The 112,279-nt window shown below is 60.9% G+C and carries 116 protein-coding genes, 2 tRNA genes and 1 pseudogene (2 of these 119 cut by a window edge); 47 read left to right on the top strand and 72 right to left on the bottom strand.

Annotated elements, in window-relative coordinates:
- From NBH21_RS12845 to NBH21_RS12735, 23 genes are all read right to left on the bottom strand, one after another.
- Window positions 1-250 carry the beginning of a phage tail repeat domain-containing protein gene (locus tag NBH21_RS12845; RefSeq protein WP_250913327.1) on the bottom strand. 728 nt of this gene lie to the left of the window's left edge, so 250 of the gene's 978 nt are visible here — the first part of the coding sequence; it begins with the start codon at window positions 248-250; its stop codon lies beyond the left edge, outside the window.
- Between the two features lie 12 nt (window positions 251-262).
- Window positions 263-3,463, bottom strand: a complete 3,201-nt coding sequence (locus NBH21_RS12840) for a DUF4815 domain-containing protein (protein ID WP_250913328.1) — start codon at window positions 3,461-3,463, stop codon at window positions 263-265.
- The gene (locus NBH21_RS12835) at window positions 3,463-4,659 is read right to left on the bottom strand and encodes a phage tail protein (RefSeq protein ID WP_250913329.1); all 1,197 of its coding nucleotides are present in this window, start codon (window positions 4,657-4,659) and stop codon (window positions 3,463-3,465) included. Before NBH21_RS12835 ends, NBH21_RS12840 begins: the two co-directional genes overlap by 1 nt.
- The gene (locus tag NBH21_RS12830; RefSeq protein ID WP_250913330.1) at window positions 4,659-5,540 is read right to left on the bottom strand and encodes a baseplate J/gp47 family protein; all 882 of its coding nucleotides are present in this window, start codon (window positions 5,538-5,540) and stop codon (window positions 4,659-4,661) included. The genes NBH21_RS12835 and NBH21_RS12830 overlap by 1 nt, the downstream gene beginning before the upstream one ends.
- On the bottom strand, window positions 5,537-5,932 hold the full coding sequence (locus NBH21_RS12825) for a GPW/gp25 family protein (RefSeq protein WP_250913331.1): 396 nt from the start codon (window positions 5,930-5,932) through the stop codon (window positions 5,537-5,539). The genes NBH21_RS12830 and NBH21_RS12825 overlap by 4 nt, the downstream gene beginning before the upstream one ends.
- Window positions 5,919-6,107 carry a hypothetical protein gene (locus NBH21_RS12820; RefSeq protein ID WP_250913332.1) on the bottom strand — a complete coding sequence of 63 codons (189 nt, stop codon included), beginning with the start codon at window positions 6,105-6,107 and terminating at the stop codon, window positions 5,919-5,921. Before NBH21_RS12820 ends, NBH21_RS12825 begins: the two co-directional genes overlap by 14 nt.
- Window positions 6,104-6,625, bottom strand: coding sequence for a baseplate assembly protein (locus tag NBH21_RS12815; RefSeq protein ID WP_250913333.1), 522 nt, complete (start codon window positions 6,623-6,625; stop codon window positions 6,104-6,106). The genes NBH21_RS12820 and NBH21_RS12815 overlap by 4 nt, the downstream gene beginning before the upstream one ends.
- A gap of 1 nt (window position 6,626) precedes the next feature.
- Window positions 6,627-7,433 (bottom strand): hypothetical protein, encoded by an 807-nt coding sequence (locus tag NBH21_RS12810; protein WP_250913334.1) that lies wholly within the window; start codon window positions 7,431-7,433, stop codon window positions 6,627-6,629.
- Window positions 7,430-7,813: a hypothetical protein gene (locus NBH21_RS12805; RefSeq protein ID WP_250913335.1), complete on the bottom strand. Its 384-nt coding sequence runs from the start codon at window positions 7,811-7,813 to the stop codon at window positions 7,430-7,432. The genes NBH21_RS12810 and NBH21_RS12805 overlap by 4 nt, the downstream gene beginning before the upstream one ends.
- A 1-nt stretch (window position 7,814) precedes the next feature.
- Window positions 7,815-8,033, bottom strand: coding sequence for a hypothetical protein (locus tag NBH21_RS12800; protein WP_250913336.1), 219 nt, complete (start codon window positions 8,031-8,033; stop codon window positions 7,815-7,817).
- A 25-nt stretch (window positions 8,034-8,058) separates the two neighbouring features.
- The gene (locus NBH21_RS12795) at window positions 8,059-9,087 is read right to left on the bottom strand and encodes a major capsid protein (protein ID WP_250913337.1); all 1,029 of its coding nucleotides are present in this window, start codon (window positions 9,085-9,087) and stop codon (window positions 8,059-8,061) included.
- A gap of 14 nt (window positions 9,088-9,101) precedes the next feature.
- Window positions 9,102-9,473 carry a head decoration protein gene (locus tag NBH21_RS12790; protein WP_250913338.1) on the bottom strand — a complete coding sequence of 124 codons (372 nt, stop codon included), beginning with the start codon at window positions 9,471-9,473 and terminating at the stop codon, window positions 9,102-9,104.
- A gap of 16 nt (window positions 9,474-9,489) precedes the next feature.
- The gene (locus NBH21_RS12785) at window positions 9,490-10,620 is read right to left on the bottom strand and encodes a head maturation protease, ClpP-related (protein ID WP_250913339.1); all 1,131 of its coding nucleotides are present in this window, start codon (window positions 10,618-10,620) and stop codon (window positions 9,490-9,492) included.
- Window positions 10,548-10,802 (bottom strand): hypothetical protein, encoded by a 255-nt coding sequence (locus NBH21_RS12780; protein ID WP_250913340.1) that lies wholly within the window; start codon window positions 10,800-10,802, stop codon window positions 10,548-10,550. The genes NBH21_RS12785 and NBH21_RS12780 overlap by 73 nt, the downstream gene beginning before the upstream one ends.
- Window positions 10,802-12,469, bottom strand: coding sequence for a phage portal protein (locus NBH21_RS12775; protein ID WP_250913341.1), 1,668 nt, complete (start codon window positions 12,467-12,469; stop codon window positions 10,802-10,804). The genes NBH21_RS12780 and NBH21_RS12775 overlap by 1 nt, the downstream gene beginning before the upstream one ends.
- Window positions 12,466-14,595 carry a terminase gpA endonuclease subunit gene (locus NBH21_RS12770; protein ID WP_250913342.1) on the bottom strand — a complete coding sequence of 710 codons (2,130 nt, stop codon included), beginning with the start codon at window positions 14,593-14,595 and terminating at the stop codon, window positions 12,466-12,468. The genes NBH21_RS12775 and NBH21_RS12770 overlap by 4 nt, the downstream gene beginning before the upstream one ends.
- Window positions 14,592-15,212, bottom strand: a complete 621-nt coding sequence (locus tag NBH21_RS12765) for a hypothetical protein (protein WP_250913343.1) — start codon at window positions 15,210-15,212, stop codon at window positions 14,592-14,594. Before NBH21_RS12765 ends, NBH21_RS12770 begins: the two co-directional genes overlap by 4 nt.
- A gap of 176 nt (window positions 15,213-15,388) precedes the next feature.
- Complete coding sequence (locus NBH21_RS12760) at window positions 15,389-15,955, bottom strand: hypothetical protein (protein ID WP_250913344.1); 567 nt, start codon at window positions 15,953-15,955, stop codon at window positions 15,389-15,391.
- A 234-nt stretch (window positions 15,956-16,189) separates the two neighbouring features.
- Window positions 16,190-16,879, bottom strand: coding sequence for a transcription termination/antitermination protein NusG (nusG, locus tag NBH21_RS12755; RefSeq protein WP_250913345.1), 690 nt, complete (start codon window positions 16,877-16,879; stop codon window positions 16,190-16,192).
- Window positions 16,866-18,071: a helix-turn-helix domain-containing protein gene (locus NBH21_RS12750; protein ID WP_250913346.1), complete on the bottom strand. Its 1,206-nt coding sequence runs from the start codon at window positions 18,069-18,071 to the stop codon at window positions 16,866-16,868. Before NBH21_RS12750 ends, nusG begins: the two co-directional genes overlap by 14 nt.
- A gap of 65 nt (window positions 18,072-18,136) precedes the next feature.
- The gene (locus NBH21_RS12745; protein ID WP_250913347.1) at window positions 18,137-18,430 is read right to left on the bottom strand and encodes a hypothetical protein; all 294 of its coding nucleotides are present in this window, start codon (window positions 18,428-18,430) and stop codon (window positions 18,137-18,139) included.
- A complete protein-coding gene (locus NBH21_RS12740; protein WP_250913348.1) occupies window positions 18,427-19,068 on the bottom strand; it encodes a hypothetical protein in 642 nt (213 codons plus the stop codon). The genes NBH21_RS12745 and NBH21_RS12740 overlap by 4 nt, the downstream gene beginning before the upstream one ends.
- Entirely contained in the window at window positions 19,065-19,631 is a 567-nt protein-coding gene (locus tag NBH21_RS12735) for a hypothetical protein (protein WP_250913349.1), read from the bottom strand. The genes NBH21_RS12740 and NBH21_RS12735 overlap by 4 nt, the downstream gene beginning before the upstream one ends.
- A 98-nt stretch (window positions 19,632-19,729) precedes the next feature.
- Here NBH21_RS12735 and NBH21_RS12730 point away from each other — a divergent pair, with 98 nt between their 5' ends.
- The gene (locus NBH21_RS12730) at window positions 19,730-20,872 is read left to right on the top strand and encodes a pentapeptide repeat-containing protein (RefSeq protein ID WP_250913350.1); all 1,143 of its coding nucleotides are present in this window, start codon (window positions 19,730-19,732) and stop codon (window positions 20,870-20,872) included.
- 11 nt (window positions 20,873-20,883) lie between these two features.
- Here NBH21_RS12730 and NBH21_RS12725 read toward each other — a convergent pair whose 3' ends face one another.
- Genes NBH21_RS12725 through NBH21_RS12715 form a run of 3 tightly spaced genes read right to left on the bottom strand, consistent with a single transcriptional unit; the run spans window position 20,884 to window position 23,302 of the window.
- Complete coding sequence (locus tag NBH21_RS12725; protein ID WP_250913351.1) at window positions 20,884-22,635, bottom strand: SAM-dependent methyltransferase; 1,752 nt, start codon at window positions 22,633-22,635, stop codon at window positions 20,884-20,886.
- Entirely contained in the window at window positions 22,635-22,856 is a 222-nt protein-coding gene (locus NBH21_RS12720; RefSeq protein ID WP_250913352.1) for a hypothetical protein, read from the bottom strand. Before NBH21_RS12720 ends, NBH21_RS12725 begins: the two co-directional genes overlap by 1 nt.
- Window positions 22,853-23,302 carry a hypothetical protein gene (locus NBH21_RS12715; RefSeq protein WP_250913353.1) on the bottom strand — a complete coding sequence of 150 codons (450 nt, stop codon included), beginning with the start codon at window positions 23,300-23,302 and terminating at the stop codon, window positions 22,853-22,855. The genes NBH21_RS12720 and NBH21_RS12715 overlap by 4 nt, the downstream gene beginning before the upstream one ends.
- A gap of 442 nt (window positions 23,303-23,744) precedes the next feature.
- Between NBH21_RS12715 and NBH21_RS12710 the strand changes: the two genes are divergently transcribed.
- Window positions 23,745-24,410: an XRE family transcriptional regulator gene (locus NBH21_RS12710; protein ID WP_250913354.1), complete on the top strand. Its 666-nt coding sequence runs from the start codon at window positions 23,745-23,747 to the stop codon at window positions 24,408-24,410.
- A gap of 497 nt (window positions 24,411-24,907) precedes the next feature.
- Here the strand turns inward: NBH21_RS12710 and NBH21_RS12705 are convergent, their stop codons facing one another.
- Entirely contained in the window at window positions 24,908-25,771 is an 864-nt protein-coding gene (locus NBH21_RS12705) for an LAPAL motif-containing putative phage structural protein (protein WP_250913355.1), read from the bottom strand.
- A 298-nt stretch (window positions 25,772-26,069) separates the two neighbouring features.
- Here NBH21_RS12705 and NBH21_RS12700 point away from each other — a divergent pair, with 298 nt between their 5' ends.
- The 5 genes from NBH21_RS12700 (at window position 26,070) to NBH21_RS12680 (ending at window position 28,183) form a co-directional block, all read left to right on the top strand.
- Window positions 26,070-26,252, top strand: a complete 183-nt coding sequence (locus tag NBH21_RS12700) for a hypothetical protein (protein ID WP_250913356.1) — start codon at window positions 26,070-26,072, stop codon at window positions 26,250-26,252.
- Window positions 26,253-26,324: 72 nt separating this feature from the next.
- Window positions 26,325-26,462, top strand: a complete 138-nt coding sequence (locus NBH21_RS12695; protein ID WP_250913357.1) for a hypothetical protein — start codon at window positions 26,325-26,327, stop codon at window positions 26,460-26,462.
- A gap of 4 nt (window positions 26,463-26,466) precedes the next feature.
- Entirely contained in the window at window positions 26,467-26,844 is a 378-nt protein-coding gene (locus tag NBH21_RS12690) for an HNH endonuclease signature motif containing protein (protein WP_250913358.1), read from the top strand.
- A complete protein-coding gene (locus NBH21_RS12685) occupies window positions 26,841-27,092 on the top strand; it encodes a hypothetical protein (protein WP_250913359.1) in 252 nt (83 codons plus the stop codon). The genes NBH21_RS12690 and NBH21_RS12685 overlap by 4 nt, the downstream gene beginning before the upstream one ends.
- The gene (locus NBH21_RS12680) at window positions 27,092-28,183 is read left to right on the top strand and encodes a tyrosine-type recombinase/integrase (RefSeq protein ID WP_250913360.1); all 1,092 of its coding nucleotides are present in this window, start codon (window positions 27,092-27,094) and stop codon (window positions 28,181-28,183) included. Before NBH21_RS12685 ends, NBH21_RS12680 begins: the two co-directional genes overlap by 1 nt.
- Window positions 28,184-28,279: 96 nt before the next feature.
- Here the strand turns inward: NBH21_RS12680 and NBH21_RS12675 are convergent.
- Window positions 28,280-28,364, bottom strand: a tRNA-Leu gene (locus NBH21_RS12675).
- A 223-nt stretch (window positions 28,365-28,587) separates the two neighbouring features.
- Between NBH21_RS12675 and NBH21_RS12670 the strand changes: the two genes are divergently transcribed.
- A complete protein-coding gene (locus NBH21_RS12670) occupies window positions 28,588-29,178 on the top strand; it encodes a YqaA family protein (protein WP_250913361.1) in 591 nt (196 codons plus the stop codon).
- A 147-nt stretch (window positions 29,179-29,325) separates the two neighbouring features.
- Complete coding sequence (locus NBH21_RS12665; RefSeq protein WP_250913362.1) at window positions 29,326-29,838, top strand: disulfide bond formation protein B; 513 nt, start codon at window positions 29,326-29,328, stop codon at window positions 29,836-29,838.
- A 15-nt stretch (window positions 29,839-29,853) separates the two neighbouring features.
- On the opposite strand, the gene NBH21_RS12660 is transcribed toward NBH21_RS12665, so the two are convergent.
- Window positions 29,854-30,411 carry an HNH endonuclease gene (locus NBH21_RS12660; RefSeq protein ID WP_250913363.1) on the bottom strand — a complete coding sequence of 186 codons (558 nt, stop codon included), beginning with the start codon at window positions 30,409-30,411 and terminating at the stop codon, window positions 29,854-29,856.
- Between the two features lie 80 nt (window positions 30,412-30,491).
- Window positions 30,492-31,151, bottom strand: a complete 660-nt coding sequence (locus NBH21_RS12655; protein WP_250913364.1) for a DNA-3-methyladenine glycosylase family protein — start codon at window positions 31,149-31,151, stop codon at window positions 30,492-30,494.
- Window positions 31,152-31,228: 77 nt separating this feature from the next.
- Here NBH21_RS12655 and gluQRS point away from each other — a divergent pair, with 77 nt between their 5' ends.
- Window positions 31,229-32,110, top strand: a complete 882-nt coding sequence (gene gluQRS / locus NBH21_RS12650) for a tRNA glutamyl-Q(34) synthetase GluQRS (protein WP_250913365.1) — start codon at window positions 31,229-31,231, stop codon at window positions 32,108-32,110.
- On the opposite strand, the gene NBH21_RS12645 is transcribed toward gluQRS, so the two are convergent.
- The gene (locus NBH21_RS12645; protein ID WP_250913366.1) at window positions 32,078-32,962 is read right to left on the bottom strand and encodes a YihY/virulence factor BrkB family protein; all 885 of its coding nucleotides are present in this window, start codon (window positions 32,960-32,962) and stop codon (window positions 32,078-32,080) included. The two genes, gluQRS and NBH21_RS12645, sit on opposite strands and share 33 nt — an antisense overlap.
- Window positions 32,963-33,045: 83 nt before the next feature.
- On the opposite strand from NBH21_RS12645, the gene NBH21_RS12640 reads away from it, so the two are divergent.
- The 8 genes from NBH21_RS12640 to NBH21_RS12605 all read left to right on the top strand — a co-directional run bounded on the left by NBH21_RS12640 (window position 33,046) and on the right by NBH21_RS12605 (window position 39,768).
- On the top strand, window positions 33,046-33,879 hold the full coding sequence (locus tag NBH21_RS12640; RefSeq protein WP_250913367.1) for an SDR family oxidoreductase: 834 nt from the start codon (window positions 33,046-33,048) through the stop codon (window positions 33,877-33,879).
- A gap of 31 nt (window positions 33,880-33,910) precedes the next feature.
- Entirely contained in the window at window positions 33,911-34,108 is a 198-nt protein-coding gene (locus NBH21_RS12635) for a twin transmembrane helix small protein (RefSeq protein WP_099059458.1), read from the top strand.
- A gap of 12 nt (window positions 34,109-34,120) precedes the next feature.
- Entirely contained in the window at window positions 34,121-34,699 is a 579-nt protein-coding gene (locus tag NBH21_RS12630) for a cob(I)yrinic acid a,c-diamide adenosyltransferase (protein WP_250913368.1), read from the top strand.
- 20 nt (window positions 34,700-34,719) lie between these two features.
- Window positions 34,720-35,505, top strand: coding sequence for a rhomboid family intramembrane serine protease (locus NBH21_RS12625; protein WP_250913369.1), 786 nt, complete (start codon window positions 34,720-34,722; stop codon window positions 35,503-35,505).
- 177 nt (window positions 35,506-35,682) lie between these two features.
- Window positions 35,683-36,432: an electron transfer flavoprotein subunit beta/FixA family protein gene (locus NBH21_RS12620; protein WP_250913370.1), complete on the top strand. Its 750-nt coding sequence runs from the start codon at window positions 35,683-35,685 to the stop codon at window positions 36,430-36,432.
- A gap of 27 nt (window positions 36,433-36,459) precedes the next feature.
- A complete protein-coding gene (locus NBH21_RS12615; RefSeq protein ID WP_250913371.1) occupies window positions 36,460-37,389 on the top strand; it encodes an electron transfer flavoprotein subunit alpha/FixB family protein in 930 nt (309 codons plus the stop codon).
- A 130-nt stretch (window positions 37,390-37,519) separates the two neighbouring features.
- Window positions 37,520-38,401, top strand: coding sequence for a 3-hydroxybutyryl-CoA dehydrogenase (locus NBH21_RS12610; RefSeq protein WP_250913372.1), 882 nt, complete (start codon window positions 37,520-37,522; stop codon window positions 38,399-38,401).
- An 83-nt stretch (window positions 38,402-38,484) separates the two neighbouring features.
- Window positions 38,485-39,768: a sensor domain-containing phosphodiesterase gene (locus tag NBH21_RS12605; RefSeq protein WP_250913373.1), complete on the top strand. Its 1,284-nt coding sequence runs from the start codon at window positions 38,485-38,487 to the stop codon at window positions 39,766-39,768.
- An 83-nt stretch (window positions 39,769-39,851) separates the two neighbouring features.
- Here NBH21_RS12605 and NBH21_RS12600 read toward each other — a convergent pair whose 3' ends face one another.
- From NBH21_RS12600 to argH, 4 genes are all read right to left on the bottom strand, one after another.
- Window positions 39,852-42,497, bottom strand: coding sequence for a TIGR02302 family protein (locus tag NBH21_RS12600; RefSeq protein ID WP_250913374.1), 2,646 nt, complete (start codon window positions 42,495-42,497; stop codon window positions 39,852-39,854).
- A gap of 154 nt (window positions 42,498-42,651) precedes the next feature.
- Window positions 42,652-43,920, bottom strand: a complete 1,269-nt coding sequence (gene lysA, locus NBH21_RS12595; RefSeq protein ID WP_250913375.1) for a diaminopimelate decarboxylase — start codon at window positions 43,918-43,920, stop codon at window positions 42,652-42,654.
- A 12-nt stretch (window positions 43,921-43,932) separates the two neighbouring features.
- Window positions 43,933-44,136: an LPS translocon maturation chaperone LptM gene (gene lptM, locus NBH21_RS12590; RefSeq protein WP_250913376.1), complete on the bottom strand. Its 204-nt coding sequence runs from the start codon at window positions 44,134-44,136 to the stop codon at window positions 43,933-43,935.
- Window positions 44,137-44,231: 95 nt separating this feature from the next.
- Window positions 44,232-45,635 carry an argininosuccinate lyase gene (argH, locus tag NBH21_RS12585; RefSeq protein WP_250913377.1) on the bottom strand — a complete coding sequence of 468 codons (1,404 nt, stop codon included), beginning with the start codon at window positions 45,633-45,635 and terminating at the stop codon, window positions 44,232-44,234.
- A gap of 24 nt (window positions 45,636-45,659) precedes the next feature.
- Between argH and tlpA the strand changes: the two genes are divergently transcribed.
- A complete protein-coding gene (gene tlpA, locus NBH21_RS12580; protein ID WP_250913378.1) occupies window positions 45,660-46,322 on the top strand; it encodes a thiol:disulfide interchange protein TlpA in 663 nt (220 codons plus the stop codon).
- Between the two features lie 44 nt (window positions 46,323-46,366).
- On the opposite strand, the gene NBH21_RS12575 is transcribed toward tlpA, so the two are convergent.
- The 4 genes from NBH21_RS12575 to ftsE form a co-directional block, all read right to left on the bottom strand.
- The gene (locus tag NBH21_RS12575; protein WP_250913379.1) at window positions 46,367-47,158 is read right to left on the bottom strand and encodes a lysophospholipid acyltransferase family protein; all 792 of its coding nucleotides are present in this window, start codon (window positions 47,156-47,158) and stop codon (window positions 46,367-46,369) included.
- An 84-nt stretch (window positions 47,159-47,242) separates the two neighbouring features.
- Window positions 47,243-47,950, bottom strand: coding sequence for a YdcF family protein (locus tag NBH21_RS12570; RefSeq protein ID WP_250913380.1), 708 nt, complete (start codon window positions 47,948-47,950; stop codon window positions 47,243-47,245).
- 91 nt (window positions 47,951-48,041) lie between these two features.
- On the bottom strand, window positions 48,042-49,055 hold the full coding sequence (locus tag NBH21_RS12565; RefSeq protein WP_425340410.1) for a cell division protein FtsX: 1,014 nt from the start codon (window positions 49,053-49,055) through the stop codon (window positions 48,042-48,044).
- Window positions 49,048-49,707 (bottom strand): cell division ATP-binding protein FtsE, encoded by a 660-nt coding sequence (gene ftsE / locus NBH21_RS12560; protein WP_163901868.1) that lies wholly within the window; start codon window positions 49,705-49,707, stop codon window positions 49,048-49,050. The genes NBH21_RS12565 and ftsE overlap by 8 nt, the downstream gene beginning before the upstream one ends.
- A 232-nt stretch (window positions 49,708-49,939) precedes the next feature.
- Here ftsE and NBH21_RS12555 point away from each other — a divergent pair, with 232 nt between their 5' ends.
- The 3 genes from NBH21_RS12555 (at window position 49,940) to NBH21_RS12545 (ending at window position 51,764) form a co-directional block, all read left to right on the top strand.
- Window positions 49,940-50,629, top strand: coding sequence for a hypothetical protein (locus NBH21_RS12555; protein WP_250913381.1), 690 nt, complete (start codon window positions 49,940-49,942; stop codon window positions 50,627-50,629).
- A 69-nt stretch (window positions 50,630-50,698) separates the two neighbouring features.
- Entirely contained in the window at window positions 50,699-51,241 is a 543-nt protein-coding gene (gene hpt / locus NBH21_RS12550; protein WP_163901872.1) for a hypoxanthine phosphoribosyltransferase, read from the top strand.
- Window positions 51,242-51,404: 163 nt separating this feature from the next.
- Window positions 51,405-51,764: a response regulator gene (locus NBH21_RS12545; RefSeq protein WP_250913382.1), complete on the top strand. Its 360-nt coding sequence runs from the start codon at window positions 51,405-51,407 to the stop codon at window positions 51,762-51,764.
- Between the two features lie 7 nt (window positions 51,765-51,771).
- On the opposite strand, the gene NBH21_RS12540 is transcribed toward NBH21_RS12545, so the two are convergent.
- A complete protein-coding gene (locus tag NBH21_RS12540; RefSeq protein WP_250913383.1) occupies window positions 51,772-52,320 on the bottom strand; it encodes a gamma-glutamylcyclotransferase in 549 nt (182 codons plus the stop codon).
- 52 nt (window positions 52,321-52,372) lie between these two features.
- Here NBH21_RS12540 and NBH21_RS12535 point away from each other — a divergent pair, with 52 nt between their 5' ends.
- The gene (locus NBH21_RS12535) at window positions 52,373-53,386 is read left to right on the top strand and encodes a DUF2125 domain-containing protein (RefSeq protein WP_250913384.1); all 1,014 of its coding nucleotides are present in this window, start codon (window positions 52,373-52,375) and stop codon (window positions 53,384-53,386) included.
- A gap of 110 nt (window positions 53,387-53,496) precedes the next feature.
- Here the strand turns inward: NBH21_RS12535 and NBH21_RS12530 are convergent, their stop codons facing one another.
- The 3 genes from NBH21_RS12530 to NBH21_RS12520 all read right to left on the bottom strand — a co-directional run bounded on the left by NBH21_RS12530 (window position 53,497) and on the right by NBH21_RS12520 (window position 56,392).
- The gene (locus tag NBH21_RS12530) at window positions 53,497-54,426 is read right to left on the bottom strand and encodes a prephenate/arogenate dehydrogenase family protein (protein WP_250913385.1); all 930 of its coding nucleotides are present in this window, start codon (window positions 54,424-54,426) and stop codon (window positions 53,497-53,499) included.
- A complete protein-coding gene (hisC, locus tag NBH21_RS12525) occupies window positions 54,426-55,529 on the bottom strand; it encodes a histidinol-phosphate transaminase (RefSeq protein WP_250913386.1) in 1,104 nt (367 codons plus the stop codon). The genes NBH21_RS12530 and hisC overlap by 1 nt, the downstream gene beginning before the upstream one ends.
- Before the next feature lie 113 nt (window positions 55,530-55,642).
- Window positions 55,643-56,392 (bottom strand): class I SAM-dependent methyltransferase, encoded by a 750-nt coding sequence (locus NBH21_RS12520; RefSeq protein ID WP_250913387.1) that lies wholly within the window; start codon window positions 56,390-56,392, stop codon window positions 55,643-55,645.
- 84 nt (window positions 56,393-56,476) lie between these two features.
- Between NBH21_RS12520 and gloB the strand changes: the two genes are divergently transcribed.
- The gene (gloB, locus tag NBH21_RS12515; RefSeq protein ID WP_250913388.1) at window positions 56,477-57,247 is read left to right on the top strand and encodes a hydroxyacylglutathione hydrolase; all 771 of its coding nucleotides are present in this window, start codon (window positions 56,477-56,479) and stop codon (window positions 57,245-57,247) included.
- Window positions 57,247-57,672 (top strand): cupin domain-containing protein, encoded by a 426-nt coding sequence (locus tag NBH21_RS12510; protein ID WP_250913389.1) that lies wholly within the window; start codon window positions 57,247-57,249, stop codon window positions 57,670-57,672. Before gloB ends, NBH21_RS12510 begins: the two co-directional genes overlap by 1 nt.
- Window positions 57,673-57,680: 8 nt before the next feature.
- Here NBH21_RS12510 and NBH21_RS12505 read toward each other — a convergent pair whose 3' ends face one another.
- Genes NBH21_RS12505 through NBH21_RS12495 form a run of 3 tightly spaced genes read right to left on the bottom strand, consistent with a single transcriptional unit; the run spans window position 57,681 to window position 60,029 of the window.
- On the bottom strand, window positions 57,681-58,307 hold the full coding sequence (locus tag NBH21_RS12505) for a lysoplasmalogenase family protein (protein ID WP_250913390.1): 627 nt from the start codon (window positions 58,305-58,307) through the stop codon (window positions 57,681-57,683).
- Between the two features lie 30 nt (window positions 58,308-58,337).
- Entirely contained in the window at window positions 58,338-59,225 is an 888-nt protein-coding gene (gene yddG / locus NBH21_RS12500; protein WP_250913391.1) for an aromatic amino acid exporter YddG, read from the bottom strand.
- A 39-nt stretch (window positions 59,226-59,264) separates the two neighbouring features.
- Entirely contained in the window at window positions 59,265-60,029 is a 765-nt protein-coding gene (locus tag NBH21_RS12495) for a DUF3108 domain-containing protein (RefSeq protein WP_250913392.1), read from the bottom strand.
- Window positions 60,030-60,271: 242 nt separating this feature from the next.
- Between NBH21_RS12495 and rpmB the strand changes: the two genes are divergently transcribed.
- Both rpmB and NBH21_RS12485 read left to right on the top strand, forming a co-directional pair.
- Window positions 60,272-60,562, top strand: coding sequence for a 50S ribosomal protein L28 (gene rpmB, locus NBH21_RS12490; RefSeq protein WP_099059485.1), 291 nt, complete (start codon window positions 60,272-60,274; stop codon window positions 60,560-60,562).
- A 102-nt stretch (window positions 60,563-60,664) separates the two neighbouring features.
- Window positions 60,665-61,300 carry a queuosine precursor transporter gene (locus NBH21_RS12485; RefSeq protein WP_250913393.1) on the top strand — a complete coding sequence of 212 codons (636 nt, stop codon included), beginning with the start codon at window positions 60,665-60,667 and terminating at the stop codon, window positions 61,298-61,300.
- A 31-nt stretch (window positions 61,301-61,331) separates the two neighbouring features.
- Here NBH21_RS12485 and NBH21_RS12480 read toward each other — a convergent pair whose 3' ends face one another.
- The 4 genes from NBH21_RS12480 to NBH21_RS12465 all read right to left on the bottom strand — a co-directional run bounded on the left by NBH21_RS12480 (window position 61,332) and on the right by NBH21_RS12465 (window position 65,977).
- Window positions 61,332-62,369: an esterase-like activity of phytase family protein gene (locus NBH21_RS12480; protein WP_425340409.1), complete on the bottom strand. Its 1,038-nt coding sequence runs from the start codon at window positions 62,367-62,369 to the stop codon at window positions 61,332-61,334.
- A 4-nt stretch (window positions 62,370-62,373) separates the two neighbouring features.
- The gene (gene cobT / locus NBH21_RS12475) at window positions 62,374-64,278 is read right to left on the bottom strand and encodes a cobaltochelatase subunit CobT (RefSeq protein ID WP_250913395.1); all 1,905 of its coding nucleotides are present in this window, start codon (window positions 64,276-64,278) and stop codon (window positions 62,374-62,376) included.
- A gap of 13 nt (window positions 64,279-64,291) precedes the next feature.
- On the bottom strand, window positions 64,292-65,284 hold the full coding sequence (gene cobS, locus NBH21_RS12470) for a cobaltochelatase subunit CobS (RefSeq protein WP_250913396.1): 993 nt from the start codon (window positions 65,282-65,284) through the stop codon (window positions 64,292-64,294).
- A 66-nt stretch (window positions 65,285-65,350) separates the two neighbouring features.
- Window positions 65,351-65,977, bottom strand: coding sequence for a J domain-containing protein (locus NBH21_RS12465; RefSeq protein WP_250913696.1), 627 nt, complete (start codon window positions 65,975-65,977; stop codon window positions 65,351-65,353).
- Between the two features lie 107 nt (window positions 65,978-66,084).
- On the opposite strand from NBH21_RS12465, the gene NBH21_RS12460 reads away from it, so the two are divergent.
- Window positions 66,085-66,366, top strand: coding sequence for a BolA family protein (locus tag NBH21_RS12460; protein ID WP_250913397.1), 282 nt, complete (start codon window positions 66,085-66,087; stop codon window positions 66,364-66,366).
- A gap of 67 nt (window positions 66,367-66,433) precedes the next feature.
- Here NBH21_RS12460 and NBH21_RS12455 read toward each other — a convergent pair.
- From NBH21_RS12455 to NBH21_RS12445, 3 genes and pseudogenes are all read right to left on the bottom strand, one after another.
- Window positions 66,434-67,303: pseudogene (locus NBH21_RS12455) on the bottom strand (HlyC/CorC family transporter); the annotation flags it as partial.
- 11 nt (window positions 67,304-67,314) lie between these two features.
- Window positions 67,315-68,442, bottom strand: a complete 1,128-nt coding sequence (gene aroB / locus NBH21_RS12450; RefSeq protein WP_250913398.1) for a 3-dehydroquinate synthase — start codon at window positions 68,440-68,442, stop codon at window positions 67,315-67,317.
- Complete coding sequence (locus tag NBH21_RS12445; RefSeq protein WP_250913399.1) at window positions 68,435-69,031, bottom strand: shikimate kinase; 597 nt, start codon at window positions 69,029-69,031, stop codon at window positions 68,435-68,437. The genes aroB and NBH21_RS12445 overlap by 8 nt, the downstream gene beginning before the upstream one ends.
- Window positions 69,032-69,068: 37 nt before the next feature.
- Here NBH21_RS12445 and NBH21_RS12440 point away from each other — a divergent pair, with 37 nt between their 5' ends.
- The 5 genes from NBH21_RS12440 (at window position 69,069) to NBH21_RS12420 (ending at window position 73,037) form a co-directional block, all read left to right on the top strand.
- Window positions 69,069-69,332, top strand: coding sequence for a hypothetical protein (locus NBH21_RS12440; RefSeq protein ID WP_250913715.1), 264 nt, complete (start codon window positions 69,069-69,071; stop codon window positions 69,330-69,332).
- A gap of 15 nt (window positions 69,333-69,347) precedes the next feature.
- Window positions 69,348-70,289: a site-specific tyrosine recombinase XerD gene (gene xerD, locus NBH21_RS12435; RefSeq protein ID WP_250913400.1), complete on the top strand. Its 942-nt coding sequence runs from the start codon at window positions 69,348-69,350 to the stop codon at window positions 70,287-70,289.
- A gap of 76 nt (window positions 70,290-70,365) precedes the next feature.
- The gene (locus NBH21_RS12430) at window positions 70,366-71,319 is read left to right on the top strand and encodes an acetyl-CoA carboxylase carboxyltransferase subunit alpha (RefSeq protein WP_250913401.1); all 954 of its coding nucleotides are present in this window, start codon (window positions 70,366-70,368) and stop codon (window positions 71,317-71,319) included.
- A gap of 174 nt (window positions 71,320-71,493) precedes the next feature.
- Window positions 71,494-72,804 carry a L,D-transpeptidase family protein gene (locus tag NBH21_RS12425; RefSeq protein WP_250913402.1) on the top strand — a complete coding sequence of 437 codons (1,311 nt, stop codon included), beginning with the start codon at window positions 71,494-71,496 and terminating at the stop codon, window positions 72,802-72,804.
- On the top strand, window positions 72,801-73,037 hold the full coding sequence (locus tag NBH21_RS12420) for a sulfurtransferase TusA family protein (protein ID WP_250913403.1): 237 nt from the start codon (window positions 72,801-72,803) through the stop codon (window positions 73,035-73,037). The genes NBH21_RS12425 and NBH21_RS12420 overlap by 4 nt, the downstream gene beginning before the upstream one ends.
- Window positions 73,038-73,050: 13 nt before the next feature.
- Here the strand turns inward: NBH21_RS12420 and NBH21_RS12415 are convergent, their stop codons facing one another.
- On the bottom strand, window positions 73,051-74,232 hold the full coding sequence (locus tag NBH21_RS12415; protein WP_250913404.1) for a CobW family GTP-binding protein: 1,182 nt from the start codon (window positions 74,230-74,232) through the stop codon (window positions 73,051-73,053).
- Between the two features lie 14 nt (window positions 74,233-74,246).
- On the bottom strand, window positions 74,247-75,365 hold the full coding sequence (locus NBH21_RS12410; protein WP_425340408.1) for a D-alanyl-D-alanine carboxypeptidase family protein: 1,119 nt from the start codon (window positions 75,363-75,365) through the stop codon (window positions 74,247-74,249).
- A 157-nt stretch (window positions 75,366-75,522) separates the two neighbouring features.
- Between NBH21_RS12410 and NBH21_RS12405 the strand changes: the two genes are divergently transcribed.
- The 3 genes from NBH21_RS12405 to NBH21_RS12395 all read left to right on the top strand — a co-directional run bounded on the left by NBH21_RS12405 (window position 75,523) and on the right by NBH21_RS12395 (window position 77,280).
- Window positions 75,523-76,686 carry a M20 aminoacylase family protein gene (locus NBH21_RS12405; protein WP_250913405.1) on the top strand — a complete coding sequence of 388 codons (1,164 nt, stop codon included), beginning with the start codon at window positions 75,523-75,525 and terminating at the stop codon, window positions 76,684-76,686.
- A gap of 65 nt (window positions 76,687-76,751) precedes the next feature.
- Window positions 76,752-76,828: transfer RNA gene (locus tag NBH21_RS12400), tRNA-Arg, on the top strand.
- Between the two features lie 161 nt (window positions 76,829-76,989).
- Window positions 76,990-77,280: a hypothetical protein gene (locus NBH21_RS12395; protein ID WP_250913406.1), complete on the top strand. Its 291-nt coding sequence runs from the start codon at window positions 76,990-76,992 to the stop codon at window positions 77,278-77,280.
- A gap of 78 nt (window positions 77,281-77,358) precedes the next feature.
- On the opposite strand, the gene NBH21_RS12390 is transcribed toward NBH21_RS12395, so the two are convergent.
- The gene (locus NBH21_RS12390; RefSeq protein WP_186363419.1) at window positions 77,359-77,523 is read right to left on the bottom strand and encodes a hypothetical protein; all 165 of its coding nucleotides are present in this window, start codon (window positions 77,521-77,523) and stop codon (window positions 77,359-77,361) included.
- A 319-nt stretch (window positions 77,524-77,842) separates the two neighbouring features.
- On the opposite strand from NBH21_RS12390, the gene NBH21_RS12385 reads away from it, so the two are divergent.
- The gene (locus tag NBH21_RS12385; protein WP_425340407.1) at window positions 77,843-78,376 is read left to right on the top strand and encodes a sigma-70 family RNA polymerase sigma factor; all 534 of its coding nucleotides are present in this window, start codon (window positions 77,843-77,845) and stop codon (window positions 78,374-78,376) included.
- Window positions 78,377-78,502: 126 nt separating this feature from the next.
- On the opposite strand, the gene NBH21_RS12380 is transcribed toward NBH21_RS12385, so the two are convergent.
- On the bottom strand, window positions 78,503-79,003 hold the full coding sequence (locus tag NBH21_RS12380) for a YciE/YciF ferroxidase family protein (RefSeq protein ID WP_250913408.1): 501 nt from the start codon (window positions 79,001-79,003) through the stop codon (window positions 78,503-78,505).
- Between the two features lie 89 nt (window positions 79,004-79,092).
- Entirely contained in the window at window positions 79,093-80,937 is a 1,845-nt protein-coding gene (locus NBH21_RS12375; RefSeq protein WP_250913409.1) for a heavy metal translocating P-type ATPase, read from the bottom strand.
- A gap of 124 nt (window positions 80,938-81,061) precedes the next feature.
- On the opposite strand from NBH21_RS12375, the gene dxr reads away from it, so the two are divergent.
- Window positions 81,062-82,255, top strand: coding sequence for a 1-deoxy-D-xylulose-5-phosphate reductoisomerase (dxr, locus tag NBH21_RS12370; RefSeq protein WP_250913410.1), 1,194 nt, complete (start codon window positions 81,062-81,064; stop codon window positions 82,253-82,255).
- A gap of 22 nt (window positions 82,256-82,277) precedes the next feature.
- On the opposite strand, the gene NBH21_RS12365 is transcribed toward dxr, so the two are convergent.
- The 5 genes from NBH21_RS12365 to NBH21_RS12345 all read right to left on the bottom strand — a co-directional run bounded on the left by NBH21_RS12365 (window position 82,278) and on the right by NBH21_RS12345 (window position 88,651).
- Window positions 82,278-83,399, bottom strand: coding sequence for a serine hydrolase domain-containing protein (locus NBH21_RS12365; protein WP_250913411.1), 1,122 nt, complete (start codon window positions 83,397-83,399; stop codon window positions 82,278-82,280).
- 78 nt (window positions 83,400-83,477) lie between these two features.
- Entirely contained in the window at window positions 83,478-84,692 is a 1,215-nt protein-coding gene (gene hemA, locus NBH21_RS12360) for a 5-aminolevulinate synthase (protein ID WP_250913412.1), read from the bottom strand.
- Between the two features lie 221 nt (window positions 84,693-84,913).
- Complete coding sequence (locus NBH21_RS12355; RefSeq protein ID WP_250913413.1) at window positions 84,914-85,714, bottom strand: FAD binding domain-containing protein; 801 nt, start codon at window positions 85,712-85,714, stop codon at window positions 84,914-84,916.
- Between the two features lie 15 nt (window positions 85,715-85,729).
- Complete coding sequence (locus NBH21_RS12350; protein ID WP_250913414.1) at window positions 85,730-88,078, bottom strand: xanthine dehydrogenase family protein molybdopterin-binding subunit; 2,349 nt, start codon at window positions 88,076-88,078, stop codon at window positions 85,730-85,732.
- A gap of 84 nt (window positions 88,079-88,162) precedes the next feature.
- Window positions 88,163-88,651, bottom strand: coding sequence for a (2Fe-2S)-binding protein (locus NBH21_RS12345; RefSeq protein WP_250913415.1), 489 nt, complete (start codon window positions 88,649-88,651; stop codon window positions 88,163-88,165).
- 303 nt (window positions 88,652-88,954) lie between these two features.
- On the opposite strand from NBH21_RS12345, the gene NBH21_RS12340 reads away from it, so the two are divergent.
- The 3 genes from NBH21_RS12340 (at window position 88,955) to NBH21_RS12330 (ending at window position 95,490) form a co-directional block, all read left to right on the top strand.
- A complete protein-coding gene (locus NBH21_RS12340; protein ID WP_250913416.1) occupies window positions 88,955-89,221 on the top strand; it encodes a glycine zipper domain-containing protein in 267 nt (88 codons plus the stop codon).
- Window positions 89,222-89,375: 154 nt separating this feature from the next.
- Complete coding sequence (locus NBH21_RS12335) at window positions 89,376-91,301, top strand: autotransporter assembly complex protein TamA (RefSeq protein WP_425340406.1); 1,926 nt, start codon at window positions 89,376-89,378, stop codon at window positions 91,299-91,301.
- Window positions 91,302-91,332: 31 nt separating this feature from the next.
- Entirely contained in the window at window positions 91,333-95,490 is a 4,158-nt protein-coding gene (locus tag NBH21_RS12330; protein ID WP_250913418.1) for a translocation/assembly module TamB domain-containing protein, read from the top strand.
- Between the two features lie 48 nt (window positions 95,491-95,538).
- Here the strand turns inward: NBH21_RS12330 and NBH21_RS12325 are convergent, their stop codons facing one another.
- Entirely contained in the window at window positions 95,539-95,964 is a 426-nt protein-coding gene (locus tag NBH21_RS12325; protein WP_099060213.1) for an Lrp/AsnC family transcriptional regulator, read from the bottom strand.
- A gap of 131 nt (window positions 95,965-96,095) precedes the next feature.
- On the opposite strand from NBH21_RS12325, the gene rocF reads away from it, so the two are divergent.
- From rocF to NBH21_RS12305, 4 genes are all read left to right on the top strand, one after another.
- Window positions 96,096-97,028, top strand: a complete 933-nt coding sequence (gene rocF, locus NBH21_RS12320) for an arginase (protein ID WP_250913419.1) — start codon at window positions 96,096-96,098, stop codon at window positions 97,026-97,028.
- A gap of 444 nt (window positions 97,029-97,472) precedes the next feature.
- Window positions 97,473-99,260 (top strand): methyl-accepting chemotaxis protein, encoded by a 1,788-nt coding sequence (locus tag NBH21_RS12315; RefSeq protein ID WP_250913420.1) that lies wholly within the window; start codon window positions 97,473-97,475, stop codon window positions 99,258-99,260.
- Entirely contained in the window at window positions 99,260-99,739 is a 480-nt protein-coding gene (locus tag NBH21_RS12310; protein ID WP_099059533.1) for a chemotaxis protein CheW, read from the top strand. Before NBH21_RS12315 ends, NBH21_RS12310 begins: the two co-directional genes overlap by 1 nt.
- A 217-nt stretch (window positions 99,740-99,956) precedes the next feature.
- Window positions 99,957-101,633 carry a methyl-accepting chemotaxis protein gene (locus NBH21_RS12305; protein WP_250913421.1) on the top strand — a complete coding sequence of 559 codons (1,677 nt, stop codon included), beginning with the start codon at window positions 99,957-99,959 and terminating at the stop codon, window positions 101,631-101,633.
- Window positions 101,634-101,742: 109 nt separating this feature from the next.
- Here the strand turns inward: NBH21_RS12305 and NBH21_RS12300 are convergent, their stop codons facing one another.
- The 8 genes from NBH21_RS12300 to NBH21_RS12265 all read right to left on the bottom strand — a co-directional run bounded on the left by NBH21_RS12300 (window position 101,743) and on the right by NBH21_RS12265 (window position 110,289).
- Window positions 101,743-101,973: a formate dehydrogenase subunit delta gene (locus tag NBH21_RS12300; protein ID WP_250913422.1), complete on the bottom strand. Its 231-nt coding sequence runs from the start codon at window positions 101,971-101,973 to the stop codon at window positions 101,743-101,745.
- Window positions 101,963-102,781, bottom strand: a complete 819-nt coding sequence (gene fdhD / locus NBH21_RS12295) for a formate dehydrogenase accessory sulfurtransferase FdhD (protein WP_250913423.1) — start codon at window positions 102,779-102,781, stop codon at window positions 101,963-101,965. Before fdhD ends, NBH21_RS12300 begins: the two co-directional genes overlap by 11 nt.
- Before the next feature lie 12 nt (window positions 102,782-102,793).
- The gene (gene fdhF / locus NBH21_RS12290; protein WP_250913424.1) at window positions 102,794-105,676 is read right to left on the bottom strand and encodes a formate dehydrogenase subunit alpha; all 2,883 of its coding nucleotides are present in this window, start codon (window positions 105,674-105,676) and stop codon (window positions 102,794-102,796) included.
- A 4-nt stretch (window positions 105,677-105,680) separates the two neighbouring features.
- The gene (locus tag NBH21_RS12285; RefSeq protein ID WP_250913425.1) at window positions 105,681-107,237 is read right to left on the bottom strand and encodes a formate dehydrogenase beta subunit; all 1,557 of its coding nucleotides are present in this window, start codon (window positions 107,235-107,237) and stop codon (window positions 105,681-105,683) included.
- Window positions 107,234-107,713: a formate dehydrogenase subunit gamma gene (locus NBH21_RS12280; protein WP_250913426.1), complete on the bottom strand. Its 480-nt coding sequence runs from the start codon at window positions 107,711-107,713 to the stop codon at window positions 107,234-107,236. Before NBH21_RS12280 ends, NBH21_RS12285 begins: the two co-directional genes overlap by 4 nt.
- A 193-nt stretch (window positions 107,714-107,906) precedes the next feature.
- The gene (locus NBH21_RS12275; RefSeq protein WP_250913427.1) at window positions 107,907-108,800 is read right to left on the bottom strand and encodes a LysR family transcriptional regulator; all 894 of its coding nucleotides are present in this window, start codon (window positions 108,798-108,800) and stop codon (window positions 107,907-107,909) included.
- Between the two features lie 55 nt (window positions 108,801-108,855).
- Window positions 108,856-109,230 (bottom strand): ArsR/SmtB family transcription factor, encoded by a 375-nt coding sequence (locus NBH21_RS12270; protein ID WP_250913428.1) that lies wholly within the window; start codon window positions 109,228-109,230, stop codon window positions 108,856-108,858.
- A 126-nt stretch (window positions 109,231-109,356) separates the two neighbouring features.
- On the bottom strand, window positions 109,357-110,289 hold the full coding sequence (locus tag NBH21_RS12265; RefSeq protein ID WP_250913429.1) for an L-lactate dehydrogenase: 933 nt from the start codon (window positions 110,287-110,289) through the stop codon (window positions 109,357-109,359).
- Between the two features lie 284 nt (window positions 110,290-110,573).
- Between NBH21_RS12265 and NBH21_RS12260 the strand changes: the two genes are divergently transcribed.
- Together NBH21_RS12260 and aldA are read left to right on the top strand one after the other, a co-directional pair.
- Window positions 110,574-111,494, top strand: coding sequence for a LysR substrate-binding domain-containing protein (locus NBH21_RS12260; protein ID WP_250913430.1), 921 nt, complete (start codon window positions 110,574-110,576; stop codon window positions 111,492-111,494).
- 121 nt (window positions 111,495-111,615) lie between these two features.
- A protein-coding gene (gene aldA / locus NBH21_RS12255) for an aldehyde dehydrogenase (protein ID WP_250913431.1) crosses the window boundary here: on the top strand, window positions 111,616-112,279 show its start. It continues 761 nt past the right edge of the window; only the first 664 of its 1,425 coding nucleotides appear in the window; its start codon is at window positions 111,616-111,618; its stop codon lies off the right edge, out of view.

Raw genomic sequence — 112,279 nt, 5'->3', positions numbered from 1 at the left:
CGACATCGTTGAGATCATCGAGCGAGAATGTCGTGCCTGCCGGCATTTTGCCGTCGAGCGCTGCCGATAGTCCCAGCACCTGGGCGATCGTGTGGGCATGGTCGACGGCGGCCTTGCCGTCGACCGCCTGCTTCAGCGCCCAAATGAGCGCATCGATCTGGTCGAGGGTAAGCCGCAAGGTAGGGAACTCATCGGCAACGCTCCGCCCCTCGTCCGGTTTCTGCAGGCCGTAGTGTTCGGTGACTGCCATCGTTCATGCTCCTCAGAATATCGCCGCGCCGAGATCGCCGATGATCAGGCGAGACGCCGGGCCACCCGTACCGGTGATTTTCAGCCGCGCCGTCAGGCCGGTCTGGTTGGTCAACTCGTAGGTCCGTTCGCTCCAGAGCGCATACGCCAACGCTTCGGTCTCTTTCAGCGGCACGTTGACCCAGGCGCCGCCCGCGATCGACAGAGCGACTGCAACTGTCGAGCCGCCCGGCAGAAACGCCTTCAGATACGTCGTGAACCGCACCGCCGTGCCGAGATCCATGGCGCGGGTCACGTAGGTCAGTTCCTGCTCGATCCGCCCGGCGATCAGCTCGACCGGAGCATAGAGGATCGGCGAGAGCTTCTCGGTTCCCTTCAGCACGGCGCGCAGCTGCACCGTCTCGGTGATGTACTCAGTGAGCTGCAACACCTGGAACGGGGCGAGCCGGTAGATCGTGCCGTTGGTCCGCTCGATCTCGAACTCTACCGAGCAGCCGGCAGATGGCAGCTCAACCGCTGCCCGGACCTGAAGGTCAGAACACTGGACGAGGTCGAACGAGCCGAGGTTGACCGTCTTCGTCGTTACTTCATACACGGCAGCAACAACGCGGCAGGTCAGTGCCTCGTCCTGATGCGCAGTCCACGTCTCGGCATTGACCGAACTGAACCTCGGACCGGTGACATACGGGTGAGAGGTAATCCAGCGCTGGGCCGTGGCGTCGTAGCCGCCGAGCTTGGCGATGGATATCGCGTGCTCATTGCTGTCCGTCTTGATGACGGCGGCATGCTTGCGCTCCGGCGACGTGGTCAATGGCAGTTTGTAGCGGGCTGAGCGCCAGCCGGTCGCGGGAGCGGCCATCGACACCACGGCTTCGGCCGCGACATCGGTGGTCGGATAGCCGTTGTCCGTCGAGACCTGATCGACCACGATATGCTGCGCCGGATTGCCCGCTGCGCAGACATGGAAGTCGATGCCGACCACCTGCCGCAGTTCCGTTACCGCGAACAACTGAGCCTGCGGATCATGCGCACCGCCTGACCCCTCGCGTGTTTGGCGGGGTGTCGCCGATCCGCGTATCCGCGCAGCGCTCCAGTTCGCGATCGTCGTGACCCGCCGCATCACGTCGACCTCGACCGTGCCCTGACCAGTGAACATTGCCGCCGCCTCGGTGCCACCGGCGCCAGTGGCCTCAACCACCTTCGATCCGGCAGTGACATTGGCGGGAATAACGAACGATCCGGAGATCTGGCCCTGCGCATTGGCGACCGGAGGACCGGCCGGCCGCACGTCGATACCGTCGAATGTCAACGTGGCGAGTTGTTCGCCGGCGCCAAACCCCTTGATCGTGAACGCAACAGGGATCTGGCGCAGAAACGCGATCTGCTCGACGCGACGATCCTCCAGACGGGTTTCCGATGTCGTCGTCTGCAGCGGCGTGGCCTGTGTCGTCACACCGCGATTGAACTCCTGCGTTTGCTCGGACAGCCAGTCGGTGCGGCTCTCGGTCCAGAAATCCACAGCGGGGGCAAGGGCGAGCGTACCCGGCAGCGGCGTGAAATTCGCATACGGGTTGATCTTCTCACAGCCGGTCTTGAGTTCCTGCCGGACGATGACTTCCTCGGTCCAGTCGAGCATGACCGGACCCGTCAGGGTCGCGGTGTAGAATGTCGGCTGGATCGCCAGCATCAGCATGCCGTCCGCGATCGCGCCGGTCTGTGCCGTGCCGGCGTCACGATAGGTATCGTCGCGGAACGGGTCCACGAACATCCCCTTCTTGGCAACCGGCTCGCGGCTGTCGATGTCACGGGTCAGCCGGTCGAGCTGCACCAGACGGTCGAGATCCACGATGCGATCGAGGTAGCTCCACATCTGGTCCCAGCTCAGCGACTGCGTACCGTCGTTGGTGACGGTCGGCGTCGACACCCAGTCATTCGAGATTTGCGCCAGCTTCAGCAGGTTCGACGGTACGGCGGGCGGCAGCGGGTTGGCGGCGGCCGACACGCCCCGCAGATAGACGGGCGAGCCATCCTCGGCGAGGCAGAGACGGTCGACGCGCGGCAGTCGGCGTGTGTACGCGATGATGACATCGCCGCCGGAGGCACCGCCCGAGACCGTAATGGTGTATGCCGTGACCGCATCAGGTTCGACCGAGGCGCGATAGCGGTATTTGACCGTGTAGGTCGAACCGGTCGCAGGCTCCGCCCCGGCCGGCGCCCAATCGACCGTGTTGTTGATGCGGTTGAAATCCGCCCCGGCGACATAGGTGGTCGCGCCCTGCTTGACCTCTACGATCTGGATGACGCTGGTATCCGGCAGGCCGTCCGCGCCATTGACCACGGCACCACGCGTCACGTTGACGGTCTTTTCCTTGGTCAGCAGAATAGAATTGACCACACCGATCGGGCCGGCAGCCACCGTGAATGTCTGGCTGGCGCCGCCCGTATAGGTGTGGGTTTCGCCAGGGATCGCCAGTTCGTCCCATTCCTCGGCCTCGGCATGGCGAAGCGCAGCGAGCCGCGTCCGCTTCATCCCGTTGATGTTCGCTTCGCCCTCGGAGATCGTGAAGATCTGCTTGCCCGCATCAGTTCCCATCGCCGTGACCCGGCAACCGGAGACGATGTAGTTGCCGTTGGGACGGTCATACTCCTGGATCGCCTGCATGGCCGGCGCCAGAACGCTCGGGCCGACCGTGTCGAGGATAACGCCGTCCTGCAGGACATGGACCGAATAGAAATCGCCGGTCTCGGAATCGCCCTGACGTGCCCACACGGCGGAACGGATCTCGCGCGCGGCGCCCGGTTCACCCTCGGCGACGGAGCCGGGGACCAGTCCGACCAAAGACGGATCGTCTTCATGGGTGATGTAGCTGGTAGTCAGGCGAATACCCAGCTCAACCCGGCCGGCCATGGGTACATCTGCCAGCACAGCCTCCGGAACGTCCCACACATCGCCATCCGCATAGACGCGGCCGGCCGATAGCGTCACCGAACCGGCCTCCGCGTCGATAATCGCATCGCCGCGCTCGATGCGGTCGCCGTCGCTGACGATCAGGCGCGACACGCGCCGGCTCCGCTCGCGAGTGATGGTCTGCATCTCGGTCAGTTCCGCCGCCTGGATGAACGGCCGGTCTCCATAGAATACGACCGACTGCACTTCGGGGCGCCCAGCAGCCCGGTCATACGAATGCGGGAGTCCGCTGGGATGTTCGAACATCAGAACCTCACTAGAAATTTGACGCACTCCCGAACGGTCGTCCGGAGCGGGATGGAAACAGGTGAAACCGCGATGGCAGCACCCCCCGAAAGATCATCGGAGGCAAGCCAGAGGCGGCCGGGGGGAATTCCATCGGCGAGATCTCCGCCGACATTGAGTTCCACGCTTGAGGCGACAACATCGGCGGCATCACCGAAATCGGTCATCGCCTCCACGTAGAGAGCGGTTCCGGTTGAAGTCGGCTGATAGGACGATCCGGCGAAACTGTAGAGGCCGCTATACCGCTCGATGACGGGCCGAACAGCCCGGCAACGCCGGTGGCCGATCACCTGACCGCCCGCATCCCGAAACGTCAGAAACATCGAGCGGCCGACAAACCATGCGGCCATTGTCGCCGAGCGCGCCGACGTACCGATCGAGGACCATAGGATATCGGCATCGTTCCAGAGATAATGCGCTTCGACCCATGGCAATCCGGGGTCCATGGACAGGTCGGGCACGGTCCCTACACCAAAGCCGGCATCCGGTAGCGATATAGGCATCCACGCGCTGCTGCCGGTATCGACGGGCTCCAGCCAGTTCCCGATTGCCAGACCCTCGGCTTCCGTCAGCATGTGCCGGATTTCCGTGGTTCGACCGAATGACCAGAGCGTTCCGGCCGGCGTGACCGCAATGCCGCTTTCTCGCTCCAGCATCGAGTCATCAAGGCGACAGTAGTCCGCGATCAGCGGGCCGACATCGTATTGATGAACGCCCCGGCGGAGATCCGAACGCAACGGCCCCGACAGGATGGATATGCCCTCGATACGCTCAAGATCCGGACTATCCTGGGCAGGTAGGTCGGGAAAGCGCAGCTGATAGCTGTTCCACCAGTTGCGCCCATGCCAGGCCTCCTCGATGTCGGCGGAATAGCCGATCCAGCCGAGGCCCATGCGATAGGCCTTGGCGGTCCCGCGAACTCGCTGCCACCGTACACCCTCGTCGATCAATTGATAGACATTGGGTACGTATGGCGTGAGCGGGCCGAGGCCATACTCATAGACCAGCCACGGCAGATAGGAAGGCGGACGGTCGATATGCTTTGCCTTGCGGATTGCCTCGACTGCGGCCTCCAGGGATTGCCATCGGGGGTTCAGCGCCTCTTCCAGCGCCTTTTCGAATAGCCCTGACGTGATGGGAAGCAGCGAGGTATCCATCAGAAAGCCCTGCCTCGCAGATTGAGAGTGACGCTCCCGATTGAGGCCGCTTCTCCGGACGGAACCTCGATGTCGCCAAGCGGCGTAATGGGGGCGATCTTATGGACACCCGCTATCATCAGCTTCGAAACCCACCAGGTGCTGATGAGATCGCGCCCAAGGGTTTGCTCCATCATCCACGCAGCCCGCAACTCGCTTTCCGCCAGGGTGAGCGTGTCGGCCGCCGCATCGGGCAACAGCCATACATCGGCGACGATGTTGACGACGGTGCGCACGGCGGTGGACACCGCAAATGTGTCATTGAGAACTTTGGCATCATCCGCCTGCAGTGCGGCTGTGACTGTCGCGAGCAGCGAGGCGGATGCCACGCCGTCAGGCGCATCGGAAAACACGGCGACATGGATGACCGGGCTTTTGCCGGATCGGTAAACCACGACGTCGGAGACATGCAGGCTCGACGTCATCGCTATATATTTGTAACGCTCGGTCGTTCCGCCGGTGGACCGCCCCTGTATGGCGAGGATCACGCGCAACTTCAGTCTGGGATCCAGCTCACCCGGCAGGCGCTTGACGTCATAGAAGGCGGCCAGATGTTCCAGATCCGCGCCAGTGGCGAAACCCAGCAACTGGCCGCGCGCGACCTCATTTGCGCGCTGGCGAAGCCGGACTTCGCGACTGCTTTCGGCCTGGTTGATCAGGATCGCCGGATCCGTTTGTAGCATCTGCACGTCATAATCAGGCAGGTCGACGTCAGGATTTGCCGTTCTGGTGTCGGCCCAGACCTGCGCGAACCGGCTGTTTTGCCGGGAAACGGTCGTCTCGTAGGAGATTTCCTCGATAATGCGCGGCTTGGGCAACAAGGTCAGATCTATGCTCGTCATTGAATTACCCGCACCCTTCCCGATCCGAAATTGACTCCAAGACTGAGACTGCGCTCGACAGTCTCGTCTCCGAGATGCCCGCGAGGCCGATAGTCCACCTCGATCCGCAGGCCGGCAGTACCGGCACGCAATTCATCGACGCTGCCCATGACGTGGATTTGCCGCACGCGAAACCGGGGTTCCCACAGATCGATTGCCGTCCCGATCAGCTGTTGCCACGCTGCAAACAACGCAGGCGTGACCGCTCTACCCAGCAGTTCCAACACGCCGCCGCCGAACTCGCGCAGCATGACGCGGCTTGAAATCCGAGTTGTGAGAGTGACCTCGACCCCCTGAAACGCGCTGTCGAGATTGCTGATGACGCGACCGGTGACCCGATCAATCCCCGCCATCGTCGTCACCCGTGGTTTTCGAGGCCTTCGGCTTCGTCTTCTCGACGATCCGCCCGAGTGATAGGTCGAACAGGGCCTGCGAGACCGTCAAACGCACGATGCGGTTGCGAGGTACCGGCCCGCCATTGACCTCGGTGACGCCGTCGGAAACTCTGTAGAGCTTTGTTGTCATCATGCCCCCCTCGGTGGATTGGTGTATTCACCGCCACGGTCAACACCGCCGTGATCATGGGTTTTGTCGATCTTCACGTCATCGTGGGTGATGCTGCCGCCTGTCTGGGCGAGGCCGCCGGCGCTGAAGCGCCATGCCGTTCCGCCAATCGTGATCACGAGAGCGCCATCCACGATCTCGACGCGCACGCCGGCGTCTTCGAACACGTTTGCTGCGGGATTTCCGTTCGGCGAGGGGTGTTCGTTACTGTAGCCGCCGCGAATTAGAATTCCCTGCCGGGGATCGCCGGCAGGGTTGATCACACCCACGATCTGGCCTTTTTTCAGGGGGATCGACGTCTTTCCTGTTTCAGGATGCGGATACCAGGGTGAGAGGAACGGACGTCCGTTCTTTTCCCCGAGCTTCAGGCGATAACCCCGCTCAGCATCCACCTCCTCGACCGGCCCGACCTTTAAGGACCGGCCGAACGCATTCTTCAACGCCTGCAGATCGGCGTTCATGGCTGCGAATTCTTTGAACATGTCAGACCTCGAAAACGCCAAGGCCATCGATTTCGATGCGGGCAGCCGTGAAATCGGTCTCATCGCCGTCTGGCGTCAGCGCCAAGGGTGCATGTCCCAGCGTCTCGGCCTCGGCCGCCGTCATCCCGTGGCGGCGGCGAATGTATTTCCAGTCTGGATCGACGCCGGATAGCATCCCTCGAATTTGCGCCGCCTGCTTGAGGTAGCTGGCATTTTCGCTCGCATCGAGAGCGGTGAGGAATTCGGCGAACGGTGTGCCCTGTTCCAGTTCGTCGCCTCGCAGGGGATCGTTGATCAGGGAGACGGTGAGCTTCATCTGATGGCCGGCAAGGCGCTGGCTGTCCTCGCTGGTCCGCGCGCCGGCAAATTCGATCTTCAGGATACCGTGGTGCAGACTGCGATAGATTTCCGCCCAGCTATTATCCGGATCGGTCAGCGCGTCGCAGATCTGGCGCTGCACAATATCGAGGAAGAATTCCCGGTTGCCGTCAGACGCGGGGATATTGATCCCGACCATATGGGATGCGCCCGTTTCGTCGTCGCGATGCAGCATCGCGGAAGACACGCCGATCTCAAAGACGATGTCACAGTCGCCGTTTTCGATCAGAGATCGGCCCGTAATACCGTCAGCGCGACCGAGATCGGTAAAAACGGAGACGAAGGGTTTCTCCTCCTCCGTTCTCAGACGGCCATCGGCCTGAATATCCAGCGCGCCATTGGGCGTATCCAGTACATGATCCCCAACCAATGTCCGCCCCTTCAGGGCCTCGACGGCGGCGATCCGCAGGGCAATTCGGGCAAGGCTCATTTTTCACCAAGCTCCAGAACAAGCCGGGTGTCGCCCCTGTCGTCTACGCGCAGGACCTCGAACCACGGCTGACCATGACGAGAAAGGGCACGTACCGCATCGCCCTTCCGAATATCGGGACCGCTGTAAGTGGCGCGGTCTATATGCAGCTCCGCTTTCCCGGCGGCGATTTTTGTCCGCCATGCGCGGGAGGAGCGCCCGCCGGCGGTGAGTTCCTTTCCACCGCCGACGCGCAGGACAGCCGTGATTTCCGTCGCCGGCCGGTCTGGATCTGCCGCGTTGTCATTCAAGAAGGACAGCTTGACCGGTTCGGCAAATCGGAAATCGACATCGCCGACAACCTGGTCGTGAAGCTCGTGCAGGTTGGCGGCGATAGGCATATCAGTCCGCCGATCCCTCAACTGCCTTCGCCTCGATGGCCGCGATGATCTCGGCCTTGGTTTTCGAGGCATCGACCTCAACCCCGCGCTCGGCAGCGAGCGCGAGAAGCTGGCCTTTGTTGAGGCGGTCAATCTTTACCTCGCCAGCTTCATAGCTGGCGCCGGGCCTCAGAAACCGGCCGTTGTAAAAGCCGGCCTCAGTTACAGTTTTGAGAACCATGCCAGAGACCTTTCGTGAATAGCAGCTACTTCGCCTTGGCGCGGAGAAGCATTTCCGGGCGAGTGCAGATGAACAGCGGGTAGCTGTACAGTTCCACCCGATCCCATTCGTCACGACCGGAAGGGTCCGTCAAAATGAGGCCGTAGAATTCCTGACCACGCTTGTTGCGGTAGGGCTTGAATTCGCTGGCAGGAGCCCAGCCGACCTGAAACGCGCCCTTGGCACCAATCGGGAAGAAGCGCGCCTCTTCTGAGCCGATTGCGATAGTGGTTCCGTCGTCAGTTCCCTGGTAATTGATGAAGGTGATGCCCTCGAACTCGACGGAGGAATACCCCTCGATATTCTCCAGCAAGGGCGCGCGATCGGTATTGACCTTTGTTTCCTTGTACTGGGGATGATTGACCACCATGTCATAGAAGGTATCGCCGACCAGAGCACCGACGCGCGTGGCGGGCGTCCATGCGCCCTTGGCGTTCCTTTTCATCTGACGCTTGATATCGCGGCAGATCTTGCGGAGGTCGGTCGTCTCAATATCGAGTTTGAAGTTGATCTCGTCAGGTTCGTCGATGCCCCAGAAGTCGTACCAATCGACAAGAATGGTGGCCCCATCAGCATCGAGAACCTTGCCCATGATCGCCCCGAAGCGCATATGCTCCCAAGTCAGTTCAAGATCGTCCTTGATGTCGCCGGTGCGGCTGGTAACTTCATCTGCCGTTTCGATGGTCTGCTCGTCAAAAGGCAGGGCAGCAATGCCGGCAAGCTCGATTTCGTAGATGGTCGAGCCCTTGGCGAGGCGAACGGCATCCATTTTGCGGAGCTTCGCACCCTTCGGGATCAGTTCTTCAGGGGGCTCTCCATTGGCCGAGGTGGGGATCAGCGACCGGGAGCCGTTACGGTCAACGATACCGATCGTGCGAGACCGGGAATAGATCGGCGCGAACAGACCGAGCGAACCGAGGAGCTGCGGTTTGAAGTCGACCCGCTCGATAATCTCCTCCTGGACTTCAATAAGCCCCCAGGCGTTCTGATTGAAAATATCAGCTACGATAGCCATGAATTTCCGCCTCCTTAGCGGCCAACGATGCCAAGCGCGGCCAGCTGGGCGAGCGCGGCGGTTTTCTGGTTGTCGGTCATACCGGCTGGCCAGACGAGGACGGCAGCATGAACTTCGGTGTCACGCGCGGTGAAGGTACGGCGCACATCCTTCGTGGTGGCATCGCAGCCCTCATAGAGAATGGCCGCCGCATTCTGCGATCCATCGTTGGCAGCCGGATCGACGGGCACCAGCTTCTTGCTGGCAGTGATGCGGCCGAGAACCACCCCGGAGTCGAGCTTGCCGCTGCCCGAGGCAATGATTCCCGCGTCGCGGGAGCGGTAGCCGTTGGCTTCCGAGACGAGATAGTGACCGGTGGGCCGGAGACCCTGCACAAGTACAGTCATGTTCTTGAGACCTCCATTAGCGACGCTTGTTCAGGCGATCGACCGACGCGGCCAGGACCGATGTACGATCCTTGCCGCGACCTTCGCCGCCCTGATTGTTAAGGCCTTGGCCATTCATGCGCGCGCGGGGCCGGTACTCCTCGTTCTCATCATTCGATGGCGTGGCAGCAGGCGAGACAGAAAGGGTGGCTTTTGCCTGTTCGACGGTGTTGCCGGAGACGAACAGATGTTCAGCAAGCGCCTCGCGGCCCTTGGCTTCCGGCAAGGCCATGATGCTGGTGCGACGGCCTCGGTCAGCAGCGACGGCGGCTTCAATATCGCCATTGGCCTTATCGAGGTCAGCCTTCAGCTTGGCATTTTCGGCGGCAAGCTGATCCGCACGTTCCTTGTCCGTCATGGAGATCTCCTCAGGTGGACGGGTTTGCGCGGCAGGCGCCGCCATTTTGGCCTGGTGCGACCAATTCTTCTTCTTCGCGAGCGTGGTAAGGGCCTTCGGCGCGTGCGCGAAAATGCGGTAGTCGAAGGCCGCGACAGGCGCTGCCTTCGCTTCGGTCGTGTCGTCGGCGAAGCCCTCGGCGACCGCTTCTTCAGGTGTGAACCAGCGCTCGGACTTCATGATCTCGCGGCACTGTTCGGCGGTTTTGCCCGACTTCGCCGCATAGACGCGGGCATAAGCTGTCGCCAACGCTTCCAAGGCCTCGATGGTCTTGCTGTGATCGGCCGATGTGCCGAAGGTTCCGCTGGCAGGGTCATGGATCATCATGACGGAACCGGCCGACATGGTGACGGTGTCGCCTGCCATGGCGATCAGGGAGGCCGCCGACGCTGCAATTCCCTCGACGATGATGTGTGTGATGCCAGAACGAGCCGAAAGAAGCGCATGAATTGCAGCGCCTTCGGCGGCGATGCCACCACCGGAATTGAGATGGACGGGAAGTTCGGCGTCATCATCCACACCGGCAAGAGCGAGAACAACGTCTTGCGACGTAAAACCATCCTCGAAATAATAGTCACCGACATAGCCGGTCAGCCGGAGCTGCCCGTCTTCAAAAATTGCAGCCATTTCGTTGGACCTCAGTAGGGACGCATGCGTCCGGACATAGCGTAACGGGTACGCTTGGGAGTTTCCCCGCGTGAAATCTGGCACTTGCGGATCGCCTCATCGAGGGCCGCTTTGACATCGCCCAGGCTCGCATTGGCATAGCGTGCCATGTCTTCACCGAAGCGGGCTTCGGTGACCATTTCACCTGACAGCAAGGCCTCTTCGACCTTGCGCAGTTTCACCGCCCTGGCGCACCAGTCCACGGCGATGGGATCGATTTCAGGCATTAGGCGGCCTCCTTTGGCGGATCTCGATTGCCATCGGCGGCAGCACCTTGCGGGCCACCGCCACCCCCTTGCTTTCGGCCGAAGGGATGCGGCACACCGGCGTCTTCGAACATCTTGATCTCGCGGCCGAGCTGCTCGATCTGTTCCTGACCGTTCTTGCCGTGCTTCGCGCAGACATCGAAGAATGACGAAACGCCGGTCTCCATTTCGAGGTTTTCGGCCATGATCGCCTTATAGTTGTCAGCGGATGGAGCGCCGGGACCATGCCATTCGGCCTGAAAAATGCTTTCGCGATGACGCCGGAAGGCGGTGCGGCCGCCCTTAATGGCGATCTTTCCGGTCTCGATCATCTCCTCGAGCCAGCGCTCGTAGATAGCTTGGAGGAAAGGCATGACGATCCGTGTGCGCCGACGCATGACGATCGGCCAGATGCAGGCGACGGACATCAGGACGGACGAATAGGTCGCGCCTGTATGGTCCATCGACAACGCCTCGTAGGTGACGCCAAGACAACGAGCGATTTCTCGCAGCAGGTTCTGGAAGAACTCGACATAGTCACTGCCTGGCGTCGAGGTCGTGTGAAGATGAAATTCCTCGCCGGGGCCGAGATGGTTGATCCGGGCGGGATCGGACATCGAAATTCCCTTGTCCTTCAAGGCCCCAATTCGCATGTCCCAGACTTCGAGGAGGTCACTTTGCAAACCTCCTATGAATTCTTCCCATGTACCTTCGCTTTCGTCGAATCCTTCCGGTTTCTCCAAACCCTCCAATGTGGTCAACGCCTGAAACGCCTGATCGCTTGGTTCCGGGCTTTTGATCGTCGCCGCAAAGATCGTCTGCAACAGCGTCTTGGCCAACGTGGCGTCCGCCAGCTGGTCGGCTTGGGCGAGTACCTTCAATGCAGGCGCGATGACCGAAATCCCGCGCGGACTGTTCAGGTTTTCACCTCGATCCATCACATGGATGACGTCGGCCGCGTCGATATCCTCATCTCGCTCGATGCCACGTTCGCGAACGCGGAACCGGTAGGCGAGCGGGCGATTGTTCGCGTCGTGAAAAATCCCCTGCTCAAGTCCTTCGGCTTCGCGGGTGACGCGCGGGCATCGATGGGATGCGATCAGCGAAACCTTGGTGCCCGTGCTTATGCCGTAGCGGAGACGATCAGCAGGTTCCATGAAGTCGAGAACGCCGAAGGCTTCGCCGGTAGCAAGAAACTGACGCAAGGCAGCATCAGCCATTTCGGCAATCGTCGATTTACCCGCGAGGTCACACTCCTTGGGGTTCCAAGCCCAGTGGCGCCATTCCTCTTCGACAATTGCCCACCAGGCGCGGGCCTGCTTGTCGCTGTATCCCAGCTTTTTCAGTTTTGCGCGGCAACTCAATTTCAGTTCGTCGCCGATCGTATCGACAAGGATCTGGGCAACGGCGCCGGCGATCCAGCCGGAATTGTGCATGAAGTCGATGGCCAGCGCGGCCGCGCGTTCCGCGGCCTCACGAACATCCTGCCGTGCGTCACGTGTGACCGCCTTTCGCATCCCCAAGACGCCCGATCGGTCGCCGCGCAAGTATCTGGCATAGGTGCGGCGTGGCGCCGGGGCCTTCGGGGCGTCCGGCGCCACGTAATGGCCTTGCGCTTTCACGCGATATCTCGGCTTCGCATCGCTCACGAATAGGAACTCCATTTCTTGCGTGGACGGCGCGGCTTGCTGGCCGAGGCATCTTTCTCGGATGCTGGTTTGCGCTTTTTCTTGGCGAACGGGTCGTTGTCTGCGACTTCGAAGAGATCGCGCGGTTCATGTTCAACGGCGTGCAGGTTCCGCACCAGATCCGCCCATCGATCGAGCGTCAGGCGGCGCTTGTTCTGCAGATGCCAGGCCAGGGCGAAGGCATAGACAGTGGCATCAAACCAGTCGTTCGCGCGGCCGATGATCTTTTTCCAGATCCGCCCGGCCTTGGGACGGATCATCTTGCGGGCACGGCGATTGACGCTTTCGCGTGCTTCTTCATCCGCATCGATCAAAACTTCCGCCGTCAGTTCCTTCGCCATGGTCTCGTCGCAGAAGTCCGCCGCAAAATGCAGCGTATTACGCGGCCAGTGCTGGGCTTCGCCTTTACCCTGGACAAGGTTTGCCAAAGCGGCGGTGACAGCGGTTTTCACGTCGTAGAGCCCGACTGGATAAAGCAGGCATTTCGCGATGACAGCCCCGCGATGGTCCTTCACGTCCTTTGGCTTGGGGGTTCCGAGCCAAGGAAGGCCGATCGGCTCGCGGCCGTCGAGCGCGTAGACGTTGGGGCGGGACGCGCAAAACCGGTAAACACGATTTGTCGCGAAGCCGGAGTCTACGCCGGAAAGGTCTATCCCCTTTTCCTTGTCTCCGCCCTCGGTTGGATAGGTTCGCCCAAGTGCATCGGCAAGTTCAATCCATGGCTCATCGACCTGATCGGGTGCGCCCTCGAAAATCTCGCGATCTATCAGGCAGTATTGATCACGCGGGCCGATTGCATAGCAGGCCCACTTGATGCCGTATCCCTGTACGTCCGCGGCCGAAACGATCAGCGCCGCCCAGGATGGTATGATGCGGGTCGGTATCAGCTCGGCCTTGGCCGCCTCGACGATCTTTTCCCACTCCACCGTCGCGCCGGTCGGGTCGTAAGGCTCGGCAAGGTCCTGCTGATAGAAGGTCCGAAGCTTCGTCGTGTCGCCTTCGGCATCAAGCCAGCGCTTCCAGATCTCGGCCCACTTCTCCTTGGGAGCATAGGCTGCCCACAGATGATAGCTGGGCTGCCAATCCTTGCACCGCCCTTCGCAGGGCGGGCAGATCCAGAGGGCGACCTCATTCGAGGAGATCATCAGCGGCACGGCGGGTTCGCCATCATGCACGCGGCGGGCAATCCATTGCGCCCGGGCCATCATGTCGGGCTTGTGACCATCGAGAATGACGCCGTCGCACTTCATGCACCGGAAATGAACCGGCAATGACTGTTCCGGATCGGCCCCGCGCATATGGTCGAAGCCAAAGGCCTGGAACGTGTCGCAATGCGGGCATGGCACATACAGATACCGCTGGTCACCCGCATTGAAATCTTCGGTGATCGCGCACTCGCCGGCGATCCCAGGCGTTGAACCCTGCCATTCCTTGGCAAGGTCGCCGTACATTTTCTGACGTGCGCGCGCCTGGTCGCGAGGACTGCCGCGACCGTCAACGTCTTTCGGGTAGCCGGTCACCTCGTCCATCGCGAGGTATTTGATCGACACCATCTGCAGGCCCTTTGAGGATCCTGCATTGACGATCTGGCAGAAACCGCCGGCATACCGCTTGAATGCTGTTGTGCTGCCCTGTTCGTCTCTGCTGCTGACGGGCAGCACCTTATGGCGTATTTGCTTCGAGGCTTCGATCGTCGGATGAAGCTTTACGCGATTGAACTTTGTCGCTTCCTCAAGTGTCGGAAGGACGATCATCATCGAGCCGGGTGCCTGGTTGACGATGTAGCAAAACCAGTTCTCGATTGCGGTCGATTTCCCCAGTTGGGCCGCCCATCGGCATGTCACTCGACGCGCGGGGTGATCTGGGTGCAAGCAATCCTGCGGCTCGCGCAGATACGGCACGCGGTCGGTACGGAATTTACCCGGCCATGGCGAGCCCGATTCAGCGGATACATACCGATACCGATCGGAGTGCTCGCTAATGGTCAGGTCCTCGGTCGGACGCGACGCGGCGGCCATGGCGGCAAACAGAAGTTCACCGCCGTGCCGCAGCTCCGGGAACCGAAGCCGGACCTCAACTTCGCTCATTCTTCGGAATAATCCTCGCCGTCAGGCGGCTCGATCGAGCGAACGCCCACGTCATCGCGGCGCATCGCGTCGAGTTTTTCGAGCACCAGTCGATTGAATACCGAGACGCCGGCACGGGCAAAGCCCTTGAGGGCAATGCGTACGACGCGCTCTTCCCAGCCATATTGCAGGGACAGCTTTTGCGCCTCGCCCTCAACGGCCCGTTCGAACGCGCTTTGCATCAGGGCGACCGCGTCGCGACCAGCCTGATCGACCTCATCAGTCGGCGTCAGTTCCTTGCGACGCTCGGCAAGATCCATTTCGCGGATCTCGGCATCGGCGTTCGCCTTGCGTTTGCTGCCGTCAAGCTTCGTGCCCGGAAAGTTGGTGTCCGAGGACGTCGGCTGTTGTCCGAGGTTGCCAACGACGGTTGGCGCCGCCTGGCGGACCCGCATGTTCTCGCCACGGTGTAAGACCAGCGCCTTGAAGTCCACCAGGTTGGATTTGCCCGCAGGCTTGAGCGGCAGCGCGTCGGCATGCTGCTTCAGGTACCGCGAGAGCGACGTTCGATCAACACGGTCACCAGCGGCAGTCAACGCCGATGCGGCATCCGTGATGGACATCCATTGTTCGGCCATCGTGCATCGTCCCGTGCAACACGTGTGCTTGCACGTGTATCCGTGTATCGGTTGCGAAGTCGCACACTAGGAAAATCCCGCAGTCGCGCAGCCCCGTGTTTCGCTTTTCCCGGTGATACGGTCCCTGAATGGGGGGGTGGGGTTGGGGGGTGTTTCGCCCCTGCCCCGTCGGCAGGTCACGGCACCAACTTGGTAAGCGCCGCTTCGATGCGTTGTTCCAGCAGCGGGCCGGCGATCCGGAGGAAGGCAGCGGCGGTTGCTTTCGTGGTCATCTCCGTGGGGATGATCACACCCGACCGAGCGAAGGCGATATGTCGGCCTTTGCCGTTGCGAAAGAAGGCGTGGCCGTCCCATTTCTCAACGTCCTTTCGGTCAGGGAACTGACCGCCACGCATGAATGTACCGGGATACAGCGTCGCCTTGCCGAAAGGCCTTGCGATCACGCCCGCCGCAGTTTCCTTGGGCCGGAGATATTTGAGGCGAATGTTACCGCCCCTCGTCACCATGTCGTAGTTCAGCTTTCCCGGTCTCGCCACCGATGGATTGCCAATCGCCTTGACGATAGTGGCGCGCGGCAATCCGGTCTGCTTCGTCAGTTCCCGCACAACCACGGTCTTTGCACGGTTGCCCACCTGATTGACGATGCGCGGCAGAACCAAGGGAAACTGCCGCTTCAACTCTTCCAGCCGAGAACCGTAAGCCGCAAGGTTTCGGTCGGCCCATTGCACGGACAGAACGGTCATCGTCAAATTTTCCGGGAGTTGCCGTTACCTTACGAGAAGAAGGCGACCGCTTAGGGTCGCCTTCGCTCAAATCCGCCGCTCAAACATAGCTGTCGCACTGGCCTTGAATCGATCCCCTTCAATCGAGATCTTCAAGGCGGGGCCGGGGGAGAACATCAATCCCTATGGGAGCATCAAGCGCCCCGGTAATCCCGATGATGAAGGCGAAGGAATCGCCCTCATCTGTCGTGATGGTTATGCAGAGGCCGAAATAGAGTCAATATCCAGTTCGACAGGCGTCATGCGCCCGAACAGGTTCACTTCCGCTTCCAGCGCCCATCTGGAGCCGATGACACGCCGAACCGTTGCCTGGAAATCGGCGAACGGACCGGACCTGATTACGACGGTTGCGCCGGGCGGATACTTGCCCTCAACATCTTCATCCGTCTTGCCTTTCTTCGATCCGAGCTTGAGCGCCGACATGATCCGTTCCGGCATCAAATACGGCTCGCCACCGCGCCCCATAAGGCCCGTCAGACGCGAGGCGCAAAGCACTCCCGCAAACGCCTCAGAACTGGGGATAACCCGCACGAACAGGTATCCCCGGAAGAACGGACGGAAGACATCGACCGCCGGAAGGGCACGCCGAGGCGGCTTGCGAAACTTCTCCATCGGGCACCATGCCTCGATACCCGCCACGGTCATTTCGTCTGCAATCGATTCCTCGCTGCCTACCCGGCAGGTTCCGACGATCCAGCGAGAAAGCTGATCAAACCCCGGCATATCTCGACCGGCCATCTGGATCAGGTTGTCTTGCGCACAACGTGCACGCTCCATCCTGGCCTGTGCGTCGTCGATCCGCCTGCGATCCGCGCGGCTCAACTCGGCCTCAGTGACAGGACGGTAAGCGAGGCGTTCACCAGTGGTGTTTCTATGCTGCATCATTGCTGCGTCCTTCGTGGATGGAGGAAATGAAAGAGGCGAATGCGGCCTCAACAGCCGCGTCGAGATCAACCGCCGTGTCATCGATCGGCGGGAAGTAGACCCATTCGGGCGCTTGTTCGATCCATGGCCAACCCCGACGTTCGTGCTGCCGCTTCCAGGCTGAAAACAGATCGCTATCGCGATGGACCTGACGGAAGCCCGACACAAACGGCAGCAATGCCAGCGATGCGGTGAAGGGATCGCGCCTGCGGGCAAGATCACGCATCGAGCAAACCAGCGGCCAACCGTTGTCCCGGCGCTTTTCGTGCAAAACCTGCTCACGCGACACCATGCCCCGCGCAATGCGATGCTCGTCATACGCAGTCAGGTGGATCGTACCCGTTGGCGCTTTCGACAGAGCTTCAAGGCGCGTGCCCATCCAGAGCTTCCCGCAGGGCTTGGCAACGCCATGCGTCTGTTCCGGCGCTGCCAGTACATGTTCGGGAATGTCGAGCCAATGGCGGTTCTTCAGGTAGACCGCCGCCGCCATCAGGTCGGACGGCTTGGCCCAACGAAGATAGGCAGGTGTGCGCTCGATACATTCCGACCGTTCCGCCGGGGAAAGAGCAAACCATGCGTTCCGGGCGAACACGACATCGCCCTTCTTCCAAGTCGCAAACCAGATCGTGAAGGTGTGTTCAATCTTCTTCCGATCAGATTTCTTCAAACCCTCCTCCACCGCGCCAGCGGCTGGAGAGTTGGATGGAATGTTAGCTGGAAGATTCTTATCTTGGTGGAGCTGCTCCACCACCTTCGGGGCGTCATTTCCACCACCTTCGGGAACCATTTCCACCACCTTTGCGGCGGAAGGCGGTGGAACTGCTCCACCACCTTGCGCGGTCGCACCATCCGTCGAACGTGGTGGAACTCCTCCACCGCCTTCGGTTTCAGAAGCCGAGGCAACAGCCCCCGTCAGGTCGCGGCCGGGCCAGCGCGCGACATACTCGTTGCGCTTCCACTTCTGTCCGCGAAATCCGTGCTGCGTGACCCCGATCCAGCCCCGTTCCTCTGCGATTTCGAGGTGTTTCAGCACGGTCTTCTTGTCGAGGCCGGTCAGGTCGACAAGCTCGGAAATCGGCGGATAGCAGGAACCGCCGGTAGCATCCATTTTCAGGCCAAGCGTATGCAGCACAAGCCGCGTGATCGGCGGCAAGCCGGACTTGCCGACCGCGTGCCGCCATGACCATGCGCGCGACATTGCGCCGTGATCCGGTTCCATCACCGCGCACCGCCTTTCCGCGCCACGTCACGCAGGAAAGAGCGTGAAGCGTCCAGCCCGAGAACGACGGTTCGCGGCAAGCGCCCATCCGGCAGGCGCGTGGCGTTGATGGCGGCGAATTCTCCCTCCAGCGCCTCCACCCCGAGCGAGAAGCGCGCTTCCTGCAAGATGCGGCGAATGGTGCAAACGTCGCGGTAAATCACGCCCTGCGGCACGCGCAGAAGCCAATCCGCGCGTTCGGCGTCGGATTGGCAGTCCGCCAGCAGTTCGACAATCGGAAGCAGCGCCGTCATCGCCCGATTTCCCGTTCAACCTTGCTGGCGAGCGCACGATAGGTATCCATCCGCTTACTCAGTTCGGCATAGCTGCGCTTCTGATCGGCCATAGCCTTTTCCGCGACGGCGCTGCTGTCAGCATAGGCGGAAAACGCCTCGTTCATCCGGCCTGTCTCTTTCAGGAATTCGTCAAAGAGCGGATTGGAGCCGGCAGGGCCGAAGAACTGGTCACGAACCTGCACGACCCAATCGCGCGGTACGCCGAGATCCTTGGCGACCGCAGCATCCGTCCAGGGCGACTTGTAGGCGTCCCTGCCATAGACCTCATCGAGCTTGTCGTTGATGATCCGGCGGTCATCGCGGCTCATTTCGCGGGGCTTGTCTGCAATCGTCGCTTTCGTGTCCGCCATGTTCTTTCGTCCTTTTCGCTTGGCCGGACTGGCGTGGAGCGGGCAGAAATCCTTGCGCGGACCGCTGCCGACCAACCAACCCTTGTTCTGGAAATGCTGCGCAGCCGCGACCGGCGGCTTGCGATTGAACCCCGTCTGATGCGGGAAATAGGCGACCCCGTCGCAATGAGCGCATGTGATCCGCATCGCTTTGACGCTCAATTCGCCATACGGGATCGTGACCTCTGGAAAGGTGCGATCGGTCATCGCGGACCCCCTGTTTTCCAAGCGTAGTAGTCCGCCCGCATCCGCAGGAACGCGGCCTGCGCACGGCTATCGCTGTTGATGAATGTCTTGCTGGAAATGGCGAGAAGGCTTTTCAGGCGCGTATCGGCCTGCGCCTTGTCACGCACCGGACCGCCTGCGCTGATGGTTTCAAGAAACCGCTGGAACGAGCGTTCCGCAAGCAGCATGGCGGCATTCGCCGCATAGTCCTTTTCGCGTTCTTTGGGGGCCGGCTGCCCCGCGCCGCCCTGCCCCGCCCCGCCCCGCAGGTCTCGCACGGTCGCCGCCGCCCGGTCGAACAGCCGAAGGAACAGCGAAAGATTGTCAAGCGCCCCGCAGATCAGGTCACGTTCATCGTCCAGCGCGTCGGCATGGATCGTGCAGACATGCGCATCCTCCCCCGTGGAGCGACGAACGATAAGCTTCATTTCCCCGACCGCGGCGTCCAGCAGCCATGCGTCATCGTGGCAGCGCTCAAATGTGCCGCGCAACCGCCGAATGGCAGCCGTTTCACGATCCCGGTTCGGGCTTGAGGTATCCGTCATGCCGCGACGCTCCCACAAATCAAGCCGCATCCGGGGCTGACAGCTGTCAGCCTGTCCGCTACCTTGAACCGGGTTACGGGCTGGGAGACTGAGCAGGAATGAGTGTCAGATGGATCGCATCCTTCCTGGGAGGCGCGGCCTCTTTTGCGCGCTTGCCGTTCCGCGAACTGAGACGGCTTGACCGCTGCCTTCGCCCCGCTCGCGACATGCTGGAGCGCAGCGCCCTTGCTCATCTCGTTGTCATCGCCGCTGGCGCATTCACCGTCTACCAGCTTTGGGTAGACCTCGACGACAGACGCGCCGAACGCGTCTCGCGACGAGAGGAACGTGTCGAGCGCGCATGGAACCGCCTCATTACGCCGGCTGGAGGGAACACCGGCAAAGGCGCTGCGCTCAACCTTCTGCTGGAAGAGAGACAGGACCTTGTTGCAGTGGATTTTTCCTGCCGAACAATCGGCGTATGGAACGAGACCGAAAAGAAGTGCCTGAATCCTCCAATATTCACGGACATAAAAGTCCCCGCGGACTTCCTGCTCGGCCAAGATTTCGAGCCCTCGACAGAACCGCCACAGATCCCGTTCGGTATGTTCTACCGGCTGTTTCAGTATCCACACGCCGTAGGCACGCCGACCCAGGCGCCGGACAGCTTTGACGGTGTCGTGTTCAAACGTTCCGATTTCTCTCGGACAAGGCTCGGGCTGGACCGCTTCGCAAATGTAAGCTTTGAGGAAACGGACCTGTCCGGTGCACAGATATCGCAGGACGTGCAGAGCGTCCGGATCAACAATTCCGACCTTAGCTACGCAACCGTGATGTCGGAGGCCGGTGAGCTGTCGATAACGCGCACCAACATAACCGGACTCATCATGCGAGACCGGATGTTTGAGTGGACCCTGTTCAATCAGCAAAACCCGTTTGACTACAACTGGGCATGGGCCGACATGCCGCCCATGAGATATCGGGAGACCGCAACGGAGGTCTTCATCGAGCCGCTGCCGTGGCAGCAGTTGGACAACGTTCAACTGTGCGATCCGGCCTATAGAGCCGCGCCCGACGAAGGTGCGACCACCGTGACAACGACCACGATGGGTTACCCCAACCTTTCCACTGCCAAGGGCAAGGTAGCGCAACGCACCCCTGAAGAGTTTCAGATACCGGACATCGGCGCGGCTTCCTGCGCAGCTATCACGTTGGCCGAGGCACGAGATCGTTTCCCCGAGCGTTACCCTGCTGGTCCCTGACCTTCGCTTCATCACGCAGCACCCCCGCCAACCGTCACGTCAGGAAGGTAGCCAGCCGCATCGCCCGACATCATGCCCGCAGTGGCGGGCGGGAGATCGGCCAGAGCCAGCAATTCCCCATCACCCGGCGATACGATCCCCCGTTCCAGCATTCCGGAAATCAGCGCATCGACGGTCGAAGTCCGTAAACCCAACGCCTGCCGCATCTCGAAACGGGCAAACCCGTCCGGCCGCTGGCGCACCCATTCTTCCGCCCGCTCCCATTCGTCGCCCACACGCTCATCGAGCGACCGGCGCGGTGTCTCCCGCGTGAAATCTTCCTCAGGGTCCACGTCCGCAAAGATCATCGGCGCGGCATGGTTGCCATCGCCGGGAACCAATGCCGGGACCGTCTGGTATTTCTCCCAATCGACGCGGATCGTCTTCCACGAGCCATCGCCCGAGCCATAGGAGCCGTCGTCGTTCCGCTCCCACACCACCCACATCGTATTCATCTGGCTGCTGGCCTGCGGGCCGGTCCAGCCGTCCCGGTGCATCATCGGCAAGCGCCGCGTAAACACATAAACGCGGGATGGCGGGTTCTCGTCCATCAGGAATCGGCGATCAGGATCGTCAAACCCGCACTGGAAATTGAGGTTGAGAAGCGCGGCCATCTTGCGCGGCCGGTGAACCTGAAGCGCGTGCGCAAGAAAGGCGTTCGCCACATCGCCATAGGGCGGGTTTGTGACGATATCCATCCCGACTGTATCGCCGGGCTCGGACGTCAGGAAATCACCGACCTGTTGAGCTTCGCCGTATTGCGTTGCTGTCCCACGGTCGCGAAGATCGGCGATCACAGCGTCGTAACCGGCATCCTCCATCACTCTCAGGATTGCGCCGCGTCCAACCGCAGGTTCCTTGAACGTGGAAGAAAAAGCCTCCAGCGCGAGCAGGGTGCGTGTCGCCTCTGCGGGCGTCTCGTAAAGCTGATCGCCCTTCTCTTCCTTGGTTGCGGACTTGGTTCCGATGGCGGCACCCGTCGCCTTCCTGAGGCTCGCGCGTGTCGGCTCCAGCCCTTCCGTCAATCGCGCCTGAATGAAGCGCTCGACAAGACCGGGCGACGTTTTTTCAGCAAGTGCCAGCTTGCGGGCGTCATGGATTTCCTTGCGCGAAAGCCCCGCCTGCTCCGCAGTAAAAGCGTTCTCGTTTGGAACGCTTTTCGGTCGGCCTTTGAAAGTCTGCCCTGCCGCTTCCGCCTCGTCCCACTTGTCGGCAATCAGTATCTTCGCCCAGGATTCGATCCGCAGGGCTTCCGCCTGCATTTCCCGAGCCTTGGTAACCAGCCGTTCGGTCGCGCCGATCTGCTCGGCAAAATACGCTGCCGTCTTCGCCTGCGCATAAGCGACGCCTGCAACGATCCGCGCATTCATGATGTCGCCTTCGTCGAACAGCGCACGCGCACGCTGCACGGTTTCCACCAGACCGGAAGTGTCCGCGACCGATGCCGCCACCACGTCGGTGCGCGCCTGCGGCGATGCGGGACCTTCATCGGCTGCGGCAAGCGCGTCCAGCATCGCCAGCATTTCCCGCGCCCGGTCGGTCGGGAACCAGAGCTTTCCGTCTTTCGGATCGCGCTCCAAATAGCCGTTGCCATTCGCCTTGCAGGCAGCAGTCACTTGCTTGGGGTCTTCGGTCCTCACCTGCCCGTCGCGCACCGCCGCGCGCACGAGCTCCAGTGCGTTTGGGCCGGGCTTGGGCAGCTTTACAGATGCATAGCCCGCCATCACTCAACCCTCGCAATGCGATCAAGATAGGCCTGCCCGAGACCGGTCAGCCGTGCCGATCCATCGTCGGAGACATGGCAGAACCCGAGGGCATGGCATTTCGCCGCAATCGCCCGGTTCTGCGGATTGAGAAGCAGGCGACCGCCGGCCACCCGCAACGATGCGATAAACCCGCGACCGCCGGGCGGCATGATGGGCATGGAGAGAGGAGAACCGGTCACTTGCCGACCCCCTGCAATCCGCGCCGCAAGTCCTGCATCTGTGCAATCGCATCATCGAGAACCGGCAGGAGTTCACGCACTTCATGGGCATCAAACCGGCTGTCGAGCAGCGCCTTGATGAACGCCGAGACCAGCGCGCCCTTGGTCGTCGCGAGGCGGGCGACATCCTCCATGTCGGGTGTGCGAGCGCTGCCCGAAACCGGAACCAGCGCGAAGCCGGAGAGCCCCGCCAAATGTTCGGAAACCAGCGGATAGCCAACGACCCGTTCCAGATCGGCCACCACGTCGATGGGCATGTAATCAACGTCAGCCAGCCCGCCATATCTGGAAAGATGGCCCTCGCTCACGCGGGTATCGTTGACGAAGTTCGAAGCGCCGACCTGCCGGAGAGCCCGGTTGCAGATGGCCTTCAGGTCGCGACGTTCATGCTCGTTCGTTGGACGCACAAAACCCTCCCCGGAAATCAAGGAAATTGTTTCGGAAAATCTTTCGGTGAAGGACGCGGCCCGGAGGCGTAACGTCAGAGAGTCAAGCAGACCACGGAGGCCCGCATGCAGAAACGACGAGATAGCCTGTCATTCGGCGGCTTCCCGACTGCTGAGGCATGCTGCAAGGAATTGCAGTGCAGAGACCTTGCCACCGGTACCTCGCGAGACATCCCGAGCGAGTTCAATGCTTGGATCGCGCTGTCCCGCGAGAGCGCGGGTCAACGTACTGGGAGATCGGCCAATGCTGCTCGCAAAGGTCGATAAGTTGAGTTCGTTTTCGGCGAGATATTTGCTCAGCGCGTCCATAGCGCCGGAACTTGCCAAATAGGCAAAATTTGGTCAAGCGTATTTTTGCCTATATGGCCGTGGTGCTTGTCCGCAAATCGAGAGAATTTGCCATATGGACAAAAACTATCCCAATCGTATTCACGAACTGCGATCCGCAAAAGGCATGACAATTGAGGATCTTGCTGCGGCAGTCGATTTGTCGGTGTCCTACACGCAACGGCTGGAAACGGGCGGTCGCAACCTGAGTGTGAAAAATCTTAATCTCTTTGCTTCAGCACTTGGAGTATCTCCGCAGGAAATCCTTGCAGTCGAGAACACCACGAAGCGGAATATCGTCCCGGTCATGGGGCGCATCGGTGCTGGAGCAGAGATTTTGCCGGAAGATGAACAGGTTCCGCCTGAAGGGCTCTACGAGATCGAGACGCCATTCCCCATTCCAGAAGATGCCGTCGCCTTCGAGGTTCACGGCGAATCACAATGGCCGCGCTATGACGACGGCGACATCATTATTTGCTGGCGCCAGGGCGTTTCGATTGATGACGTTCTAGGATGGGAAGCCGCGGTGAAAACAGCCACCGGCCACCGATACTTGAAGCGCGTCTTGAAAGGAGCGGAGGCCGGCACGTTCGATCTTGAAAGCCACAATGCGCCGCCGATCCGAGGCGTCAAGTTGACTTGGGTTGCAGCAATTCAGTCTGTCATCCGCAGCGGGCAGTGGCGAAAACACAGCGCTTCAACCAGACACCGCATGCTGCAGAAAATGACCAACGGCCACTAGCGTTTTCTGGATAGCTCACCAGGCGCGTAAGCAAAGCCCTCCGGTCTATGAAGGCCGAAGGGCTGATGACGCTCACGGAGCGCGATTACGGCGCAGCAGCGGCCTGACTAGTTTCCCTTATAGTTGATACATTACAGAAAATACTGATGGAGAAATGATAACATCCAATGCGTTAAAGACAGAAATTAAGAGAATATAAATTAAATATCCCCACGTTCAAACAGACTAAAAAGTCTTAATACAGATGGTAAGGAAGTAAATATTCGAAATAAGCTTTATATATTGAAATATACCACAGAATTTCGCTTGAGAAGCTTGACAACAATAAGCGTTTCTTCTATGTTTATCTGATGCAGAATGCCAAAGTGCTTTTTCGGCTGGCGATTTACGCAGCAATATCAATTGCTGTGATAGCCTCGCTTGAGCTTGCGAAAGCTCATTTCGGCGCGCTGCCGACATATGCCGCTGGGGCCGCCGCCATTGGTATTCTGTGGCTTTCAGTCTTTAGGAAATAGGTCGGTTTGGGTCCCGCCGGTATCTATCGATACAACATGGGTGATTGTCCGGCCCTGAACGACCCAAACGCCATCAACAAATTTCTCTTTATTGTCGACTTCGGCCAAGATCATTATTCCGCCTTTCATGGGGACCATGATTTCGCCTCTTACAAGAGAGGCGACAAAGGCTTCGTCTGCGACATCGGCGCTTATCATGCCATGGCGTGAAAGGAACCGCCACTTGTTGTGGTTCTCTTGCAAGACAGGACTGATGATCGTCAGCGTCATGCGCTCTCGCGTAGTGCGCTCTTTTGCGACTTCCTCTATTTGCTTCTCTTTGTAAAAGTCAGAGAACTTATCTCGCGGCACCACCACGTGCGGCCTGGCACCCTTGACGACGCCGACGCCAACACCTTTGACAGCCTTGTCCTTCTCAAGCTGCTTGACCACTTCGGCGGCTTTCCGCTCGCCAACCTTGGCGTCTAGGAGTTCCTGTACCTTCTTTGCAACCTTTTCAGCATCTTGGTCCGATAGCTGCGGTTCAGACTTGATCGCATCCTCAACGATCATTGCCCAAACGGTTGAGGCGGTTTCCTTCGCAAACCAACCAAGAATAAGGTAGATGATTACCTTTGCTGTGACCTTATCGACTACGGTGTCTTTTATGGTCTTTATTACGGAGTTGATACTAAGGCTTCCCTCCGTTCCGCTCTCTATTTCGAGGCGGATCGAAAGAGAGGGGTCCACGATGTAAGCGATTTCCTTAACAGCTTCGGCAAAAGCAATGCTTGCCCTCGCAACAACCTCCAAGTCGGCAAGTTTGCCTTCTTCAAGGTCAATATACAGGTTGATTGTTTCCCTCATACGGTCCCCTTTAACGCCCATAAATCAACGTTAAGCGGAGTGGTTGTCACATTGCAACTAGGATGTTTATGGGGTTGGTGCGCTTGCTACATGAGAGCGCATATTTGCCAACTTTCGCCAAAGCATCATGGTCAAATATTGCCAAATAGGCAAATTTCCTCTTGACCGATTTTGCCTATTTGGCAATATCTATACATCCCGTCCCATCCTCCCAGGCGGGATGGCCGAGAGCCCGCCGCCGGAGCCCCCCCCTACCAGCGGCGAGAACGGTCGGGAAAGCAACCAGGGACACCCCGGAATGAACGAACGTTCGAAAGCAGAAAAGCAGATCATCAGCGACATGGCCGACGAGATGTTGCGCCTGGGCGAAGGCTGCACGGAAGACCAGATCGCCAACCGCTTCACCCGCGCACAGATCAAGGAATACGGCGAGGAAGCCCGCACCCGCGCCAACCTGCTTTCGCAGCGCGAAGCGGCCTGACACCCCAATCCGCTCCGGTTTCCGCCTCCATGTGCCGGGAGGCGGTTTCCCGAACGGATTGGAGAATCAGCCTTGCCACCCATCACCCTTATGACCGTCACCAGAGGCCAGATGCACGATCTGGCGCGCGAAGTCCGCGCCCTGCAAACCACCATCGGCGCAATCGTCGTCATCATGGCCGTCGCGGTCGCGCTTCTGATTTCGTTCTAACCCAATGAGTACAATCCCTCGCCGTGACCGTATTCGCGCGAAGATCATGGCGCGCGTCCGGATCGACCTCGAAACCGGCTGCTGGATCTGGACCGGCCCGACATCCGGCGATACCGGGCGCGGTGCAGGCTACCCCCGAATGTCACTCGACGGTCAGACGGTCGCCGTGCACATCGCCATGTGGACCATCGAGCATGGTTATATCCCGGGCAAGAAAGAACTGGACCACGTTTGCCGCAACCGCCTTTGCGTCAACCCGAACCCAGATCATCTGGAAATGGTCACCCGCAAGCGCAACGCCATCCGCCGCGAGCAAGCCAAGCGCGGAATGATCGGCCACAACGGCGGTCCACCAATGGCATGTGAGGAGGTAGGGCGATGAAAGCGCAACGAGTGGAAGTCCTTCCTGTCTCCCTGCCGCCTCGCGGCTTGAACCGCGAACAGGCCGCCGCCTACATCGGCGTGTCAACGAGCTTGTTTGACGAAATGACGGACGATGGCAGAATGCCGAGACCGAAGAAGGCGAACGCTCGCAATATTTGGGATCGCTTCGCGCTCGACAAGGCGTTCACGCGCCTGCCAGGGGGCGGAGGCGAGGAAGATACAGACGATTGGGAAACGCAGGTCTGATGCCGAGAAAAGGCCCTTACAAATACGTCGTTGAAGACAGGACGGATGGAGTGCTGCGGTTCTATTTCCGCAGAAAGGGCCAGAAGAAAATCCGGCTTCCGGGACATCCGGGCACCGACGAATTCAAGGCGGCCTACTATGCCGCACTCAGCGGCGAAACAAAGAACAAGCACGGCGGTCCCAAGATGTCTTCCAAGGGCACACTTCGCTGGCTTTGCGAACAGTATTTTCAGAGCGCGGAATACAAGAAGCTCGACAAACGAACGCAACGCGTCCGCAAGGGCATTATCGAACACATGTGGGCCGAACCGATCAAACCCGGATCGGAAAAGCTGTTCGAGGACATGCCGATTTCTGCCCTGTCTCCAAAGGCAGTGCGAACACTGCGCGACCGCAAGGCCGAGTTGCCAGAAGCCGCCAATGGTCGCGTCAAAGCCCTGCGGTCCGTATTCTCGTTCGCAACGAAGCCGGATGTAGAGCTTGCGCTGACGAACCCCGCGCGCGATGTCGGCTACTTCAAGAGCGAAACCGAGGGATTTCATTCTTGGAGGGACGATGAAGTGGCGAAGTTCGAGGCCGCGCATCCGATTGGCACCAAGGCGCGCCTCGCGCTTGCCCTCATGCTTTACACCGGGCAACGCCGCAGCGACATCGTTCTCTTCGGCCGGCAGCATGTATCCGATGGATGGCTGAAATTCACGCAGCAGAAGAACAAGCACCGCAAGCCGGTCCGACTGGAGCTTCCCATACACCCTGATCTTCGAACGATCATCGACGCCAGCCCATGCGGAGACCTCGCGTTCCTCGTCACAGAGTTCAACAAACCGTTCTCGGCGAATGGTTTCGGTTCGTGGTTCCGTAAGCGCTGCGATGAAGCCGGCCTCCCCCACTGCACCGCCCACGGCCTGAGAAAAGCGTCCGCCACGCGCCTTGCGAACAGGGGTGCGACCGAACACGAAATCATGTCAGTGACGGGCCACGCGACCTCGAAAGAAGTCACCAGATACACAAAAGCCGCCAATCAAAAGCGACTGGCGGCCAAAGCAATCATGTTTCTTGGTGCAGACGAAGAGGCCGACCCGGAGGCCTAAACCGAGAACAAAAGTGTCCAGAAAAACGCAGCCATACGAATTTCTTGGACACTTTTCGCCAGAAATCTAAGCGAAAACAATACGTTAAAAAGGTGTTGGTGCCCCATGCCGGAATCGAACCAGCACTCCTTTCGGAACTCGATTTTGAGTCGAGCGCGTCTACCAGTTCCGCCAATGGGGCAAGCAGGGTAGTGAAACGGCCTCTACCATGGGCCTGAGCACCCGCGCAAGGGCGAACTTGGCGGGCAGGCCGCTGCCGTTCCATCTCACCGGAAAAAGGTTTCATCCGGTTACTCGACTTCACGCAAATGTTTGCTTCCCGCGTGCTGCACCGCAAAACGCCCCATTTACAGGTCAGGCAGGCTTGCATAAAACCGAGCAACCGAAAGACCGGGAAATACTTGATGCTACGTCGCCTCTACGATTGGACCATGTCACTCGCCGCACGCAAGTCGGCTGAACGTTGGCTCGCCGTCATCGCCTTCATTGAGAGCTCGATTTTCCTAGTTCCGGCGGATGTGCTCTATCTGCCGATGTCGCTTGCGAAGCCGCAGAAAGCCTGGCGTTATGCGATAATCGCCACTGTCGCATCCGTACTTGGCGGTATTGCCGGCTGGTTCCTCGGCTACTACGCCTTCGAAACGGTCGCTCGGCCGATTCTCGAATTCTACGGCAAGTACGAGGCCTTCGAGCGGCTGCGCACCTCAGTTAACTACGAGATGGTCCTGCTGCTGCTGGTGACTTCCGGCCTCGCCCATCTGCCGCCGATCAAGGTGGTGACGATCCTTTCGGGCGTGGCGCACATCAACATCTGGCTCTTCATCGTCTCCGCCATCGTCGCCCGCGGCGGACGTTTCCTGCTGCTAGCATGGCTTCTGCAGCGCTATGGGGAACCGATCCGGGAATTCATTGAAAAACGTCTGGGGCAGATTGCCATGGTCGGCGCAGCCGCACTGATCGTGCTATACGTCGCCTATCGCTATTTCCTGCATTAAGGCGGTCAGACAGCTACGGGGTCTAAGTCTGTGGCCGATGAACAGATAAGGCAGTCGAGCCAAAATCTGGCGCGGCTTGGTGACAATGGCATGCAAACAACAAACGATTCGAAGCACAAACTCTAGACCTGAGAACTGGAAGACGACATGAGCGCATCCGCCTCATACCTCAAGAACGACGCGGCAATCGCCGCAGTCCTGACCCTTGGCATGGCCGTGGTCGTCGGCTCGGCACTCGGCTTCGAACATATCGGCGGTTATGTTCCCTGCGCGCTCTGCCTGATGCAGCGCAACCCGTATTACGTCGGCGTCGGCGTCGGTGCGCTGGCGACGCTTTCGTCAGTCTTCCGCCTTCCCGCCGCCGTTACGCGCAGCCTCATCGCGATCATCGCACTCCTGATGATCGTCAGCATCGGGCTCGGCACCTATCACGCCGGCGTCGAATGGAAGTTCTGGGAAGGGCCGACGACCTGCGCCGTGGGCGCGACGGGCGGCGAAGCTCCGGTCAATGTGCTGGAAGCCCTGAACGAAACCAAGGGGCCATCCTGCACGGAAGCGGCGCTGCGCGTGCTCGGCCTCTCGTTTGCAGGCTGGAATGTCATCACAAGCGCGGTTCTTGCGACAATTGCCGCGTGGGCCGTGCTCCGCAAGCGCGGCTAAACGGATAGAAGCCGGTTACGGCTGCAGCTCGGAATCCCAGTAGAGATAGTCGACCCAGCTGTCGTGCAGATAGTTCGGCGGGAAAAGCCGGCCATTGTTGTGCAGGTCCTGCACTGACGGCCGGTATGGCTTTTGCGCGGGGAACATCGAAGCCTGTTTCGGCAGCTTGCTGCCCTTCCTGAGATTGCAGGGAGAGCAGGCCGCGACCACATTTTCCCAGGTGGTCTCGCCGCCATGGGCGCGCGGGATCACGTGGTCGAAGGTCAGGTCGTCTTCAGACCCGCAATACTGGCATTCGAACTTATCACGCAGGAACACATTGAAGCGGGTGAAAGCCGGGTTGCGGGTGGGTTGAACGTAGGTCTTGAGGCTGACGACGCTCGGCAGTCGCATCGAAAAACTCGGGGAACAAACCGACTGATCGTATTCCGCGATAATGTTCACACGGTCAAGAAAGACCGCCTTGATCGCGTCCTGCCAGGACCATAGCGACAAGGGGTAATAACTTAGAGGCCTGTAGTCGGCATTCAGGACGAGCGCCGGCAAGGACTGGGGTGAGACTGCAATCGTCAAGGCATTCTCCTGAGCGATTCGGCACCTGTCCATCTATATTAGGTCCGTTGTTACAGCATTGTGAAGCCCCTTCTTGCAGATCACGAAAGGGCCTGGACATCGACAGGAATCGCCTGTCGGCCCGTCCGCAATGCGTAATGCGCCCAGAACAGTCGGGCAGCCACCGAACGCCACGGTTGCCAGACTTCCGCCACCCGCTTCACCTCCTTGAAATCCGGCCTTTCCGCATAACCGAACACGTCCCCGACGGCGACGCGGAGCGCCACGTCCCCGACTGGAAAGACATCCGGATGACCGCCGCAGAACATCAGGTAGACCTCGGCCGTCCAGAGGCCGATCCCCCTGTAGGAAGTGAGTTTCGCGATTGCGTTTGAGGCCTCGAGCGCCGCTATTTCGCCAAGATCGAGTTCGCCGGAGGCCACAGCGCCCGCCATGGTGTGCAGTGTCTCCGCCTTGGCTCGCGAAAGGCCGAGTGTGGCGACGACAGCCGGATCGAGCGCCAGATAAGCTTCCGGCGTCATCGCTTCTCCGGTGGCGGCAACGATCCGCCGCCAGATCGCATCGGCGCTCGCGCGCGACACCATCTGCGACACAATGATGTGAGCAAGGCCGGCAAAGCCCGGCTCCGACAGCCTCAGCGGCAATGCGCCGCAGGCTCCGGCGATGGCAACAAGACGCGGATCGATAGCCAGAAGCTCATTCAGACCGGTATCGAGATCAGCCCGCGTCACAATCGTCATGTCCAGCCTGCCTCTTGCCGTCCGCTCTTTGTCGAAGTCCCGTTCCCTGGGGACGCATTCCATGCAAGATAGAGAGCATGATCCCGCCTGCCCGTCAAAAACCCGTCTTTCGCTTCGCCCCGAGCCCAAACGGACGCCTGCATCTCGGCCACGCGCTTTCGGCGCTCATCAATGCCGACATGGCGAAGGCAGCGGGAGGCCGACTCCTGTTGAGGATGGAAGACATCGACATCGGTCGCTGCACACCCGAATTCGAAACAGCGATCTACGACGATCTCACCTGGCTGGGTTTGGCGTGGGAGGAGCCCGTACGCCGGCAATCGGAACATCTTGATGAGTATCGGGCAGCTCTTGATCAGCTCATCGCCCGAGGTCTCGCCTATCCGGCCTTCATGACCCGCGGCGAGGTCAAGGCACGCGCTGCGCAATCCGAAGAGCAAGACCGGCCATGGCCACGCGATCCCGACGGCGCTCCGCATTATCCGGAGGACGACCGTTTCCTTACCGATTCGGTTCGCCGGAAGCGCATCGCCTCTGGGGAACGTCATGGGTGGCGGCTGGACATGGAGAGCGCAATTGCCTCGATCGGTACAGCGCTCACATGGACAGAGACAGGCGACGGGGAAACCGGCGAGATCGCCGCTGATCCCGCGGCATGGGGAGATGTGGTGTTGTGGCGTTCGGATGCGCCGTCCAGCTATCATCTATCCGTGACCGTCGATGATGCGGCCCAGGGCGTGACCCATGTGGTGCGTGGCCTCGATCTCTTTCACGCAACCTCGGTCCACCGCTTGCTGCAGACCTTGCTTGGCCTGCCCGCGCCCCGCTACCATCATCACCGGCTGATCCTCGGCAAGGATGGGCGCAAGCTTTCCAAGAGCCAGGGGGATACGGCGCTGGCCGAACTCAGGAAAGCGGGCCGGACGTCAGAAGAGATCCGCCGGCTCCTCGGACTTTGAGACGGCCGCGCGCGACGGCAGCACGTTGAACTTCATCAGCGCAGCATTGAACTCGGCGCCGATGATGAAGATGACTGCAACCATGTAGAGAAAGACGATCACCACCATGATCGAGGCGAGACCGGCATACATGGCCGCATAATTGGCAAAACTCGCAAGGTAATAGGCAAAGACCAGTGCGCCGATCAGCCAGAGCACCAGCGTCAGCACGACACCGGGGATAACGTCGAGAAGGCGCCGGTTGCCGGCAGGCAGGCTCATGTGAAAGATCAGGAGCGCCAGGGCGAGCAGCCCGATCGTGCCATAGACGCGCCAGTTCGAAATCGTCGCGAGCCATTCCTTCAACCAGGGAAACCACTTCTCGGCAAAGGCGAGCGCCACAGGAACGACGACGAGCAGTGCGCTGATCACGGTCAGGACAACGACCGCGCCGAGCACAAAGCCAAGGCTGACGAGGCGGGTTATGTACCAGGGCCGCGTCTCCGCCACCCGGTAGGCGCGGTTGAGAGAAACCCGAAGCGCCTCCACCCCGTTCGAGGCGAAGTAGGCGGCAGCCAGCACCGAGATCGTCAGGAGCCCGCCACGGGGGATCGTCAGCACCCGTACGATCTGGTCGGACACCGGCTTGGAGATCGACTCGGGCCACGTATCGAAAATGATGTGGATTGCGGTCTCGGCGAAACGATCCGCGCCGAGGAAGGTCGCAAGCGCCGTCCCGAAGATCAGGAAAGGGAACACCGCCAGAAGTGCGGATAGCGCCACATGGCTCGCCATGGCCCAGCCATCATCCTCGGTGAAGTGATAGAAGGCGTCGAACCCGACCCGGTAGATAGTGTGCAGGAAAGCCCGCATCCATGCTCCTCGATCGCGGTATGCCGATTGTAAGCCCACGGCGAATATGGGAAACCGGGTCGGATTTGTACAGGGAACATTCCATGACGAATGCTCGAACCATCATCGTGACGGGTTGCTCATCCGGCATCGGCGCCTATTGTGCAAGGGCTCTGAGGGCAGATGGCTGGCGCGTTTTTGCGACGGTTCGCCGCAATGAGGATCTTGCCTCGCTCGAAGAAGCGGGGATCGAGGCCCTGCTGATGGACTATACCGACCATGCGAGCATCGCCGCGCTGGTCGATGAAGTGACGGACCGGACCGGCGGGCGGATCGATGCGCTGTTCAACAACGGCGCCTATGGCCAGCCCGGCGCGGTCGAGGACCTTTCGACCGATGTGCTTCGCCAGCAGTTCGAAACCAATGTCTTCGGATGGCACGAACTGACCCGCCGAGTGATCCCGCTGATGCGGGCGAACCGGTCGGGCCGCATCGTCCAGTGCTCGTCGATCCTCGGCCTGCTGCCCTATCGCTATCGGGGTGCCTATACCGCCTCGAAATATGCGCTGGAGGGGCTGACTGTCACGCTGCGCATGGAGCTTGAGGGAAGCGGCATTCAGGTGAGCCTGATCGAGCCCGGCCCGATCGAAAGCCGATTCACCGCCAACGCGCTGAAACAGATCGAAGCGAACATCGACCTTGCGGGCTCCCCGCATGCAAAGGAATACGTGCGACAGCTCGCGAGGCTGAACGGCACCGGTCCCATCAACAAGCAAAAGCTCGGCCCGGACGCTGTCTACAAAGTCCTCAAGCACGCCTTGACCGCCGAACGGGCGCGGCCACATTATCTCGTCACCACGCCGGCCCGGCAGGGCGCATTCCTGAAGCGCCTGCTCCCGGCTGATCTCTTCTATCGATTGATGCGATCGCTGGACTGAGGCAACAACAAAAGGGTCAGGAAGAAACACCATGTCCGGTTTCACCACGGTTCTCGCCCTGATCGTCATGGGCCTCGTCGTGCTTGTTCTCGTGCGCGGGCTTTTCAACATGCTGAAGGGCGGCAGCGGCAACACCTCGAACAAGCTCATGCAGATGCGCCTCGTTCTGCAGGCCATAGCCATTGCGCTCATCATGCTGACGCTCTGGCTGACCGGCGGCGGGCGATAGGAGAATACGACGATGGTTCGTCTCAACAAGATCTACACCCGCACCGGCGATGACGGCACCACGGCGCTGGTGAGCGGCCCCCGCCGGCTCAAGCACGACCTGCGCGTGGATGCCTACGGCACCATCGACGAGGTAAATTCCGCAATCGGCGTTGCCCGGCTGCACACCCAGGGCCTGTCCGAACTCCACGCCATGCTCCTGAGGATCCAGAACGACCTCTTCGATCTCGGAGCGGACCTGGCCGCGCCCGACACCGGCGAGACCCTGAGCTACGAACCTCTTCGTGTGATCGAGGCGCAGGTCACCCGGATCGAAAGCGAAATCGACCAGTTGAATGCCGGCCTCGATCCGCTGAAATCCTTCATCCTGCCAGGCGGAACCCAGGCTGCAGCTCACCTGCATCTCGCCCGGACGATCGCCCGGCGGGCGGAGCGGATCATGGTCGAGCTGTCGCGCTTCGAGGGGGAAACCATCGATCCGCCGGCCCTCAAATACATCAACCGCCTGTCGGACTTCCTGTTTGTTGCGGCTCGTTTCGCCAATGACGGCGGTAAAGCAGACATTCTCTGGGTTCCCGGCAAGAACCGCTGAACAGGCTCAGGGAGCGCGCGATGTTCATTCCCCTGCATGACCGCAACTCCCTGAGGCACATCCGGATGCAATACGTCACGATCGGTCTGATCCTGACGAATGCGCTGGTCTTCGCCTTCACCAACATGCTGGTGCCGGAATCCGTTATTCAGGCGAGCGTCTACGGACTGGGCTTCATTCCCGCGGTCGTGTTCGATTATGCGGCGCTCGATCCCTCGCTCGCCATCGTGCCGCCGGATGCCACGCTCATCACCTATGCCTTCCTGCACAGCAACCTGATGCATCTCGGCTCCAATATGCTGTTCCTCTGGGTATTTGGCGATAATGTCGAGGACGCATTGGGCCATGTGCGCTTCCTGCTGTTCTATCTGGCCTGCGCGGCCGCCGGTGCGCTATTTCACGGCCTCGTCGGCCCGACATCCCAGAGCCCGCTGATCGGAGCCTCCGGCGCCGTCTCAGGCGTCGTCGCGGCCTATCTGATGCTGCATCCGAAGGTGCGCGTCTGGGTGCTCGTGCTCTTCCGCTTTCCTCTGCCGCTCCCCGCTTTCCTGCCGCTCCTTTTCTGGATCGGACAACAATTCGCGATGCTCGCCATCGATGGCGAGGGAGAGGTGTCCTGGGGTGCGCATGTCGGTGGCATCATCGCAGGCGCCCTGCTGGTCGTGTTCATGCGCAGGCGCGGCGTTCCCCTGTTCGACCGGACGATCGTGACACCCAAGGCCGTGGAACACCGGCAGGTCGCGCCGCTGACCACGCCTGTGGCCCCACCTTCCCCGCCCCGGCAAACAGTCCACTGGGGCCGTTAATATCACAAATTTCCGTATATTGACGTAAACGTAAACGTCAATTAATCGTTTTTAAGCGGAATCGATGCTGTAGCAAGCGTTGTAATTGCGAAAAAAATGCGTATCCATGTCGCCCATTGACCATCGGAGGACCGTCTGAAGAGGCATTTTCAGGCAGGGCAATGAAGGAAGAAAGTCATGAAAGTACTGGTGACCGTCAAGCGCGTTGTGGACTACAACGTCAAGATCCGGGTTAAGACGGATGGCACAGGTGTCGAGCTTGCAAACGTCAAGATGTCGATGAACCCCTTCGATGAAATCTCGGTCGAGGAGGCACTCCGCCTGAAGGAAGCCGGCAAGGCCTCGGAAGTCGTCGTCGTATCGGTTGGCCCGGCCAAGGCTGAGGAAACGCTGCGCACCGCACTCGCCATGGGCGCCGACCGCGCGATCCTGGTCGAGACCGAGGAAACCGTCGAGCCGCTCGCAGTCGCCAAGGTCCTGAAGGGTGTGGTCGAGGCGGAAGCTCCGGGCCTTGTCATCACCGGCAAGCAGGCCATCGACGACGATTCGAACCAGGTCGGCCAGATGCTTTCGGCTCTTCTCGGCTGGGCGCAGGCAACGTTTGCCTCCAAGCTCGAAATCAAGGACGGCTCCGCCGACGTCACCCGCGAGGTCGACGGCGGTCTGCAGACGATCAACGTCAAGCTTCCGGCCATCGTCACCACCGACCTTCGCCTCAACGAACCGCGCTATGCTTCGCTGCCGAACATCATGAAGGCCAAGAAGAAGCCGCTCGACAAGAAGTCGCCTGCCGATTTCGGCATCGACATCGCAGCGCGCCTCAAGGTGCTGAAGACCGAAGAACCGGGCGGCCGCAAGGCAGGCATCAAGGTCAAGAGCGTCGCCGAACTGGTCGAAAAGCTCAAGACCGAAGCCGGCGTATTGTAATCGGGACGGGATAAGGAGAACAAAGATATGGCCATTCTTCTTCTGGCAGAACACGACAACGCAACCGTCTCCGACCAGACCGCCAAGACGCTGACGGCAGCCACCAGGATCGGCGGCGACGTTCATGTGCTGGTCGCAGGCTCGGGCGCCAAGGCCGCCGCCGACGCCGCTGCAAAGCTCTCCGGCGTTTCCAAGGTGCTCGTCGCCGATGACGCAAGCCTCGCCAACAACCTGGCTGAACCGCTTGCGGCACTGATCGTCTCGCTCGCGCCGTCCTATGACGTCATCATCGCGCCCGCTACTTCGGTCGGCAAGAACGTCATGCCGCGCGTTGCAGCCCTTCTCGACGTGATGCAGGTCTCGGAAATCATCGAAGTGGTTTCCGCCGATACCTTCAAGCGCCCGATCTATGCCGGCAACGCCATCCAGACCGTCCAGTCCTCCGACGCCAAGAAGGTGATCACGGTCCGTACCGCATCGTTTGCCGCTGCTGCCGAAGGCGGCTCGGCTTCCGTCGAGACCGTGGCTGCTGCTGCCAACCCCGGCGTTTCCACCTTCGTCTCGGATGCGCTGTCTTCGTCCGAGCGTCCGGAACTGACCTCGGCGAAGATCATCATCTCCGGCGGCCGCGCGCTCGGCTCCTCGGAGAAGTTCAAGGAAGTGATCCTTCCGGTCGCCGACAAGCTCGGCGCTGCCGTCGGCGCGTCGCGCGCGGCAGTCGATGCGGGCTATGCCCCGAACGACTGGCAGGTCGGCCAGACCGGCAAGGTCGTCGCTCCGCAGCTCTACATCGCCTGCGGCATCTCCGGCGCCATCCAGCATCTCGCCGGCATGAAGGACTCGAAGGTCATCGTCGCCATCAACAAGGACGAGGAAGCCCCGATCTTCCAGGTTGCGGACTACGGCCTCGTCGCAGACCTCTTCGAAGCTCTTCCCGAGCTCGAAAAGGCGCTCTGAGACCCCGTTATTTCGCAACCGCGAAAAGACTGGAAAATCGCCCGCACAGGGCTATTAAATTTGCCGGACCAACCGTAACGTTGGCCCGGCATTTTCGTCAGGCGATGCGAGTTCAGGTGAGGAGAACGGCATGACCAGGGTTTTTGATAATGTGGGCATCGTAGGCGCGGGCCAGATGGGATGCGGCATCGCCCATGTCGCAGCACTGGCAGGCTACAAGGTCACCATCTACGATCTGGCCAAGGAGCGGATCGAGGCAGGGCTTGCCACGATCAACGGCAATCTGGCGCGCCAGGTATCGAACGGCAAGCTTTCGGAAGAGGACCGGAAGGCAGCGCTCGCCCTGATCAGCGGCACCACCGACATCAACGACATGGCGCCGATGGACCTCGTGATCGAGGCTGCAACGGAAGACGAGACCGTCAAGCGCAAGATCTTCGCGCAACTCTGCCCGGTCCTGAAGCCTGAAGCGCTGCTTGCCACCAACACCTCCTCGTTGTCCATCACGCGCCTTGCGTCCGCCACCGACCGGCCGGAGCGCTTCATGGGCATCCACTTCATGAATCCCGTTCCGGTGATGAAGCTCGTCGAACTCGTTCGCGGCATCGCCACCGAAGAGAGCACCTTCGAAACCGCCAAGACCTTCGTCCGCTCGCTCGAAAAGACGATCACCGTTGCGGAAGACTTCCCGGCCTTCATCGTCAACCGCATCCTCCTGCCGATGATCAACGAGGCGATCTACACCCTTTATGAAGGTGTAGGCTCGGTCGAGGCCATCGACACCGCCATGAAGCTTGGCGCCAACCATCCCATGGGCCCGCTGCAGCTGGCAGACTTCATCGGCCTCGACACCTGCCTGTCGATCATGCAAGTCCTGCATGACGGGCTGGCTGACAGCAAGTATCGCCCGTGCCCGCTGCTGGTGAAATACGTGGAGGCGGGCTGGCTGGGTCGCAAATCGGGGCGCGGATTTTATGATTATCGGGGCGAACACCCGGTTCCGACCAGATAATACCGCTACTGCTAAAATTAGCACTTGAATCTGCGCGACGCAGCTTATTCACTTTAGAAGTGAAGACTCGCACGGATGCCCTCATGACGTTCTTTGACAGCGCCAGGCAATATGGGTTGCATGACCTCCTCTTCAGTCTCGAGCAACAGACCGAGGCTGATGAACGTATCAACAATATTCTGGCGACTGCCCGCAACTGCCTTGGAATGGATATCGGCTTCATCGCCGAATTCGCGGGTACCAGGCGATTTTTCCGCTACGTCGATACGGACATGCAGGATGCAGCTTTGCGCGTCGGCGACTGGCTGCCAATGGATGAAGGTTATTGCCAGCGAATCATCGACGGCGAATTGCCCGAACTGATCCCGGACACGGCACTGCTGCCCGAAGCGCAGGAGGTGGCTGCGACACACGCTTTTCCGATCGGCTCTCATTTGAGCGTTCCGATCAGGTTCGGCGATGGCCGCCTTTATGGCACCTTCTGCTGCTTCTCTACGTGCGCGGATCCGACGCTGAACAAACGCGACCTGCAGATCCTGCGCTCCTTTGCCCAGTTCGCCGCGTTCGAATTGGACCGCACCATCGAGAAGCGCATCAATTACTGGGACGCGGAGACACGCATTCTCGATGCCCTGGAGCGCGACGGCCTGGCCATGGTCTACCAGCCAATCGTCAGCCTTGCTGATGGCAAGGTGCTGGGCTTCGAAGCCCTGGCTCGTTTTCCGTTCGTGCCCTCTCGCTCGCCGGACATATGGTTTGCCGAAGCCTTTGAGGTCGGTCGCGGTATCGAGCTTGAACTGAAGGCCATGCGTATGGGGCTGGAAGGTATCCGACGACTACCCGATGGCGGCTACCTGGCGCTGAACGCATCGCCTGCGACCCTGCTGGACTACCGATTTGCAGAAACGTTCAGGGAGCAGCCGCTCGACCGGGTCGTCATTGAGGTCACCGAGCATGCGGACATTTACGATTACGATCTGCTGGCCACCGCTCTGGCGCCGCTGCGAGCGCATGGCATGCGGCTTGCCGTCGATGACGCAGGTGCCGGCTACGCCAGCCTGAGGCATATCCTCAATCTCAAGCCCGATATCATCAAGCTGGATGCGGAACTCTGCCGCGATATAGAGGACGACCCGGTGCGTCGCGCGCTGGCCGCCTCGCTGGTGAGTTTCACTCGCGACGTCGGATGCGTGCTGATTGCGGAGGGCGTCGAGACTGCGGAAACGCTTGAGGCTCTCAAGACGCTGGGGATCGGTGCGGCGCAAGGGTTCCATTTAGGCCGTCCGATGCCCGTCGTCGATATTGGCGAATGGCAACCAATGGCCGCGAAAAGAACCCCGACTTTTGTAACTGCCCCGGCCGGTTGAAGGCTCGTAAGGCCTCACCCCGTTTCCACCTGCGGACAATCGCCCGCGAGTTGACGCTAACCGCCGGGGTAGGCGGTCAAATGCTACTGGATATCGAGCAGCCGTTCGAGATAGCGACGCTCGAGTTCCGGGCGGGCGACATCATCCACCGACATGGTATCGAGCTTCTTGCGAATAGCGTTGAGAATTTCGCGCGCCCGCTGCACATCGATTTCGTCAGGGATCTCTACCCCGCCATCCTCCATGTTCTCGCTCGCCCTTGCGGGATCACGACCCAGAGGGTCTCGGCCGCGTTGACCGCCCTGCCCGTTCTCTCCGGGTCCCTGGCCGCCGGCCCTCATGGCCTGCTGGATCTGCCCCATCATGTCCTGCGCGCCCTGCCGCAGGGCTTGCATGGCCTTGCCTTGACCATCGACGGCGCGTTCGCCCTCGCTCTTGCCAAGCGCGTCCCCGGCGCTCTTCATCTCGCGCTGCGCGCGATCGAAGCCCTCCCCGGACTGGAAACCGAGATCCTTCATGCCCTGTTGCAGTTCGCCAAGCTTCTTGCCGAGCGCATCCTGCTGGGCTCGCAGGTTCTTGAGAGCTTCCCGCAATTGCTCCGCAGTCATGCGATCGGTGGGTGAATCGCCCTGCTGATCCTGCTGCTGCCCTTGCTGGCCGTCTTCCGTCACCGGCGGCTCGTCCTGCAGGAACTCACCATCCTCGCCGTCACCCGGATCGCCGCGCTGCATGCGGTCCTTCAGCGCCTGGTCGAGACGGAAGGTCTCGTCCATAAGCTTCTGCTGCTCCTGCATAATCTCGCCGAGCTTGTCGATCTGCTTGCGGAGCTCGCTGGTCTGCTGCTGTTGCTGTCCGCGCATCGGCCGGCCGGCCTGCAGGTTGTTCATCATCCGCTGCATTTCGGAAAGCATCTGGCGTGCGGCGTCGCGATTGCCGGACCGAGCAAGGTTTTCGATCTGGTTCAGCATGTTGTCCAGATCGCGCTGTCGCAGCATGTTCTGCGCCGACTGCTGCTGTTGCTGGCCATCGGCGTTCTGCTGGCGCTCGGCCACCGCCTTCATGAATTCCTGCATGGCAGCGCGAAGCTCGTCCATCAGCTTCTTGATTTCCTGATCCGACGCATTTCGTTCCAGCGCATCGGCAAGCGCCTGCTGCGCATCGCGGAGATTGCGCTCGGCCAGCGAAAGATCGCCATCGTCGATGCCGAGTGCGATTTCCCAGAGATAGTCGGCCGTATCCTTGAGATCGTCGGTGGAGCGGGCGATCTTCATGCGCGCCTGCGCGGACTGGATGAGCAGGAAATGTGTGGGATTGGGAATGGTTTCATCGGCACGCAACGAAATCGCTTCGTTGAGTGCAACCGCCTGACCGATATCCCGGGTATCCAGTGAGAAGACCTGACGCTCCTCGGCCACCGCCGCAGCCAACGGCTCGACGAAATGGCGGGATGGCAGCACCATTTCATGCGGCGGACTGCGTCCCGTCTGCCCGGCCCCATCGGTCGCAACCAGCGTAATACGAACCTTGCGGCCGGCCAGCGGATGCTCGCTGATGTTGCGGCTCGAAACGCCCTTTGCATCGCGCGCATTGTGGCGCGGAAGATCAAGCCTGTAATCGGGCAACGGATAAAGCGGCGTTGCGCCCGGTTTTTCATCGATTGGCACGATTTCCGCCCGCGCCGATTGGAGACCGTAATCGTCTTTCGCCGTAAAACCGATCTCCAAAGCGCCGTTGACAGTCGGCTTCGGCAACCCCTCGAAAGCAATTTCCGGCGGATTGTCGGCAACCACTTCGATTGCCCAGCGCTTGTCTCCGACCACAAGCTCACCGTTCCGCTCAAGCTTGAATTCGTGCGTGCGGCTCACAGGCGCCTGCGCCGGATCGCTTCCTTCCGGCTGCACGGAAGATGCCTCGCTGCTTTCCGCAACGTCCAGAACCTCACCACCATCGGCCAGACGATAAAGAACCTTCTCGTCCTCGCGCCCGCCGCTGATGCGCACGGTCGCCTGCGAATTCTGCGGCACGCGCACACCACCTTCTTCGGGCTGCGAATTTGCGCCGGAGAGAAACACCGGCGCGCGGCCGGTAAAGGCGGGCGGCGTGATCCAGGCGTCGACGCGTATCTCCTGACCGGTCCCTTCGACGGCAGTCCAGCGGAACGCATCGGAAATCACCCCGGCCCCGTTGGAGCCGGAATAGGCGAAAGCGGTCACAAACAGGAGTGCCGGAACGGCGCGCAACGCATAACGGTCGAACCGGGCGATATCCGGCCTCGGCAGGCCGGCATCCAGCGCGGCGATGGTTTCCGCCATGCGCCGCTGGTGCTCCTGCCAGAGAGCGCGGGCAAACGGCGTCTCGAAGGCCGGTTCGTCATCCTGTACGGCGACGGGCTGATGCGGCAGACCGTTACGCTCCTCGAGCAGCCGGTCTGCTTCCTGCGCATCCGGCCAGCGCAGCCTCGCGAACGGCAGGAGGGCGGAAACGAAGGCAAAGGTGAGAGCAAAGACGAGAAGCAGCCGCAGGAAATCCGGCAATTGCCGGAAAACTCCGAACCAGGCGAGCGAAATGAATATCGCGGCAATACCCAGAACAGGCAGGAAGAGCGGCAACAGACGTTCCGCGAAAAGAACGAAACGCGCCAGCAGACGTTTGACCGCAACGCGACGCGCCAGCACCGGATCGGTGCGGAACGCGCCTTTTCGCGTACTGCCCGGCTGAGGAAGGCTCATCCGTCGGGTCTCCGTTTCGTCCACTGGTGGAAGCGCGCCGCTCGCTGGCGAGCGCCATCATTTGCTAAAGGATAGCATCCTTTGTGGCGAAGACGAGGGCACCAGCACAATCACGACCGCTTTTTTGGGCCGGTCTCCGAAAAGTGAACGGTGATCAGGCCAGCCAGTCCGGCACGGAATCGAGTGCAATCAGCTCTTCGTAGCTCGTGCGCGGACGAATCACGTGGAACTGGTCGCCATTCACCAGCACCTCGGGAACGAGCAGACGGCTGTTGTAGGTCCCCGCCTGTACCGCGCCATAAGCGCCTGCCGAACCGACCGCGAGAAGATCGCCAGGCTTCGGCATTGCCATCTCGCGATCAAGTGCCAGATAATCGCCCGTTTCGCAGACGGGACCGACCACATCGGCCTTGATGCGTGGCGCGCTGGCAGCCGAAATCACCACGGGGCGGATTTCGTGATAGGCTTCATAGAGCGTAGGCCGGATCAGATCGTTCATCGCCGCATCGACGATCACGAAGGTCTTGTCGCCGCCATCCTTCACGAACACGACCTCGGTCACCAGAATGCCGGCATTGCCGACGATCAGACGGCCCGGCTCCGTTACGATCCGGCAGTTGAGGCCGGCGAGCTGTTCCTTGACGATATGGGCATAGGCGTCGGGTTCCGGCGGCGGATTGTTGTCGTCGCGGTAAGGAATGCCGAGACCGCCGCCGATATCGACGTGATCGATCGAATGTCCGTCACCGCGCAGGGTTTCGACCAATTCCCGCAGGAGCCGGAAGGCATCCTCGAAAGGCTGCAGTTCGGTGATCTGGCTGCCGATATGCATGTCGATACCGGTCACCTTGATCGACGGCAGGCTGGCCGCCCGCTGATAGACCGCACGGGCGCGCTCGTACGAAATGCCGAACTTGTTTTCCTTCTTGCCCGTCGAGATCTTCGCATGGGTGCGCGCATCGACATCCGGGTTGATACGGAACGAGACATGCGCCTGTTTGCCGGCCTTGGCGGCGCGGACGGCAAGAACCTCGAGTTCCGGTTCCGATTCGATGTTGAAGCAGTAGATGCCGGCCTCGAGCGCCAGATCCATTTCGGAGACGGTCTTGCCGACACCGGAGAACATGATGCGGCTTGCCGGAACACCCGCAGCGAGCGCACGACGCAGTTCACCTTCGGACACGACATCGACACCGGCGCCAAGCCGGGCCAGCGTCTTGAGCACGGCCTGGTTGGAATTGGCCTTCATCGCATAGCAAATCATCGCGTCCACGCCGTCAAAGGCGTGGGAAAACACCTTGTAATGCCGCTCCAGCGTTGCCGTGGAATAGCAATAGAAGGGCGTGCCGACGGCCCGGGCGATTTCAGGCACGGGAACGCCCTCGGCATAGAGGACACCATCGCGATAATCGAAGTGGTTCACGGATACGGCCTGTCAGAGAAGAGGATCGAGGATGAACGGATCGTCCGGCTTTGCCGGGGCAGGTTGAGGCTTGCCGCCGGTCGTGCGTACGTTCTGCTGGTCAGCCGGCATGCTCGGCGGATCGAGATCGGACTTGCGGCCACAGCCGGAAAGCACGAGAGCAGCCGTAACAACCAGGCCAGCGGCGACTATTGAGCGTCGAAACGTTTTCACCATCATCCTATCCACCGGAACATCTTCCTATAGCCTGTAGCGAAAATCACAGCGCTTGTGCACCCTTAATCTCGAAACCGGCCAGCAAACCAACGTGATCAGTTGCGGGCGCGCCACCAGGCGATCTGCTTCTTCACTTCGGAAGGCGCGGTGCCGCCATAGCTCTTGCGGCTGGCAACGGAAGCCTCGACCGTCAGGACGTCGAAAATGCCGGCGGTGATGGCCGGATTGATCGACTGCAGATCCTCAAGCGAGAGTTCCGCAAGATCGCAGCCCTTCTCTTCAGCGAGCGCCACTGCTCGACCGGTGACATGATGAGCCTCGCGGAAAGGAAGACCCGCTTCCCGCACCAGCCAGTCGGCGAGATCCGTCGCGGTCGAATAACCGGAGCCGGCAGCGGCCTTCATCCGGTCGGTGCGCACCGTCAGGTCGCGGATCATGCCGGTCATCGCTGCAATTGCCAGTTCGAGGCTTTCGGCAGCATCGAAGACCTGTTCCTTGTCTTCCTGCATGTCCTTGGAATAGGCGAGCGGCAGCCCCTTCATCACGGTCAGAAGCGCGATCAGCGATCCGTTGATACGGCCGGTCTTGGCGCGCACCAGTTCGGCCGCATCCGGGTTCTTCTTCTGCGGCATGATCGAGGAACCGGTGGAGAAGGCATCGGACAGGCGAACGAAACCGAATTGCGGCGTCGACCAGATGACAATCTCCTCGGCAAGCCGCGACAGATGGGTGGCGCAGATCGAGGCGATCGACAGGAATTCCAGCGCGAAATCGCGGTCCGAAACGGTATCGATCGAGTTGCGGGTCGGCTCGCGAAAACCGAGCGCCTTTGCCGTCATATGACGGTCGATGGCGAAGCCGGTGCCGGCAAGGGCCGCAGCCCCGATCGGGCTTTCGTCCAGATGTTCGATGGCGTGGCGCACACGCTGCCGGTCACGACCGAACATCTCGACATAGGCCATGCAATGATGGCCGAAGGTCACCGGCTGGGCGGTCTGGAGATGGGTGAAGCCGGGCATGACGGTATCCGCATGCTCTTCGGCACGGTCGAGGAAAGCGGCGATAAGGGAGGTCAGCGACACTTCGACCTTCTGCAACTCTTCCTTCACCCAGAGACGGAAGTCGAGCGCCACCTGGTCGTTGCGCGAACGCGCCGTATGCAGCCGGCCGGCGGCCGCGCCGACGAGTTCGGCAAGGCGCGCCTCGACATTCATGTGAATGTCCTCAAGCTTGCGCGAGAACACGAACTGACCGGATTTGATCTCTGACAGGATCGTGTTCAGGCCGTGAACGATCTTGTCTTTGTCGTCGGCCGAGATGATGCCTTGATGGGCGAGCATGGTCGCATGCGCGATAGAGCCGCGGATATCCTGGGCATAAAGCTTCTTGTCGAAACCGATGGAGGCATTTATCTCCTCCATGATGGCCGCAGGTCCGGAAGCGAAGCGTCCGCCCCACATCTGGTTGGAGGATTTCGTGTTCTTGGTGTCCTCGGCCATGCGATGCCCATCCTGGAGACTGCAATGACAGAAAAAAGACCGCTCGGACTTCCTTCCGCCAAGCTGGTTGCGATTGCGGCGGTCGCCGGCATACTCGCCGGCGCGGCAGCGGTATACGTGAAGCAGACCACGTCTGGCAATGGCGAGGTGGCCGCTGAAACCGCGCAATGTCAGGGCGCAGTCCAGAAAGCCGAGACCCTGAAACCCTTCACGACCGGACAGGTCGCCGCGATGGTGGCCGCCACCAGCCCCCGGACGATTACGGGCCTCAGCTTCAAGGATGTGTCGGACAAGGACATGACGCTCGCCGATTTTTCCGGCAAGACCGTCCTCCTCAATCTCTGGGCCACCTGGTGCGTGCCCTGCCGCGAGGAAATGCCGGCGCTCGACGCGCTGCAGAAGGCCCAGGGCAGCGACAAGTTCCAGGTGCTTGCGATCAACATCGACACCGGCAATGCCGACAAGCCGAAGGCCTTCCTCGAGGAGATCGGCGTGAATGCGCTCGGCCTATACCGCGATGCTAGCATGGGCGTCTTCAACGTGATGAAGAAGGAAGGACTGGCATTCGGCCTTCCCGTGACCCTGCTGATCGATGAGAAGGGTTGCCTGCTCGGCTCGATGAACGGCCCCGCCGCGTGGGGCAGCGAGGATGCAGCCAAGCTTGTCCGCGCCGCAACCGGCGCCTGACCGTCGTGAATTGACCTACGGGGATCGAACGCCTCACAATCCCGTCAGGACGACGAGGCTCCCTTGAGTTCGGCAATCCGCTTGCGTGCCGTCTGCGGCAGCGGCACATGCGGATTGTCCCGCACCGTTTCGACCAGGAGCGCGTCGCTCGCGCTTTCGAGCTGACCGGTCAGCGTTTCGAAAAAGGTATCGGGATCGAGGCCTGGCTGGATCGCCGGCAGGATTCTTACCTTGAAGTGGCCGGGATAGCGCTTTGTCGTGGTACGCGGCCAGAACAGGCCCGGATGCATGACCACCGGCACCACGGGAACCTGCAGGTCACGATAGATGCGGGCAATACCATACTTGTAATGCGGCACGGCGCCCGGCGGGCGACGGGTGCCCTCCGGATAGATGATGAGTTGGCGACCGCTCAGCATCTCCTGCTTGGTCCGCTCCATCACCGCGGCCATTACCCTGCCCCGCGCTCCGCGGTTGACCGGAATCATCCTCTGCTTCATCGCATACCAGCCGAACAGCGGGATCCACATGAGTTCGCGCTTCAGAATATAGACCGGATCGTCCAGCCGAGGCAGCAGGGCATAGGTATCCCAGAAGGACTGGTGTTTCGGCGCAAGGATGTAACTACCCTTGGGAATATTCTCGAGCCCTTCGATTTCGAAGGTCGTACCGACGATCTTCTCCATCAGCCAATGGCACGAACGCGCCCAGTTCTTCGGAATGAAATAAGCCTTCTTGCGCGGCAACAGGAAGTAGATCGGCGACAGCACGATCATCCACAGGATGAGATTGGCATAGAAAAGCGTATTGAAGAGTATGGAGCGCAAGGTGATCATGGAAGCTTATCCGTGGGCGGGCCGAGAAGTCCCTATCGCAAAACGCCGGAAAGCAAAAGCCGATGGCTCAGCTTTCCCGAATGATCATTCCACCTTGGCAAGATGGCTCTTGGAACGCAGTCCCTCGCCGACACCCCAGCCGATGACGCCACGCGCATAGGCGACGAGCGTCTTGCCATATTCCGAAAGCAGCGTCCTCAAGAGATTGGGTTCCGCATACCAGGCCGTCGTCTTCAGGTCGGAAATCACCACCGGATAAGGAATGAAGGTGGTCGACGGATCGATGCGGCGTAGCTCCATCAGGCTGCGCGGCATGTGGTAATTGCTGGTGACAACAAGAACCGACGAATAGCCGCGGTCGTGGATCCAGCGCGAGGTCTCGTTGGCATTGCCGATGGTATCCATCGCCTCGTAGCCGACATCGACGCAGCATTCGAAGAGATCGGGCGAGCTTTGCGTCACCTTGCGGATCTGTGCCGGCGTGGTCGTCGGATGCACCCCGGAAATCAGCAGCCGTCGCCCCATGCCCTTGCGCAGCAGTTCGATCGCCTGGTCGACCCGCTGATAGCCACCCGTCAGCACGACGATGGCATCCGCCTTGGCATCGACCGGCGGCGTGAACGTGGTCACGGCATCAGCGAAGCGCAGGAAACCCGCAAGCACCAGCGCTGAGGCAAAGATCAGCACCAGCCCGGCATAATGGAGAAAACGGCGCAAACGCCCATGGCGCGAGAGAACGCCGCCCGCCGGGCGCAGCGACAACTCCTCCCTGGACGCTTTCTTCCGTATCATTCGGTCCATCGACATGGTTCGTGAATAGCGCGCTTTTCACATACGGAACAGGCGGCTTTGTGGCAATTCAACAGGCTTTAAACGCGAGCGCTCAATCCTTGAGCAGGCCGTCAGTGCGTGCCGGATCCGATCTCACAAGATCGATTTCATAGATTGTACGCATGACCGTTATGCGGGCCGTGACCGTCGTCAGGAGCGCAATCACGATCATCGTGGCGAAAATCCCGAGGTAACCGAGATAGCCGATCGAGAAGGTTCCGAAAAGCGCCGTCGCCTGATCGCTCTCCGGCGTGGCGAGCGAGCGGCTCTGCCAGAAACCGGCCGCCGCAAAAAGTCCGGCAGCCAGAATGCCCCCGGCCGCGGCCCCCTTGAGGCTGATCTTGAGGAAATGCTTCTGGAACTCCTGGGCGACGAAAGAGCCTTCCGCGCCGACGAAATGCAGGACCTCGATGATGTGCCTGTTTCCGGAAAGCGCACCACGGGTGGCGAAAACGACCGTCAGAACCATGGCCGTGAAAACCAGAACGAGAATGGCGGAACCGATCAGCACTGTCGTGCGCGCCATCTGCACCAGCCTGTCGACCCAGGTACGGTGATCGTCGAGAAACGCCTGCGGCACTTCGGCCTTCAGGAGATCACGCATGGCGGCGAAATCCGGCGGATGCGTTTCGTCGATCGTGATGATGATGAGGCGCGGAACCGGCAGCTCGTTGATGTCGAGACCGGTGCCGAGCCAGGGCTCGAGAAGCCGCGCGGTCGCCGCATCGTCCATGATGCGGCCATCCTTGGTGCCGACGAAGGTGAGCGCCAGATCGCGCGCCTTGGTCAGCGCCTTCTCCATATCCAGATTGTCGTCCGGTTTGATCTGGATGGTAATTTCCCGGGAGATCTGGCTTTGCCAGCCGGCAGCCGTCGCCCGCACCATGCTGACCGCACCGAGTGTCAGGCAGGCGAGAAAGGCCATGATGGCGATCACCACCATCAGCGCATTGCCCTGAATGTTCGAGGGCGGCAGGATGGGACCGGTGGGCCTCACACTCATCTCGATGCGGCGCGGATTCTTGTCGGAATTCTTCCGGCGGGCGGGCTGATCAATGTTACTCATAGATGTCAAGCCGCCCGTCCGTGAGGATCATTCGCCGCGCATCCACCTGATCCATCAGCGCCAGGTCATGGGTCGCGATCACCACCGCCGTTCCAAGACGGTTGAGTTCGAGGAAGAGGCTGAGCAGCCGGCGCGCCATGGGCGGATCGACGTTGCCCGTCGGTTCGTCGGCAAGCAGAATTTCCGGCCGGTCGATCAGCGCCCTCGCAATCGCCACGCGCTGTTTTTCACCCCCGGACAGAACCGGCGGCAGGACGTTGATGCGCTCCCCAAGACCGACCCATTTCAACAGTTCCAGCACGTCCTTGCGATAGCTGTTCTCGTCCTTGCCCCGCACGCGAAGCGGCAGCGCCACGTTCTCGTAGGTCGTCAGGTGGTCGAGAAGCTGGAAGTCCTGGAATACGATACCCACCCGTCGGCGCAGCATCGGCAATTCGTTACGAGGGATGCGGGTAATATCCCGGCCAAAGCTGCGGATCAGTCCGCGCGTCGGCTGAAGGGACATGAAAAGCAGGCGCAGCAGGGTCGTCTTACCCGCCCCGGAAGGACCGGTGAGGAACTGGAACGAGCGCTTCGGAATGTCGAAGGTCAGGTCTCGGAGGATCTCCGGTCCCATTCCATAACGCAAACCGACATTTTCGAAATGGATCAAGCGACAGGCCCAGTCTCACGGATTTAAAGACCGGCCACATGTTAACGCCACACGTTAACCGCCGGTAAACAAGGGTCAAAGAACGGCTCTTTCAGCCGGATCTTTTCGAAGCATTAACCATTTGAATTTACGACTGGGGACAAATTGTTTCAATGCCCCAGTTTTGTCCGCCCCCAGACGCTTTGAAGAAAGGCGCTTCTTAGAAAGGCGGTTCAAGGAAAGGCTTCGGCCCATGAGCGCTGCAAGGTCCAGACGAGAGCCCGCCGAGCCGGTGATCGATCTCCTGCCGCCCGACCGCCGCCGTCCCCCGCACGCCTGGCCCATCCATGTCAACGAAGACATCGTAGACGCGCATTTCGTCACCGTGCGCGAAGCCAGGCGATCGCCGCAGGACGCGGGCGGTCGTACCGACGCCCGTAAGCCTCGCAACCGCTTCGCCTCCCGTCCTTCCGCCAATCGCTGGACCGACACACTGGCTGCGCCGCTACGCTCCGGCGAGCAGGCACTGCAACGGCTTTCCGAAAAAACCTTCGCCGTTCTGGTCTCGGCATCCTTCGCGATGATCTTTGCGGCAGCAAGCGTCTATGCGGGTGTCGCGGCACAGGAAGCCGCGCCACTACCGGCCTCCGGCCCCCTCGACATCACCCATGTCAGCCTGACACCGCAGGATGCCAACGGCATGCGCGTGCTGCTCGTCAACGCCATCGTCGAAAATCGCAGCCAGGGTCGCACGTCGCTGCCGAAGTTGCGCGCGGATCTGGTGTCCGGCGGCCAAGTGATCGCCAGCACCTATATCGACAGCCCGGTAGAAGAGCTTGACGCGGGTCATAGCCGCGGAATCTCGGCACGGTTGCAGCATCCCGGTGGAAAATTGCCGGAATTGCGGCTTTCCTTCGAAGAAGCGGATGCCTCACGCTCCTGACTGTGGTATCCGCCTTCCTTCCCGCGGCCGCCCGTCAGCATAAGGCCGCTGCGCTGAAGGAGCTTATTCATGCCTGTCGTCCGCGGAAAGAACATCGAGCCGCTTTACACCGCCGAGCAGATCGCCGAGCGCAACCATGTGTTGGCTGCCGAGATCGCCAGCGGTCCCTGTGACGACCTGCTGGTCATTTCCGTCCTCAAGGGCTCCTTCATTTTCGCAGCCGACCTGATCCGCGCCCTGCATGATGTGGGCCTTGCCCCCGAGGTCGAATTCATCACGTTGTCGAGCTACGGCACCGGCACGGTGTCGCAGGGCGTGAAGATCATCAAGGACATCGACAGCGATGTCAGCGGTCGCAACGTCCTCCTGATCGACGACATCCTCGAATCCGGCCGCACGCTGCTTTTTGCCAAGAACCTGATGTATGAACGCGGTGCGAAAAGCGTCACGATCGTCGTGCTGCTCGACAAGAAGGTGAAGCGCAAGGAAGTATTCGAAGCCGATTACGTGGGCTTCGAATGCCCCGACTATTTCGTCGTCGGCTACGGCATGGATGTCGCCTACGCCTTCCGTGAACTGCCCTTCGTAGGCGTCGTCACCGGCGACGCCTAGAGCCTTTCGAGGCACCGGCAGGAGGCGAACTCTTGCCGGCTAAGGAAGAGCACTTGTTAACCATGGGCGAGAGCGCCGCCCCTGGTGTTTACCGATCGAAAAGGAAAGCATGGTGATTTGCCTCCCGGGGGCACACAGACAAGACGGGAGCGCACGTTCGTTCATGGCTAGAATTCTGATTACCGAAGATGAAGATTCGCTGCGGTCCTTCGTGGCCCGTGCGCTGCGTCTCGACGGCCACGAAACCTATGAAGCTGCCGATGGCGCCGAAGGCCTGGAGCGGCTCTCGGAAGGCTCTTTCGACCTGCTGCTTTCCGATATCCGCATGCCCGTCATGGACGGCATCGAACTGGCGCACCGCGCCGCCTCTTCCTTCCCCGACATGAAGATCCTGCTGATGACCGGCTATGCCGAGCAGCGCGAACGCGCCGACGACCTTGCAGCGAAGATCGTCGACGTCGTTTCCAAGCCCTTCGCCCTGCCGGATATTCGCGAGGCCGTCGCCCGCGCCCTGGCAAGCTGACACAAGTTCAGAGCGCCTCTTCGACCCCGACACCTTCAAGCTTTGCGATTTCCGCCACGACCGACTCGAGCCAGTGGTCGTGGATACCCATTTCCCGGAGATGGGCCACCGTATTGGCGACATAGACGGGGTTGGGGCCTGACTGCCCGACAGCTGCATTGACGATCCGCGCCGCCTCACTGACCGTGACCGCGCCGCCATACTGGGCATGCGCGCGGTCGACGACATAGGTCACCGCTTTCACGATCCGTCCATCGTCCAGCTTCAACGGCAGGAGACGCTCCAGATAGACGTGAGTCACAAGCTCGCGCTCCCTGAGATAATCGAGCGTCTCGTCCTGATCGGAAAGCGGGACCTTGAAGGCAACCCCCCTGCACGAACCGCCCCGATCAAGACCGAGCACCAGCCCGGGACGCTCTTCCGTACCCCGATGCACCCATGACCTGACACAAAGCGAGCGGCGATACCCCATCAGCCGCGCCTGAATCCGTTCTTCAAAGGGAAAGCCCGGATTCCACATCAACGATCCGTAGCCAAACACCCAAAATTCGTCCATATCGCAAGTCATTCCCGTTTGCCGAACAACCATTCTACGATCGGAGCGCCGGATGGCAACGAACAAGCCCGAGACAAGTGCCGTCAGTCGCAAGATTATGCGCCTGGGTATTCTCATCATAGTCGGCATCGCCGTCTATACAGGTGCGTGGTTCTATGCCGCCAATTCGCTCCAGAAGAGTCTTCTTGCCTTCTTTGGCGGCGAAAATCCGGCAGAGGTCGATATCAGTTGCGACGATACTGCAGTCCGCGGCTTCCCCTTTCGCATTGGCCTGTTCTGCTCCAAGGTCGGGCTCGACGATCGTTTCCACGGCGTTTCCGCGTCATTCGGCGCCCTGCGCTCGGCAGCCCAGATCTATGCGCCCGGCCATGTGGTCTGGGAACTCGACAGCCCCGGCGAAGTGCGCTCGTCGCTCGGCTTTTCCGCAGCGCTGCAGTGGCAGGCGCTCAGATCGAGCGTCAACTCCGGCCTTTCCGGCGTAGACCGAACCTCGCTGGAGGCGACGGGATCCAAGGCGACCGTGACCATGATGACAACGGGCCAGACTTTTGATGCCGCCTCGGACCATCTGGAGGCCCATGCTCGCCGCAATGGCGATGATCTCGATGTCGCCCTGATGATCCGCAACGGCACATTCCAGCTGCCGGGCGGAACGCCTGTCATCCCGCCGTCCTCGACGACCGTGGACATGACCCTTGCGGGCAAGGCGAAATATCTCGACATGCAGGGAGACCGCGGCGAAGGCCTTTACGGCAGCAGCGGTGAAATACGCCGCATCGCCATCGACCTCGGCGAAGGGCGGATCCTCTCCGCCAACGGACCGTTCTCCATCGGCACGGATGGTCTGATTTCCGGCGAGCTACGCCTTGACCTCGAGGGCATCGACGCGTGGCGGAAAACCCTCGCTGAAGCCTTTCCCGATGACGCCGACAACATCAAGAGCGGCGCGAAGATCCTCAAGGCACTCTTCTCCGGCCAGCAGAACGGCGGCGTCGATCTGAAAATCCAAAACGGCGTCGTCATCCTCGGTGGCTTCATCCCGATCGGCGTCCTGCCGCCGATCTGAATCAATTCCAGCAAAAGTGGGAACCGGTTTTGCGTCCGGAATTGCGGGGAGACAAAGAGATAGAGCGTGTCGCGATCTTTCAGATTCGCCCGCCGGCAAGGTTCTGAGGATCAGACCTTCTTGTCGAGGGCGTGGCGACCGAAATCCGGTACGTCGACGTCCTGACCGGCCTCGATGATCGAGCGGCGAACCGCGCGCGTGCGGGTGAAGAGTTCGAACAGCTTGTCGCCCTCGCCCCAGCGTATCGCCCGCTGCAGATAGGCCAGATCCTCCGAAAACCGCGAAAGCATTTCAAGGATCGCATCCTTGTTATGCAGGCAGACGTCACGCCACATGGTCGGATCGGAGGCAGCCAGACGGGTGAAGTCACGGAAACCAGAAGCCGAATATTTGATGACTTCCGATTCGGTAACCGTCTCAAGATCGTCGGCGGTGCCGACGATGTTGTAGGCGATGATATGCGGCAGGTGGGAAACGATCGCCAGCACCTTGTCGTGGTGCTGCGGATCCATCTCGTCCACCCGGGAGCCGAGCGCTTCCCAGAAAGCCTTGAGCCGCGACAGAGCCTCGGCATCCGTTCCCGGCAGGGGCGTGAAGATGCACCAGCGCCCCTTGAAGAGGCCGATGAAACCGGCATCGGGACCGGATTTTTCCGTTCCGGCCAGCGGATGGCCCGGAATGAAATGCACGTTCTCCGGCATATGCGGCGCCATCTGCGCGATGACGGAAGCCTTGGTGGAGCCGACATCGGTGACGATGGCGCCCGGCTTCAGGTACGGAGCGATCTGTTTCGCCACCGCCTCGGAAGCCCCGACAGGTACGGAGACGATCACGAGGTCGGCGCCCTCGACGGCGTCGGCAGCCGACAGCGAATAAGACGTGCCGAGTTCCAGTTCCTCGGCCCGCTTCAGCGTATCGGCGCTGCGCGTCGATACCACCACCTCGCGGGCCAATCCGAGTTCCTTAACGTCACGGGCAATCGACGAGCCGATAAGGCCGATGCCGATGAGCGCGATACGGTCGAACATCGCTTCCGGCATCAGGCTCGACCCATGAATTCGGTGAGCGCTTCGATAACACCGATATTGGCCTCTGCACTGCCGATCGTCATGCGCAGCGAATTGGCAAAGCCGTAACCGCGCACCGCTCGCAGGATGTAACCGCGGCTGGTCAGGAACGCATCGGCTTCCTCGGCGCGCTTGCCATCGACATCCGGGAAATGCACGAGAACAAAGTTGGCGACCGAAGGCGTTACCTTGAGACCGAGCCCGGTCAGCGCCTCGGTGACCTTCTCGATCCAGACGAGGTTGTGCTCGACAGCCTTGCCGACGAATTCCTGGTCGCGGATCGCGGCAGCACCCGCAGCGATGGCCGGAGCGTTGAGGTTGAACGGACCGCGCACACGATTGAGCGCATCGAGGATTTCAGCCGGTCCATAAGCCCAGCCGACACGCAGCGCGGCAAGCCCGTAAACCTTGGAGAAAGTACGCGTCATGACGACGTTGCGGTTGCCCGACACCAGCTCGACTCCGGCCTGGTAGTCATTGCGGCGGACATATTCGGCATAGGCGGAATCGAGCACAAGAATGACATTGCCCGACAGCCCGGCATGCAGCCGGCGGATTTCGCTTGCCGGCACGTAGGTGCCCGTCGGGTTGCCCGGATTGGCGAGGAAGACGATCTTCGTCTTCTCGGTAACGGCAGCGAGGATCGCGTCGACGTCGACGGTGCAATCCTTTTCCTTCACCACGACGGGGGTGGCGCCCGCAGCCTTGATCTGGATCTTGTAGACCAGAAAGCCATGCTCGGTGATGATGCCTTCGTCGCCCGCGCCGAGATAGACGTGGCAGAGCAGGCCCAGAAGTTCATCGGAGCCGTTGCCGCACAGGATATTGTGGACGTTAAGGCCATGGACGTCGGCAATCGCCTCGCGAAGCGCCATCGCCTGCCCGTCGGGATACATTTCGAGATGTCCGGCGCTCTGCTGGAAAGCACCGATCGCCTTGGGGCTGGGCCCAAGCGGCGACTCGTTGGAGGACAGCTTGAAGACCCGGGCAACACCCGGCGCATGCTCCTTGCCCGGCACATAGGCGGCAATGTCGAGAATACCCGGACGCGGAGTAGGCTTCACTTCGATGTTCATCAAACTGGCTTTCTGTCTCGAAAAATCCGGACAAGCGCCCGGCCCTGTTGGCGAATGCCAATAAAGCGGAACGCCGGATTTGTCGAGACTTCAGGCGGAAAACCCGGCAGGTGTCAGCGCTTCGCAGACTGCCGGGTGGTGGGGATGCCTTGCGGTGCGATGACCGGCACGAAAACGCGGCGGGAGGCGCGCGCTGCAACCGGCAGCCCCTGATAAAGCCGCTTCTGCGCCTCGACGACGATAACGCCGGAGAAGGCAGGCCACAGTATGCGCCCGATACGCTCGAAACCGCTCCTAAGCCTCAGCACCGCCCGGATCTTCGACGGAGGAAAGAACAGGGCCTCGGCGCTCGCGCCCGGCGTGAAATTGGTTTCCCTGAGCAGGGTGGTCAACTGCCCGCGCGAATAAGGGCGCCCAGACCCGAACGGCGTGTGCTCCATCCGTGCCCAGACGCCGCGACGGTTCGGCACCACGATCACAAGCCGGCCACCCGGCGCGAGAATGCGCCAGATTTCCTTCAGCGTCTCGCGCGGGTTTTCCGTAAACTCCAGCGAATGCACCATCAGCACCCGGTCGATCGAGGCATCCGGCAGCGGCAACTCCTCCTCGAACACCAGCGCCGTGGCAGAGGGTTCTCCCACCGGCCAGTTCACCGCCCCCTGCCCCGCCGGCATGAAGGCAAAGGTCCGCTCGGTGTCGGTCCGGAAGCGATCGAGAAAGGGAACGGCATAGCCAAGCCCCACCAATCGCTCCTCCGGCATACGCGCCCAGAGCGACGAAAGAGCCATGGCAATCGAATGCTCCGCCACGCGCCCCAGCATGGAATGATAGAACTGACGGAGATCGACGATATCGACGTGCATCGCTCATTGATAGCAGGCGGCGATTGGACTTCAAGGCCGAACACGCTACATTCCGGCGAACAATCTGGAAGGGACTGCGGCCTGATGAAACCCCTCGAAATCGAAGTCTTTCTCTGCCGAAGCGATAATTTCGGCGTTCTCATCCATTGCGAGGAATCCGGCGTCACCGCCTCGATCGACGCGCCAGAACTGGCGCCGATCCTTGCCGCAGCAAGGCGGCGCGGCTGGTCGATCACCCATATCCTCACCACGCATCATCATGGTGACCACGTCGAGGCGAACCTGGCTCTGAAGGAGCATTTCGGCTGCGAGATCATCGGCCCCCGCAACGAAGCGGTCGCCATTCCGGGGCTCGACCGGGCCGTCGGCGACGGCGATAGCTTCAATTTCGGACTTAGGTCGGTGCAGGTCATCGAAACGCCCGGCCACACCGCCGGACACGTCTGTTACCACCTTCCGGACAGCAAGATCCTGTTTGCCGCCGATACGCTGTTTGCGCTGGGATGCGGACGCCTGTTCGAACGGCCGGCATTCGACATGTGGCATTCGCTGCAGAAACTCGCCGCCCTGCCGGACGAGACGGCTGTCTATTTCGGCCATGAATATACGCTCTCCAACGCCCGTTTCGCACTGACCATCGACCCAAACAATGCGCGACTGGTGACCCGCGCCGCGGAAATCGAGGAGAAGCGCCAGAAAGGCGAATTCACCATTCCGACGACCATCGGACTGGAGAAGGAAACCAACCCCTTCCTCAGGGCAGCCGACCCCGCGATCCGCCGCAACCTGCTGATGGAAGGACGCACCAACGAGGAAGTCTTTGCGGAGATCCGCAAGCGCAAGGATCATTTCTGATGCGGGCTGCAAATATCATCCAAACGCTCGGCATGCAGCGGCATCCGGAAGGCGGTTGGTTCGTGGAGACCTACCGCGATCCGGCGGGCGCGCCGCGCGGCCATTCGACCGCCATCTACTATCTGCTTGAGGCAGGTGAACGATCCCACTGGCATCGGGTCAGGGATGCAGTCGAGGTCTGGCACTATTACGCCGGGGCACCGCTGGCGCTCCACTCCTCCCCGGATGGAGATGAGGTCGAAACCATCGTGCTCGGCCCGGATCTCGCCAAGGGTGAAAGGCCACAGGCCATCATTCCTGCCGGCGGCTGGCAGGCCGCCGAAAGCCTCGGCGACTTCACCCTCGTCGGCTGCACCGTCGCACCCGGCTTCGAATACTCGTCCTTCGAGATGGCCCCGTCGGACTGGAAACCCGCCGGCGCGTGATCGACCGACTACAGGCTTACGAGCGAAAGCGTCAGGATGCACTGGGCGAAGAAATAGAAAGCCCACACTGCATAGCTTGCAATCTTCTTCTGCCCCTCATCCTTCAGCAGGAAGCTTTCGAGCGCAATGAGTGCGTCCGAAGTCAGGAAGGCGACCGCGCCGACGAAGACGAGGGGCGACGGCATCGTCAGCGACATCAGCCCCATCACCAGCATGGCGGCGATATAGGAGGCAATGGCAGGCGCCAGCGGCCCGGTCGGTTTCCAGAGGATACGCAGCAGGAAAGCGCCGAAAACGACAAGTACGACTGCCACCAGCCAGCGCCACGGCGCGGCCGTCAGAATGTCGAGATCGCCGGTCAGATAGAAGATCGCGGCATAGATCAGCAGCACGGTCAGAAAGACCTGGAGGCCGAGCTTGAAGGCAAGCTCGCCGCTGCGGGAGATCAGCGCGTCACCGATGGCGCTCAGGCCCAGCGCCACGATAACCGGCCACCATGCGCCGGAGAGAGCGGCGAAAACGCACAGAAGAATGATCGGCAATGTCTTCGCCAGCGTCCGGAAATGACTTTCCGGGCGCGGCAATATCGCGAAATAGGCAAGGCCTAACAGCACGGCGAGATAAAATATCGTCATGCCGCTACTTTGGCATGCGCCGCGAAACCGTCAAGCCTCCACTCTTTCCGTAGATTGACGTCGGCGGATCATGTCCCGGGCAGCGAGCATCGCGCCACCCGTGATCAGCAGGCAGGCAAGCCCGATCCTGAGGCTCGGCTCGGCGAAACCGAAGAGCGTGAGGATCAAGGTGGAGAGCAGCGGCGCCGCGTAGGACGAGGCTCCAAGGATCTGGATATCGCCGTTTTTCACGCCGTAATCCCAGGCATAGAAGGCAAGGCCTACAGGGAAGATGCCGAGCCCGACCACGGCGATCCATTGCGAAGCCGATTCCGGCCACACGGTCGTCTCCAGCCCCAGATGGCAAACGATCGATAGGATCGAGGTTGCAAGGCAGAAGCCCGTCACGACATCCGTCGATGCGGCCTCGAAACGCCGCGTGATCAGCGAATAGGCCGACCATGTGAAAGCGCAGAGGAAGGCGGCAAAATAGCCGAAGCCATAAGCGGGATCGAAGGAAATACCGTTCTTGGCAACGATCAGCACCGTGCCGGAAAGCCCTGCCAGTGCGCCAAAGACATGATACCAGCGCAGCTTCTCTCCCGGGAGCAGCGCCGAACCGACGACGATCAGCAACGGCCAGAGATAGGCGATCAGCCCGGCCTCGACGGCTGGCGCGTTCCTGAGGGCGGTGAAATAGAGGAAGTGGTAGCCGAACAGCCCGATGACGCCGGTGAGCCAGACCTTGGCGGGTTGCCGAAGCTCACGGATACGTTCAGGCCGAAGAATGAAAGTGATGATGCCCGGCAGACTGCCGATTGCAAAGGTGATCGCCGAAAGCTGAAAAGGCGGCATCTTGCCGGAGGCTGCCGTCAGCAGTGCCAGAAATGACCACATAAGAATGGCCGTGAACCCGATGAGCGTCGCCCTGATCTTCACCCTCTACCCCCCATGCGGGACAAAGGATTTCCCGCGTCCTCAGCCGTCGAATTTCACGGCAGTCACATACAGCGTTCCCATGCGCGTCGGCACGCGCGCGTAGACCGGAGCATATACCTTCAGCTGCGCCGTCTTGGCAAACCAGATTTCCATGCCGGTCACGCTGCGAAGATATTCGATATCCTTGCGTCCCTTGCGAAAGCCGGACTTCGGAACGTAGCGGATGCCGCAGACGACAGCCTCCCCTTCCACGTCACCGGCGGTGAAGCTGCGCGTTCCCTTCGGCGTCATGACGATATCCATCCGGCTCTCGCCGTCATAGATCGGCAGCGTCCGGGGGCAAACGGCTTCGCCATCGGGAACGATCAGCCCGGAGATAGGGTCGAACACGGATTTCAGATCGGCATCGGTCACGGGGATCCAGTTCGCCGACCGCGGCTTCGGCGGCGGATCGACGGTGGTCTTCGTCACATTGCCGTTATCGTAGCTGACGTCGTAGATGCTGGTCTTCTTGCCGGCTTGATAGACCAGACGATAATGCTGCGCCCGCATGCGCTGGCCGCTCAACTGGCCGGATACGGTGCTTTCGCCCGAGATTCTGGAAATGATGTCGACGAGGCCATAGGAGCGGAAATTAGCGGAAATCTTGTAGTTCTGATCGTTGATCTCGGTAAAGAACGAAGCCTTGGCGATCGGCAGCGCACCCAGGGAAACACTGTAATCGGTGCGATAACTGATATCCTCCCCTGCAGCGGATGTGGCAAAGGACGCCGCAAGAGCAAATGCGAGGCTGGCGAAACGCAAGATTGGGACCCTCAAATTCGAAAATGCCTGTTGCGGAAACTGTTTGGAGCTTCATCCTTCAACCGGACTGTGGCAAGAACATAGCGGAAATGGCCTGCCGATGAAGGAAAATCCAAGCTTTGGCTTGACGCGGCCCGCCAGTCTGACTATAGAACCGCAACTTTCCAATCAAGCGCCGTTGGATTGCTTGTCCGGCTGTTGTCCGGAAGCGATGCAATGGCAAAGAACAAAATAGGTGTACCATGTCCCGCAGTTGCGAATTGACCGGCAAGGGCGTCCAGTCGGGCAACAATGTGAGCCACGCGAACAACAAGACCAAGCGCAAGTTCCTGCCGAACCTGTGCGACGTTACGCTGATCTCGGATGCACTTGGCCAGCGTTTCCGCCTGCGCGTTTCCGCTGCTGCTCTGCGCTCCGTTGAACATCGCGGTGGCCTTGATGCCTTCCTCCTGAAGGCCAGCGAAAACGAACTTTCGATGCGCGCTCGCCTTCTGCGTCGCCAGATCGCAAAGAAGACCGCAGAAGCTGCATAAGCTTCCGCGCGACATCGATATAAAGGTATGAAGGCTTGATCGGGTCCCCGGCAGGCCTTTTCCTTTGTCCCTCCAACTGGTGGCATCACCCAGGATAAAAAAATGCAGATGACACGTGCTATTTTCGTTTATTCCCTGCTGATGACGGCCGTCGTAGTCGCATCGAACATTCTCGTTCAGTACCCGCTCTCGGGCGAGCTCGCAGGCATCAATCTCGGCGATCTACTGACCTATGGTGCCTTCACCTATCCGGTCGCCTTCCTGATCACCGACCTGACCAACCGCCAGTTCGGCCCCTCGACTGCCCGCAAAGTGGTGTTCATGGGCTTCGTGGTGGGCGTCGTGCTTTCCTTCGTCACTTCCCAGCCTCGCATCGCGATCGCATCCGGCTCCGCCTATCTGGCCGGCCAGCTGCTCGACATCTCCGTCTTCAATCGCCTGCGCCGGCTCGACTGGTGGAAGGCGCCGCTGATGGGTTCGCTCATCGGCTCCGCCCTTGATACCGCGATCTTCTTCTCGCTGTCCTTTGCCCCCGTCTTCTCCATGATCGGTCCCAATGACGATTTCGCCGTCGCATGGGCTCCGGTCCTCGGCATCTTCTCCGCCGAGGCTCCGCGCTGGATTTCGTGGGCTCTGGGCGATCTGAGTGTCAAGATACTGGTTGGCCTCATCATGCTCCTTCCCTACGGAGCACTGATGAGCATGCTGAAACCGACGATTCCTGCTCGCTCGGCCTGACTTTTCACGCCGGAAGACAACGGCCGGCTCGTCACTCGACGAGCCGGAATTCCAGCATCACCGTCCGCTGCAGGATAGAATGATTGTCATCCGAAACAAGGATGACATGCGTCGAGCCGTCCGCTGCGACGAAGGTATCCAGACCTTCCATGTTGTCGATCTGCGATGAGCCATTGGCCTCGAGGATAACCTCTCCATCGACGACGGCGCCGGGCTTGAGGCCCGATCCATCGATCCGGCGCAGCCGCATCGCAACGCCCGTGGCAATCGTGAAGCGACGCTCCAGCAACAGCAGATCGCCATCCGGAAGAAAATCTCCGTCGGTCACGTCGAAGCCGTCATAGGGCACGATCCGGAAACCACCCTTCAGGGGGCCGTCAAGAATACCGGCAAAGAGATTGCCGTCGCTGTCCAGGCTCTTTTCGGCGATGGCCACCAGCCCGCCCTTCAAGGGACCGTCCTGCGGTGCTGCGGCAAGGGTCTCAATACCGCCATTGCTCCGCAGCCTGCCGACAGGGAACGGCAGGGGCAAGGCGAAACGGAAAGGCCGCGAGGTCTCTATGGTCGAAAGCGGGGAGTAACCCGTGACACGATGTATCTGCTCGAAGCCGACAAAGGCTTCGTCACCGCGCAAGGCGAGGCTTTCCGCATCGACCGTGCGCTTCGGCGCCGAACTGCGGCCGGCGGCATCCAGCATCGGCGCAATGGTCACGTCATCGAGACCGGCAAGGCGGCCATCGGCGCCCCTGCTGATTGAACCCGTCAGCCAGTGGCCGGTATCGAGAACGCCGATGAATTTCGTGCCCCCATCGGTCAGCCTGATCGACGACCACGCTCCGAAAAGCCGTTCGGAAGACGAAAGCTCGAGCCCCCCGAGAAACTCCAGCGAGCCGAAACGCGTATCGGTCGAGCCGGGGCGGAATGTGGCGATCGATGTCGCATTGATAGGCGCGGCCACGATCTCGCTCGCAGCGCCGACATCACCCCAACCGACAGAAATGCCGATCAGTGCAGCCGCGAGCAGGCGGCCACACCGCGAACTATCAGACCGAACTCTTCCGGCCCGCACGCCTTCAGCCGGCACGACGCATGCGACTGCCGCGTTTGCCGCCGCCTTCGCTCTGATCCTCGAAAAGCGCCGCAAGCTGCTCGGTCATCGCACCCGCCAGTTCGTCGGCATCGACAATGGTGACAGCCTTGCGATAGTAACGCGTCACATCATGACCGATACCGATGGCAAGAAGCTCGATCGGCGAACGCGTCTCTATCTGCTCGATCACAGCTCGCAGGTGCCGCTCCAGATAGTTGCCCGGATTGACTGACAACGTCGAATCATCGACCGGCGCACCGTCCGAAATCATCATGAGGATCTTGCGCTGCTCCTGCCGTGCCGCCAGCCGGCTGTGAGCCCACATCAGGGCTTCGCCATCAATGTTCTCCTTGAGGAGACCTTCGCGCATCATCAGGCCGAGATTGCGGCGCGCGCGGCGCCACGGCGCATCGGCCGACTTGTACACGATGTGGCGCAGGTCGTTGAGACGGCCGGGTGTCGGCGGCTTGGCGCTCGCCAGCCACTTCTCCCTCGACTGACCGCCCTTCCAGGCCTTGGTCGTAAAGCCGAGGATTTCGACCTTGACGCCGCAGCGCTCGAGCGTGCGGGCAAGAATGTCGGCACAGGTCGCGGCAACCGTGATCGGCCGGCCGCGCATAGAGCCGGAATTGTCGATGACCAGCGTCACCACGGTGTCGCGGAACTTGGTATCGCGCTCCCGCTTGAAGGACAGCGGCTGCATCGGGTCGATCACCAGGCGGGTGAGCCGGGCGCTGTCGAGGTAGCCTTCTTCCAGATCGAAATCCCAGGAACGGTTCTGCTGTGCCATAAGGCGGCGCTGCAGCCGGTTCGCCAGCCGCCCGACGGCGCCCTGCAGATGCGCAAGCTGCTTGTCGAGGAAGGCCCTGAGGCGGTCGAGCTCGGCCTCGTCGCAAAGCTCTTCCGCGGTGATGACCTCGTCGAACTCCTGCGTGTAGATCCGGTAGTCGACCTTCTCGTTGAAATCGTCGAAGGGGCTTGCAGGACGGCGCATTTCGCCGGGTGTCTCGGAATCGTCGTCGCCTTCATCCGACATGTCGTCGTCGGAGATTTCGGCGCCGTCCATCTCGCCGTCTTCCATCTGTTCCTGCGAGGCTTCGCTTTCCTCGGCGGGAGCGGATTCGGAACCGGCCTCCTCTTCGGCGTTTTCCTGCTCTTCCTCGTTGCTGCGCGGCTGATCCTCGTCCGTGGACTGGTCGTCCTCGCCCTCCTCCTGATCCTCGCCCACATCCTCCGCCATTTCCATGGCCGAGAGCATGTGACGGACGACCTTGGCGAAGGCCTGCTGGTCGTTGATCGTCCCGTTGAGCTGATCGAGGCTGGAGCCCGCCTTCTCCATGATGAAGGGGCGCCAGAGATCGAGAACCTTGCCGGCGCTGGCGGGCGGCTTTTCGCCCGTCAGTTTCTCGCGCACCAGCATGGCAACGGCCTCCTGAATCGGAGCGTCCTCCTGCCGGCTGATACCGGAGAAATTCGCCTTGGCGTATTTCTCCGCATGCATGGCGCTCATGTTAGCAGCCATGCCACTCATCCTGAGCGCACCGATGGATTCCACGCGCGCCTGTTCAACGGCGTCGAAGACGGCACGGGCATCCGTACCCTGCGGCGCCATGACGGCATGGACCTTCTGGTCGTGGCAGGCGATGCGAAGCGCCATGGAATCGCCGAGACCTCGGGTCACGGCGAGCTCATGGGCCGTCGGCCGCTTGGAGAGTTCCGGCAGGCGCACGCGCTCGCCGGCGAGGCCTGGTCGCTCGTTGGCGAACACCACCTCGACTTCCGCACTGCCGGCAACCGACCGCACGCAGCCGGTTATCGCCCGCCGCATCGGCTCGGTATCAACGCCCATGCCGGGCTTCGCATTCACATTGTCGCCGCGACCTGCCATTCCGATCGCCTTCTTACGCGCCTACAACGATGTTGGCGGCGCTCTCCTTGAGTTCGACACCGAAGGCGCGCTGGTACTGTTCGGCCACCAGCGTACGCTCGAGTTCGTCACACTTGTTGAGGAAGGTCACGCGGAAGGCGAAGGCGACATCACCGAAGATCACGGCGTTTTCCGCCCAGGTGATGACGGTACGCGGGCTCATGACAGTCGAAAGATCGCCGTTCATGAAAGCAGCACGCGTGAGATCAGCAAGCCGAACCATGCGCGAAACCGTGTCGCGGCCGGCGTCGTTGCCCGCAAAGCTCTTCACCTTGGCGAGAACGATATCGACTTCCTTGTCGTGCGGCAGGTAGTTCAGCGTGGTGACGATGGACCAGCGGTCCATCTGCGCCTGATTGATCTGCTGCGTGCCGTGGTAGAGACCGGTGGTATCGCCGAGACCGACCGTGTTGGCGGTCGCAAACAGGCGGAAAGCGGGGTGAGGACGGATGACGCGGCTCTGGTCAAGGAGCGTCAGGCGGCCGGAGGATTCCAGCACGCGCTGGATGACGAACATGACGTCCGGACGGCCGGCATCGTATTCGTCGAACACGAGCGCGACATTGTGCTGGTAGGCCCAGGGCAGAATACCGTCCTTGAATTCGGTGATCTGCTTGCCTTCCTTGAGGACGATGGCGTCCTTGCCGACGAGGTCGATACGGCTGACATGGCTGTCGAGGTTGACGCGCACGCAAGGCCAGTTCAGCCGGGCTGCGACCTGCTCGATGTGGGTCGACTTGCCGGTACCGTGGAAACCGGAAACCATGACGCGGCGGTTATGGGCAAAGCCTGCAAGAATCGCGAGCGTCGTCTCGCGGTCGAAGAGATAGTCGGGGTCGAGATCCGGCACATAGGCATCTCCCTTGCTGTAGGCCGGCACGCGCAGGTCGGTATCGATGCCGAAGACTTCGCGGACCGACACAGTCGTGTCGGGGAGATTGGTAATATCAAGTTCAATTTTGCTCATCGTGTCTCCATGCCGGACGCCCCGGACCCGGCCGCATAAAAATGAAACTTCTTGCCAAGCTTCGGATTAACAGAAACCAGCCTGCTTTAACAATTGGTACGCCTGAATGACAGCGCGAAAGCGCTCTTCCGAGCCCCGGTCTCCGCCATTTGCGTCAGGATGGTGTTTTTTTACAAGCTCCTTGTAGCGGCTCTTGATCTCCGCCGGCGAGGAATTGCCGGGAAGCCCCATCGTATCGAAGGCTTTGGCCTCCAGACTCTTCAGTTTACGCAACTGCGGCTGCAAGCGCGGCCCATTGCCGCGGCTCTGCTGCACGAAGCCGAAAGGGTCCTTCATACGCGCTTGCGAAGCAGCCGAACCCGACCGCGCGGTCGAATGCAGCGGGCTTGCGCGCGCAGCCTTGTTGACGCCGACCGTCCAGGTCGGACGGTGCCCGGTGATCGCTTCCTTCTGGTAGCGAGCGATTTCCCCGTCCGAGAGGCCGGAGAAATAATTGTAGCCCTTGTTGTATTCCTTCACGTGCTCGAAGCAGAACAGAAAGAACTGGCCCTCGGCATTGCGACCGACAGGCGCGCGATGCGCGCCCGGCTTGTCGCAGCCGTCCCACTGACAAGTCGCAGGTGCGGGCTCGGCTTCCGGCGCTTTTTTCCGCTGCGTCCGGATCCGATCGAAATATTTTGAATCGAGTTTCATCCGGTGATTATGCTGCCTCCGGCAAATGACGACAAGAATTGACAAACGCGAATGTTCGGAGCTTTGTGGGGGCTTTTTCGAGGGCTGCCGAAGCAGATTGGGAAAGCATGGCCATACGCACCACAATTGAGGCGAAACTGCGCGCGGCCTTTTCGCCGGAACGGCTCCTGGTGATCGACGAGAGCGCCCAGCATGCCGGCCATCAGCCTGACATCACGGGCACGGGCGAAACCCACATGCGGGTGAGGATCGTGGCCGCCGAATTTAAAGGCATGACGAGGCTTGCCCGGCACCGGGCGATTACAGCGCTACTCAAGCCGGAACTCGATGCAGGCCTGCATGCGCTGGCAATAGAACCAGCCGCGCCGGGTGAGGAAACCCGCTGGTAACCGCCAAACGATCCGTTATCCGTGGGAACCAGTCTCAGATGGTTCCGCAACGGGTCGATTTCAAGCGTTATTCCGGTCTCTCGATGCCCTCAACCGGGCGAATCCTGAGCTTGGTCAGGCGGTTCTTCTCGCGTTTCATGACGATGAAGCGCTTGCCGTGAAACGTAAACGCCTGACGCTCTTCCGGGATGGATTTTGATTCGTGGATGACGAGGCCGGCGATTGTCGTCGCCTCCTCGTCCGGCAGGCTCCAGTCGAGCACGCGGTTGAGGTCCCGGATCGGTACGGAGCCATCCACCACGATCGAACCGTCCGCCTCCTGCTGAACTCCCTGGATCTCCAGATCGTGTTCATCGGCAATGTCGCCGACGATCTCCTCGAGAATATCCTCGAGCGTCACCACACCCTGCACTTCGCCATATTCGTCGACGACCACGGCGAAATGCATCTTGCGCCGCAGGAAGGCTCCGAGCTGATCCCGGAGACTGGTGGTGTCGGGCACGAACCAGGGTTTCTGCGCAACCTTGGTAATGTCCAGCTTGTCCGGTTCGACGCCGGGTTCGGCCAGTGCGCGCAACAGGTCCTTGGCATGCACCACGCCGACGATGTTTTCCGTCGAACCCCTCCAGAGCGGCATGCGCGTATAAGGACTTTCCAGCACCGCCCGAACAGCGACCTCCGGCGGATCGTCTACATTGACGCCCCGCATGGCCGTGCGATGCCGCATAACGTCGGAAACCTCAAGTTCCTCAAGCTCGAAAAGACCGCTCAGCCGGTCGCGCTCCGGCCTGTCGGAAGAGGCTTCTCGATGAACGAGCTGAATCGCCGCATGAAGCTCGTCGGAAGTGGCGAGCGTCAGTGTCTCTTCAGAAAGGCGCGCACCGGTGGCACGCAGGAGGCTGCGGATCAGCGCATTGACAGCGCGCGACAGCAGGCCATTTCCCGAGGTCATTTCTTGCGCTTTTCCTCCAGGAAACTGACCACCTCGGAGGCAGGCACATCGTCGGCGACGAAGGACTGGCCGATGCCGCGGGTCAGGATGAAGGTGAGCTTGCCGCCCTTGACCTTCTTGTCCTGCGCGATGGCGTCCATCAGGAATTCGGTCGATGGCAGCTCGCCCGGAATCTCGTCGATCCGGGTCGGCAGGCCAACCGCCTTGAGATGGGCCTCGACACGCCCGGCATCATCCGGGCTCGCCAGATTGAGCCGCGCGGAGAACTGGTGCGCCAGCACCATGCCGATCGAGACGCCCTCGCCATGCACGAGGCGGCGGCTGTCGTATTCGGTTGCAGCTTCCAGCGCATGGCCGAAGGTATGGCCGAGGTTCAGAAGCGCCCGGCGACCATTCTCCCGCTCGTCCGCCACGACGACGTCGGCTTTGGCCTGACAACTCGTGGCGATCGCCTCGATGCGGGCAGCACCGCCGGAAAAGACTTCCTTCCAGTTGTTTTCGAGCCATTCGAAGAAGTCCGGCTTATCGATCAGGCCGTATTTGGCGACTTCGGCATAGCCGGCGCGGAATTCTCGCTCGCTCAGCGTATTCAGCGCATCGGTATCGGCCAGCACGAGGTCGGGCTGATTGAAGATGCCGACGAGGTTCTTGCCATGGCGGGTGTTGATCCCGGTCTTGCCGCCGACGGAGCTGTCGACCTGCGACAGGAGCGATGTCGGGATCTGCACGAAGCGCACACCGCGCCGGACGATCCCCGCAGCGAAACCGGTGAGGTCCCCGATCACGCCGCCGCCGAGCGCGATAACGGTATCGTTACGCTCGATCCGCGCCTCCAGCAGCACGTCGCAAACCTTGGTGAGGCTATCGAAGCTCTTGGTCTTCTCTCCCGGCGGCAGACTGATGGACACGGCTTCGATACCATCGGTCTGCAGACTGTCCATCAGCGGATCGAGATAGAGTGCGCCGACGTGTTCGTCAGTGACGATCGCCGCCTTCCGCCCCTTGATTCGCGTCGATATCTCGCCGCCGGCCCGGCCGATCAGGCCGGGTCCGATCAGTATGTCATAAGCGCGCTCGCCTAGCGGAACATGCACCAACCGTTCGATATTGTCTGAACTAGTCATTCTTGCTTTCTGCCTTTGCGGTATGGTCGATGATCGACGCCAGAACCTCGTTGGCGATGATCTCCTTGCGCACGTCGCGCGACACGACGGAGATGTCGGCCAGCGCATAGACCGGGTAGCGCTTCTGCATCAGGTCCTCCAGCGTCTTCTTCGGATTTTCCGTCTTGAGAAGAGGCCGGTGATCGCGCTTGTTGACCCTTTCCCATAACACGTCGAGATCGGCATTGAGCCAGAGCGAAATACCACCCTTCTCGATCTGTCTGCGGGTCTTTTCATTGATGAAGGCGCCGCCGCCGGTGGAAACCACGCGCGGGCCGGATTTCAGCAGGCGCTTGATCACGCGCGTCTCAAGCGCACGGAACTCGTCTTCGCCATAAGCGGCGAAAAGCTCGCTGATCGTCATGCGCGACACACGCTCGATTTCCACGTCGGTATCGACGAAGGGCAGGCCAAGCTGCCCCGCGACCATGCGGCCGATCGCGGATTTTCCAGCGCCCATCAATCCGACGAAAACGAGATTGCGGCGCCCCAGCGCGGCCCGGGCACGCTCGCCCAAAGTCGGGACATCGGGAAAAATCGTATCGGTCATCGGCCTGTTCGCAAGTGTTTTAACACGGTATTTACAAATGCAGGGCAAGCGTCAAGCCATACGCATGAAGGAAAGCGATGGCCGCGCGCCTTGCAATGCGCAGGATGCGTCGTCATATCAGCTTTCGGCCTGCCCCAAGGACGATGCCATGCCTACCTTGTTCCGTTTCGCTTTCTTCTGCGCCACTGCCGTCGCGATCGTCTACGGCATAATGTGGTCTCTGGTGGTATTCGTCGAACCCCGGGAACGGGATGTCACCGTTCGCATCCCTTCCGAGCGGGTCAATCCGCCCGTACAATAACCAGCGGAGGCCATCTTGTCCGATTTGAGCCAGGCCCGCATGGAGGCCTTCCTGGAGATGATGAGCGCGGAGCGCGGAGCCGCCGCCAACACGCTATCATCCTACGAGCGCGATCTCGACGACCTCCACGACTTTCTCTCCTCCCGGAAGATCGGTATCGACGCGGCCGACCAGCAGACGCTTTCCGCCTATCTCTCGGATCTCGCCAAAAGGGGATACGAGCCGACCTCACAGGCCCGCCGTCTCTCCACCATGCGGCAGTTCTACAAGTTCCTGTACGCCGAGGGCTTGAGGGGCGACGATCCGACGGCCATTCTGGACTCTCCGAAGAAATCGCGGCCTCTTCCCAAGACACTTTCCGAAGACGAGGTGAATCGGCTGCTTTCGCTTGCCGAGCGAGAAGCGGCCCTTGTCGGTCCCGGACACCTGTCACGGCTGCGCATGCTGGCCCTGCTGGAACTGCTTTACGCCACAGGCATGCGCGTCAGCGAACTGGTGGCCCTGCCGGTCAAGGTTCTGGCGCAGGAAGGCCGTTTCCTGATGATCCGCGGTAAGGGAAACAAGGAAAGGCTGGTGCCGCTTTCCAAGGCCGCGATCGCGGCGGTCGCCCGCTATGGCGAGATGCTGGCCGCCGAAACGGATGGAGAAACCGGCCCCTTCCTTTTCCCCGCGGCGAGCAAGGAGGGCTATCTCCCCCGGCAGGTTTTCGCCCGCGACCTCAAGGATCTTGCGATCAGGGCCGGCTTGAGGGCGTCAGCCATTTCTCCCCATGTGCTGCGCCATGCCTTTGCCAGCCACCTCCTGCAGAACGGCGCAGACCTGCGTGTCGTGCAGGAATTGCTGGGTCACAGCGACATTTCCACCACACAAATCTACACGCATGTGCTGGATGAAAGGCTGCAGAAGCTGGTCCAGACACATCACCCCCTTGCAAAACAGGCCAAAAACCACGATTAGAGCCTCGGCTCTCCAGACTGGCAATGCCAGCGCCAGGCGTAAGAATGGCCAGGGCAGAAAGATCGGAACGGATTTCATGCACAACTATCTCGACTTCGAAAAGCCAATCTCCGACCTCGAGGCAAAGATCCACGAGTTGAAGAAACTTGCCGAGGAAGACCAGAGCATCGACACCTCCGAGGAGATCGGTCGACTGGAGGCTCGCGTCGGCGAGGCCATGGTGGAGATCTATTCCAAGCTCAACGCCTGGCAGAAGACGCAGGTCGCGCGCCATCCGCAGCGTCCGCACTTCGTCGATTACGCCGCTCGGCTGTTCACCGAATTCACGCCGCTTGCCGGCGACCGCAAGTTTGCCGAGGACGCCGCGATCCAGGCAGGCCTCGCCCGCTTCCGTGGCCAACCCGTCGCGGTGATCGGCCAGGAAAAGGGCAACGACACCAAGTCGCGCCTCAAGCACAATTTCGGCAGCCCCCGTCCGGAAGGCTACCGCAAGGCCATCCGCATCATGGAAATGGCCGACCGCTTCGGCCTGCCGGTCGTCAGCCTGATCGATACCGCCGGTGCATACCCGGGCGTCGGCGCCGAAGAGCGCGGCCAGGCGGAAGCCATCGCCCGCTCGACGGAAATGTGCCTTTCGCTGCACGTCCCGATCATCTCGGTCGTCATCGGCGAAGGCGGCTCGGGCGGCGCAATCGCCATTGCCACCGGCAACCGGGTCTACATGCTGGAACACGCGATCTACTCGGTCATTTCGCCGGAGGGTGCCGCCTCCATCCTCTGGCGCGATTCCACGCGCGCCAAGGAAGCGGCGACCAACATGAAGATCACTGCCGAGGACCTCAAGGCGCTCGGCGTCATCGACGGCATCATTCCAGAACCGGTCGGCGGCGGCCATCGCGATCCCCAGCGGGTCATCGACACCGCCGGCGATGTCATCGCGGGCGCTCTTGCCGAGCTTTCGGGCCAGCCGGGAGAAAAGCTGCGCAACGACCGGCGTCAGAAATTCCTCAATATCGGGCGCAATCTCTGAGGCCTGTAGTGCAGATCGGCCACAATGCTGCTGCTTTGCAGCGGTATCGGCGGCCTTATACTGGTCGGACAGGCGCCTTTGGTTTATGATTTGTAAAGATTGAAACCATAAATTGGCAGCATGGCGCTTTCCGACGAAAGCACTTGTATCTTTTTTCGAGATGAGCCGTCCGGAATGCGTTGGAAATCGTCTGTCCTCGTTTTGACCATGGCCGCACTGCTGGCAGGTTGCACAGTCAACGAAACGCTTGAAACCGTCGATCTGTCCCAGGTCAAGGACAAGGTCGATCATCCCCTGTCGCCCAAGATCCTTGCGGACATGCAGGCGAAGGGCATGGAACGCAATTCGCCGATCGCGATCCGGATCTTCAAGGAAGAGGGCGTTCTCGAGATCTGGAAAGCGAAGACGGACAACCGTTTCGAAAAGATCAAGGAATATGCGATCTGCGCATGGTCGGGCAGGCTCGGGCCGAAGATCAAGGAAGGCGACCGGCAGGCGCCGGAAGGCTTCTATCCACTCTCGCCCCAGCATCTCAATCCGAATTCCAAGTATTACCTCGCCATCAACACCGGCTTTCCCAACCGTTACGATTCCGCCAATGGCCGTAACGGCACCAACCTGATGATCCATGGCGCCTGCTCGTCCGCCGGCTGCTATTCGATGACGGACGAACAGATCCTCGAGATCTATGCCTTCGCCCGCGACGCCTTCAAGGGCGGCCAGCAGACCATCCAGCTGCAGGCCTTCCCCTTCCGCATGACTGCGGAAAACATGGCGCGCCATCGCGCCAGCCCGCATTTCGAATTCTGGCAGATGCTGAAAGCCGGCTACGATAATTTCGAGGTGACCAAGCGTCCCCCCGAGGTCGCCGTCTGCGGCAAGAAATACGTCTTCAACCAGCAGGTAGAAGGCGGTAAGGGCATGAACGCCGGTGCAGCCTGCCCCCCCATGTCGACGCCGCCAGCGCTTGAGATGGCGCTCAATTCCTACAACAAGACCTATCAGATGGCCTATGACAAGGCGCTGAAGAAGCTAGGCGACAAGGTCTGGTACGATCCGACCGAAGCCGAGCGCAAGGCGATCGTCGCCGACCAGCGCAAGGGTCACGACCTCGCCTATGCGCCGACCGGCTCCGCACTGAAGGCCGGCAAACTCGTATCTCTCGAGGATGCCGAGAAAATACAGACAGCGCAGTCCGCAGCGCCGACATCGGCGCCGGCTGCGATTGCCCGCATGGCGGCGGCAAAGCCGAACCAGAGCACGCCCGCCCCAGCGGCGCAGCCCCCGCAGCAGACCGCTGCGGCAGTTGGCGCTGCTGCTTCTGGCACTACAACCGCACCACAGGGCACCCCGGCCGCCGTTCCCGTGCCGCAGCCCAATCCGCTGACCGCGACAGCGGACACGGCAACGGACGCCACCGCGCCGGCACAGGAAACCGCTCAGGCTGAAAAGAAGCCGTTCTGGAAGTTCTGGCAAACGCAATGAGCGAACCCGTGGTCTATGACCTCAAGGGGCTGAAATGCCCCCTGCCGGTCCTCAAGACCCGTCGCCGGATGGCCGATTTGGCCGCCGGCACTGAACTCGCCATCGAGACCACCGACCCTCTGGCCGTGATCGACATTCCCCACTTCTGCCACGAAGACGGACACGACCTGCTGGAAAGCATCAAGATCGACACTGGCCACCGCTTCCTGATCCGCAAGGGCGGGGAACGCTGAAGCCCGCCAGCGCTCAGATCTTCAGGCCCGGAATGGCCAGCGGATTGTCCTCCAGCGCGGCCCTGTCCGGCCGGTCGATCGCGGGGCGTCCGGTAAACGCATCGAACAGTTCCCGCACGTAGGTTTCCGGAAGATCCTTGGTGATCAGCACCAGACGCGTGCGCTGGTCGGACGGGTCGGGCCATGCCGGCAGGCGGACCGGCTGGTGGAAAATCGACTGCACCCCGTGCAGCACGACCGGACGGTCCGGTCGGTCGGTCAGCGCCACCACCGCCTTCATGCGTAAGAGCTTCTCTCCATGGGTCGAACGGAGAATGTCGAGAAACATCTCCAGCGCCATCGGATCGATCGGCTTGTCATGGATGATAGAATAGGACCGGATGTCATTTCCGTGCCTGTTCACATCGTGGTGGTGATGGTGATGCGTCGCATGATCATGGTGATGCCCATGGTCATGATGGTGTTCGTGACCGTGGTGCTCATCGTCGTGATGGTCGTGGCCGTGGTTATGCTCCGCCGCGATTTCGTCCCTCAGCCAGCGATCGACATCGGCGATCTTCGTCGCCGGATCGTAGAGTCCGTTGACGAGAACGGCAGCCTCTCCGGCTCCCTCGCTATCGCCATCGGTAATAACGGCGCGAGGATTGAGTTCTCGTAGCCGAACGGCGAGCGCGTCGATTGTCGCCTCATCTGCAAGCGTCTTTTTCGTCAGGATCAGCCGGTCGGCGACGGCCGCCTGCCGCAGGGCTTCGGAGAAACCTTCCAGCGTTTTCAGGCCATTGACCGCATCGACGACGGTTATCACGCCATCGAGATCGAAATGCTGGCTGATCGCCGGATGTCCCATGACCGATTGCATGACCGGTGCCGGATCGGCAAGACCGGTCGTCTCGATCACGACCCTTGAAATCGGCTTCAGTTTTCCGGTCTGCATGCCGTCGATCAGCATGGCAAGCGTCTCGACCAGTTCGCCGCGCACCGTGCAGCAAAGGCATCCATCCGCAAGCTCGATGACCGAATCGTTCGACGCCTCGACCAGCATATGGTCGATCCCGACCTCGCCGAACTCGTTGATGATGACGGCAGCATCCTTCATTGCGGGATCCTTGAGGATCCGGTTGAGGAGCGTCGACTTTCCGGCACCGAGGAAGCCGGTAATGATCGAGACCGGGATACGGCCCTTTACAGATGACATGGTATCTCTCGAAATCAGAAGGTCGGCCGCGGCTTGGGGATCGGCACGTTGGCAATCTCGGCGACGGCAGAACCCGCGGGCGTCTTGGACGGAGCTTCGGTGCCGGGAATGAGACCCGCGTAGACTGTGCGCGGAGGGCGGCCCATTTCATGGATATAAGGCGAACGCAGTTTCATGCGTCCCTCTTCGTCGCGGCCTTCGCTGCGCACCTCGCGCGCTTTCGGATTGCAGACTTCGGCGCTGATGTCGGTCACTTCGCCCGCCGCATCGCCATACGGCTGCAACGTATCGAGGCGAGGACCGGAACCGCCCGACGAGGTCAGCGCCTTCTGCAACAGTTCGGCCGAAACATCGGCGCGTCCGCCGAGGCTGTCGGCACCGAGCACGACGGAAACGACCGTCCGGCCGTTGCGGGTAGCCGAGGACACCTGGTTGAAACCGGAAGCGCAGATATAGCCCGTCTTCATGCCATCCGCGCCATCGAAGCGACCGATCAGCAGATTGTAGTTCGGGTATTCCTTCTTGCCGGTGTTGATGCCCTCAAGCGAGAAATAACCGGCATATTCCGGAAACTGCCGCCGCAACGCGACGGCGAGGATAGCAAGGTCACGCGCCGTCGTGTATTGGCCCTTTCCCGGCAGCCCATTGGGATTGATGAAATGCGAGGAGGTCATGCCGAGGCTTCTCGCATCCGCGTTCATGCGGGCGACAAAGCCGTCGAGCGTCCCGCCGACGCGCTCCCCGATGGCAACTGCGATGTCGTTGGCCGACTTAACCAGCATGATCTTCAGCGCGCTGTCGAGCGTCAATTGGGCTCCCGGCTTGTAATACATCTTGCTCGCCGGCTGATCGGCGGCAACCTTGCTCATGGTCACGATGCTTTCCAGCGAAACCTCGCCGGCGCGGATCGCCTTGAAGGTCGAATAAGCAGTCATCATCTTGGTGAGCGAAGCGGGATACCATTTGCGGAACGCATCCTCATGCTCGATCACCCGCCCGGTGGCGACATCGACCACCATCGTCGGATTGGCATGGGAGAGCGTCGGAAACGCCACGGTCAGGGCACAGAAAAAGGCCGCCAGCCTGCGGCCGCTGAACTGCGTTTTCTGCACGGTGGAATACTTCGTCGACACGATCAGTCCTCTTCGGATGCGGATGAGTCTCGCAAACGGCAATTATTTGCCCTATGACTTCAAGCAATGGCAAAGCCCATTGAATACGTCAATCTTGAGGCGTGCATTCCCGCGCCTCCCCAAGCAATACTCTGAAATCGTCGAGCAGGAAAGCAACATGCCGATATTGAACCGCGCTGCCGAACTCCAGGCGGAGGTCAGCGAATGGCGTCGCCATCTTCATGCCAATCCGGAAATTCTCTACGATGTCGAGAACACTGCAGCTTTCGTCGCGGAAAAACTCAATGAATTCGGTGTCGATGAAATCGTAACCGGTGTCGGCAGAACGGGCGTCGTGGGCGTGATCAAGGGCCGCGGCGAAAGCAGCCGCTCCATCGGCCTGCGCGCCGACATGGATGCCCTGCCGATCGAGGAGATCAGCGGAAAGCCCTGGGCATCGAAGATCGCGGGCAGAATGCATGCCTGCGGCCATGACGGCCACACGGCCATGCTCCTGGGTGCGGCAAAATATCTCGCCGAAACCCGCAATTTCAACGGCCGTATCATCGTCATCTTCCAGCCGGCGGAAGAAGGTGGTGCCGGCGCGCTCGCCATGGTTCAGGATGGACTGATGGAGCGCTTCGGCATCGAGGAAGTCTACGGCATGCACAACATGCCGGGCCAACCGGTCGGCACCTTCTCGATCCGCAAGGGCGGCATCATGGCCGCCCCGGACAAGTTCTTCATCACCGTCAAGGGCCGCGGCGGCCACGCAGCCGAACCGCACAACACGGTGGACCCGATCACCATCGGCGCCCAGATCGTCACCAACCTGCAACTGATCGCCGCGCGCAACGCCAACCCGCTGCGCTCCGTCGTGGTTTCCGTCACCCGCTTCAATGCCGGCACGACGCATAACATCATTCCGGAAGAGGCTTCGCTGACCGGCACCGTCCGTTCCCTCGATGAAACCGTCCGCGACCTCGCCGAGAAGCGTATCCATGAAATTGCCCACGGCCTCGCCGCCGCCAACGGCGCGGAAGCGGAAGTCGTCTACGAACGCGCCTGCCCGGTCACGGTCAACCATCCGGAAGAGACAGAGCATGCCGCGCGCGCAGCCATGGACGTCGCCGGCAAGGACAAGGTCAATACCGAGGTCGATCCCTCGATGGCCGGCGAGGATTTCGCCTTCATGCTGCAGTCGAGGCCCGGCGCCTACATCATGATCGGCCACGGCGACACACCCGGCCTGCACAACCCGGCCTACGACTTCAACGACGAGGTTCTCGCCTACGGCATATCCTATTGGGTCAGGCTCGCCGAGCAGCGGCTGACCGATTGAAGCCGAACTCGCCTCCGGAAAAGGGCTTGGCTTCCCGCTCGGCCTTTTGTATGGATGCGTCAAGTGGTCCCGTAGCTCAGCAGGATAGAGCACCAGATTCCTAATCTGGGGGTCGCGCGTTCGAATCGCGCCGGGATCACCATTTGCTCCCCTTAACGTAAACAGGGCACTGGCCTCGGCGCTCCGGGGGCGGAATATTTACCAGCACTTAAGATTAACCTAGTCAGAATGAGCCTCGCGTCTTGATCTCGAATGAGACATCCGGCGATAATGATCCGGTTATCATTGCCGTGGGGGTCCGCAATGCAGAACGAAATCGGTATCATTGGGTTTGAGATCCGCGCTCTGCAAAAGATGGGGTGGCCATTTTGGCTGCTCACCATTGTCGCCTTCGTGATCCTGCTGGCGATGTTGCGACGGATAAGCTTCAGGACACAGAACATCGAGACCACCTTCCGCAGGACCTTCTGCCTGACGGACGACGAAATGATGGAATCCATCATCGAGTACTACATGGGAAAGCACGATTGCTGTAGGCAGGACGCTATGCGACAGCTTTTGCGTGAAGTGGATCCGGATCTGGTGCGGACCTGAGAGCGCCCTATGACCGCAAGGTCATCCTGGCGGCAAAAGCGAGTGGAATAGCCCGCGACGGGTTATCTCAGCTCAAACTCAATAGCACTTGGTGCCTTCGAAACTGCCGATGCTGGCGGTAAGCTGTCCATCGAGATGCGGTGTGTTGTCCTGAAAGGCCCATACACCGATGCCAATCAGACACGCCCACATGGCGAGTGAGATGTTGGTCGCGAAAATGAGGGATTTCATCCTCGTGGTCATGGTCGGTTGCTCCTGGATCAGTCAGGAACAGAATGGCGCAGATGCTTTTGAGTCCGCTTAAGTCGATTGCTAAAATGCAATCTATCTGCACGATTTCCGTGACGGGCGCCTGAACAAGCACCTTTTCCGGCAACAATCCGGCCAGCCCAGTCCTTCAAGACAAACGCTGTTTTCCACCTCAGCGACACCCGGGCGCGACCGGACGCTCCTCACGTTACGGCAGGCATTGCCGTGGCAGAAAGCTCCCGATTTCTCAGGAACCCCGCCGCATGGGAGGCGTTAACGGAAGGATCTTTCGTCCATCCGTTTGCCATGGAGGGTGACGACATTGGCAACCCGCACAGCAAGGCGCGATGCGCAAATGGAAGTGGTGGACTTGATCCCGGCGCTGCGGGCCTTCGCCAGAACCTTCTGCTCGAAAGCTGAAGACGTCGACGATCTTGTTCAGGAAACGCTTACGAATGCCCTTGCCAACCTCGACAAGTTCGAGCCGGGCACGCGCCTGAAATCGTGGCTCTTCACCATCATGCGCAACAGTTTCTGTACCCGCATCCGGCGCCGCAGCCGCGAGAGCGTCGGCCTGCCGGACGATATAGCCGAACACCTGACAACCGAGGCAAGTCAGGACTGGTGCGCACAGGCGAACGACGTGCGCAGGGCACTTTACCGCCTGCCGGAGCATCACAGGGAGATGCTGATCCTGATCGTCATGTTGGGAGAACGCTACAGGGATGCGGCGGCCATCTGTGGATGCCCGATGGGAACGGTGAAGAGCCGCCTCAACCGCGCGCGTATGCAGTTGCGCAGGGAACTGGGCGAGCAGCCGGAAGAGATGAGCCGACCGTACCTCTGATATGGATCGTCCGCCCGTTGATTAGGTCCACTGGCAGAAAAGCGCCGGCTATGCAACATCATGCATTGCCGGCTATGCAGCAACGAGGCCCGGTTTTCGACCGGGCCTCGCAACGTTCGAAAATTGTCAGGCCGCCTTTTTGCGCGCGGCGACATTGACCGCGCTTTCGGCAAGCTTGGTCAAAGCGTCATCCGTGTCGCTTTCTTCCTCCAGCGTGGCATCGAGCAGCGTAACCGCTTCCCGGTGACCGAGCTGCCGCGCCCAGGCGCGCAATGTGCCGTAACGGCTGATCTCGTAGTGCTCGACGGCCTGAGCAGCCGCCAGCAGGCCGGCATCGAGGGCGGGCGTTCCCTTGAACTCGTCGAGAATTTCTTCGCCTTCCTCGATGATGCCGTCGATTGCAGGGCAGGTCTTGGCGCGAGGCCGCTTGCCGATGATTTCGAAAACCTGCTGCAGGCGCTCGACCTGACCTTCGGTCTCTTCCTTGTGTTTCTCGAAGGCCGCCTTCAACCTCGGATCCTGCGCGCCGCGCGCCATCTTCGGCAAGGCCTTCAGGATCTTTCGCTCGGCGTAGTAGATGTCCTTCAGGGTCTCGTGAAACAGGTCGTCCAGTGTCTTCTGTGTCATATCGGCTATCTCCTCATCGCGTTGAAGTTATAGTTTCAGAACCACCCAAAGACGGCTTTGTTCCGGAAAAACAAGAAACCGTTAATATATCAACCGCGCAGCGCCCGTAGGGCGTTCAGGATCACCGCGACATCGATCAGTTCCTGCAGGAGCGCGCCCTGAACGGGGGGAAGATAACCGAAAGCAGCGACGACCATCGCGGCCAGCGACAGCGCTAGACCGACGAGAACGCTTTGCCGGGCGATCTTTCGCGTCCTGCGGGCAATCGCCAATGCCTGCGGGAGACGATCCAGCATGTCGACAAGCAGTACCACGTCAGCGGTTTCGGAGGATGCCGCAGCGCCTCGGGCGCCCATGGCCACGCCCACATCCGCCGCAGCCAGCGCCGGCGCATCGTTGACGCCGTCCCCGATCATCATCACCGGCCCGTTCCTTCGCTCGGCCAGCACGATCTCGACCTTCTCGTCCGGCAGCAGGCCGCCGCGGATCTCATCGACGCCCAGCAGCTTTCCGGCGGCGTCCACGACATCGGTACGGTCGCCGGAGGCAAGCACGAAGCGCCGAACGCCTTGCGCACGGAAAGCCTTGATAGCGGCGCCTGCATCCGCACGAAGACGGTCCGATAGAAGAATAATGCCTGCCACCTTGCCATCGACACCCAGCGCGACAACGGCGGTTCCGGGCGGCAGATCGCGCCCCAGCATGTAGGGATCGCCGACCGCGCATCTGCTATGCACGAAATCGCTTCCGCCGACCACGACCACGTGGCCATCGAGTCGGCCTTCCAGGCCGGAACCAGGTGCCTCGATGATGTCAGTAGGGGTGGAGAGCACCATGCCGCGTGCCCGGGCCTCGCGCACCAGCGCTTCGGCGCTGACATGGTTGGAAGCCTGATCGAGCGACGCCGCGAGCCTCAGGACCTCATCATCAGACACGACGCCGGTCGTGCGGATTGAAACCACCCCCGCCTGTCCACTGGTCAGGGTCCCAGTCTTGTCGAGAACGGCAGTCCGTATCCTTGCAAGCGATTCGAGCGCGCCACCGCTCTTGACCAGCACACCACGGGAAGCCGCCCGCGACAGGCCCGAAATGATGGCAACCGGCACGGCGAGAATGAGCGGACAGGGCGTCGCGACGACCAGAACCGCAAGCGCCCTGGTACCGTCGTCGCTTGCCCACCACGCACCACCCGCAATCGCAAGCGTCAACAACAGGAACCAGACGGCATAGCGATCGGCAAGCCGCATCATCGGTGCTCGGCTTTGCTGGGCGCCCTCCACCAACCGCACGATACCGGCATAGGTGCTCTCGTCGGAGCGCCGCAACACCTCGATATCGAAGGCGCTGCCGACCGCCGTACCACCGCTTGCCACTTCTTCCCGCCGTGAGAGCCGGACTGGAAGCGCCTCACCCGTCAGCGCCGACATGTCGACATCCGCCCGCTCGGACAGAAGCAACCCATCGACGGGCACGACCTCGCCGCGCCGCACCAGGATACGTTCGCCGGGACAGAGGTTCTCGATCGGAACCTCCTCAAGCCGCCCATCGACATAACGCATCGAAGTATGCGCCACGCGGCCGAGAAGTGCCGTCATTTCGCGCCGCGCGCGCCCTTCAGCGAAATTTTCAAGCTGCTGTCCACCGGCATACATCAACGCCACGATGGCGCCGGCCAGAGGCTCGCCGAAGGCAAGCGCCGCAGACATCGAAAGCCCGGCGATCACGTCGACGCCGAAATGCCCTTTGGTCAGCGATCGCAGGATTTCCACGGCAAGTGCTGCAAGAACAATTCCCGTTCCCGCATACCAGGCAAGCGATGCAAGATCGGGACGATCGAAGAAAAGGAAAAGCCCGCCGCCGCCAAGCGCAACAAGCGCCAGAATGGCGAGAACCGCCGCACTATAGTCGCGCACGACTGTCGAAATGGATCTCATCGTTCCCCGCTCCGGCCTCCACAAGCGCCAGTCCAACTGCTTCAGCATTGTAAGCAATACTTGCCGCCTGCCCCTTTCCCTTGTAGACGGATCGGCAAATGAAGCAATCTCCGGACAAATACAGATGACGACGGATAGCGGAAGGCCGCGGCGCCTCACAATCCTCGGTTCAACCGGTTCCATCGGCGTCAACACACTTGATGTCGTCCGCCAGCTCGGTGGCAGGGATGCCTTCGAAGTGATGGCACTGACTGGCAACGGCAACATCGAGCTTCTGGCACAGCAGGCGCGCGAGACGGGCGCGAAGCTCGCGGTTACCGCCGACGAAAGCCAGTACATGACGCTGAAGGATGCGCTTTCCGGCAGCGGCGTCGATGTGGCGGCAGGCGTCTCCGGGCTCGATGAAGCGGCATGCCTGGAAGCCGAATGGGTCATGGCGGCGATCGTCGGCACGGCAGGGCTCGCCCCGACGCTTAAGGCCGCAAGCCGTGGCGCCGACATCGCGCTCGCCAACAAGGAATGCCTGGTTTCGGCAGGAGAACTCTTCGTCGAGGCCGTCCGGGCCGGTGGCGGCCGGCTGATACCGGTCGATAGCGAGCACAGCGCGATCTTCCAGTGTCTCGACAACGACCAGCGTCACGCGCTGGAGCGAATCGTGCTGACCGCCTCGGGTGGGCCTTTCCGCACCCATAGCCGTGAGCAGATGGCAAACGTCACCGTGGAGACGGCCAGAACCCATCCGAACTGGTCGATGGGCCTGAAAATCTCGGTCGGCAGCGCCTCGATGTTCAACAAGGCGCTGGAAATGGTCGAGGCCAAGCATCTCTTCGGCCTTCGTCCCGATCAGGTCGAGGTGATCGTCCACCCGCAGTCGATCGTCCATTCGATGGTCGGCTACAGCGACGGCTCCGTCATCGCCCAACTCGGTGCACCTGATATGCGCACCGCCATTGGCTATGCGCTGACCTATCCGAAGCGCCCGAAGCTGGATGTGGAGCGGCTCGATTTCGCAAAGCTGGCGCGGCTCGATTTCGAAGCGCCTGATGAAAAGCGCTTTCCGGCGCTGCGGCTTGCGCGTACGGCGCTGGAGCGCGGCGGCGTGCAGGCGGCTGTCATGAATGCGGCGGAAGAAACCGCCTTCAACGCCTTCGTAGCAGGCAGGATCGGCTTCCTCGGCATGGCGGAAATCGTCGAGGACGTCATGGACCGGCTCATCTCATTGCCGCCGGCAATGACCATCGCGGAAGTATTTGCCGCGGACACGGAGGCGAGACGCACCGCCGCCCGGGTTATCGCCATCCGGGAACAGGCGGCCTGAATCTTACGCCTTCGGCCCGCTCTCAGCGGTGCCCGTAGACGGCACGACGCAGCATCTCGGGATAGAACCCCATGCAGCCTTCAAGCGCCGTGTTCGTCATGCTGACGACGGTCAGGCCTTCGGTCGGATCGATGAACCAGCTATTGCCGTAGACTCCGCCCCATTGGACCACGCCGACCGGCAGTACCGTTCCTGCCTCACGCGAATCCGTAATCACCGCTCCGAAGAAACCAAACCGCGAACCGGGCTCCCCCTCGATATCCCCGATCTGGTTGGAGAGACCAGCCCTGACTGTCTCGGACTTCAGGATCGGGTCGCCGCCGGTGCGAAGCGTTTCCAGCAGCTTGAGCAGGTCATCCGCTGTGCCCGCCATCCCGGCGCCGCCGGACTGGAATGCCTTTGGATTGAAGATCCGCGAAGGAGAGAAGACGGCTCGCCAGCCGGCATCTTCCCCGGCAACCCAGGGATCCGGCATACGGACAGGTCGCGCCGCACCATCTCCATAGGCCACGGTCAAGCGCTCGGGATCGGTGACATGAAAGCGCGCGTCCTCCATCCGGAGAGGACCTGCAACGTAGTGAACTACGGCCGCCTCCAGAGTGTCGCCATGCACAGCAGCCACGACGCCGCCGAGAATATCGGTGGCGAAGGAATAGGCCCAGCGCTCGCCCGGCGCAAAGGCGAGCGGGATATCGTTGTGACGCGCGAAGTTCTCCTCAAGCCCGAGATCCGTGTCGGCAATTCCAAGCGTGATCGCCCTGTTATCGGGAAGAAGCTCCAGCCTCTGGTCATAGACGAGGCCGGAGGTGTGGGTGAGCAGGTGGCGAATGGCAATCGGCGCCTCGATCCCCTCGGCGGTCTTCGGCCGGAACCATGGAAGATATTGCGAAACCCGGTCATCGAGCCCGAACAGACCCGCGTCGATCATCGCCAGCGCCGTCGCTGCCACGATCGGCTTGGTGATGGAGGAATAACGGAAGATGCTGTCGATCTGCATGGGGATACCGGCTTCCCGGTCAGAGAACCCGGCAGCACGCCGCAGCAGAGGCTCGCCGTTCCGGTAGACCAGCACCACGGCGCCGGTAATGCGCTCCTGCTCGACGGCCTGATCGATCATCCGATTGACGCGGTCCGCAACAGTCATCTTTGAAAACCCTCGAAACGAAAAATGCGGACCATGTTTCCATGATCCGCATCGAAATGACAGCGTTTGTGCCGGCGATCAAGCCACAGCGCGGGCAAGCGCGCAACGAGACCACAACTGGTGCAAAGCGCCGACCAGATGATCGATATCGGCATCCGAGTGCAGCGGCGTCGGCGTGATACGCAGGCGCTCGGTCTTCTTCGGCACGGTCGGATAGTTGATCGGCTGGACGTAGATATTGAAGTTGTCGAGCAGGATGTCCGAGATCCACTTGCACTTGGAAGCGTCGCCTACCATCACCGGAACGATGTGGCTCGGGTTCGGCATGTGCGGAATGCCACGTGCATCAAGCATGGAACGCAGACGGCGGACACGCTCCTGATGGGCGAAGCGCTCGATCTGGCTCGTCTTCAGATGACGGATCGAAGCAACAGCGCCGGCAGCCAGCGCCGGCGGCAGGGCCGTCGTGAAAATAAAGCCGGATGCGAAGGAACGGATGAAGTCGCAGAGCGCGGTGGAAGCCGTGATATAGCCGCCCATGACGCCGAAGGCCTTGCCGAGCGTGCCCTCGATGATCGTCAGGCGATCCATCAGGCCCTCGCGTTCGGCAACGCCGCCGCCGCGCGGACCGTACATGCCGACGGCATGCACTTCATCGAGATAGGTCATCGCGCCATACTTGTCGGCGAGATCGCAGATTTCCTTGATCGGCGCGATATCGCCGTCCATCGAGTAGACCGATTCGAATGCGATGAGCTTCGGCGCCCTCGGATCGGCTGCCGCCAGCTTGGCTTCGAGGTCCTTGAGATCGTTGTGCTTCCAGATCACACGCTCGCACTTGGCATAGCGGATTCCTTCGATCATCGAGGCATGGTTGAGCGCGTCGGAGAAGATGATGAGGCCGGGGATCTTCTGGCCGAGCGTGCCGAGCGTCGCCCAGTTGGAAATATAACCGGAGGTGAAGATCAGCGCTGATTCCTTGCCGTGCAGGTCGGCGAGTTCGCGCTCGAGAAGAACATGGTAGTGGTTCGTGCCAGAGATATTCCGGGTGCCTCCAGCACCCGCGCCACAGTGATCGATGGCCGACTTCATCGCCTCGATCACCGATGCGTTCTGGCCCATGCCCAGATAGTCGTTGGAGCACCAGACAGTTACGTCGTGCTGGCCATCCTTGGTATAGCGCGTGGCGCGGGGGAAATTACCCTGCTGCCGTTCAAGATCCGCGAAAACCCGGTAGCGACCTTCTTCGTGAAGGCCTTCCAGCTCGCTCTTGAAAAACGCTTCGAAATCCATCGTCAAAACTCCAGCCTGCTGCTTCTCTTTTGGGATCCTGCGCGCCAGCGGTCAACCCCGGCATTGTAAATTCATTCTAAACTGCGACAAAAGGCGCGGTTTCGAGAATCTTTCCAGAGAAGTGCTAATCGATCGTCTCTATTTCAAACTTGATCTGTATCAAGCTGGATAAAAAAGGGCAGCCGGAGCCGCCCTTTCCCGATATCGCGTTTTCTGGCTGCTCATGATGCGGCAACGGCCCGCTTCGTCATCACTTTTACAAGATTGGCACGATAGTCCGCCGCCGCATGAAGATCAGCCATCAGATTGGACGAATCGACGGTGATATCGGCAACGGCCGCAGGCGACCAGTCTCGCGAAAGAGCCTCTTCGAGCCCTCGATGACGGAAGACACCATCCGAACCGGCACCGGTCACCGCCACCCGTACGCCGGATGTCCCCCTGGACACGAAGACACCGGTCATGGCGAAGCGTGACGCCGGATTGGCGAACTTGGCATAGCCCGCCCTGTCAGGCGCGATGAACCGGACCGCCCGGATGATCTCGCCTTCCTCAAGCGCTGTCTCGAAAAGACCGACGAAGAAATCGTCGGCGCCGATCTCGCGACGATCGGTCACGATGGTTGCGCCCAGCCCGAGCATGGCCGCTGGATAGTCCGCCGCCGGATCGTCATTGGCAATCGATCCGCCGATCGTCCCGAGATGGCGCACATGGGGATCGCCGATCAGCGAAGCGAGATAGCAGACAGCCGGACAGACCGAGCGGATGAGGCCCGATTCCGCCACTTCGGCATGGGTGACACCGGCTCCGATGGTCACCGTCCGGCCATCGACCGCAATCCCCTTGAGTGCTGCGATGTGCCGGAGGTCAATCAGGTCAGACGGCTGGGCGAGACGCTGTTTCAGCGTTGCGATCAGGGTTTGACCACCGGCGATATACTTGCCGTCATCGGCCCCCGAAAGAAGCCGGCCGGCCTCCTCCAGCGAGGAGGCGCGATGATAGCTGGTTGGATAAAGCTGCATGAAACATCCTCCCTCTTATTCCGCGGCCTGCAATGCCGACCAGACCGCGTTCGGTGTGGCGGGCATGTTGAGCCTGTTGTTTCCGATGGCATCCGTGATGGCGTTGATCAGCGCCGGCGGAGAACCGATGGCGCCGGCTTCACCACAGCCCTTGATGCCGAGCGGATTGCCCGGGCATGGCGTGTTCTGGTGCGATACCTCAAAGGACGGCAGGTCGTCCGCACGCGGCATGGCATAGTCCATGTAGCTTGCCGTCAGAAGCTGGCCGTTTGACGGATCGTAGTGAACACCTTCCAGCAACGCCTGCCCGATGCCCTGGGCAATACCGCCATGCACCTGCCCCTCGACGATCATCGGATTGATGATATTGCCGAAATCGTCGGCCGCCACGAACTTCACGATCGTTGTCTTCCCCGTTTCCGGATCGACCTCGACCTCGCAGATGTAGCAACCGGCAGGGAAGGTGAAGTTGGAAGGATCGTAGAAGGCCCCTTCCTTCAGACCCGGCTCCATGCCGGCCGGCAGGTTGTGTGCGGTATAGGCGGCAAGTGCTACCTGAAACCACGGCAGTGTCTTGTCGGTGCCGGCAACCTTAAGCTCGCCGTTTTCGATGACAACGTCGCGCTCATCGGCTTCCATCAGATGCGCGGCGATCTTCTTCGCCTTGGCTTCGACCTTGTCGAGGGCCTTGACGATCGCCGACATGCCGACCGCCCCGGAGCGGGAGCCGTAGGTTCCCATGCCCATCTGAACCTTGTCGGTATCGCCGTGAACGATGGAGACATTGTCGATCGGCACGCCCAGCCGGTCGCAGACGAGTTGGGCAAAGGTCGTTTCGTGTCCTTGGCCGTGGCTATGCGAGCCGGTCAGCACTTCGACTGTACCGACGGCATTGACCCTCACTTCAGCAGATTCCCAAAGGCCGACCCCGGCCCCGAGCGAACCCACTGCCTGAGAGGGTGCGATACCGCAGGCCTCAATGTAACAGCTCATGCCGATACCGCGTTTCTTGCCACGGGCTGCGGCCTCCGCCCGCCGTGCCGGAAAGCCCGTCCAGTCGGCGGCAGCCATCGCTGCTTCCAGCGAAGCCTCATAGTCACCGGCGTCATAGTTCATGATCACAGGCGTCTGGTGCGGGAAAGTACGGACGAAGTTCAGCCGCCGCAGTTCGGCAGGGGAAACCCCAAGCTCACGCGCCGCCGTTTCCATCGTCCGTTCCAGAAGGTAGGTGGCCTCCGGCCGGCCCGCGCCGCGATAGGCATCGACCGGCACCGTATTGGTATAGACGGTTCGGACATTGGCGTGGATCGCCGGGATCGCATATTGGCCCGAAAGCAGCGTCGCATAGAGATAGGTCGGCACCGCCGACGAGAAGAGCGACATATAGGCGCCGAGATTGGCGATGGTGTCGACCTTCAGGCCGATGATCCGGTTATCGCTGTCGAAGGCCATCTTGACCTTGGAGACATGGTCGCGCCCGTGGGCATCTGTCAAGAAGGCCTCCGTTCGATCGGAAGTCCACTTGACCGGCACGCCGGTCTTCTTCGACGCCCAGAGACAAACGATCTCCTCAGGATAGATATAGATCTTCGAACCGAAACCGCCGCCGACATCCGGAGCGATGACACGCAACTTGTTTTCCGGCGCGACATTGTAGAAGGCGCTCATCACGAGACGCGCAACATGCGGGTTCTGGCTCGTGGTGTAACAGGTGTAATGATCGTCGGCCGCATCGTAGATGCCGAGCGCAGCGCGCGGCTCCATCGGATTGGGCGAGAGGCGGTTGTTGTGGATCTCGATCTCGGTCACATGTGCAGCAGAGGCGATGGCCCGGTCGGTTGCGGCGCTGTCGCCGATCTCCCAGTCGAAGATCAGGTTGCCGGGCGCTTCCGGATGCAGTTGCGGCGCGCCGGATTTCAGGGCCTCGGTGGCCTCGGTCACGACCGGCAGTTCCTCATAGTCCACGACCACCGCCTCTGCGGCATCACGAGCCTCCGCGGTGCTGTCGGCGACAACGACCGCAACGGCGTCGCCGACATAACGGACCGTGTCATGTGCCAGCGGCCGCCACGCGCCCATCTTCATCGGCGACCCGTCCTTGGAATGGATCATCCAGCCGCAGATCAGGTTACCGATGCCGTCAGCGAGCAGCTGCTTGCCGTCGAGCACGTCGATCACGCCGGGCATCGCCTTGGCGGCGGACGCATCAACGTTTCTGACCCTGGCATGGGCATAAGGCGAACGCACGAAATAGGCATATTTCATTCCCGGCACGACCATGTCGTCCGTATACCGGCCCTTGCCGGTCAGGAAGCGCTTGTCTTCCTTGCGCGCCACACGCGCACCAATTCCCTCGACACCCATGATTTCCTCCCGATGGCGTTTCCGGCCCGGCAATCCTTCCGTCACAGTTCCTCAACAGCAACGTCCGGCCAGAAGATGAAACGATTACTCGGCAGCCTGTCGCCTGCCATGCATTTCCGCATTGGCTGCCAGCACCGCCTTGACGATGTTGTGGTAGCCGGTGCAGCGACAGATATTGCCTTCCAGTTCGTGGCGAACCGTCGCTTCGTCGAGATGACCGCCATGGCGATTGATCATGTCGACCGCAGTCATCACCATGCCCGGCGTGCAGAAGCCGCATTGCAGACCGTGGTGCTCCTTGAAGGCTGCCTGCACCGGATGGAGGTCTCCACCACTCGCCAGCCCTTCGATGGTGGTGATGCTCGAGCCGGATGCCTGGACGGCAAGGATCGAACAGCTCTTCACCGATTTGCCGTCCATGTGCACCACGCAAGTGCCGCACTGGGTCGTGTCGCAGCCGACATGCGTGCCGGTCAGGCCGAGTTTTTCACGAATGAAATGCACGAGCAGCGTGCGATCCTCACAGTCGCCGCTCACCGAACGGCCGTTCACCGTCAGCGTTACTTTTGCCATATTGTTTCTCCTCGTGTCTCTCCCGGACACGAGGAGCATCATTTGACTTTTTCAAATCATCTTCAACCTGTACTTTGATGCATGTCCGAAATTTATATTTCGCGCCGCAGCAAAAAATCGCCGTCATTATTGTCGTCTGAAGCGCAAATCATACTGGAGACGCGTCATCGACTTTGATCTCCATGGACTTTCCCGATTTGCTGGTTATTCTGCCGATACGGTCGTCGTGACAATGCCTGCGGGGTGGGCACGACCGATGTCGGCCCGGCTTTGCCGGACACATAACCATTGGAGAAGAAACGCATGAAAAAAGCTCTTGTGCTCGTACTGCTCGGCCTGACGGTCGCAGGCTGCACGCAGACCGAAAAGGGCGCTGCCATCGGCGCGGCTTCGGGCGCAATCATCGGCGGAGCAGTAACCGGCAACGTCCGCGGCGCAGCTGTAGGCGCTGCAATCGGCGGTGTATCCGGCGCCATCATCGGCAACGTCGCAGACCAGCCCGGCCAGTGCTACTACCGCGACCGCTACGGCCGTCGCTACATCGACTCGTGCCCGCGCGGCGGCTACTGAGGTCCGATATCGGGAGGGTCCGGGCACACCCGGCCCCTCTCCTTGATTCGTTTTTATCTAAAATGTGTGTCCTATCCGGTTTTTTGCGTCTAAACTGGAAAGGGTTGAACGGAATTGTCCGTACGGCCGATCCCGTTTTTGAGCAAAATAGTGCATGCCGAGTAAATTGAGACCCCCGATTGGACGTATTGCGTTTCGGACGGCCGGCACTGCAGTTACGCTTGCTGCAAGCCTCTGCTTCTCAATGTTTTTTGCCGACGAAGCCTATGCCTTCAAGATCTTCGGCATCAAGATCTTCGGCGACGACGAGACGGAAGTCACCGTCATCGACCCCGTTCGCTACACCGTCACCTTCGATACCGATGGCTCCGACAAGGACCTTGCGGATTCCTTGGACCGGACATCTCTTCTGGTCAACGACGAAAAAAAGCCGGTGTCCGGCGACCTCGGTGTCGTCATCAAGGCACGCGACGACCGTGACCGGCTGATCGCAACGCTTTATGAAAATGCTCGTTACGGTGGCATCGTGACCGTGACCATCGCGGGCCAGAATCTCGACGCCCTGCCGCCGAACCCTTCTTTCGATCGCTCGACGCCGGTGCCGGTTTCCGTGCGCATCGATCCCGGTCCTCTCTTTACCATCGGTGACGTCACGCTGGAAGGAGATGCGGCAAGGCTCGACCCCGGCGCTTACGATCTTCGTCCCGGCGGTCCCGCCGGTTCGCTGGTGGTCCTCAAGGCCGGCAGCAAGATCATCGACGATCTGAAGGCCGAGGGGCGCCCGCTGGTGCACCTGACGAAACGCGAAGTGGTCGCCGATCACGAGACGAACACGATCGATGTGGTGATCGCTGCCGAAGCCGGCCCCGTGGCGCCGCTCGGGCCGATCGCCGTCAAGGGCGCCCGCAAGGTCGATGAAGCCTTCATCCGCCGATATTCGCGACTCCAGCCGGGCCAGCAATATTCCCCCGAGCAGTTGCGCAAGGCCGGAGAGCGCCTGCGTGCCCTCGGCGTATTCTCCAGCGTGAATATCGAGGAAGCAGACAAGCTCTCGAGCGATGGCGCGCTGCCGCTCGGCATCGTCGTCTCGGAAGGCAAACATCGCTATTTCGGCTTCGGCGCCAACTGGTCGTCGATCGACGGTGTCGGCTTGCAGGGTTATTGGGGCCACCGCAACCTCTTCGGTCAGGCGGAATCGTTGCGGCTGGAAGGAGCGGTCACCGGCCTCGGACAGGGAAATCTCATCGACGACCTTGATTATTCCGCCGGCATCACCTTCGTGAAGCCCGGCGCCTTCTTCCCCTCCGCGACACTGGAAGCCAGCCTCAAGGGCACGACGCTCACCACGGATTCCTACGACGCGAATTCCATAGCCGGCAAGGTTGCCCTCGCCTACGAGATCAGCGACCACGACACCGTCAGTGGCGGTCTTTCGCTGACCTATGACGATATCGACGACGCCTTCGGCAACAACAGGTACCTGACCTTCGGCGTTCCCATCAGCTATATCCGCGATACGCGCGACAACAAACTGAACCCGACCGAGGGTTACTATGCGTCGGTGAACGCGATCCCGAGTTACGAGATCACCGGCAGCACCATCTTCTCCTCCTTCGAAGGCTCGGTCTCCGGCTACTACGGTATCGGCGCGGAGGATCGCGTGGTTCTCGCCGCCAGGCTCTCGGCCGGCACCCTGCTCGGTGCCGGCGACCTCAAAGCGATTCCCGCCACGCGGCGCTTCTATGCCGGCGGCGGCGGCTCGGTGCGCGGCTATGCCTATCAGGAGGTTTCGCCCTATAACGACAATGACGACGCCACCGGCGGCCGCTCCTATGCTCTGGGTTCTTTCGAAGCGCGAGTGAGCATCACGGAAAAGATCGGGATCGTGCCGTTTCTCGATATCGGCAGCGTCTCGACGGCAAATTTTCCGGATTTCTCCGATCTGCGCATGGGAGCGGGCGTCGGCTTGCGCTATATGACGCCATTCGGACCGCTGAGACTTGACGTTGCCATGCCGCTCGACCGCTATGACGGGGGCAGCCAGTACGGCATATATGCGGGGATCGGACAGAGTTTCTGATGGATAGCCGAGACGGGAAGACGAGATCCGGATGCTGAAGCGCCTGACCAGATGGATCCTTCGGCTGTTCGCCTACACGGCGGGCGGAGCGCTTGCGCTCGCTGTCGTCGCGATCCTTTTCGGCGGTTTCACCACGACCGGAGCCGGCATTGTCACCAACTGGCTTTCGACGATGCTGTCGAACCCCGACCAACGTATCACCATCGATGGCGCGGGACCGCTGCTGACGGGCGCACTGCGCGTCGAACATGTGGCGATCGCCGACACCGAAGGCGTCTATGCGGAAATCGACAATCTTGCACTCGACTGGACACCGCTCGATCTGCTCTCCGGCACGTTCCGCGCCCAGCGTCTGGCAGCCGACCGGGTAAGGCTCGACCGCACGCCGGTGACAACCGTCGAAAAGACGCAAAGCAGCGGCGGGTTTTCTCTGCCGATTGCGATCAACGTCAAGAAGCTGGAGCTTCCCTCCCTCGAGATCGGCACGGAACTGGCCCGTCGCGAAATTCGCCTCTCGCTCACCGGATCCGGCAAGGCTTCGGGCGACACGATTACCGCCCATATCGAGGCGCTGCGTCCCGCTTCGCCGGAGACCAGCGCCCGCGCGGATCTCGTTTACGCTCCATCAAAGAACCGGCTGCAGATTGCCGCCAATATCGTAGAGCCGACCGGTGGTCTGCTGGCAGGTCTTCTCAAGCTGCCGGGCACGCCCGCCATCGACCTCACGGTTGAAGGCGACGGCCCACTATCAGACTGGCAGGGAAAGGTTGCCGCCGCGCTCGATGGACGGCCTACACTTGCGATTCATGCGACCCACCAGCAATCGGCCGATGGCACACGCCGCATTCTGATCGAGGGCGGCGGCCGTTTCGATGCCATGCTCCCGCCGGGACTTCGCCCGCCATTTGCGGACGAAACGACCATCGATATCGATGCGAGCCTCGCGCCCGGCGGTGCGATCCAGATCGACCGCGGCAGCCTGTCAACCGGGGCGCTGTCCCTTTCGGCTTCCGGCCGCTACGACCCGTCAGGCGAAAACGACCTTTCCGCCGAACTGACCGGTCTCAAGGGTCCCGTCGATTTCAACTATCCAAACGGCAGCGATAACATTGCGCTCGCCATCCGCGAGGCGAGCCTGTCGTTGCGCGGTAGCGCCGACGCAGCCCTGTTCGAAATCTCGGCCAAGCTCGACAAGGTGAAAGCCGCGCAAGGCGAATTCGATGGCCTCGCCATCGAGGCGAAGAGCAAGGCCTTCGATCTGGCCAACCAGACCGGCCGCATCGAAACCATGGTATCAGTCGCCGGCATTCAGTTCGCCAACGCCGAACTCAACCGCCTCCTGCAGGCCCCAATGACGCTGAAGGCGCCGATCGTGCTCGCCACAACGGCCGTCGGGCTGGAAGCGGCGACCATCGAAAGCGCCAGCATCGGCGGCACGGTCGTCGGTCAATATGCTCTTGCCGACAAGCGCCTCACAGGCCGCTTCGAACTCTTCGGCATTCCCGGCATCCTGCCGGATGCCATCGCGGCCAAGCTCCGTGACACCATCCGCGTCTCCGGCAACCTGAATTACAACCTGCCGCAGGACATCAAGCTCAACAACCTGAAGATCACCACCAACCTCGGGGAAGCTGCCGGCAATATCGAACTCGATGCGGAGAAGAAGCTGACGGCTGATCTTGCCGGCCGTATCGCCGATATCGGCGCCCTCATGGACAACACCAAGGGCGTTTCCGACTTCTCGCTTTCCGCCAATGGACCACTCGACGCGCTGGCCGCCCGTCTTTCGCTCAAAAGCGAGGCAGCGACGGTCGCAGGCCGCAAGCTCGAGGGCTTCACGGTGGATGTCGAAGGCACCGCCGACAAGGCCGCGCCCAAAGGCACCTTGCGCATGGCCGGCCGTATCGACGGGCAGCAGGTGCAGGGCACCGCCGACCTCGTCGCGGAAAACGGTCGTTCCGCCATTCCGGCACTCAACATCACCGTCGGCAGCAACACGCTCGACGGGGCCATCGCCTTTTCTCCAGCCTTCCTGCCATCCGGCAACCTGACCTTCGATTTCCCCGATATCGGCCTGCTCGCCGCTTTCGCAGGGCAGACGGCAAGCGGCGACCTCAAGGGCACCCTCGCCCTGCAGGAAAACAACGGAAAGCTCTCGGCCCAGGTCGTAGCGGCCGGTGAGGGTATCCAGCGCGACACCCTCGCTATCGCCAAGCCCGATATCCGGCTGAGCATCTCCGATCTCGCAGCCTTTGCGGTCGAGGGAACGATTGCGGCCACCGAGGTCAAGTCCGGCGCCAACCGGGTCGAAGCGCCGAAACTGGCGTTCACACGACAGGGCGCAAGCACCGCCTTCGATCTGAATGCACGCTATGATGCGGCACCGCTTGTCGTCGCCGGCAGTGTCACGCAGAACGCCGGCGGACTGGATATCGCGCTCGAAAAGGCATCCGCGGCACCGAGCGGCATCGCGCTGAAGCTCGCCCGTCCGGCAGCACTGCGGCTGAGCGAGGGCACGGTGAGCATCGGAAGTGCCACGATATCGGCCGGCAGCGGCACGGTCGCCATCAAGGGCAGCGCCGGCCATGAACTCGATCTCGCCATCACGCTGGATCGCTTGCCCGCTTCGCTTGCGGCGAAGGCAGCGCCAAACCTTTCGCCCGAAGGCGTCATCTCCGGTAAGGTGACTGTCAAGGGAACGGCGGCAGCACCTGCGCTGACCTATAATCTCACATGGGCAGACGCAGGGCTGGCCCAGACGAGGTCGGCAGGCGTTGGCAGCTTCTCGATCTCGGCAAACGGCGAATTCAGGGACCAGAACCTCTCTCTCGACACCAGGGTAACAGGCCAGCAGGGGCTCGCCTTCGCAGGCGGCGGCACGCTTGGACTTGCCGGCAGCCGGCCGATCAACATGAAGTTCACCGGTGACCTCCCCTTCGCGGCCTTGAGCGGGGTCCTGTCGAGCCGGGGGTTGATCCTTGAAGGCAGCGCCAACGCCGATGTCACCATCACCGGCAATGCCGGCGCACCCGAAATCAACGGCACGGCGAGAACTTCGGGCGCCAAGCTCATCGACGTCCGCCGCAATCTGGCGCTCGAGCAACTTGCAGCAACCGTCAGCCTGCGCGGCGACCGGGCGGAGATCACCGAACTCAGTGGCAAGCTTGCAAGTGGTGGCCGCATTTCCGGCAGCGGCACGATCGACATCCGCTCGCCCGGTCTACCGGCTGACATAGCGGTTACGTTGGACAAGGCCGTCTATGTCGACGGAACCATGGTTGCGAGCACAGCCGACGGCAAGCTCGCACTCAAGGGTCCCTTGCTCAACAACCCGGTACTCTCGGGTACCATCGCGCTTTCCAGGACGGCGATCACCATTCCGGAAAAGCTGCCCGCCAGCCTTTCGCAACTGAACATCCAGCACAGGAATGCGCCCGCCGACGTCCGTAATCAGATGGCGAAGGTGACGAAGACCGAGCAGCACGGCTCCTCCTCCACAGTGGCGCTCGACCTGACGATCTCCTCTCCCTCCCAGATCTTCGTGCGGGGACGCGGAATCGACGCCGAACTCGGCGGCACGATACGGGTGACTGGAAACGCCGTGAATCCGAATGTCTCCGGCGGCTTCGAACTGCGTCGCGGACGCATGTCGATCCTGACCAAGCGGCTGGAATTCACCGAGGGCACCATCACCTTCGGCGGCGGCCTCATTCCGATCCTCGACATGAAGGCGACCACGACATCCGGCACGACGACGATCACCATCACGATCGCGGGCTTTGCCAACGACCCATCGGTTTCCTTCTCGTCATCCCCAGCATTGCCGCAGGATGAAATCCTGGCGCAGCTGATCTTCGGTCAGTCGATGTCCCGCCTGTCGGCCCTGCAGATTGCCCAGCTTGCCGATGCGGCGAGCCAGCTTGCCGGCGGGCGCTCCGGTTCGCTCTTCGAAAGCCTGCGCTCCACGCTCGGCGTCGACGATCTCGACATATCGACCGACGAGACCGGCCAGACCAATGTCAGTGCCGGCAAATACCTCAACAACCGCACCTATATCGAGCTGCAGCAGAGCGGCTCGGGCCAGAGCAAGGCCGTCATCAACCTCGATGTCGGCCGTGGCGTGAAGCTGAAGGGCGAGGCTGGCGCTGAGGGCGCCGGCGGCGGAATCTTCTATGAAAAGGAATACTGAGACCGAAAGAGCGTCGGACCACTGAGGGCGACAGGCGGAGGTTTCGCCTCAACTGACCTTGCTGGTCTTCAGCAGAATGCTCGATTCCGTCGTGTTGATGCCCTCGATCAGGCGAATGCGCCGCAAGGTCTCGTCGAAGGATGCGAGATCTCGATCCTCCAGTTCGGCGATGAAATCCCAGCGGCCGTTGGTGCTGTGGAGCGCCCTGACCTGGGGCAGGCCGCGCAACTGATGGGCCACGCGATCGGCAAACTTGCCGACAACCTCGATCATCGCAATCGCCCTCACGCCCGCCGGCCTTATCTCGCTTCCCGTCCTGATCGTGAACGCTGCAATCGTACCGTCCGCCACCATCCTGTCGATGCGTGCGGTCACGGTTGCCCGCGATGCACCCGTTGTTGCGGCAAGCGAGGAGGCCGAAATACGCGCATTGTGGCGCAACGCGCTGAGGATATCGCGATCCAGATCATCCATCGTCATCACTTCGTCAGTTTAAGCCATCGCTTTGCTCAATATAACTTTCTTTTCGACAATTTTCCATCTTTTTGCCAACGTGAGCTTTGATAACAATCCGGCTTTTCCTGCCAGTTCCAAAGGAGATCCGGATGACGGAGAAGAAGGCGGCAACCTTGATCGGCGTTCCTCTTGAAGAAGGTTCCGGCCGCGGCGGCTGCGCCATGGGACCGGCTGCGCTGCGCATCGCCGGCATCGGCCATGCGCTCGGAGAGCTTGGCTACGCCGTTACCGATATCGGCGACCTTCGTCCCGCCCCCGCAACGGATCTACCCCGCCACCAGAATGCGCGCCATCTGCCTGTTGTCGCCGCCTTCACCCGCGCGCTGGAGGATCGTACCTATCAGGCAGCCCATGCGGGCACTATTCCCATCCTGCTCGGCGGCGATCACAGTCTTTCCATGGGCAGCGTTTCCGGCATGGCCCGTCACGCCGCGGATCTCGGCCGCCCTCTCTATGTCCTCTGGCTGGACGCGCACGCGGACTTCAACTCTCCGGATACGTCCCCCTCCGGCAACATGCATGGCATGCCGGTGGCGTTCTTCTGCGGCAAGGCGGAGTTCACGCCGATCCTGCCGGCCGCACGTCCTCTCGTTGATCCGGCTCATGTGTACCAGGTCGGCATCCGCTCGGTCGATGAAGAGGAGCGCGTGGCGATCAGGAAGAACCACGTCAACGTGTTCGACATGCGCGCCATTGATGAAGAGGGCGTCGGGGCGATCATGCGCCGTATCATTGCCGATGTCTCGAACGCCAACGGTCTTCTGCATGTGAGCCTCGACGTGGACTTCCTCGATCCGGATGTCGCGCCGGGCGTCGGGACGACGGTTCCCGGCGGCGCCACCTTCCGCGAAGCGCACCTGATCATGGAAATGTTGCACGACAGCGGGCTTGTTTCTTCGCTCGATCTGGTCGAACTCAATCCCTTTCTCGACGACCGGGGCAAGAGCGCCCGCGTTATGGTCGAACTGGCCGCGAGCCTGTTCGGACGCCGCGTTCTGGACCGCCCCACCCGCGCCGCCTGAACACGGATCGGATACACGCATACCTCCTGCCAGATACGGTCAGGGCGATAACCCGCTCTGGTCGCATTTTCGTTGAGCCAGAACGCCGGCCACCTGCTCACAACCTTCCACAATTCCGGGGAGAGACGACATCATCATGGATGAATGAAGTCATTCATATCCGGCAGTAATAAGAAAGTAATTCTTCAATTAAGAAATAACCAATGGTTGACGAAACAAAAAAGACAACCAATGATGGCTTTGCAGGGCTCGTTATAGTTGATTTACGGGGCTAAAATCCACCAATAACAATATTTTAACTCAAATACTCTTATAAATTGCCTCGAAAATGAAACAAATCCCGGGACAAATCCCGAGGGGACATTCAGCCAGATTTGACTATTGCCAAATCCTGTCTGTGGCCGTCGCGATAAGAAACGGAACGCTCGGAGCAAAGGCGCTTATATGACGATCCTGATGCCCTTCGGTTCGGATGCAAAGGCAATCCTCGCCGCAATTAGCAAATCCCAGGCAATGATCGAATTTGATCTGCAGGGCAATATTCTTCATGCCAACGAGAATTTCTGTAAAGCGCTCGGCTATGAACTCTCGGAGATAAAAGGCAAACATCACCGCATATTCTGTGATCCGGCCTATGTGGCTTCCCAGGAATACAAGGAATTCTGGGGCAAGCTCGCCGGGGGCGAGTTCGACGCGCGGGAATACAAGCGCATCGCCAAGTCCGGCAAGGAGGTCTGGATCCAGGCCTCATACAACCCCGTTTTCTCTGGCGGCAAGCCGTACAAGGTGGTGAAGTTTGCAACCGACATCACGGCGGCAAAGCTCAAGGCGGCGGAAGATTCCGGCAAGCTCGACGCGATCTCCCGCGCTCAGGCAACCATCGAATTCACACCGGGCGGGGAAGTTCTGACAGCCAACGAAAACTTCCTGTCGACGCTCGGCTATACGCTGGCTGAGATCCGCGGCAAGCATCACTCGATGTTCTGCGAACCGGCCTACACCCATGGCAGCGAGTACAAGCTTTTCTGGCAGAAACTGGCCGGAGGCGAGTTCATCGCCCAGGAATTCAAGCGCATCGGCAAGGGCGGCAAGGTCGTCTGGATTCAGGCATCCTACAACCCGATCTTCGACATGAACGGCAAGGTCTTCAAGGTCGTCAAATTCGCGACCGACATTACCGAACGCGTGCGCGCCGTCGATGATCTCGCCACCGGCCTGACCGCGCTCTCCAATGGCGATCTGACCACTCGTATCGAAAAACCGTTCATACCGACCCTCGAAAAAGTCCGCACCGACTTCAACGCCTCGATCGAGAAGCTGCAGGGCGCCATGCGCACCGTCGGCGAGAACGCGGAAGGAATTGCCGCCAGCTCGGCGCAGATCCACATTGCCTCCGACAGCCTTGCCACAAGAACCCAGCAACAGGCGGCCGCTGTGGAAGAGACCGCCGCTGCACTGGAGGAAATCACCCAGACAGTTGCCGACAGTTCCAAGCGTGCCGGCGACGCGGGCCAGCTTGTTGCCCGCACCAAGACGGCGGCAGAACGTTCCGGTCAGGTGGTGAAGAACGCCATTGGCGCCATGGGCCAGATCGAAAACTCATCGAACGAGATCTCCAACATCATCGGTGTCATCGATGATATCGCCTTCCAGACCAACCTTCTGGCGCTGAATGCCGGCGTCGAGGCGGCCCGTGCGGGTGAAGCCGGCAAGGGCTTCGCCGTCGTCGCACAGGAAGTGCGCGAACTCGCCCAGCGGTCCGCTAACGCGGCAAAGGAAATCAAGACGCTGATCCATACTTCCGGCGATCAGGTGAAGAACGGCGTTTCGCTGGTCGGCGAGACCGGAAAGGCGCTCGATCAGATCGTTGCCGAGGTCCAGGAGATCGATCGCAACGTCACGGCCATCGTCGAGGCTTCCCGGGAGCAAACGACCGCGCTTCAGGAAATCAACCGCGCCGTAAACGGGATGGACCAGAATACCCAGCAGAATGCGGCTATGGTCGAAGAAACGTCCGCCGCCAGCCACAGTCTTGCGCGGGAAGCGGAAACGCTCAAGAATCTCCTCTCCCAGTTTAGATTTGGGCAACACTCTTCCGTTACAGTAAGAACAGCGCGTCCTGATGCTTCACCCGTCGCATCCCCGGCACGCACACTCATGGCAAAGGTCGCCCGCGCATCCACCGGCGCAGCCGCTTCTGCCCAGGCACAGGAAAGTTGGGAAGAATTCTGATGGCAACGACGATCAACTCCACGACCTTCGGCGGGGAAACCCTCGAAATCATCGCCTTCCGCCTGCATGATCAGGAATTCTGCGTGAAGACGACCACGATCCGCGAAATCCGCGGCTGGGCTCCGTCAACGCCGATCCCGCATGCTCCGGCCGATGTCATCGGCGTCATGAACCTCCGCGGCTCTGTGATCCCGATCATCGACCTCGCCTACAAGCTCGGCATGAAGAGCACGGTTGCCAACGAACGGTCCGCCATTGTTGTCGCCGAAGTGCACAACATGGTCATCGGCATGCTGGTCGACCGCGTCTCCGACATCCTGACCATTCCGTCGAGCCAGGTACAGCCCGTTCCGGAAATCTCCGCCTCCTTCGACAAGTCCTTCTCCGAAGGCATCATCGCCAACGAGAACGGCATGATCTGCTTCCTGAACCTCTCCAAGATGTTCAAGGGCACCGAAGCGGAAGACCTCGCGGCCTGATCCCTTCCTGAGAAGGACAGATACGACTGATTAAAAGGCTCCATTCATGGGGCCTTTTTTTCTTGCACCTTCCCTCCCCACTTATGTTTATCAAAATTTACTTATGTAATTATAGGATTATTAAATACGAAAACGCCATCTTAACGTGCATTCCGGTGTGCTCGCCAACGCGACGGCACAGCCGGTGGAGGGCGCAGCCAGGGGAAGGGCAACTCGGATGGCATGGTTTGCAGCAAGCAGTGACTCCAGCAACGTACGTTCCGCACTTTCTAAGTCCCAGGCAATGATCGAGTTCGATCTGACCGGGACCATTCTCGATGCGAATGAGAACTTCTGCCAGACGGTCGGCTACAGCCGAGAAGAAATCGTCGGCAAGCACCACCGGATCTTCTGCGATCCTGCCTATGTGGAATCCGCTGATTACCGCGAATTCTGGACCAATCTGGCCTCCGGCAAGTTTGACGCCCGCGAGTACAAGCGCTTAGGCAAGGGCGGTCGGGAAATCTGGATCCAGGCATCCTACAATCCCGTCTTTTCCGGCGGCAAGCCGTACAAGGTGGTCAAGATCGCGACCGACATCACCGAAGCAAAGAAGAAAAGCCTCGAGGATGCCGACAAGATCGCCGCCATTTCCCGCTCACAGGCCGTGATCGAATTCACCCCGGACGGGCGAATCCTCAAAGCCAACGAAAATTTCTGTAACGCCACGGGCTACGATCTTTCCGAAATCGTCGGCCGGCATCACAGCATGTTCTGCGACCCCGCTTATGCCGCCAGCACCGAATACAAGACCTTCTGGGCACAGCTTGCCGAAGGCCGCTTCGCGGCCAATGAATTCGTTCGGTACGGCAAGGGCGGGAAGGAAGTCTGGATCCAGGCCTCCTACAATCCTATTCACAACCTGAACGGGCAGGTCTACAAGGTGGTGAAATTCGCAACCGACGTCACACCGCGCATGACCGCGATCGACGCGCTGGGCCGCGCACTCAATGCAGTTGCCGATGGCGACCTGCTCCAGTGTCTCGAACAGCCGTTCGTCCCGACCATGGAAAAGGTGCGTCAGGACTTCAATGCCGCCGTCGCCAAACTGCGCAACGCCCTTCAGACGGTCGCCATCAATGCGGAAGGCATCGCATCGGCCTCCGCCGAAGTGCGAGAAGCCTCTGATGATCTGGCACGCCGCACCGAACGGCAGGCCGCCTCGCTCGAAGAAGCTGCTGCCGCCCTTGAGGAGATAACAACTACAGTCGCCGATGCGACCCGCAGGGCAGACGAGGCAGGTCGCCTCGTCCGCGAGACACGCAAAAGCGCGGAGACCTCCGGCGAGGTCGTCGAACAGGCCATCGACGCCATGAGCCGCATCGCTGAGTCGTCGCAGCAGATCACCAGCATCATCGGTGTCATCGACGAGATCGCCTTCCAGACCAATCTGCTGGCACTCAACGCCGGCGTCGAGGCGGCCCGTGCCGGAGAGGCCGGAAAGGGCTTTGCCGTCGTCGCGCAGGAAGTGCGGGAACTGGCGCAGCGCTCGGCTCAGGCGGCCAAGGAAATCAAGACGCTGATCCACACATCCGGCGAGCAGGTGAAGAACGGCGTTTCATTGGTCGGCAGGACGGGAACGGCGTTGCATGAGATCTCCTCCCGCGTCGGCGAGATAGACCTCAATGTCACGGCAATCGTCGGCGCCTCCCGCGAACAGTCCGGCGCGCTCCGGGAAATCAGCCAGTCCGTCAACCAAATGGATCAGGCGACCCAGAAGAATGCCGCCATGGTCGAGGAAACCACGGCCGCCAGCCACGGACTCGCCCGCGAGGCGGAAAGCCTGCACAATCTTCTCGGCGATTTCCGGATAGGCCGACCCGGTGACATCAGGCACTCACTCGTCGCGGCATAGGTAAAGCGTACCAGCGACACCATAAGGCAGGGGCAAAACGATGTTTTGTCCCCGCCTTTTCAGTTTTGGGATTTCACGCCGGCGCAAACGACGGAAGCACCGGTCCTGTTTAGGCGGCAACCGGCCGCTTGACAGCCTTGGAAGCCTCGATAACCAGCGGAAGCAACCCCTCGCCGCCCTTGTCGATATGCTCGAAAAGCTGGCGGCGCATGCGCGGCTCCCAGAACTTGTTGATATGGTTGGCGACCCCCTCTACCCGCACCGCTTCCGGCTGGGAAAGGAAGAAGGTGGCGATCTGGTTCGCCATGCGAACGATTTTTTCCGAGGTGTCATGCGACATTGGCGGCAACTCCGGCGACGACGCGCTCCGATCCGGTGAAAACTTCGAAATCATGCCCTCGGGCGATGCCGATCAGCGTGATGCCCGCTTCTTCCGCCGTGCGAATGGCAAGCGCGGTCGGCGCCGAAATAGCGACAAGCACGGAAGCGCCGAGAATGGCGGCCTTCTGCACCATTTCCACCGACAGACGGCTGGTAACGACCACGACGCCCTCTTCGCCCCGACGACCGGCACGCAGCACGGCGCCAACCAACTTGTCCAGCGCGTTGTGACGCCCGACATCCTCGCGGATGGCCAGCAGGCCCTCGCCCGGCACGAAGAAGCCTGCGCCATGCACAGCGCGCGTTTCACGGTTCAACACCTGGGCGCGGCCAAGCGCCGTCATCGCTTCCTCGATATCCTCAGGCGTAAGACAAAAGCCCGCGGCCGCCACGCGCGGCACCGGACGGCTTGCCTGCTCGATCGATTCGATGCCGCAAAGGCCGCATCCGACAGGACCCGCCATCCGCCGCCGGCGCACCGTCAACGCATCCGCCGTCGCATCCCGAAGCGTCACCTGAACATCGAGCCCCGCCCCGGCTTCCAGCGGTTCCACGGCCAGAATCTCGTCCGGCGACGTAATGATCCCTTCCGCCAGCGAAAAACCGAAGGCGAAATCCTCGAGATCCGCAGGCGTTGCCATCATCACAGCATGGGTGGACCCGCCATAGGAAAACGCAATCGGCGTTTCCTCCGGCACGGCTCTCGACGACGGCGTGAGCACGCCGTCTCGAAACAGCAGTTCACCGGCGGAAACGGAAGTCTTCATACAACCTGGCTCCTACTCCGCCGCCTCCAGCTTGCCGGCGATGCGACGCGAACGACGTGACAGCTCCTCGTAATCCTGCTGCCAGTCTGTCGGACCGTTGGAGGGAGAAATCTGCACGGCCGTCACCTTATATTCCGGACAATTGGTTGCCCAGTCGGAATAGTCCGTGGTGATGACATTCGCCTGCGTATCGGGATGGTGGAAGGTGGTGTAGACCACGCCGGGAGCCACCCGCTCGGTAATCAGCGCACGAAGCGTCGTATCGCCGGAGCGGCTGGCGAGCTTAACCCAGTCACCGTCCTTGATACCTCGCTGCTCGGCATCGTGAGGATGGATTTCCAACCGGTCTTCCGCATGCCATGTCACATTGTCCGTCCTGCGGGTCTGCGCACCGACATTATACTGCGACAGGATGCGGCCGGTGGTCAGAAGCAGCGGGAAGCGCGGTCCCGTCCGCTCGTCGGTCGCAACATATTCGGTCCGGATGAACTTGCCCTTGCCGCGCACGAAGCCGTCGATGTGCATGATCGGCGAGCCCTCGGGGAATGTCTCGTTGCACGGCCACTGCACCGAACCCATCTTGTCGAGATAGTCGTAGGAAACGCTGGCGAAACTCGGCGTCGTCGCGGCGATCTCGTCCATGATTTCCGAAGGATGCTTGTAGCTCCAGTTGAGGCCCATGGCCTGCGCAAGCTTCTGGGTGATCTCCCAGTCGCCATAGCCATTCTTCGGCGTCATCACCTTGCGCACGCGGTTGATGCGCCGCTCGGCATTGGTGAAGGTGCCGTCCTTCTCCAGGAAGGTCGAGCCCGGCAGAAAGACATGGGCGTAATTGGCCGTCTCGTTGAGGAAGAGATCCTGCACCACCACGCATTCCATCGCGGCAAGGCCCGCCGATACATGCTTGGTGTCAGGATCGGATTGCAGGATGTCCTCGCCCTGAATGTAGATGCCCTTGAACGTGCCGTCGACGGCTGCATCCAGCATGTTCGGAATGCGCAGACCCGGCTCGCTGTCGAGCTTGACGCCCCAGAGCTTTTCGAAAGTCTCGCGCGTCGCGTCGTCGGAAACGTGACGGTAACCCGGAAGCTCGTGCGGGAACGAACCCATGTCGCAAGAACCCTGCACATTGTTCTGGCCGCGCAACGGATTAACGCCAACACCCGGACGCCCGATATTGCCAGTCGCCATTGCAAGGTTGGCAATCGCCATGACCGTGGTCGACCCCTGGCTGTGTTCGGTCACGCCGAGACCATAATAGATTGCGCCATTGCCGCCGGTCGCAAACAGCCTTGCTGCGCCGCGCACGAGATCGGCCGGAACGCCGGTGAATTGCTCGGTCTCTTCGGGGCTGTGCTGCGGCTCGGCAACGAACGCCGCCCAGTCCTCGAATTCCGACCAGTCGCACCGTTCGCGGATGAACCTTTCATCGAACAGGCTTTCCGTCACGATGACATGGGCAAGCGCCGTCATCACCGCGACGTTGGTGCCGGGCTTCAGCGGCAGGTGATAGGCAGCCTCGACATGCGGGCTGCGCACGATATCCGTACGGCGAGGATCGACGACGATCAGCTTTGCACCTTGGCGCAGCCGCTTCTTCAGCCGTGAGCCGAACACCGGATGGCCGTCCGTCGGGTTGGCGCCGATCACCATGACGACGTCGGAATGCTCGACAGAATCGAAATCCTGCGTGCCGGCCGAGGTGCCGAAGGCCTGACCCAGACCGTAGCCGGTCGGCGAGTGGCAGACGCGGGCGCAGGTATCGACATTGTTGTTGCCGAAACCGGCGCGGATCAGCTTCTGGACGAGGAAGGTTTCCTCGTTGGTGCAGCGCGACGAGGTGATGCCGCCGATCGAATCCTTGCCATACTGGTACTGGATACGGCGGAATTCGGTCGCCACATGGGCGTAGGCCTCTTCCCAGGTGACCTCGCGCCAGGGATCGCTGATCTTTTCGCGGATCATCGGATTGAGGATGCGGTCCTTGTGGCTGGCATAGCCATAGGCGAAGCGGCCCTTGACGCAGGAATGGCCGCGATTGGCCTTGCCGTCCTTCCACGGCACCATGCGCACCAGTTCCTCGCCGCGCATTTCCGCCTTGAACGAGCAGCCAACGCCGCAATAGGCGCACGTGGTGACAGCCGAGTGCTCCGGCTGGCCGATGGCGATCACCGACTTTTCCGTGAGCGTGGCGGTCGGGCAGGCCTGCACGCAGGCGCCGCAGGAGACGCATTCGGACGAGAGGAATTGCTCGTGCATGCCGGCCGACACGCGGCTGTCGAAACCGCGGCCTTCGATGGTCAGGGCAAACGTGCCCTGCACCTCTTCGCAGGCTCGGACACAGCGCGAGCAGACGATGCACTTCGCCGGATCATAGGTAAAATAGGGGTTGGACTCGTCCTTCGGCATCCAGCGGGCATTCACCTCGCCGACCCCATCGCGCGACTTGACGTGATTGTCGCCCTCATAACCGTAGCGGACATCACGCAGGCCCACCGCGCCAGCCATGTCCTGCAGTTCGCAATCGCCATTGGCCGCGCAGGTCAGACAGTCGAGCGGATGATCGGAGATGTAGAGTTCCATCACCCCCTTGCGGATCTGCTTCAGCCGGTCCGTCTGGGTATGCACGACCATTCCCGGCGCGCACGGCGTGGTGCAGGAGGCGGGGGTGCCGTTGCGACCCTCGACCTCGACGAGACAGAGGCGGCACGAACCGAAGGCGTCCACCATGTCCGTGGCACAGAGCTTCGGCACTTCGATGCCTGCCTCCATCGAGGCGCGCATGATGGACGTCCCGGCGGCCACCGTGACCTGCCGTCCGTCGATGGTCAGCGTCACCGTCTCGGTGGATTTCGATGCCGGCGTGCCGTAGTCGATTTCGTGAATGAGAGACATGGCTTTACTCCGCTGCTTCAACGAGTGGGGTCGGCGCGAAATCTTCGGGGAAATGCGTCATCGCGCTCATCACCGGATAGGGCGTGAACCCGCCGAGCGCGCAAAGCGATCCGAACTTCATGGTGTTGCAAAGGTCGCCAAGCAGCGCCCTGTTTTTCTCCGGCTCGATGCCATGAGCGATCCGGTCGACGGTCTCCACGCCGCGGGTCGAGCCGATGCGGCAGGGCGTGCACTTTCCGCAGCTTTCGACCGCGCAGAACTCCATGGCGAAACGGGCCTGCTTCAACATGTCGACCGTATCGTCGAACACGACGATACCCGCATGACCGATCAGGCCGTCCTTCGCAGTGAAAGCCTCGTAGTCGAAGATCGTGTCGAACAGCGAAGGCGGGAAATAGGCTCCGAGCGGTCCGCCGACCTGCACCGCCTTGACCGGACGGCCGTTGGCCGTGCCACCGCCGATGTCGTAGACAAGTTCACCGAGGGTCAGACCGAAAGCCGTCTCATAAAGACCGCCGTGTTTGACGTTGCCGGCGAGCTGGATCGGGATCGTGCCATGCGAACGGCCGACGCCGTAGTCACGGTAGAAGGCGGCACCCCGGTCCATGATGACGGGCACCGACGCCAGCGACATCACGTTGTTAACCACGGTAGGACAGCCGAAAAGCCCCTGAAGCGCCGGCAGCGGCGGCTTGGCGCGGACGATACCTCGCTTGCCTTCCAGCGAGTTAAGGAGCGACGTTTCCTCGCCACAGACATAGGCGCCGGCACCCATGCGGACTTCCATGTCGAAAGCGCGGCCCGATCCCATCACGGAAGGACCGAGAATGCCGGCCTCCCGCGCAATCCGGACTGCTTCCGTCATCACTCGGATCGCATGCGGATATTCCGAGCGCGTGTAGACGTAACCCTTAGTCGCCTCGGTCGCGAGAGCTGCAATCGCCATCCCCTCGATCAGCACGAAGGGATCACCCTCCATGATCATGCGGTCGGAAAACGTGCCGCTATCGCCTTCATCCGCGTTGCAAACGATGTACTTGCGATCACCCGGCGCATCGAGAACCGTCTTCCATTTGATCCCCGTCGGAAAACCGGCACCACCGCGTCCGCGCAGGCCACTGTCGGCCACCTGCTTGACGATATCGGCGGGCGCCATGGCGATCGCCTTTTCCAGCCCCTTCAGACCCTGGTAATGACGGTAGTCCTCCAGCGAAAGCGGATCGGTGACACCGCAGCGCGAGAAAGTGAGACGCGTCTGGCGCGAGAGGAAGGGCATGTCCTTGGTCTGTCCATGGAAAAGCGGATGCTCGCCGCCTTCAAGGAAATTGGCATCGAACAGGCTTGGCACATCCGAGACCTTCACAGGCCCATAGGCGACGCGATGATGGTCGGAGCGCACCTCGACAAGCGGCTCCAGCCAGAGCAGACCGCGCGAACCGTTGCGCACCACCTGCACGTCGAGCCCGCGCGCCTTCGCCTCGCGTACAATGGCTGCGGCCACCTTGTCGGCACCGACGGCAAGTGCGGCGGAATCTCCGGGAACGAAAACAGTCACGGTCATCGGCGTGCCTCCGCAACGAGTTCGCCAAGACAGTCCTCATCGAGACGCCCATGTAGCGCCCCATCCAGCATGGCGCTCGGCCCACAGGCGCAAAGCCCGAGACAGAAGACCGGTTCGAGCGTCACGGCACCATCGGGCGTCGTCTCGTGAAAATCGATGCCGAGAAGCGACTTCACCCGCTCGGCCAGCGCATCCCCGCCCATCGACTGGCAGGCTTCAGCCCGACAGAGCTTCAGCACATGGCGACCGGAGGTGTGAGAGCGGAAGTCGTGATAGAACGAAACGACGCCATGTACTTCCGCGCGCGACAGGTTGAGCGCCTGCGCGATCAGCGGCTTGGACTCTTCCGGCACATAGCCGAACGTGTCCTGCACGGCATGCAGGATCGGCAGCAGCGGTCCTTCAAGGCCCTGCAATTCGGAAATGATCGCGGATGTGCGAGACAACACATCATCCGAAGATGATCTCACATTCATGTTCAGTCCTCCCAAACCGACACGAACATCGCCAACCGGCCGATTCCTGAACCCGGGCGTCGCCGTCGGATAAACTGGCCGAAACGTTGACGAAGACCGGGATTTCCCATTCCCGGCCGACTTTCAGCAAGAATGATCCTCCACCCCCGGCAAGGTCAATAAAGCAGTCATGTGAGTTGATAGAAATTTTCTATCAAAACGCCTGAGCATTCGCCAGCCGTCCGGCCTCATGCAGCAGGGCGGAAACAAGGGGCGTGAAAGGTTCGCGATACTGCGCAACGAGGCCAACGGAGTGTTCGGCCTCCGGCTCCCCGATCGGGATCATTCGTATCTCTTCGGGAAACCCAAAGGATTCCGCGACATTGCGCGGCATGATCGAAGCCCACTTGCCTGTGCGGATATGGGCGAACAGCACGATCATCGAATTGGACTCAAGCGTCGGGTGCGGCGTGACCCCGGCCTCCGCCATATGCTGGTTGATGATGCGACGGTTCTGCATGTCCGCGGTCAATAGGCAAAGCCGAAGATCGGCCATATCCCGCCACGTCACTTTTTCGCGATCCGACAAGGGCGTCCCGGCGGCCGTGATCAGGTGATAGCGCTCCGAATATAAGGGCACCGAAGTGACCCGCCCGAGCGGTTCATTGTCGAGGTAGGTGATCCCCGCATCGATCTCCAGGTTCTCCAGAAGGCTCAGCACCTGCAACGAGGTGCGCGACAGGATGGAGAAGGTCACGTCCGGATGCTTGGCCTGAAAGGGCTCGGTGATGCGTGGCACCATGGAAAGCGCGGTTGGAACGACGGCAATGCGGATATGACCGGCAAGGCCACGGCGGGCGGCCCGCATCTCCTCCCGCATGGTGCGCGCATCGCCGACGATGCGCCGCGCCCATTCCAGCACCCGTTGCCCTTCGGGGGTCAGCCCCTGATAACGGGAACCGCGTTGCACCAGCATGACCCCGAGCTGATCCTCCAGCTGCCGGATCGCCGCCGACAGGGTCGGCTGGGTAATGCCGCACTCCTCGGCCGCACGGCCGAAATGTTGTGCTCTTGCGAGCGCGATGAAGAATTCAAGCTTGTCGATCAACGCCGCCTCCCCTGCATGCGCCAGCCGAGGAAGATCCGCGACAACGTTGCAGGGCTCAGGCGCCCTCGTGCACTTCGTTGGCAACGGGTGTCTTTTCGTCCGTTTCGCAATACATCTTGTAGAGCACGGAAACGAGTTCGTTGAGCGCCGGATCGCCAATCCGATAGAAAATCATGCGACCTTCGCGACGCGTCCGTACGAGATGCTCGGCCCTGAGACGAGCGAGCTGCTGGGAAACCACCGCCTGCTGTAACCCGAGTATCGTCTCGATTTCACCGACGGTTTTCTCGCCACGGCTGAGAATGCAAAGGATCAGCAGCCGCGTCTCATGCGAAAGCGCCTTCAGGAGCGTACTGGCAGCCCGCGCCTTTGACATGAAGTCGTCCAGCTGGTCCTTTTTCATTTCGGGACTGAAGGTCGGAACACTCATCAAACCATCCGGGCGCGAGGGCAATTACCGCCATGCGTCATATATAACGCAATGCAGCGAAACCCTAAATAGACGACTGCCGCTCTCAGGAAAAGAGCCTGCCCAACCCACAGAAATTGACGAAAATCAAAGCGCGATTGATTCCACTCTTTCCTTGAGAAGGGCCGCACTCCTTCCAAGTGCGGCATATTCGCTGACATCCAGCTCGGGAATGAGGTCGGCAATCACACCGCCGGCCCCGACGATTCGGGGAACCGACAGAGCGACATCCTCCACATCCACGATATGCGGGGTGACGATCGACACCGAAAGCACGTCGCGCTGATCCTGGGCGATCGCCTTGACGATGCGGGCGAGACCGGCGCCGATGCCGTAATAGGTCGCGCCCTTGCCGTTGATGATCTTGTAGGCGGCGTTGCGCACGCCTTCGTCGATCGACTGGCGCACATCCTCCGTCAGCGGCGATCCGATCTGCTCGGCAAAGGATTTGAGCGAAACCGAACCCGCCCGCGCATTCGACCAGCCGAGCACCTCGCTGTCTCCATGCTCCCCGAGCACATAGGCATGCACGGATTGCGGGGAAATGCCGAGATGACGGCCGATCAGGCTGCGGAACCGTGCCGAATCGAGGATTGTGCCTGAACCAATCACCCGCTGCGGCGGCAGACCGGAGAGGCGGGTCGCGACCTGGGTCATGATATCCACCGGATTGGAGGCGATCAGCAGGATTGCGTCCGGCGCGACCCGCAGGACCTCTCCGACGACATCGCGGAAAACGGCAGCATTGCGCTCCAGGAGTTCGAGGCGTGTTTCACCCGGCTTCTGACTGACGCCGGCGGCAAGGATGACGACACCTGCGCCGGCAAGTTCGGCATAGTCTCCCGCAATCACCGTCGTTGCGGAAACGAAGGGAACCGCGTGCGAAATATCCTCCGCCTGAGCGAGAGCCAGCGCTGCGTTGCGATCGACCAGCACGATATCGCTGACGATACCCAGCATGGCGAGCGCATAGCCAGCCGAACTTCCCACCATGCCTGCTCCGACGATGCCGACTTTCATGATTCTCTCCCCCAAGAGCAATTCCAGCAAAAGCGCGAAGCGGTTTTGCGTCCGGAATTGCATTAAAATGAACAGATAGAGCATCGAAGGCGCAATCGCCTTCGATGCTCTATCGCCCGTGACGAACGGCTGGTGGACTATCTCATTGCCCCGCGCTGCGTTTCAATCGCATTCCTTTGCCGTCATCGAAAAAACCAACGGCAGAAACCGGATGACGTCGTTACGATTGCCCTGTTTAAATGGCATGACAATGCGCTGCGATCCGCGGCAAGGACGGAACCACCATGCGAAAACTGCCGGCACTTTCGGCCATGAAGATCTTCGAGGTCGTGGGGCAGACCCGCAGCTTTACCCGCGCCGCCGACAGGCTGAACCTGACCCAGAGCGCGGTCAGCCGGCAAGTGCGCAATCTCGAGGAACAACTCGGAGAAACGCTGGTCATCCGCCGCCACCATCATCTCGACCTGACGCCGTCGGGCATCGAACTGCTCGAAGCGCTCCAGCGCGCATTCCACGACGTGGAGCTGACCGTCCGCAACATCATGGAGAAGAGCAACCAGCATCGCCTGCGCGTCAACGTACCGCCGACCTTCGCCAAGCGCTGGCTGATGCCCCGGTTCGGCAGCCTGCGCCGCTTTCTTCCCGATATCGAGATCAGCATCACCACCGAACTGCAGGACAGCCTGACCGAACGGAGCATCCTCGACTGCGCGATCCGCTTCGGCGACGGCGAATGGCCCATGCTGCAGTCCCAGGTGTTGATGACCGAACGCCATATCGCCGTCTGCTCGCCTCAATTGCTCGCCGGCTGCGCTACAGAACCTCTAGATCTTTCCGGCCTGACTTTCCTCCATGTTCTCGCCTCAGCCGACCAACGCTACCTGACATGGCAGCACTGGCTGGATGCAGCGGGCCTGAGCCATACCGATACCCGTGGCGGACTGGAATTCGACCTCCTCGACATGGCGATCGAGGCTGCCTGCAATGGCCTCGGCGTCACCGTTGCCGACCGCTTCATGGTAACGTCGCTGATGGAAGAGGGCAGGCTGATGCAGGTGCTGGACGTCGAAGTGGAGGGCCACGAATCCTACTGGCTGGTGACGAGGGCCGAGCAGATGGACCCTTCCAACGTGAAGGCCTTCCGGCAATGGCTGCATATGGAACTTTCCGGAGATCCGGAGCTTGCCGGAAACCGGGAGACCTAGCCAGGGGCGGCGCGGCCTGAAACATTCGATTTTCGAATGATGCACCCGAGAATAACTCGCTTGCGCGAACAGGCGGGACGGCTCCTACTTGGCGGAAAATCCGCCGGAAAAGCAGGGGTCCATGAGAGATTATCGCAACTTCATCGACGGCCGTTTCGTCTCGCCGGGAGAGAACCCCGCGATCGACGTCGTAAACCCTGCCACCGGTGAGATCTTTGCCGGCGTCCCGTCCGGCTCGGAGGCCGATGTCATCCGGGCCGTCGAGGCCGCAGCCCGTGCTCAGAAAGCCTGGAGCCGGCTTCCTGCAATCGATCGCGGCGACGCCCTGCGCCGGCTCGCCGACGCCGTGGAGCGCCGCTCGGCGCTGATCGGAGAAGCGCTTGCGTGGGAATCCGGCAAAAGCGTCGCGGATGCGACGGCCGAGACGATCTACGCCGCAGTCCTCATGCGCTATCACGCCGAATGGGCGCGGCGCATCGAGGGCGAGGTGATCGAGAGCGACACGCCCGACGAGACGCTGATGCTGAAACGCACCCCGATCGGCGTCGTGGCCTGCCTCATCCCATTCAATTTCCCGATCTACACGCTGGTGCGCAAGATCGCCCCGGCCCTCATCGCTGGCAATGCCGTCGTCGTGCGCCCGAGCAACAACACGCCCACCTCCGCCTTTGTCTTCGCCGAAGCGGTGGAGGAGGCCGCCCTGCCACCCGGGCTCATCAACATCATGACGATGACCCATGATGTCGCCGGAACCATGTGCACCCGGCCCGAAGTCGGCATGATCA

This window comes from Ciceribacter sichuanensis, assembly GCF_024055605.1.
GTDB lineage: Bacteria > Pseudomonadota > Alphaproteobacteria > Rhizobiales > Rhizobiaceae > Allorhizobium > Allorhizobium sichuanense.
Note: the sequence above shows the minus strand (reverse complement) of the source record. Positions and strands in the feature narration are given on the sequence as shown.

Coding starts and splice junctions, on each gene's coding strand:
- NBH21_RS12840 (WP_250913328.1), bottom strand. CDS start 3,463: ATGTTCGAACATCCCAGCGGACTCCCGCATTCGTATGACCGGGCTGCT.
- NBH21_RS12835 (WP_250913329.1), bottom strand. CDS start 4,659: ATGGATACCTCGCTGCTTCCCATCACGTCAGGGCTATTCGAAAAGGCG.
- NBH21_RS12830 (WP_250913330.1), bottom strand. CDS start 5,540: ATGACGAGCATAGATCTGACCTTGTTGCCCAAGCCGCGCATTATCGAG.
- NBH21_RS12825 (WP_250913331.1), bottom strand. CDS start 5,932: ATGGCGGGGATTGATCGGGTCACCGGTCGCGTCATCAGCAATCTCGAC.
- NBH21_RS12820 (WP_250913332.1), bottom strand. CDS start 6,107: ATGATGACAACAAAGCTCTACAGAGTTTCCGACGGCGTCACCGAGGTC.
- NBH21_RS12815 (WP_250913333.1), bottom strand. CDS start 6,625: ATGTTCAAAGAATTCGCAGCCATGAACGCCGATCTGCAGGCGTTGAAG.
- NBH21_RS12810 (WP_250913334.1), bottom strand. CDS start 7,433: ATGAGCCTTGCCCGAATTGCCCTGCGGATCGCCGCCGTCGAGGCCCTG.
- NBH21_RS12805 (WP_250913335.1), bottom strand. CDS start 7,813: ATGCCTATCGCCGCCAACCTGCACGAGCTTCACGACCAGGTTGTCGGC.
- NBH21_RS12800 (WP_250913336.1), bottom strand. CDS start 8,033: ATGGTTCTCAAAACTGTAACTGAGGCCGGCTTTTACAACGGCCGGTTT.
- NBH21_RS12795 (WP_250913337.1), bottom strand. CDS start 9,087: ATGGCTATCGTAGCTGATATTTTCAATCAGAACGCCTGGGGGCTTATT.
- NBH21_RS12790 (WP_250913338.1), bottom strand. CDS start 9,473: ATGACTGTACTTGTGCAGGGTCTCCGGCCCACCGGTCACTATCTCGTC.
- NBH21_RS12780 (WP_250913340.1), bottom strand. CDS start 10,802: ATGCCTGAAATCGATCCCATCGCCGTGGACTGGTGCGCCAGGGCGGTG.
- NBH21_RS12770 (WP_250913342.1), bottom strand. CDS start 14,595: ATGAGCGAAGTTGAGGTCCGGCTTCGGTTCCCGGAGCTGCGGCACGGC.
- NBH21_RS12765 (WP_250913343.1), bottom strand. CDS start 15,212: ATGGCCGAACAATGGATGTCCATCACGGATGCCGCATCGGCGTTGACT.
- NBH21_RS12760 (WP_250913344.1), bottom strand. CDS start 15,955: ATGACCGTTCTGTCCGTGCAATGGGCCGACCGAAACCTTGCGGCTTAC.
- nusG (WP_250913345.1), bottom strand. CDS start 16,879: ATGATGCAGCATAGAAACACCACTGGTGAACGCCTCGCTTACCGTCCT.
- NBH21_RS12745 (WP_250913347.1), bottom strand. CDS start 18,430: ATGACGGCGCTGCTTCCGATTGTCGAACTGCTGGCGGACTGCCAATCC.
- NBH21_RS12740 (WP_250913348.1), bottom strand. CDS start 19,068: ATGACCGATCGCACCTTTCCAGAGGTCACGATCCCGTATGGCGAATTG.
- NBH21_RS12735 (WP_250913349.1), bottom strand. CDS start 19,631: ATGACGGATACCTCAAGCCCGAACCGGGATCGTGAAACGGCTGCCATT.
- NBH21_RS12730 (WP_250913350.1), top strand. CDS start 19,730: ATGAGTGTCAGATGGATCGCATCCTTCCTGGGAGGCGCGGCCTCTTTT.
- NBH21_RS12725 (WP_250913351.1), bottom strand. CDS start 22,635: ATGGCGGGCTATGCATCTGTAAAGCTGCCCAAGCCCGGCCCAAACGCA.
- NBH21_RS12710 (WP_250913354.1), top strand. CDS start 23,745: ATGGACAAAAACTATCCCAATCGTATTCACGAACTGCGATCCGCAAAA.
- NBH21_RS12705 (WP_250913355.1), bottom strand. CDS start 25,771: ATGAGGGAAACAATCAACCTGTATATTGACCTTGAAGAAGGCAAACTT.
- NBH21_RS12700 (WP_250913356.1), top strand. CDS start 26,070: ATGAACGAACGTTCGAAAGCAGAAAAGCAGATCATCAGCGACATGGCC.
- NBH21_RS12690 (WP_250913358.1), top strand. CDS start 26,467: ATGAGTACAATCCCTCGCCGTGACCGTATTCGCGCGAAGATCATGGCG.
- NBH21_RS12685 (WP_250913359.1), top strand. CDS start 26,841: ATGAAAGCGCAACGAGTGGAAGTCCTTCCTGTCTCCCTGCCGCCTCGC.
- NBH21_RS12680 (WP_250913360.1), top strand. CDS start 27,092: ATGCCGAGAAAAGGCCCTTACAAATACGTCGTTGAAGACAGGACGGAT.
- NBH21_RS12670 (WP_250913361.1), top strand. CDS start 28,588: ATGCTACGTCGCCTCTACGATTGGACCATGTCACTCGCCGCACGCAAG.
- NBH21_RS12665 (WP_250913362.1), top strand. CDS start 29,326: ATGAGCGCATCCGCCTCATACCTCAAGAACGACGCGGCAATCGCCGCA.
- NBH21_RS12655 (WP_250913364.1), bottom strand. CDS start 31,151: ATGACGATTGTGACGCGGGCTGATCTCGATACCGGTCTGAATGAGCTT.
- gluQRS (WP_250913365.1), top strand. CDS start 31,229: ATGATCCCGCCTGCCCGTCAAAAACCCGTCTTTCGCTTCGCCCCGAGC.
- NBH21_RS12645 (WP_250913366.1), bottom strand. CDS start 32,962: ATGCGGGCTTTCCTGCACACTATCTACCGGGTCGGGTTCGACGCCTTC.
- NBH21_RS12640 (WP_250913367.1), top strand. CDS start 33,046: ATGACGAATGCTCGAACCATCATCGTGACGGGTTGCTCATCCGGCATC.
- NBH21_RS12635 (WP_099059458.1), top strand. CDS start 33,911: ATGTCCGGTTTCACCACGGTTCTCGCCCTGATCGTCATGGGCCTCGTC.
- NBH21_RS12630 (WP_250913368.1), top strand. CDS start 34,121: ATGGTTCGTCTCAACAAGATCTACACCCGCACCGGCGATGACGGCACC.
- NBH21_RS12625 (WP_250913369.1), top strand. CDS start 34,720: ATGTTCATTCCCCTGCATGACCGCAACTCCCTGAGGCACATCCGGATG.
- NBH21_RS12620 (WP_250913370.1), top strand. CDS start 35,683: ATGAAAGTACTGGTGACCGTCAAGCGCGTTGTGGACTACAACGTCAAG.
- NBH21_RS12615 (WP_250913371.1), top strand. CDS start 36,460: ATGGCCATTCTTCTTCTGGCAGAACACGACAACGCAACCGTCTCCGAC.
- NBH21_RS12610 (WP_250913372.1), top strand. CDS start 37,520: ATGACCAGGGTTTTTGATAATGTGGGCATCGTAGGCGCGGGCCAGATG.
- NBH21_RS12605 (WP_250913373.1), top strand. CDS start 38,485: ATGACGTTCTTTGACAGCGCCAGGCAATATGGGTTGCATGACCTCCTC.
- NBH21_RS12600 (WP_250913374.1), bottom strand. CDS start 42,497: ATGAGCCTTCCTCAGCCGGGCAGTACGCGAAAAGGCGCGTTCCGCACC.
- lptM (WP_250913376.1), bottom strand. CDS start 44,136: ATGGTGAAAACGTTTCGACGCTCAATAGTCGCCGCTGGCCTGGTTGTT.
- argH (WP_250913377.1), bottom strand. CDS start 45,635: ATGGCCGAGGACACCAAGAACACGAAATCCTCCAACCAGATGTGGGGC.
- tlpA (WP_250913378.1), top strand. CDS start 45,660: ATGACAGAAAAAAGACCGCTCGGACTTCCTTCCGCCAAGCTGGTTGCG.
- NBH21_RS12575 (WP_250913379.1), bottom strand. CDS start 47,158: ATGATCACCTTGCGCTCCATACTCTTCAATACGCTTTTCTATGCCAAT.
- NBH21_RS12570 (WP_250913380.1), bottom strand. CDS start 47,950: ATGATACGGAAGAAAGCGTCCAGGGAGGAGTTGTCGCTGCGCCCGGCG.
- NBH21_RS12565 (WP_425340410.1), bottom strand. CDS start 49,055: ATGAGTAACATTGATCAGCCCGCCCGCCGGAAGAATTCCGACAAGAAT.
- NBH21_RS12555 (WP_250913381.1), top strand. CDS start 49,940: ATGAGCGCTGCAAGGTCCAGACGAGAGCCCGCCGAGCCGGTGATCGAT.
- hpt (WP_163901872.1), top strand. CDS start 50,699: ATGCCTGTCGTCCGCGGAAAGAACATCGAGCCGCTTTACACCGCCGAG.
- NBH21_RS12545 (WP_250913382.1), top strand. CDS start 51,405: ATGGCTAGAATTCTGATTACCGAAGATGAAGATTCGCTGCGGTCCTTC.
- NBH21_RS12540 (WP_250913383.1), bottom strand. CDS start 52,320: ATGGACGAATTTTGGGTGTTTGGCTACGGATCGTTGATGTGGAATCCG.
- NBH21_RS12535 (WP_250913384.1), top strand. CDS start 52,373: ATGGCAACGAACAAGCCCGAGACAAGTGCCGTCAGTCGCAAGATTATG.
- NBH21_RS12530 (WP_250913385.1), bottom strand. CDS start 54,426: ATGCCGGAAGCGATGTTCGACCGTATCGCGCTCATCGGCATCGGCCTT.
- hisC (WP_250913386.1), bottom strand. CDS start 55,529: ATGAACATCGAAGTGAAGCCTACTCCGCGTCCGGGTATTCTCGACATT.
- NBH21_RS12520 (WP_250913387.1), bottom strand. CDS start 56,392: ATGCACGTCGATATCGTCGATCTCCGTCAGTTCTATCATTCCATGCTG.
- gloB (WP_250913388.1), top strand. CDS start 56,477: ATGAAACCCCTCGAAATCGAAGTCTTTCTCTGCCGAAGCGATAATTTC.
- NBH21_RS12510 (WP_250913389.1), top strand. CDS start 57,247: ATGCGGGCTGCAAATATCATCCAAACGCTCGGCATGCAGCGGCATCCG.
- NBH21_RS12505 (WP_250913390.1), bottom strand. CDS start 58,307: ATGACGATATTTTATCTCGCCGTGCTGTTAGGCCTTGCCTATTTCGCG.
- rpmB (WP_099059485.1), top strand. CDS start 60,272: ATGTCCCGCAGTTGCGAATTGACCGGCAAGGGCGTCCAGTCGGGCAAC.
- NBH21_RS12485 (WP_250913393.1), top strand. CDS start 60,665: ATGCAGATGACACGTGCTATTTTCGTTTATTCCCTGCTGATGACGGCC.
- cobT (WP_250913395.1), bottom strand. CDS start 64,278: ATGGCAGGTCGCGGCGACAATGTGAATGCGAAGCCCGGCATGGGCGTT.
- cobS (WP_250913396.1), bottom strand. CDS start 65,284: ATGAGCAAAATTGAACTTGATATTACCAATCTCCCCGACACGACTGTG.
- NBH21_RS12465 (WP_250913696.1), bottom strand. CDS start 65,977: ATGAAACTCGATTCAAAATATTTCGATCGGATCCGGACGCAGCGGAAA.
- NBH21_RS12460 (WP_250913397.1), top strand. CDS start 66,085: ATGGCCATACGCACCACAATTGAGGCGAAACTGCGCGCGGCCTTTTCG.
- aroB (WP_250913398.1), bottom strand. CDS start 68,442: ATGACTAGTTCAGACAATATCGAACGGTTGGTGCATGTTCCGCTAGGC.
- NBH21_RS12445 (WP_250913399.1), bottom strand. CDS start 69,031: ATGACCGATACGATTTTTCCCGATGTCCCGACTTTGGGCGAGCGTGCC.
- NBH21_RS12440 (WP_250913715.1), top strand. CDS start 69,069: ATGCAGGGCAAGCGTCAAGCCATACGCATGAAGGAAAGCGATGGCCGC.
- NBH21_RS12430 (WP_250913401.1), top strand. CDS start 70,366: ATGCACAACTATCTCGACTTCGAAAAGCCAATCTCCGACCTCGAGGCA.
- NBH21_RS12425 (WP_250913402.1), top strand. CDS start 71,494: ATGCGTTGGAAATCGTCTGTCCTCGTTTTGACCATGGCCGCACTGCTG.
- NBH21_RS12420 (WP_250913403.1), top strand. CDS start 72,801: ATGAGCGAACCCGTGGTCTATGACCTCAAGGGGCTGAAATGCCCCCTG.
- NBH21_RS12415 (WP_250913404.1), bottom strand. CDS start 74,232: ATGTCATCTGTAAAGGGCCGTATCCCGGTCTCGATCATTACCGGCTTC.
- NBH21_RS12405 (WP_250913405.1), top strand. CDS start 75,523: ATGCCGATATTGAACCGCGCTGCCGAACTCCAGGCGGAGGTCAGCGAA.
- NBH21_RS12395 (WP_250913406.1), top strand. CDS start 76,990: ATGCAGAACGAAATCGGTATCATTGGGTTTGAGATCCGCGCTCTGCAA.
- NBH21_RS12390 (WP_186363419.1), bottom strand. CDS start 77,523: ATGACCACGAGGATGAAATCCCTCATTTTCGCGACCAACATCTCACTC.
- NBH21_RS12380 (WP_250913408.1), bottom strand. CDS start 79,003: ATGACACAGAAGACACTGGACGACCTGTTTCACGAGACCCTGAAGGAC.
- NBH21_RS12375 (WP_250913409.1), bottom strand. CDS start 80,937: ATGAGATCCATTTCGACAGTCGTGCGCGACTATAGTGCGGCGGTTCTC.
- dxr (WP_250913410.1), top strand. CDS start 81,062: ATGACGACGGATAGCGGAAGGCCGCGGCGCCTCACAATCCTCGGTTCA.
- NBH21_RS12365 (WP_250913411.1), bottom strand. CDS start 83,399: ATGACTGTTGCGGACCGCGTCAATCGGATGATCGATCAGGCCGTCGAG.
- hemA (WP_250913412.1), bottom strand. CDS start 84,692: ATGGATTTCGAAGCGTTTTTCAAGAGCGAGCTGGAAGGCCTTCACGAA.
- NBH21_RS12355 (WP_250913413.1), bottom strand. CDS start 85,714: ATGCAGCTTTATCCAACCAGCTATCATCGCGCCTCCTCGCTGGAGGAG.
- NBH21_RS12350 (WP_250913414.1), bottom strand. CDS start 88,078: ATGGGTGTCGAGGGAATTGGTGCGCGTGTGGCGCGCAAGGAAGACAAG.
- NBH21_RS12345 (WP_250913415.1), bottom strand. CDS start 88,651: ATGGCAAAAGTAACGCTGACGGTGAACGGCCGTTCGGTGAGCGGCGAC.
- NBH21_RS12340 (WP_250913416.1), top strand. CDS start 88,955: ATGAAAAAAGCTCTTGTGCTCGTACTGCTCGGCCTGACGGTCGCAGGC.
- NBH21_RS12335 (WP_425340406.1), top strand. CDS start 89,376: ATGCCGAGTAAATTGAGACCCCCGATTGGACGTATTGCGTTTCGGACG.
- NBH21_RS12330 (WP_250913418.1), top strand. CDS start 91,333: ATGCTGAAGCGCCTGACCAGATGGATCCTTCGGCTGTTCGCCTACACG.
- NBH21_RS12325 (WP_099060213.1), bottom strand. CDS start 95,964: ATGGATGATCTGGATCGCGATATCCTCAGCGCGTTGCGCCACAATGCG.
- rocF (WP_250913419.1), top strand. CDS start 96,096: ATGACGGAGAAGAAGGCGGCAACCTTGATCGGCGTTCCTCTTGAAGAA.
- NBH21_RS12315 (WP_250913420.1), top strand. CDS start 97,473: ATGACGATCCTGATGCCCTTCGGTTCGGATGCAAAGGCAATCCTCGCC.
- NBH21_RS12310 (WP_099059533.1), top strand. CDS start 99,260: ATGGCAACGACGATCAACTCCACGACCTTCGGCGGGGAAACCCTCGAA.
- NBH21_RS12305 (WP_250913421.1), top strand. CDS start 99,957: ATGGCATGGTTTGCAGCAAGCAGTGACTCCAGCAACGTACGTTCCGCA.
- NBH21_RS12300 (WP_250913422.1), bottom strand. CDS start 101,973: ATGTCGCATGACACCTCGGAAAAAATCGTTCGCATGGCGAACCAGATC.
- fdhD (WP_250913423.1), bottom strand. CDS start 102,781: ATGAAGACTTCCGTTTCCGCCGGTGAACTGCTGTTTCGAGACGGCGTG.
- fdhF (WP_250913424.1), bottom strand. CDS start 105,676: ATGTCTCTCATTCACGAAATCGACTACGGCACGCCGGCATCGAAATCC.
- NBH21_RS12285 (WP_250913425.1), bottom strand. CDS start 107,237: ATGACCGTGACTGTTTTCGTTCCCGGAGATTCCGCCGCACTTGCCGTC.
- NBH21_RS12280 (WP_250913426.1), bottom strand. CDS start 107,713: ATGAATGTGAGATCATCTTCGGATGATGTGTTGTCTCGCACATCCGCG.
- NBH21_RS12270 (WP_250913428.1), bottom strand. CDS start 109,230: ATGAGTGTTCCGACCTTCAGTCCCGAAATGAAAAAGGACCAGCTGGAC.
- NBH21_RS12265 (WP_250913429.1), bottom strand. CDS start 110,289: ATGAAAGTCGGCATCGTCGGAGCAGGCATGGTGGGAAGTTCGGCTGGC.
- NBH21_RS12260 (WP_250913430.1), top strand. CDS start 110,574: ATGCGAAAACTGCCGGCACTTTCGGCCATGAAGATCTTCGAGGTCGTG.